Origin of the sequence: Rhodobacter sp. NTK016B, from assembly GCF_017303295.1 — a bacterium.
In the GTDB taxonomy this organism is placed as follows: Bacteria; Pseudomonadota; Alphaproteobacteria; order Rhodobacterales; family Rhodobacteraceae; genus Pararhodobacter.
Map to the genome: position 1 here is coordinate 57025 of NZ_JAFKOK010000003.1, position 112810 is coordinate 169834.

The 112810-nt window shown below is 65.4% G+C and carries 103 protein-coding genes, 3 tRNA genes and 3 pseudogenes (2 of these 109 running past the window's edge); 62 read left to right on the forward strand and 47 right to left on the reverse strand.

The genetic code is table 11. From position 1 onward, the window contains the following. Positions 1 to 123 carry the end of a DUF4389 domain-containing protein gene (locus JI664_RS04650; protein WP_207012564.1) on the forward strand. The gene continues 192 nt to the left of window position 1, outside the view, so only the last 123 of its 315 coding nucleotides appear in the window; its start codon lies beyond the left edge, outside the window; the stop codon is at positions 121 to 123. Between the two features lie 343 nt (positions 124 to 466). Here JI664_RS04650 and ychF read toward each other — a convergent pair whose 3' ends face one another. Next, complete coding sequence (ychF, locus tag JI664_RS04655; RefSeq protein WP_207012565.1) at positions 467 to 1564, reverse strand: redox-regulated ATPase YchF; 1098 nt, start codon at positions 1562 to 1564, stop codon at positions 467 to 469. 74 nt (positions 1565 to 1638) lie between these two features. Then, complete coding sequence (locus tag JI664_RS04660) at positions 1639 to 2049, reverse strand: CopD family protein (protein ID WP_207012566.1); 411 nt, start codon at positions 2047 to 2049, stop codon at positions 1639 to 1641. 113 nt (positions 2050 to 2162) lie between these two features. On the opposite strand from JI664_RS04660, the gene trpA reads away from it, so the two are divergent. The 3 genes from trpA to JI664_RS04675 all read left to right on the forward strand — a co-directional run bounded on the left by trpA (position 2163) and on the right by JI664_RS04675 (position 6952). Further along, positions 2163 to 2954: a tryptophan synthase subunit alpha gene (trpA, locus tag JI664_RS04665; protein ID WP_207012567.1), complete on the forward strand. Its 792-nt coding sequence runs from the start codon at positions 2163 to 2165 to the stop codon at positions 2952 to 2954. A 108-nt stretch (positions 2955 to 3062) separates the two neighbouring features. Further along, positions 3063 to 5126, forward strand: a complete 2064-nt coding sequence (locus JI664_RS04670) for a methyl-accepting chemotaxis protein (RefSeq protein WP_207012568.1) — start codon at positions 3063 to 3065, stop codon at positions 5124 to 5126. Between the two features lie 464 nt (positions 5127 to 5590). Continuing rightward, positions 5591 to 6952 (forward strand): dicarboxylate/amino acid:cation symporter, encoded by a 1362-nt coding sequence (locus JI664_RS04675; protein ID WP_207012569.1) that lies wholly within the window; start codon positions 5591 to 5593, stop codon positions 6950 to 6952. A 39-nt stretch (positions 6953 to 6991) separates the two neighbouring features. Here JI664_RS04675 and JI664_RS04680 read toward each other — a convergent pair whose 3' ends face one another. Beyond that, complete coding sequence (locus JI664_RS04680; RefSeq protein WP_207012570.1) at positions 6992 to 8419, reverse strand: DUF2252 domain-containing protein; 1428 nt, start codon at positions 8417 to 8419, stop codon at positions 6992 to 6994. A gap of 192 nt (positions 8420 to 8611) precedes the next feature. On the opposite strand from JI664_RS04680, the gene JI664_RS04685 reads away from it, so the two are divergent. Beyond that, positions 8612 to 10510: a PhoX family protein gene (locus JI664_RS04685; protein ID WP_207012571.1), complete on the forward strand. Its 1899-nt coding sequence runs from the start codon at positions 8612 to 8614 to the stop codon at positions 10508 to 10510. A 178-nt stretch (positions 10511 to 10688) separates the two neighbouring features. Here the strand turns inward: JI664_RS04685 and argC are convergent, their stop codons facing one another. Further along, positions 10689 to 11606, reverse strand: a complete 918-nt coding sequence (argC, locus tag JI664_RS04690) for an N-acetyl-gamma-glutamyl-phosphate reductase (protein ID WP_207012572.1) — start codon at positions 11604 to 11606, stop codon at positions 10689 to 10691. 150 nt (positions 11607 to 11756) lie between these two features. Here argC and JI664_RS04695 point away from each other — a divergent pair, with 150 nt between their 5' ends. After that, on the forward strand, positions 11757 to 12926 hold the full coding sequence (locus JI664_RS04695) for an alpha-hydroxy acid oxidase (RefSeq protein ID WP_207012573.1): 1170 nt from the start codon (positions 11757 to 11759) through the stop codon (positions 12924 to 12926). Between the two features lie 221 nt (positions 12927 to 13147). Continuing rightward, positions 13148 to 13576 carry an FKBP-type peptidyl-prolyl cis-trans isomerase gene (locus tag JI664_RS04700; RefSeq protein ID WP_207012574.1) on the forward strand — a complete coding sequence of 143 codons (429 nt, stop codon included), beginning with the start codon at positions 13148 to 13150 and terminating at the stop codon, positions 13574 to 13576. Positions 13577 to 13636: 60 nt separating this feature from the next. On the opposite strand, the gene JI664_RS04705 is transcribed toward JI664_RS04700, so the two are convergent. Then, positions 13637 to 14260, reverse strand: coding sequence for a LysE family translocator (locus JI664_RS04705; protein ID WP_207012575.1), 624 nt, complete (start codon positions 14258 to 14260; stop codon positions 13637 to 13639). A gap of 102 nt (positions 14261 to 14362) precedes the next feature. Here JI664_RS04705 and JI664_RS04710 point away from each other — a divergent pair, with 102 nt between their 5' ends. Then, positions 14363 to 14941 (forward strand): thymidine kinase, encoded by a 579-nt coding sequence (locus JI664_RS04710; protein ID WP_207012576.1) that lies wholly within the window; start codon positions 14363 to 14365, stop codon positions 14939 to 14941. 107 nt (positions 14942 to 15048) lie between these two features. Here JI664_RS04710 and purS read toward each other — a convergent pair whose 3' ends face one another. Together purS and purC are read right to left on the reverse strand one after the other, a co-directional pair. Then, positions 15049 to 15288, reverse strand: a complete 240-nt coding sequence (purS, locus tag JI664_RS04715) for a phosphoribosylformylglycinamidine synthase subunit PurS (protein WP_207012577.1) — start codon at positions 15286 to 15288, stop codon at positions 15049 to 15051. A gap of 12 nt (positions 15289 to 15300) precedes the next feature. Continuing rightward, positions 15301 to 16062, reverse strand: a complete 762-nt coding sequence (purC, locus tag JI664_RS04720) for a phosphoribosylaminoimidazolesuccinocarboxamide synthase (protein WP_207012578.1) — start codon at positions 16060 to 16062, stop codon at positions 15301 to 15303. 242 nt (positions 16063 to 16304) lie between these two features. Between purC and JI664_RS04725 the strand changes: the two genes are divergently transcribed. The 4 genes from JI664_RS04725 (at position 16305) to JI664_RS04740 (ending at position 20593) form a co-directional block, all read left to right on the forward strand. Then, on the forward strand, positions 16305 to 16619 hold the full coding sequence (locus JI664_RS04725; RefSeq protein WP_207012579.1) for a DUF1476 domain-containing protein: 315 nt from the start codon (positions 16305 to 16307) through the stop codon (positions 16617 to 16619). A gap of 219 nt (positions 16620 to 16838) precedes the next feature. Next, positions 16839 to 17885 (forward strand): betaine--homocysteine S-methyltransferase, encoded by a 1047-nt coding sequence (gene bmt / locus JI664_RS04730; protein WP_207012580.1) that lies wholly within the window; start codon positions 16839 to 16841, stop codon positions 17883 to 17885. 130 nt (positions 17886 to 18015) lie between these two features. Beyond that, entirely contained in the window at positions 18016 to 19851 is a 1836-nt protein-coding gene (locus tag JI664_RS04735) for a M3 family oligoendopeptidase (RefSeq protein WP_207012581.1), read from the forward strand. A 10-nt stretch (positions 19852 to 19861) separates the two neighbouring features. Further along, complete coding sequence (locus JI664_RS04740; RefSeq protein ID WP_207012582.1) at positions 19862 to 20593, forward strand: sulfotransferase; 732 nt, start codon at positions 19862 to 19864, stop codon at positions 20591 to 20593. Between the two features lie 148 nt (positions 20594 to 20741). Here the strand turns inward: JI664_RS04740 and JI664_RS04745 are convergent, their stop codons facing one another. After that, positions 20742 to 22118, reverse strand: coding sequence for an FAD-binding oxidoreductase (locus JI664_RS04745; protein ID WP_207012583.1), 1377 nt, complete (start codon positions 22116 to 22118; stop codon positions 20742 to 20744). Between the two features lie 134 nt (positions 22119 to 22252). Here JI664_RS04745 and JI664_RS04750 point away from each other — a divergent pair, with 134 nt between their 5' ends. Further along, complete coding sequence (locus JI664_RS04750) at positions 22253 to 23917, forward strand: chloride channel protein (RefSeq protein WP_207012584.1); 1665 nt, start codon at positions 22253 to 22255, stop codon at positions 23915 to 23917. 100 nt (positions 23918 to 24017) lie between these two features. Here JI664_RS04750 and JI664_RS04755 read toward each other — a convergent pair whose 3' ends face one another. The 3 genes from JI664_RS04755 to JI664_RS04765 are packed head-to-tail and all read right to left on the reverse strand — an operon-like array spanning position 24018 to position 26899. Further along, the gene (locus JI664_RS04755) at positions 24018 to 24983 is read right to left on the reverse strand and encodes a site-specific tyrosine recombinase XerD (RefSeq protein ID WP_207012585.1); all 966 of its coding nucleotides are present in this window, start codon (positions 24981 to 24983) and stop codon (positions 24018 to 24020) included. Continuing rightward, a complete protein-coding gene (locus JI664_RS04760) occupies positions 24983 to 26728 on the reverse strand; it encodes a hypothetical protein (protein ID WP_207012586.1) in 1746 nt (581 codons plus the stop codon). The genes JI664_RS04755 and JI664_RS04760 overlap by 1 nt, the downstream gene beginning before the upstream one ends. Before the next feature lie 6 nt (positions 26729 to 26734). Next, on the reverse strand, positions 26735 to 26899 hold the full coding sequence (locus JI664_RS04765) for a hypothetical protein (RefSeq protein ID WP_168192297.1): 165 nt from the start codon (positions 26897 to 26899) through the stop codon (positions 26735 to 26737). Positions 26900 to 27091: 192 nt separating this feature from the next. On the opposite strand from JI664_RS04765, the gene JI664_RS04770 reads away from it, so the two are divergent. The 5 genes from JI664_RS04770 (at position 27092) to preA (ending at position 32211) form a co-directional block, all read left to right on the forward strand. Further along, positions 27092 to 27676, forward strand: coding sequence for a shikimate kinase (locus tag JI664_RS04770; protein WP_286173854.1), 585 nt, complete (start codon positions 27092 to 27094; stop codon positions 27674 to 27676). A 10-nt stretch (positions 27677 to 27686) separates the two neighbouring features. Continuing rightward, a complete protein-coding gene (gene aroB, locus JI664_RS04775) occupies positions 27687 to 28820 on the forward strand; it encodes a 3-dehydroquinate synthase (protein ID WP_207012588.1) in 1134 nt (377 codons plus the stop codon). Positions 28821 to 29077: 257 nt separating this feature from the next. Then, on the forward strand, positions 29078 to 30412 hold the full coding sequence (locus JI664_RS04780) for an NAD(P)-dependent oxidoreductase (RefSeq protein WP_207012589.1): 1335 nt from the start codon (positions 29078 to 29080) through the stop codon (positions 30410 to 30412). Further along, positions 30409 to 30903, forward strand: coding sequence for a GFA family protein (locus JI664_RS04785; RefSeq protein ID WP_207012590.1), 495 nt, complete (start codon positions 30409 to 30411; stop codon positions 30901 to 30903). Before JI664_RS04780 ends, JI664_RS04785 begins: the two co-directional genes overlap by 4 nt. Before the next feature lie 3 nt (positions 30904 to 30906). Next, on the forward strand, positions 30907 to 32211 hold the full coding sequence (gene preA, locus JI664_RS04790; protein WP_207012591.1) for an NAD-dependent dihydropyrimidine dehydrogenase subunit PreA: 1305 nt from the start codon (positions 30907 to 30909) through the stop codon (positions 32209 to 32211). 81 nt (positions 32212 to 32292) lie between these two features. Here preA and JI664_RS04795 read toward each other — a convergent pair whose 3' ends face one another. The 4 genes from JI664_RS04795 to JI664_RS04810 form a co-directional block, all read right to left on the reverse strand. After that, positions 32293 to 32748 (reverse strand): hypothetical protein, encoded by a 456-nt coding sequence (locus tag JI664_RS04795; RefSeq protein ID WP_207012592.1) that lies wholly within the window; start codon positions 32746 to 32748, stop codon positions 32293 to 32295. 486 nt (positions 32749 to 33234) lie between these two features. After that, on the reverse strand, positions 33235 to 33747 hold the full coding sequence (locus JI664_RS04800; RefSeq protein WP_207012593.1) for a hypothetical protein: 513 nt from the start codon (positions 33745 to 33747) through the stop codon (positions 33235 to 33237). A 257-nt stretch (positions 33748 to 34004) separates the two neighbouring features. Then, positions 34005 to 35282: a phosphopyruvate hydratase gene (gene eno / locus JI664_RS04805; protein ID WP_207012594.1), complete on the reverse strand. Its 1278-nt coding sequence runs from the start codon at positions 35280 to 35282 to the stop codon at positions 34005 to 34007. Positions 35283 to 35388: 106 nt separating this feature from the next. After that, positions 35389 to 36312 (reverse strand): DMT family transporter, encoded by a 924-nt coding sequence (locus JI664_RS04810; protein WP_207012595.1) that lies wholly within the window; start codon positions 36310 to 36312, stop codon positions 35389 to 35391. Positions 36313 to 36472: 160 nt separating this feature from the next. Here JI664_RS04810 and JI664_RS04815 point away from each other — a divergent pair, with 160 nt between their 5' ends. Beyond that, positions 36473 to 37357, forward strand: a complete 885-nt coding sequence (locus tag JI664_RS04815) for a DMT family transporter (protein WP_207012596.1) — start codon at positions 36473 to 36475, stop codon at positions 37355 to 37357. 72 nt (positions 37358 to 37429) lie between these two features. Here JI664_RS04815 and JI664_RS04820 read toward each other — a convergent pair whose 3' ends face one another. Further along, complete coding sequence (locus tag JI664_RS04820; protein ID WP_207012597.1) at positions 37430 to 38359, reverse strand: nucleoside hydrolase; 930 nt, start codon at positions 38357 to 38359, stop codon at positions 37430 to 37432. Between the two features lie 171 nt (positions 38360 to 38530). Here JI664_RS04820 and JI664_RS04825 point away from each other — a divergent pair, with 171 nt between their 5' ends. From JI664_RS04825 to JI664_RS04835, 3 genes are all read left to right on the forward strand, one after another. Continuing rightward, entirely contained in the window at positions 38531 to 39061 is a 531-nt protein-coding gene (locus JI664_RS04825) for a flavin reductase family protein (protein WP_286173855.1), read from the forward strand. Positions 39062 to 39160: 99 nt separating this feature from the next. Beyond that, positions 39161 to 40804, forward strand: a complete 1644-nt coding sequence (locus JI664_RS04830; protein ID WP_207012598.1) for a hypothetical protein — start codon at positions 39161 to 39163, stop codon at positions 40802 to 40804. Further along, complete coding sequence (locus JI664_RS04835) at positions 40785 to 41918, forward strand: glycosyltransferase (RefSeq protein ID WP_207012599.1); 1134 nt, start codon at positions 40785 to 40787, stop codon at positions 41916 to 41918. Before JI664_RS04830 ends, JI664_RS04835 begins: the two co-directional genes overlap by 20 nt. A gap of 73 nt (positions 41919 to 41991) precedes the next feature. Here JI664_RS04835 and JI664_RS04840 read toward each other — a convergent pair whose 3' ends face one another. Further along, positions 41992 to 42879: a LysR family transcriptional regulator gene (locus JI664_RS04840; protein ID WP_207012600.1), complete on the reverse strand. Its 888-nt coding sequence runs from the start codon at positions 42877 to 42879 to the stop codon at positions 41992 to 41994. 180 nt (positions 42880 to 43059) lie between these two features. Here JI664_RS04840 and JI664_RS04845 point away from each other — a divergent pair, with 180 nt between their 5' ends. The 7 genes and pseudogenes from JI664_RS04845 to JI664_RS23900 all read left to right on the forward strand — a co-directional run. Next, positions 43060 to 43881: a transporter substrate-binding domain-containing protein gene (locus JI664_RS04845; RefSeq protein WP_207012601.1), complete on the forward strand. Its 822-nt coding sequence runs from the start codon at positions 43060 to 43062 to the stop codon at positions 43879 to 43881. 11 nt (positions 43882 to 43892) lie between these two features. Then, entirely contained in the window at positions 43893 to 44618 is a 726-nt protein-coding gene (locus JI664_RS04850) for an amino acid ABC transporter permease (RefSeq protein WP_207012602.1), read from the forward strand. After that, a complete protein-coding gene (locus tag JI664_RS04855) occupies positions 44615 to 45319 on the forward strand; it encodes an amino acid ABC transporter permease (RefSeq protein ID WP_207012603.1) in 705 nt (234 codons plus the stop codon). The genes JI664_RS04850 and JI664_RS04855 overlap by 4 nt, the downstream gene beginning before the upstream one ends. Continuing rightward, entirely contained in the window at positions 45316 to 46044 is a 729-nt protein-coding gene (locus JI664_RS04860) for an amino acid ABC transporter ATP-binding protein (protein WP_207012604.1), read from the forward strand. Before JI664_RS04855 ends, JI664_RS04860 begins: the two co-directional genes overlap by 4 nt. 11 nt (positions 46045 to 46055) lie before the next feature. Beyond that, positions 46056 to 47486, forward strand: a complete 1431-nt coding sequence (locus JI664_RS04865) for a CoA transferase (RefSeq protein WP_207012605.1) — start codon at positions 46056 to 46058, stop codon at positions 47484 to 47486. After that, positions 47483 to 48673 (forward strand): MalY/PatB family protein, encoded by a 1191-nt coding sequence (locus JI664_RS04870; protein ID WP_207012606.1) that lies wholly within the window; start codon positions 47483 to 47485, stop codon positions 48671 to 48673. The genes JI664_RS04865 and JI664_RS04870 overlap by 4 nt, the downstream gene beginning before the upstream one ends. 378 nt (positions 48674 to 49051) lie before the next feature. Further along, a pseudogene (locus JI664_RS23900) lies at positions 49052 to 49504 on the forward strand (integrase core domain-containing protein); the annotation flags it as partial. Between the two features lie 119 nt (positions 49505 to 49623). Here the strand turns inward: JI664_RS23900 and JI664_RS04885 are convergent. From JI664_RS04885 to JI664_RS24205, 5 genes are all read right to left on the reverse strand, one after another. After that, entirely contained in the window at positions 49624 to 50238 is a 615-nt protein-coding gene (locus JI664_RS04885; RefSeq protein ID WP_207012607.1) for an ABC-type transport auxiliary lipoprotein family protein, read from the reverse strand. A 5-nt stretch (positions 50239 to 50243) separates the two neighbouring features. Further along, a complete protein-coding gene (locus JI664_RS04890) occupies positions 50244 to 51140 on the reverse strand; it encodes an MlaD family protein (RefSeq protein ID WP_207012608.1) in 897 nt (298 codons plus the stop codon). Next, the gene (locus JI664_RS04895; RefSeq protein WP_207012609.1) at positions 51140 to 51916 is read right to left on the reverse strand and encodes an ABC transporter ATP-binding protein; all 777 of its coding nucleotides are present in this window, start codon (positions 51914 to 51916) and stop codon (positions 51140 to 51142) included. Before JI664_RS04895 ends, JI664_RS04890 begins: the two co-directional genes overlap by 1 nt. 2 nt (positions 51917 to 51918) lie before the next feature. Further along, positions 51919 to 52992: an MlaE family ABC transporter permease gene (locus JI664_RS04900; RefSeq protein WP_207012610.1), complete on the reverse strand. Its 1074-nt coding sequence runs from the start codon at positions 52990 to 52992 to the stop codon at positions 51919 to 51921. Positions 52993 to 53530: 538 nt separating this feature from the next. Next, entirely contained in the window at positions 53531 to 53716 is a 186-nt protein-coding gene (locus JI664_RS24205; protein WP_414707718.1) for a LuxR C-terminal-related transcriptional regulator, read from the reverse strand. A 395-nt stretch (positions 53717 to 54111) separates the two neighbouring features. On the opposite strand from JI664_RS24205, the gene JI664_RS04910 reads away from it, so the two are divergent. Both JI664_RS04910 and JI664_RS23910 read left to right on the forward strand, forming a co-directional pair. Continuing rightward, positions 54112 to 54324 (forward strand): hypothetical protein, encoded by a 213-nt coding sequence (locus JI664_RS04910; RefSeq protein WP_207012612.1) that lies wholly within the window; start codon positions 54112 to 54114, stop codon positions 54322 to 54324. Beyond that, entirely contained in the window at positions 54324 to 54518 is a 195-nt protein-coding gene (locus JI664_RS23910; protein WP_286173858.1) for a hypothetical protein, read from the forward strand. Before JI664_RS04910 ends, JI664_RS23910 begins: the two co-directional genes overlap by 1 nt. A gap of 62 nt (positions 54519 to 54580) precedes the next feature. Here JI664_RS23910 and JI664_RS24210 read toward each other — a convergent pair whose 3' ends face one another. Further along, positions 54581 to 54712 carry a hypothetical protein gene (locus JI664_RS24210; protein ID WP_414707721.1) on the reverse strand — a complete coding sequence of 44 codons (132 nt, stop codon included), beginning with the start codon at positions 54710 to 54712 and terminating at the stop codon, positions 54581 to 54583. 18 nt (positions 54713 to 54730) lie between these two features. On the opposite strand from JI664_RS24210, the gene JI664_RS04920 reads away from it, so the two are divergent. Then, positions 54731 to 55072, forward strand: a complete 342-nt coding sequence (locus JI664_RS04920) for a BON domain-containing protein (RefSeq protein WP_349768689.1) — start codon at positions 54731 to 54733, stop codon at positions 55070 to 55072. Between the two features lie 237 nt (positions 55073 to 55309). Beyond that, positions 55310 to 55644: pseudogene (locus tag JI664_RS04925) on the forward strand (VIT1/CCC1 transporter family protein); the annotation flags it as partial. Here JI664_RS04925 and JI664_RS04930 read toward each other — a convergent pair. The 4 genes from JI664_RS04930 to JI664_RS04945 form a co-directional block, all read right to left on the reverse strand. Then, positions 55643 to 63889: a GH36-type glycosyl hydrolase domain-containing protein gene (locus JI664_RS04930; protein WP_349768685.1), complete on the reverse strand. Its 8247-nt coding sequence runs from the start codon at positions 63887 to 63889 to the stop codon at positions 55643 to 55645. The pseudogene JI664_RS04925 and the gene JI664_RS04930 sit on opposite strands and share 2 nt — an antisense overlap. Before the next feature lie 603 nt (positions 63890 to 64492). Continuing rightward, on the reverse strand, positions 64493 to 65002 hold the full coding sequence (locus JI664_RS04935) for a cytochrome b (protein WP_207012615.1): 510 nt from the start codon (positions 65000 to 65002) through the stop codon (positions 64493 to 64495). Positions 65003 to 65341: 339 nt separating this feature from the next. Then, positions 65342 to 65557: a hypothetical protein gene (locus JI664_RS04940; RefSeq protein WP_207012616.1), complete on the reverse strand. Its 216-nt coding sequence runs from the start codon at positions 65555 to 65557 to the stop codon at positions 65342 to 65344. Positions 65558 to 65671: 114 nt separating this feature from the next. After that, entirely contained in the window at positions 65672 to 65872 is a 201-nt protein-coding gene (locus tag JI664_RS04945; RefSeq protein ID WP_207012856.1) for a hypothetical protein, read from the reverse strand. Here JI664_RS04945 and JI664_RS04950 point away from each other — a divergent pair. Then, the gene (locus JI664_RS04950) at positions 65871 to 66125 is read left to right on the forward strand and encodes a hypothetical protein (RefSeq protein ID WP_207012857.1); all 255 of its coding nucleotides are present in this window, start codon (positions 65871 to 65873) and stop codon (positions 66123 to 66125) included. The two genes, JI664_RS04945 and JI664_RS04950, sit on opposite strands and share 2 nt — an antisense overlap. Here the strand turns inward: JI664_RS04950 and JI664_RS04955 are convergent. From JI664_RS04955 to JI664_RS04965, 3 genes and pseudogenes are all read right to left on the reverse strand, one after another. Next, positions 66105 to 66630 (reverse strand): annotated as a pseudogene (locus tag JI664_RS04955) (hypothetical protein); the annotation flags it as partial. The gene JI664_RS04950 and the pseudogene JI664_RS04955 overlap by 21 nt on opposite strands. Positions 66631 to 67018: 388 nt before the next feature. After that, positions 67019 to 67108: transfer RNA gene (locus tag JI664_RS04960), tRNA-Ser, on the reverse strand. 151 nt (positions 67109 to 67259) lie between these two features. Next, complete coding sequence (locus JI664_RS04965) at positions 67260 to 68249, reverse strand: LacI family DNA-binding transcriptional regulator (RefSeq protein WP_207012617.1); 990 nt, start codon at positions 68247 to 68249, stop codon at positions 67260 to 67262. Between the two features lie 126 nt (positions 68250 to 68375). Between JI664_RS04965 and JI664_RS04970 the strand changes: the two genes are divergently transcribed. From JI664_RS04970 to JI664_RS04990, 5 genes are read left to right on the forward strand one after another with little or no spacing between them, the layout of a single operon-like run. Further along, a complete protein-coding gene (locus JI664_RS04970) occupies positions 68376 to 69428 on the forward strand; it encodes a sugar phosphate isomerase/epimerase family protein (RefSeq protein WP_207012618.1) in 1053 nt (350 codons plus the stop codon). Positions 69429 to 69430: 2 nt separating this feature from the next. After that, entirely contained in the window at positions 69431 to 70570 is a 1140-nt protein-coding gene (locus JI664_RS04975; RefSeq protein ID WP_207012619.1) for a Gfo/Idh/MocA family protein, read from the forward strand. Further along, the gene (locus JI664_RS04980; RefSeq protein WP_207012620.1) at positions 70567 to 72132 is read left to right on the forward strand and encodes a sugar ABC transporter ATP-binding protein; all 1566 of its coding nucleotides are present in this window, start codon (positions 70567 to 70569) and stop codon (positions 72130 to 72132) included. The genes JI664_RS04975 and JI664_RS04980 overlap by 4 nt, the downstream gene beginning before the upstream one ends. Next, a complete protein-coding gene (locus tag JI664_RS04985) occupies positions 72129 to 73130 on the forward strand; it encodes an ABC transporter permease (RefSeq protein WP_207012621.1) in 1002 nt (333 codons plus the stop codon). Before JI664_RS04980 ends, JI664_RS04985 begins: the two co-directional genes overlap by 4 nt. A 57-nt stretch (positions 73131 to 73187) precedes the next feature. Continuing rightward, positions 73188 to 74138, forward strand: coding sequence for an ABC transporter substrate-binding protein (locus JI664_RS04990; RefSeq protein WP_207012622.1), 951 nt, complete (start codon positions 73188 to 73190; stop codon positions 74136 to 74138). A 283-nt stretch (positions 74139 to 74421) separates the two neighbouring features. On the opposite strand, the gene JI664_RS04995 is transcribed toward JI664_RS04990, so the two are convergent. Further along, positions 74422 to 74814, reverse strand: a complete 393-nt coding sequence (locus JI664_RS04995; protein ID WP_207012623.1) for a DUF2177 family protein — start codon at positions 74812 to 74814, stop codon at positions 74422 to 74424. A gap of 419 nt (positions 74815 to 75233) precedes the next feature. Between JI664_RS04995 and JI664_RS05000 the strand changes: the two genes are divergently transcribed. Next, positions 75234 to 75884: a GntR family transcriptional regulator gene (locus tag JI664_RS05000; protein WP_207012624.1), complete on the forward strand. Its 651-nt coding sequence runs from the start codon at positions 75234 to 75236 to the stop codon at positions 75882 to 75884. 105 nt (positions 75885 to 75989) lie between these two features. Here JI664_RS05000 and JI664_RS05005 read toward each other — a convergent pair whose 3' ends face one another. Next, on the reverse strand, positions 75990 to 76496 hold the full coding sequence (locus JI664_RS05005; RefSeq protein ID WP_207012625.1) for a MarR family winged helix-turn-helix transcriptional regulator: 507 nt from the start codon (positions 76494 to 76496) through the stop codon (positions 75990 to 75992). A gap of 69 nt (positions 76497 to 76565) precedes the next feature. Continuing rightward, complete coding sequence (locus JI664_RS05010) at positions 76566 to 77291, reverse strand: type 1 glutamine amidotransferase (protein WP_207012626.1); 726 nt, start codon at positions 77289 to 77291, stop codon at positions 76566 to 76568. Between the two features lie 70 nt (positions 77292 to 77361). On the opposite strand from JI664_RS05010, the gene JI664_RS05015 reads away from it, so the two are divergent. Then, positions 77362 to 78618: a cytochrome P450 gene (locus JI664_RS05015; RefSeq protein WP_207012627.1), complete on the forward strand. Its 1257-nt coding sequence runs from the start codon at positions 77362 to 77364 to the stop codon at positions 78616 to 78618. 41 nt (positions 78619 to 78659) lie between these two features. Continuing rightward, positions 78660 to 79952, forward strand: a complete 1293-nt coding sequence (locus JI664_RS05020) for a glutamine synthetase family protein (protein ID WP_207012628.1) — start codon at positions 78660 to 78662, stop codon at positions 79950 to 79952. Positions 79953 to 80128: 176 nt separating this feature from the next. Here the strand turns inward: JI664_RS05020 and JI664_RS05025 are convergent, their stop codons facing one another. The 8 genes from JI664_RS05025 to JI664_RS05060 all read right to left on the reverse strand — a co-directional run bounded on the left by JI664_RS05025 (position 80129) and on the right by JI664_RS05060 (position 93991). Beyond that, entirely contained in the window at positions 80129 to 81757 is a 1629-nt protein-coding gene (locus tag JI664_RS05025) for an alpha-D-glucose phosphate-specific phosphoglucomutase (RefSeq protein ID WP_207012629.1), read from the reverse strand. A 2-nt stretch (positions 81758 to 81759) separates the two neighbouring features. Continuing rightward, positions 81760 to 83595: a 4-alpha-glucanotransferase gene (malQ, locus tag JI664_RS05030; RefSeq protein ID WP_207012630.1), complete on the reverse strand. Its 1836-nt coding sequence runs from the start codon at positions 83593 to 83595 to the stop codon at positions 81760 to 81762. Beyond that, complete coding sequence (glgX, locus tag JI664_RS05035) at positions 83595 to 85673, reverse strand: glycogen debranching protein GlgX (protein WP_207012631.1); 2079 nt, start codon at positions 85671 to 85673, stop codon at positions 83595 to 83597. The genes malQ and glgX overlap by 1 nt, the downstream gene beginning before the upstream one ends. Next, positions 85670 to 87139, reverse strand: coding sequence for a glycogen synthase GlgA (glgA, locus tag JI664_RS05040; RefSeq protein ID WP_207012632.1), 1470 nt, complete (start codon positions 87137 to 87139; stop codon positions 85670 to 85672). Before glgA ends, glgX begins: the two co-directional genes overlap by 4 nt. Continuing rightward, complete coding sequence (gene glgC, locus JI664_RS05045) at positions 87136 to 88401, reverse strand: glucose-1-phosphate adenylyltransferase (RefSeq protein WP_207012633.1); 1266 nt, start codon at positions 88399 to 88401, stop codon at positions 87136 to 87138. Before glgC ends, glgA begins: the two co-directional genes overlap by 4 nt. Further along, positions 88398 to 90587: a 1,4-alpha-glucan branching protein GlgB gene (gene glgB, locus JI664_RS05050; RefSeq protein WP_286173859.1), complete on the reverse strand. Its 2190-nt coding sequence runs from the start codon at positions 90585 to 90587 to the stop codon at positions 88398 to 88400. The genes glgC and glgB overlap by 4 nt, the downstream gene beginning before the upstream one ends. An 89-nt stretch (positions 90588 to 90676) precedes the next feature. Beyond that, the gene (locus tag JI664_RS05055) at positions 90677 to 93052 is read right to left on the reverse strand and encodes a glycogen/starch/alpha-glucan phosphorylase (RefSeq protein ID WP_207012844.1); all 2376 of its coding nucleotides are present in this window, start codon (positions 93050 to 93052) and stop codon (positions 90677 to 90679) included. 279 nt (positions 93053 to 93331) lie between these two features. Then, on the reverse strand, positions 93332 to 93991 hold the full coding sequence (locus tag JI664_RS05060) for an alpha/beta hydrolase (protein WP_109531793.1): 660 nt from the start codon (positions 93989 to 93991) through the stop codon (positions 93332 to 93334). Positions 93992 to 94196: 205 nt separating this feature from the next. Here JI664_RS05060 and JI664_RS05065 point away from each other — a divergent pair, with 205 nt between their 5' ends. The 14 genes from JI664_RS05065 (at position 94197) to JI664_RS05130 (ending at position 103661) form a co-directional block, all read left to right on the forward strand. Then, on the forward strand, positions 94197 to 94661 hold the full coding sequence (locus JI664_RS05065; RefSeq protein WP_207012635.1) for an Rrf2 family transcriptional regulator: 465 nt from the start codon (positions 94197 to 94199) through the stop codon (positions 94659 to 94661). A 5-nt stretch (positions 94662 to 94666) separates the two neighbouring features. Beyond that, the gene (locus JI664_RS05070) at positions 94667 to 95749 is read left to right on the forward strand and encodes a cysteine desulfurase family protein (protein WP_207012636.1); all 1083 of its coding nucleotides are present in this window, start codon (positions 94667 to 94669) and stop codon (positions 95747 to 95749) included. Positions 95750 to 95752: 3 nt separating this feature from the next. Next, entirely contained in the window at positions 95753 to 97279 is a 1527-nt protein-coding gene (sufB, locus tag JI664_RS05075; RefSeq protein WP_207012637.1) for a Fe-S cluster assembly protein SufB, read from the forward strand. Beyond that, positions 97276 to 97437, forward strand: a complete 162-nt coding sequence (locus JI664_RS05080) for a hypothetical protein (RefSeq protein WP_207012638.1) — start codon at positions 97276 to 97278, stop codon at positions 97435 to 97437. Before sufB ends, JI664_RS05080 begins: the two co-directional genes overlap by 4 nt. A 3-nt stretch (positions 97438 to 97440) precedes the next feature. Beyond that, entirely contained in the window at positions 97441 to 97644 is a 204-nt protein-coding gene (locus JI664_RS05085; RefSeq protein ID WP_286173861.1) for a hypothetical protein, read from the forward strand. 1 nt (position 97645) lies between these two features. Then, positions 97646 to 97960, forward strand: a complete 315-nt coding sequence (locus JI664_RS05090; RefSeq protein ID WP_207012639.1) for a heavy metal-binding domain-containing protein — start codon at positions 97646 to 97648, stop codon at positions 97958 to 97960. A 10-nt stretch (positions 97961 to 97970) separates the two neighbouring features. Further along, positions 97971 to 98165 carry a hypothetical protein gene (locus tag JI664_RS05095; protein WP_207012640.1) on the forward strand — a complete coding sequence of 65 codons (195 nt, stop codon included), beginning with the start codon at positions 97971 to 97973 and terminating at the stop codon, positions 98163 to 98165. A 73-nt stretch (positions 98166 to 98238) separates the two neighbouring features. Then, positions 98239 to 99045, forward strand: a complete 807-nt coding sequence (locus JI664_RS05100; protein WP_207012641.1) for an FkbM family methyltransferase — start codon at positions 98239 to 98241, stop codon at positions 99043 to 99045. A gap of 14 nt (positions 99046 to 99059) precedes the next feature. After that, the gene (gene sufC, locus JI664_RS05105) at positions 99060 to 99818 is read left to right on the forward strand and encodes a Fe-S cluster assembly ATPase SufC (protein WP_207012642.1); all 759 of its coding nucleotides are present in this window, start codon (positions 99060 to 99062) and stop codon (positions 99816 to 99818) included. Then, positions 99815 to 101128, forward strand: a complete 1314-nt coding sequence (locus JI664_RS05110) for a SufB/SufD family protein (protein WP_207012643.1) — start codon at positions 99815 to 99817, stop codon at positions 101126 to 101128. Before sufC ends, JI664_RS05110 begins: the two co-directional genes overlap by 4 nt. Before the next feature lie 3 nt (positions 101129 to 101131). Continuing rightward, on the forward strand, positions 101132 to 101647 hold the full coding sequence (locus JI664_RS05115; protein WP_207012644.1) for a YIP1 family protein: 516 nt from the start codon (positions 101132 to 101134) through the stop codon (positions 101645 to 101647). After that, entirely contained in the window at positions 101644 to 102222 is a 579-nt protein-coding gene (locus JI664_RS05120) for a YIP1 family protein (RefSeq protein WP_207012645.1), read from the forward strand. The genes JI664_RS05115 and JI664_RS05120 overlap by 4 nt, the downstream gene beginning before the upstream one ends. Then, a complete protein-coding gene (locus JI664_RS05125; RefSeq protein WP_207012647.1) occupies positions 102215 to 103435 on the forward strand; it encodes a cysteine desulfurase in 1221 nt (406 codons plus the stop codon). Before JI664_RS05120 ends, JI664_RS05125 begins: the two co-directional genes overlap by 8 nt. Positions 103436 to 103584: 149 nt before the next feature. After that, positions 103585 to 103661 (forward strand) — tRNA-Arg (locus JI664_RS05130). Positions 103662 to 103880: 219 nt separating this feature from the next. On the opposite strand, the gene JI664_RS05135 is transcribed toward JI664_RS05130, so the two are convergent. After that, on the reverse strand, positions 103881 to 105155 hold the full coding sequence (locus tag JI664_RS05135) for a histidine kinase dimerization/phospho-acceptor domain-containing protein (protein WP_207012648.1): 1275 nt from the start codon (positions 105153 to 105155) through the stop codon (positions 103881 to 103883). Next, a complete protein-coding gene (locus JI664_RS05140; protein ID WP_207012649.1) occupies positions 105152 to 105805 on the reverse strand; it encodes a response regulator transcription factor in 654 nt (217 codons plus the stop codon). The genes JI664_RS05135 and JI664_RS05140 overlap by 4 nt, the downstream gene beginning before the upstream one ends. Positions 105806 to 105924: 119 nt before the next feature. Here JI664_RS05140 and JI664_RS05145 point away from each other — a divergent pair, with 119 nt between their 5' ends. Beyond that, positions 105925 to 107565, forward strand: coding sequence for a phosphoethanolamine transferase (locus JI664_RS05145; RefSeq protein ID WP_207012651.1), 1641 nt, complete (start codon positions 105925 to 105927; stop codon positions 107563 to 107565). Beyond that, entirely contained in the window at positions 107565 to 107960 is a 396-nt protein-coding gene (locus JI664_RS05150; protein ID WP_207012652.1) for a diacylglycerol kinase, read from the forward strand. The genes JI664_RS05145 and JI664_RS05150 overlap by 1 nt, the downstream gene beginning before the upstream one ends. A 317-nt stretch (positions 107961 to 108277) precedes the next feature. Here the strand turns inward: JI664_RS05150 and JI664_RS05155 are convergent, their stop codons facing one another. Beyond that, entirely contained in the window at positions 108278 to 108877 is a 600-nt protein-coding gene (locus tag JI664_RS05155; protein WP_207012654.1) for a TetR/AcrR family transcriptional regulator, read from the reverse strand. Positions 108878 to 108951: 74 nt separating this feature from the next. Between JI664_RS05155 and JI664_RS05160 the strand changes: the two genes are divergently transcribed. Continuing rightward, positions 108952 to 109782, forward strand: coding sequence for an inositol monophosphatase family protein (locus JI664_RS05160; RefSeq protein WP_207012656.1), 831 nt, complete (start codon positions 108952 to 108954; stop codon positions 109780 to 109782). Then, positions 109775 to 110413 (forward strand): NADPH-dependent F420 reductase, encoded by a 639-nt coding sequence (locus JI664_RS05165; RefSeq protein ID WP_207012657.1) that lies wholly within the window; start codon positions 109775 to 109777, stop codon positions 110411 to 110413. The genes JI664_RS05160 and JI664_RS05165 overlap by 8 nt, the downstream gene beginning before the upstream one ends. 167 nt (positions 110414 to 110580) lie before the next feature. Here JI664_RS05165 and JI664_RS05170 read toward each other — a convergent pair whose 3' ends face one another. Further along, positions 110581 to 111288: a helix-turn-helix transcriptional regulator gene (locus JI664_RS05170; protein WP_207012658.1), complete on the reverse strand. Its 708-nt coding sequence runs from the start codon at positions 111286 to 111288 to the stop codon at positions 110581 to 110583. Positions 111289 to 111369: 81 nt separating this feature from the next. On the opposite strand from JI664_RS05170, the gene JI664_RS05175 reads away from it, so the two are divergent. Together JI664_RS05175 and JI664_RS24215 are read left to right on the forward strand one after the other, a co-directional pair. Beyond that, the gene (locus JI664_RS05175) at positions 111370 to 111774 is read left to right on the forward strand and encodes a VOC family protein (protein ID WP_207012659.1); all 405 of its coding nucleotides are present in this window, start codon (positions 111370 to 111372) and stop codon (positions 111772 to 111774) included. A gap of 224 nt (positions 111775 to 111998) precedes the next feature. After that, the gene (locus tag JI664_RS24215; protein WP_207012660.1) at positions 111999 to 112151 is read left to right on the forward strand and encodes a hypothetical protein; all 153 of its coding nucleotides are present in this window, start codon (positions 111999 to 112001) and stop codon (positions 112149 to 112151) included. Positions 112152 to 112226: 75 nt separating this feature from the next. Here the strand turns inward: JI664_RS24215 and JI664_RS05185 are convergent. Both JI664_RS05185 and recJ read right to left on the reverse strand, forming a co-directional pair. Continuing rightward, a tRNA-Glu gene (locus JI664_RS05185) sits at positions 112227 to 112301 on the reverse strand. A 224-nt stretch (positions 112302 to 112525) separates the two neighbouring features. Continuing rightward, positions 112526 to 112810, reverse strand: partial view of a single-stranded-DNA-specific exonuclease RecJ gene (recJ, locus tag JI664_RS05190; RefSeq protein ID WP_207012661.1) — the 3' end only. 1461 nt of this gene lie beyond the right edge of the window; 285 of the gene's 1746 nt are visible here — the last part of the coding sequence; its start codon lies off the right edge, out of view; the stop codon is at positions 112526 to 112528.

Genomic DNA, 112810 nt, shown 5'->3' on the forward strand with positions numbered 1-112810 from the left:
CGCCCGAATGAGGAGCTCGGCGATTTCGGTTCGATGGTCGGCGCCTGGGTCGCCAAGGCCGCGCGCTACCAATCCGCCGCGAGCGAGCAGAAGCCCTGGCCCTGGACCCCGATGGGGTCGTAAGCGGCGGATAAAGGCGGCCGAAGCGTGCTCCCACCCGCCCACCCCGCGCGCTTCGGCCGCTTCCGCCTTTGCCGGACCCGGCGGGGATGCGTGGCGGGTTGTTTGAGTATTTGTGGCAAAGTGAAACGGCATGGGGACGGCGACGTGCCACCATGCGGCGGCAGGGCGTCAGGCTGGGCCCCCGCCATCTTTGATCCGCAAATATCCCGGGGGTGAGCGCGTCAGCGCGAGGGGGCGAGCAGCCCCCTTTCTGGTGCCGAGCGAAGCGAGGCACCCCGGTCGCGCGAGACCTGCGGGCCGGAGGCCTGCCGGGCAAGGGCGAAACCCCTCACCTGTTCTTCGCTCATGCGTTGAAGAGGAAATGCAGGACGTCGCCGTCCTTGACCTCGTAAGTCTTGCCCTCGACACGGAACTTGCCCGCTTCTTTGGCGCCGGCCTCGCCGTTGCCCGCGACGTAATCGTCGAAGGCAACGGTCTCGGCGCGGATGAAGCCCTTTTCGAAGTCGCCATGGATCACGCCTGCCGCCTGCGGGGCCAGCATGCCCGTGCGGATCGTCCAGGCGCGGGCCTCTTTGGGGCCGACGGTAAAATAGGTCTGCAGGCCCAGAAGCTCGTAGCCCGCGCGGATCAGCCGGTCGAGGCCCGCTTCCTCAAGCCCCATCTCGTCGAGGAACATCTCGGCTTCCTCGCCTTCGAGCTGGCTGATCTCTTCCTCGATCCGGGCCGAGATCACGACCGTGCCCGCGCCTTGACGCGCCGCCATTTCCGCCACGCGGTCGGACTGGCTGTTGCCCTTCGCGGCCGAGGATTCCTCGACATTGCAGACATAGAGCACCGGTTTCGAGGTCAGAAGCTGCAGCATCCGCCAGGCTTTCTGGTCGTCCTCGGACACCTCGACGCTGCGCGCGGGCTTGCCGTCTTCTAGCGCCTTTTGCGCGACGGCAAGCAAGCGGTCCTGTTCGGCGGCTTCCTTGTCGTTGCCCTTCAGCTTGCGCGACAGGTTCGCGCGGCGCCGTTCGATCGATTCGAGATCGGCGAGCATCAGCTCGGTCTCGATCGTCTCGGCATCTGCCACCGGGTCGATGCGGCCTTCGACATGGGTGATGTCGCCATCCTCGAAGCAGCGCAGCACATGGGCGATGGCGTCGCATTCGCGGATATTGGCCAGAAACTGGTTGCCCAGCCCTTCGCCCTTGGAGGCGCCGCGCACCAGCCCCGCGATATCGACGAAGGTCATGCGGGTGGGGATGATCGCCTTCGATCCCGCGATCGCGGCCAGCGTTTCCAGCCGCGCGTCGGGCACCGCCACGTCGCCCACATTGGGTTCGATCGTGCAGAAAGGGAAGTTCGCGGCCTGCGCCGCGGCGGTTTTCGTGAGCGCATTGAACAGGGTCGACTTGCCGACATTCGGCAGACCCACGATGCCCATCTTGAAGCCCATCTGATACCCTCCGGCGCTTGGTTCGCGCCGCTTCTAGGGCCTTGTGCCCAGCACGGCAAGGGTCGGAACGGGTCTCAGAAGGGTTTGACCACCACGACCCACAGGATCGCGATCACGCCCAGCACGCTGACCTCGTTGAAGATGCGCAGGAACAGGTCGCTTTCGCGGAACTCGCCGTGCCGCGCGCGTCCGACCATGACGCCGGTATAGACGTAATGCGCGGCCAGCAACGCCACGAGCGTGATCTTCACATGCGTCCAGGGCGCAAAGCTCCAGACCGACCATGCCAGCCACAACCCGGTGATCGCGGCGATGATCCCGAGGCCCGAGGAAAAGCGATAGAGCCGGTAGGTAAGCTCTCCCAATTGCGTGGCGTCTCCCCCCGCAGCGGCCCGCTTCCAGTAGATCAGCGCGCGCGGCACGGCGAAGATCGAGGTCATCCAGCCCATGACGCAGAGAATATGTATGATCAGGATCCAGTTCATGCGCCCTCAATGCCCGCGCGCGGGGCAGGGCGCAAGGGCTTGGCGCGGCCAAGGCCCTTGATTTCCGGCGCGCGCGCGTGCAAGGCCTGTGGCCGAGATTGACGGGGGCTTCCATGACACGGATCGACGACACTTTCGCCCGCCTGCGCGCCAAGGGGCGCAAGGCCTTCGTGGCCTATATGATGGGCGGCGATCCCGACGAGGCGACCTCGCTCAAGGTGATGCGCGGTCTGCCCGGCGCGGGCGTCGACATCATCGAGCTGGGCCTGCCCTTCACCGACCCCATGGCCGATGGCCCGACGATCCAGCGTGCCGGTCAGCGCGCGCTTGATGGCGGCATGACGACCGACAAGGTGCTGGCCATGGCCCGCGCGTTCAGGGAAACCGACAGCACCACGCCGATCGTGCTGATGGGGTATTACAATCCGATCTATTCGCGCGGCGTCGAGCGTTTCCTGAAAGACGCGACCGAGGCCGGGATCGACGGCCTGATCATCGTCGATCTGCCACCCGAAGAGGATAGCGAGCTGTGCATTCCCGCGCAGAAGGCCGGGCTGAACTTCATCCGCCTCGCCACGCCGACCACCGATGACCATCGCCTGCCCACGGTGCTGCAGAATACTTCGGGCTTCGTCTATTACGTCTCGATCACCGGGATCACCGGCGCGGCGGCGGCCGAAGCGGGCGATGTCGCGCCCGAGGTCACGCGGATCAAGGCGCAGACCGACCTGCCGGTGATCGTGGGTTTCGGCATCAACACGCCAGAGGCCGCGCAATCCATCGCTTCGGTCGCGGATGGCTGCGTCGTGGGCTCTGCCATCGTCAAGCTCATCGGCGAGGGCAAACCCGTGGCCGAGGTGCTGGACTTCGTGGCCGGCCTTGCAGACGGCGCGCACCGGGGCTGAGGCGCCGGAATGCCTGCCCCCCGAGCTCTGACCTCTGGGCCGGGCCACATACATCAATGATTCACGTTTCGCGTGTAGGCAGAGGCTTTCTGTGTGCGGAGCGTTTGCATGACATTGCGAAACCTTGTCTTTCTCCTCGCGGCGATTCCCCTTCTGGCGCTTGTCGCGGTCAGCTCTTTCGTCGGGTTCGAGCGATGGCAGGTTTACCGCGGCGCGCTGGAGACACAGGCAGACGCCGCGGCAAACATCTCGCTGACCGATCTGGTGCACCGCTTGCAGATCGAACGGGGGCAAAGCGCCGGGTTTCTTGCCTCGAACGGGGTTAATTTCGCCGCAGACCTGCCTCAGGCGCGCGCTATCACCGACCGCATGATCGCGCAGGCGGGCGGTGCCATTCCGCCGGAAAGCGCGCAGGCGCTCGACGGGCTTGCCCGGATGCGCGCGCAGATCGACGCACTTGACGCGACCGGGCCGCAATCGGGCCAGTATTACACCGGCGTGATCCGCAGCCTGCTGCACTATCTCGAAGACCAGATGACCGATCAACACGATGCCAGTATCGCAGCCTTGCTCGCGGGCTTCGTGGCGCTTGCCGAAAGCAAGGAAGCTGCCGGGCTGCAGCGCGCGGCGGGGGCGGGTGGTCTGGGCGGCGGAGTGTTCACCCCGGATCTGTATCGGGCCTTCGTCGAACGGGGGGCGGCCGAAGATGTCATGCTGTCGCTCGCCCGCGCCGAGTTAAGCGAATACCTCGCGGTGCCCGACCTGACCGAGGTGCAGGCACAGACCGGCGTGACCGCGATGCGCGCGGCGATCCTTGCCGCAGGGCCGGGCGGGAGTGTTCCGGACCTGACCGCGCCGCAATGGTTCGCCGCCGCCACCGCCTGGATCGACAGCCTGGCCGAGGTCGAAGTCCGGCTCATGGGGGAAATCACCCGCCTTGCCGAGGACCACGCCGCGCAGGCGCTCTCCAGTTTCCTGCTGCATTCGGGGCTGGCCCTGCTGGGTGTGGCGGGTAGTGCGGCAATCGGCATCTATGTAATGCGTCTCTTGCGCCACAATATGGCTGCGATCAGTACCGCGTTGGAAAGGCTCGGCAATCGCGACTACGCCGCGATCAGCCGTCCCGCGAAGCTGACCGCCGAAGTGGGGCATCTGTTCGATGCTGTCGAAACCGCAGGTGACGAACTCAGAGATGCCGATGCGCGGATCGAAGCGGCGGCGGCCTCGGCGCGCTCGCAGGTGACGGACGAACTCGATTCGGCCTTCACCCGGCTGGCCGATGGCGATCTGATGTGCGGGATCGACACCGCTTTCCCGCCGGAATTCGAAAGCCTGCGCCAGCGTTTCAACGACGCGGTCGAGCGGCTGCGTCTGGCGATCAGCGGCGTGTCGGGCGCGGTCGTGGCGTTCCGCGAATCCAGCGGCGAGATGGCGCGTGTGACCGACGACATGTCGCGCCGCACCAGCTCGCAGGCGGCCTCGCTCGAAGAAACCACCGCCGCGCTCTCGCAGCTCTCGGACATGGTGGGTGGCACGGCGAAAGCCTCGAAAGAGGCGGGCGAAGCGGCGGTGGGCCTGCGGTCCAGCGCGATCGAGGGGCGTGGCCGTGTCGACGAGGCGATCGCGGTCATGCACCGGATCGCCAGATCGTCCGAGGAAATGACACGCATGGTCTCGATGATCGACGACATCGCGTTCCAGACCAACTTGTTGGCGCTGAATGCCGGGGTCGAGGCCGCGCGCGCGGGCGAGGCGGGGCGCGGCTTCGCCGTCGTTGCGTCGGAAGTACGCGCGCTTGCGGTGCGTTCGGCCGAAACGACGAACGAAATCCGCAGCCTGATCAAGGGCTCGGTGGACATCGTCCAACAAGGCGTCTCGCTGGTCGAGGTGGCGGCGCAGACCTTCCACAAGATCGGCGAAGGGGTCGAGGGCGCAACCGTTTCAATGGAGAAGATCGCCCATGACACGGTCTCTCAGGCATCGAGCATCGCCGAGATTAACGCGGCCATGCTGTCGCTCGATCAGGTGACGCAGCAGAACGCGGCGATGGTGCAGGACAATTCCGAACTGATCGGCGCGCTTAATGAAAAATCGAACGACATCCGCGATCTCATCGGGGCATTCCGGTTCGGCGAGCCTTCCGGGGGCCAGACTCAAATGCGCGCGGCGTGATGGGACGTTGACTTGTGGGTGGTGACCTGAGTGTTGAGTAGCCGTTCGCTACGTCAGCGCGTGCCAAGGTTTGCCCTAACTCGTAATCACGCAAAGGTAAGTTCCAGAGGGGAGCGGCAAGCCGGATGAAAAGCTGTGACCGAGGTGCGGTGCCGGAGCAGCCCCCGGGGCAACTCCTATGCGCATTACGGGCGGCGCAACGGCCGGGGCCGTTAACTAGGTGCAATCAGGCCGGGTGGCAGAGCCCGGCGCGGGTCCGACGGCCTCGGTGACGATGTCTTCAGGCGCTCGTCACCGGGCCACCCTGCGTATCGCGATCTGCCCGGAAATGCGCATCGCGGTATCTACCGGGCCGGATTGGGATTTTTTTGAGAAACTGGGCGGTGCGGAACGCAACTCTGAGGTCGACTTTTCGGTTGTGTCGGTGACACTGAACCCGACGCACCAACCCAGAGGAGTCCCCGATGAGTGTCAAACCCGCGCGCCCGCGCCTGTCCCTGACCACGCAGGTCCTTGTCTGCATGGGCGCTGGCCTGGTGCTGGGCGTGATCCTGAACCTGCTGCAGATCCCGTTCATCAACACCCATATCATCGGCGGCCTGTTCGGCATGATCGGCCGGATGTTCGTTAACGCGCTGTCGATGCTGGTCGTGCCGCTGGTCTTCTTCTCGCTCATCTGCGGGGTCGCGGGGATCGGCGATATCCGTATTCTCGGGCGTGTCGGCGGCAAGGCCTTTGCTCTGTATCTGCTGACCACGGCCACGGCGATTGCCATCGCCATCCTCATCGCGCTGGCCGTCGGGCCGGGGCAGGGCTTCGTGATGGAGGGCGTCGATACCTCGGGCGTCACCGCGCGCGAAGCGCCATCGGTCTGGGACACGCTGGCCGCCATTGTGCCGCGTAACCCGGTTGCGGCCTTTGCCAGCGGCGAGATGCTGCAGATCATCTTCTACACCATCATCCTAGGCCTCGCTGCGCTGATGCTGGGCGACCGCTCGAAAGGCTTCGTCGAGGTCTGCGAATACATGAACGAGCTGATGATGAAGGTCGTGCAGATCGTCATGGCTTTCGCGCCGATCGGCGTTTTCTGCCTGATTGCCAAGACTTTCACCGAGCAGGGGATCGGCCTGTTCGTGCCGGTTCTGACCTATGTGCTGGTGCTGGTGGGCGCGCTGCTGCTGCACCTGTTCGGCACGCTCATGCTGTTCTTGAAACTGCTTTCGGGCCTCAGCCCGGCGACCTTCCTGAAGAAGATCCGCCCCGCGCAGATCTTTGCGTTCTCGACCGCCTCGTCGAATGCGACGATCCCCGTCACCCTGCGCTGCGTGACCGAGCGGATGGGCGCCAACAACTCGGTGGCGTCATTCACTGTGCCGTTCGGCGCGACGATCAACATGGACGGCACGGCGATCATGCAGGGCGTGGCGACGGTCTTTCTGGCCAATGTCTATGGCATAGATCTGGGTCTGGGCGGTTACCTGACGGTCATTGCCATGGCGGTGCTGGCCTCGATCGGGACCGCGGGCGTGCCGGGCGTGGGGCTTGTGATGCTGACCATGGTGCTGGGGCAGGTGGGTCTGCCCATTGAGGGGATCGCGCTGATCCTCGGCGTCGATCGGCTGATGGACATGATCCGCACGGTGGTCAACATCACCGGCGACGCGGTGGTCACGACCATCGTCGCCAAGTCCGAAGACAAGATCGAGATGCCGGTCTGGAACGACCCCGACGCGGGCATGATCGATGCCGATACGCTTGATATCGACCCCCAGGCCGAGGCGCATCTGGCTGAGGCCGCGCAGGCCCGCACCACGCACCGGCCCTGAGCAAAGGCGCCCGGCCCCCGATGCGGGGCCGGGTCGCCCTTAACGATAGCGCTTTTGCGCCATGTCGAAAGCGCCGCGCTTGAGGTCCTTGCGGTACAGGGCGTGGTCGTGGCGCAGCCTTTCCAGCGCCTCGCCGCCGAAGCTCAGCAGGTCGTCGATGAACAGAGCGAAGGGCTGCATCGCTTCCAGAATGCGCGGCTCGATCCGGTAATCCAGCGCCCCCGCATCGTCCGAGCGCGCATGCGCCTGCGCCAGCGCCACGCCGCAGGCATGGGCGTAATGCCGCCAGCTTTTCTTCGACAGATCGTCGAGATCGATATCGTCGCGAAACGGCGCGCGCTCGCGCGACATGTAGCTCTCGCCGTCGATCTCGACCGCGCCGTAAAACACGTCGCCCTGCGCCAGATGCACCGATTGGCCATGCGCGATCCGGTCGCCCTTGTCGCCAGCATGAAAGTCGTTTTCGGGCACCAGCCCGTCAAGCGCCGAGCGGCGTGCCTGTTTGAATTCGACGATCAGATCGTCGGTCGCATCGGCACTCGGCCCCTCGATCAGGCAGTAATAGCGCGGCAATCCCAGCGAGGCCGTGCCCTGCCCATGGCGCACGCAGACATCCTTGACCCGCAACTCACCCGCCCGCGCGCCGGGCTCGAGGCCGTTCTGACGCGCCACGGTGTTGACGTGGTCCTGAAACTCGTCGCGTCGGCTCGAGATCGGCGTCAGCTCGCCATTGGCACGAAAGCCGCGTCCCTTTTCGTCGAGATAGCGGTCCCAGAGCCAGCTTTCGCGGCTCTTGCGGGCTTTCTTGAACATCCGCCGGATCACCTTGGGTGAATTGTCCGGGCGCATCTGTTCGCTCGCCTTGCGGTCATGGCGGGCATAGACCCGCATCCCGTTGCGATAGCCCGCGACGAAGCGGCGCGCGATCTTCTCGCGCGTCTTGCGGCCATGCCCGCCGATCTCGGCCGAGGCCAGCAGGAACCCGGTCACGCCGCGTTTCAGATCCCATGTGAAGGGCGCATAGAGCACGTCGTCGAAATCGTTGACGCCGAAGATCGGGACGTTGTCGGCATTGGGCATGATGCCGAAATTCAGCGGATGGACGTCGCCCAAGGCCAGCACGGTGGGCATCCGCTCGTCTTCGCCCAGCATGTCGCGGTGAAAGAGCAGCGAGGTGCCGCGAAAGAAGGAATAGGGTGATTCCGACAGCTTCTCGAACTTTTCGCGCGCGCCTTGGGCCTTCTGGTCGATGCGGATCGCATGGTCTTCGAGGATCGTGTCGCGGACATGCTGACGGCGTTCGAACCCGGTCAGGTTGCTGGGCCGCATCACGCAAGGGTAGCGCACGAAATTGCGGGTCAGTTCGCGATAGGCCTCGACCCGGCTTGCGACCCGCTCGACCGGCGCGCCTGTCTTGGCGCGGGACGGTTTCGACGTCTTGCTGCTGGCGGATTTCGGCTCGGCCATGATCGGCTCCTTGCGCTGGGATGTCGGGCTGGAAAGAGGCAACGCGCGCGCGGCGGGCCTGTTCCCCAAGCGGGTATTTTGCGCTGCGGCCGATGTCATCAAACCGTCGCCGAACTGTCGCGCGGCTTTTGCGATCGCCCGCCTATGGTCCGGCCCGAGTAGACGCTCGCAACCATGAACACAGGTAGCCAGATGACCGACCAGACCAAGCTCCCCGCCAAACTCTCGGCCGACGAATGGGACGAGGTGAACTTCCCGCGCCCCGAAGAGAATGATTTCGACCGCGTGGTGGACCGCGCGCTTAACCGCCGTGGCTTCCTGTCGGGCGTGCTGGCCTTCGGTTCGGGCGCTGCGGTGATGGGCACCGGCCTGCTGTCGGCCCGCGCCGCGCTGGCGCAAACCACCTCGCGCTTCCCCTTCACCCCGATCGCCGCGCAGACCGACCACGCCGTCCACGTGCCCCAGGGCTACAAGGTGCAGGTGCTGGCCAGCTGGGGCGACGCGCTGTTCGCCGATGCCGAGGGCTACGACATCGCCGAGGGCGGCCCGGTCGCCAAGTCGGATCGCATCTTCGGAGAGAATACCGACGGCATGGAGACCTTCAGCTATATGGGTCACCAGCTGATCGCGGTGAACCACGAATACACCAACAACGACATCAACCTGCCCGCGTCGCAGGACGGTGTGCCCGCCTCGGCCGATGACGTGCTGAAGCTGCAGAACCTGCAGGGCGTGACGGTGATGGAAGTCGCGCCGGGCATGGGTGGCTGGTCGGTTGTCGTGGACAGCCCGTTCAACCGCCGTATCCACCACAACACGCCGATGCAACTGGTCGGTCCCGCCGCCGGTCACCCGCTGCTGCAGACCGGGGCCGACGCCTCGGGGACGCAGGCGCTGGGCACGCTGAACAATTGCGGCTCGGGCAAGACGCCGTGGGGCACCTATTTGACCTGCGAAGAGAACTTCAACGGCTATTTCGGCGCGACCGGTGAGATGCCGTCGGACGCGGTTGTCGCGGCGGGTTACGAGCGCTACGGCATCGGCGCCGATGGCTGGGGCTACGATTACCACAAGCACGACGCGCGCTTTGACGTTTCGGCCAATCCCAACGAGCCGCATCGTCACGGCTGGGTGGTCGAGATCGATCCGACCGATCCCGAAAGCACCCCGGTCAAGCATACCGGTCTGGGCCGCTTCAAGCACGAGAATGCCGAAGTCACGCTGGCGCGCGACGGGCGTGTCGTGGTCTATATGGGCGACGACGAGCGCGGCGAATTCATGTACAAATTCGTCTCGAACGGCGTCTACACGCCGGGCGGCTCGACCGATGGTCTGCTTGATGACGGCCAGCTCTATGTCGCGAAGTTCAATGACGACATGACCGGCGAGTGGATCGCGCTGACCCCGGAAGCGACCGGCATGTCGGCCGAGGAAATCCTGATCTTCGCGCGCAAGGCCGGTTCGGCGGTGGGCGCGACGACGATGGACCGTCCGGAATGGATCTCGGTCAATCCCTACGCGATCGAGGGCTATTGCTGCCTGACCAACAACACCCGCCGCGGCACCCGCACCAATGCGGGCGGCGACGAGACCCCGGTCGGCGGCCCCAACCCGCGTGAGGCCAACCAATACGGCCAGATCGTGCGCTGGTTCCCCAATGACGACGACCACGCGGCCAGCGGCTTTGCCTGGGATCTCTATGTCATGGCGGGCAACCCCGAGGTCCATTCGGACGCCTATAGCGGTTCGGAAAACGTCACCGCGGGCAACATGTTTAACTCGCCCGACGGGATGGCCTTCGACCAGACCGGCCTCCTGTGGATCCAGACCGACGGCGACGATTCGAACGAAGGCGACTTCGCGGGTCAGGGCAACAACCAGATGCTCGCGGGCGACCCGGTTTCGGGCGAGATCGCGCGCTTCCTGACGGGCCCCAACGGTTCGGAAGTCACCGGCCTGTGCTGGTCGGAAGATCGCCGCACGATGTTCGTGGGCATCCAGCACCCGGGCGGCAGCTGGCCGATGGAAACGGGCCTGCCGCGCTCGTCGCTGATCGCGGTCAGCCGCGATGACGGCGCGATGGTCGGCTGAGACCAAAACCAGGATTGAACAGGCCGGGCATCCCGCAAGGGGTGCCCGGTCATTTGTGGGACGGATGGTGCGTGCAGAGCACGCACCCTACGAGCGTCGCTTAGGGTGTTGACCGGAACGGCAAAGGGCGGCCCGCATCGGGGCCGCCCTTGTCATGACCGGGGACGGGACGGGGAGATTAAAGCCCCGTACCCTCGTCCACGCCCAGCATCAGGTTGAGGTTCTGCACCGCCGCGCCCGAGGCGCCCTTGCCGAGATTGTCGAGCACCGCCACCAGCGTCGCGGCACCGGTCTTGGCATTGCCATGTACCGACAGTTCCAGCCGGTTGGTGCCGTTCAGCCGCTCGGGCCAGACGCGGGGTTCGTGCACCGACGCGTCGACGAGCGCGACGAAGCGTTCGCCCTCGTAAGCCGCGCTCAGCGCGTCCTGCGCCGCCGCGATGCCGCTCTCGCCGAGATTGGGCAGATGGACGGCAACCGCCATGCCCTGCGCGTAGTGGCCGACCGACGGCACGAAAACCGGCGCGGCGGACAGGCCGCCATGCAGCGTCATCTCGGGCAGGTGCTTGTGGCCCTGCGTCACGCCATACAGGAACGAGCCCGACACCTCGCCATTCTCATATTCCGCGATCATCGACTTGCCGCCGCCGGTATAACCCGACACGCCCGACACGGCGGGCGGCGAGGCGGGGTCGATCAGGCCCGCGCCGACCAGCGGGCGGATCAGCGCGATGGCGCAGGTCGACCAGCAACCGGGATTGGAGACCCGCGTCGCCTGCGCGACCTGCTGGCGCTGACCCTCAGCCATTTCGGGGAAGCCGAACACCCAGCCCGCCGCGACCCGATGCGCGGTCGAGGCGTCGATCAGCCGCGTGCCATAGGGCTCGGCCAGCGCCGCCGCTTCGCGCGCGGCGTCGTCGGGCAGGCACAGGATGGCGATATCGGCTTCGGCCAGCGCTTCGCGCCGCGCGGCCTGATCCTTTCGCAACTCGACGGGGACCTGCACGAGGGTGATGTCGTCGCGGTTCTGCAGCCGCTCGCGGATCTGCAGGCCCGTCGTGCCGACCTCGCCATCGATGAAGACCTTATGTGCCATGGGAACCCCCGTTGCGATACGCCTCGTGACCTACGATAAAGCCGGTGAACCCGCAAGCGCGCAGCCCGTCCTGCGTGGCCACCTGTGGCGGTCGTCTTGCACGGGTCCATTGCTGCTGGTAAGAAATTCTGACCAATTCGGGAGGGGCTGATGGCCGTCTACACTACGATCGAGGACATGCACCGCGTCTACAAGCGCCGCGTCCCCAAGATGTTCTACGATTACTGCGAATCCGGAAGCTGGACCGAGCAGACCTTCACCGAGAACAAGACCGATTTCCAGAAGATCCACCTGCGCCAGCGGGTAGCGGTCGATATGTCCAACCGCTCGACCCGGTCCGAGATGATCGGGCAGGACGTCGCGATGCCCGTAGCGCTGGCCCCGGTCGGGCTGACGGGGATGCAGCACGCCGATGGCGAGATCGCGGCGGCGCGCGCGGCGGGCAAGTTCGGCGTGCCCTTCACCCTGTCGACGATGTCGATCTGTTCGATCGAGGACGTGGCCGAACACACCGAAAAGCCCTTCTGGTTCCAGCTCTACGTGATGAAGGACTGGGATTTCGTTGCCCGCATCCTGCAACGCGCCAAGGACGCCAAATGCTCGGCGCTGGTGCTGACGCTGGATCTGCAGCTGATGGGGCAGCGCCACAAGGACATCAAGAACGGCCTGAGCGCCCCGCCCAAGCTGACGCCCGCCGTGATCGCCGATCTGGCGACCAAATGGCGCTGGGGGATGGGGATGCTGGGCACCAAGCGGCGGTTCTTCGGCAATATCGTCGGCCACGCCAAGGGCGTGACCGATGCTGCCGCCCTGGGCGCCTGGACGGCCGAGCAGTTCGATCTGGAACTCGACTGGGCCAAGATCGAGCGTATCCGCGACATGTGGGGCGGCAAGCTGATCCTCAAGGGCATCAACGATCCCGAGGACGCGGTCATGGCCACCAAGATCGGCGCTGACGCGATCACCGTGTCGAACCATGGCGGGCGTCAGCTCGATGGCGCGATGTCGTCGATCCGTATGTTGCCGTCGATCGTCGATGCGGTGCAGGGCGATACCGAGATCCATCTCGACAGCGGCATCCGCACCGGGCAGGACGTGCTCAAGGCGCTCGCTTTGGGCGCTAAGGGCACGATGATCGGCCGGGCCTTCGTCTACGGGCTGGGCGCGGGCGGCGAGGCGGGCGTGTCGAAAGCGCTCGAGATCCTGCATACCGAGCTGGACAAGACCATGGCCCTTTGCGGCGAGCGCGACGTGAAGGCGTTGGGGCGCCACAACCTGATCATGCCGCAGGGGTTCGAGGACCCGACCGTTTCGATCTGAAGGCAGGGAAAGGGGGGCTGTCTGCCCCCCTCTTTGCCTGACGGCAAATTCACCCCCCGAGGATATTTCCGGATCAAAGATGCGCCGATTCCGGGCGGGATCCGGGGCGAAAAGGGGGGTGGGTTTTCCTTTCTGGGCAGGTTTGTTAGGGTTTGGGTTCATCGGAGCCACGCGTATGGACGCCCTCCGCAATCCACTCCTCCCCGAAAACAGGATTTCTCATGACCCAGGCCAAGGCGGGCGACACCGTCCATTTCCACTATACCGGTACTCTTTCCGACGGCACCGTGTTCGACAGTTCCGAAGGGCGCGATCCGCTGTCCTTCACGCTGGGATCGGGCCAGATCATCCCCGGTCTGGACGCTGCGATCGACGGCATGTCGGTGGGTGAGCAGAAGACTGTGACGATCCCCTGCACCGAGGCTTACGGCGAGCATGACGCGCGCGCGCGTCAGGCCGTGCCGCGCGACCAGATCCCCGACACGATCCCGGTCGATCCTGGCACTCAGTTGCAGATGAAATCGCCCGAGGGTCAGGTGATCCCGGTCGTGGTGATCGAAGCCAATGACGAGCACGTCGTGCTCGACGCCAATCACCCGCTGGCTGGCAAGGATCTGACCTTCGCGGTCGAGATCGTCTCGGTCGCGTGAGTCTTCGCTTGAAAACGGGCGCCTGAAGACTGGCGTCTGAAAACGGGCGCCAGAAGCGGCTCAGGCGCGGCGCAGGGTAGCGGTCATCAGGCCCATGCCCACCAGCGCCGCGCCGCCCAGCCGGGTCAGCCCGGCAATGACACGCGGACGCGCCAGTCGCGCGCGCATCTGGCTCGCCGCCAGTGCCCAGGCGAGGGCGTTGAGCCCCGCAAGCGTCACGAAGGTCACGACCAGAAGCGCGAATTGCGGCAGGACGGCGGCCTGTGGATCGGTGAACTGCGGCACGAAAGCAACGAAAAAGGCGATGGATTTCGGGTTCAGCATGGTCACCATCAGCCCGTCGCGGAACACCCGTTTGCCGGGGCGTGCGGGGATAGCGCCGCACGCCTGGAACGCCGCCCCGCCCGAGCGCCAGAGCTGTACGCCCAGATACACCAGATAGATCGCCCCCAGCCCCTTGAGCATGGTGAAGGCCGTGGCCGAGGCCGCGATCAGCGCGCCCAAGCCGGCCAGCGAGGCACTCATCGCCAGCGCGTCGCCCAGCGTGATCCCCGCCACCATCGCCAGCGCGCCGGCGCGGCCTTGCCGCATCGCGTGACCGAGGATCAGGAAATTCGTGGGGCCGGGGATCAGCAGAAGCGCGACCGAAGCGAGCACGAAGGCGAGCCAGAGATGCAGGTCCATGGGGCATTCCTTGCAGTAAGCGTGGGGCCTCAGCAAAGACAGCCGCCGCGCGCGCTGTCCACCCCTTTCAACGGGCGCGGGCGCGGGCTAAAGACCCGGATCATGGCAAAGCTCTATTTCCACTACTCGACGATGAACGCGGGCAAGTCGACGATCCTGTTGCAGGCCGCGCATAATTACCGCGAGCGGGGCATGGAGCCCTATCTCGTCACGGCGCAATTCGACAACCGCGCGGGCGAAGGGCGGATCGGCTCCCGGATCGGCATCGGCGCCGCCTCGGACACCTTCGCCGAGGGCGAGGATCTGCTCGCCAAGATTGCCGCGCGGCTCGAACGCGGCCCCTGCGCCTGTGTCTTCGTCGACGAGGCGCAGTTTCTGTCCGAAGAGCAGGTCTGGCAACTGGCGCGCGCGGTCGACGATCTGCGCGTGCCGGTCATGTGCTACGGTCTGCGGGTGGATTTTCGCGGCAAGCTGTTTCCCGGCTCGGCCGCGCTTCTGGCGCTGGCCGACGAGATGCGCGAGGTGCGAACGATCTGCCATTGCGGCAAGAAGGCGACGATGGTGATCCGGCAAGGGCCTGACGGCAAAGCGCTGCGCGACGGCGCGCAGGTGCAGATCGGCGGGAACGAGACCTATGTCTCGCTCTGCCGCAGACACTGGTGTGAAGCGATGGGCGTCTGAGCCGCGCGCCTCATCATTAATCCGAAAATATCCCGGGGGGTGAGCGCGTCAGCGCGAGGGGGCGAGCAGCCCCCTTTTCCGTCGTCGAGGACGCGCGCGGCGCGCGATCAGTCCAGCGCGATCTCGTAGCGTTCGATCACCGTATTGGCGAGCAGCTTCTCGCACATCGCCTTGACCTCGGCCTCGGCTTTGGCCGGGTCGGTTTCGGTCAGGTCGAGCTCGATCACCTTGCCCTGACGCACCGCCTCGACCCCGTCGAAACCCAAAGCGCCCAGAGCGTGGCGCACGGCCTCGCCCTGCGGGTCCAGAACGCCGGTCTTCAGCATGACATGAACGCGCGCTTTCATCGGTTCGTCCTTTTAGTTCATCAGTTTGGGCTTGGTGATCGGGGTCGCGTTCGAGGGCATCACGCCCAGCCGCCGCGCGACCTCGGTATAGGCTTCTGACAGGTTGCCCAGATCGCGGCGGAACACGTCCTTGTCCAGCTTCTGGCCGGTCTTGGCGTCCCACAGGCGGCAGCTGTCGGGGCTGATTTCGTCGGCCACAACAAGGCGCATGAAATCGCCGTCATAGATGCGGCCGATTTCGATCTTGAAATCCACCAGCTTGATGCCGACGCCCATCATCACGCCCGACAGGAAGTCGTTCACGCGCAGGGCCAGTGCGACGATATCGTCGAGATCCTGATGCGTGGCCCAGCCGAAGGCGAGGACATGCTCTTCGCTCACCATCGGGTCGTGCAAGTCATCGTTCTTGTAGTAGAATTCGACGATCGGGCGGGGCAGGGCGGTACCCTCTTCGATGCCCAGCCGCTTCGAGATCGACCCGGCGGCGACATTGCGCACAACCACTTCCAGCGGGATGATCTCGACCGCGCGGATAAGTTGCTCGCGCATGTTGATGCGCTTGATGAAATGCGTAGGCACGCCGATCTCGTTGAGGCCGGACATGAAATACTCGGACAGCCGGTTGTTCAGGACACCCTTGCCTTCGACCTGGGCGTGCTTTTCGCCATTGCCGGCCGTGGTGTCATCCTTGAAATACTGGACATAGGTTCCGGGTTCGGGGCCTTCATACAGGATCTTGGCCTTGCCCTCGTAAACCTTCGTGCGTCTCGCCATGTCCGGTGATTCCCCGATTGGCCCGCGGCATGGGCCCGGGCGGCTGCAGTCTGGCCCGGCTATACGCCATGCGGTCCCGACCCGCAAGCGGCGCTCCGGACGCGCCCGATGCGTTGGCAACAGGGTCGCGAAGAGGTGCGGCACGGGGATGCAGGGCCGCAAACAAGGCTTGCAGCGCAGGCGCAATCCGCCCATATCAGGAACGGAAACGACCCAACGGCATGCCACGAGAGGCCCGAGACATGACCACTTTCGACGATCGCGAGAATGCATTCGAAGCGAAATACGCCCATGACGCCGAAATGGCCTTCAAAGCGGTGTCGCGCCGCAACAAGGCGCTCGGCCTGTGGGCAGCCGGGCTTCTGGGCAAGGACGGCGATGCCGCCGGCGCCTATGCGATGGAAGTGATCGCCGCCGATTTCGAGGAAGAGGGCGACGAGGACGTCGTGCGCAAGCTCGTCAAGGATCTGGACGGCAAGGCGACCGAGGCCGAGATCCGCGCCAAGATGGCGGCGACCCTGCTCGAGGTCAAAGACAAGATGGTGCGCGAGGGCTGAGACCCGCTCACGGCCCGTTCAAGGCCCGCTCAAAGCCCATCTGCGGCCCGACCTTCGAGGCAGACCATGGTGCGTCCGGGAACAGGATGAGACACGGCAAATTGAGGCCAGTTTCATCATCATCATGAGCGCGCTGCATTTGCCAGAACCGGCCGGATATGCGAAAACCCGGACGCGCCGCGACCTGCGGCGCGTTTTGCATTTCACCCGAGGTTCCTGATGCCCATCACGCCCGATCCCCTGTCCGCTCTTCTGGCCGAACGCGGCGTCTTGCTGGCCGATGGCGCCACGGGGACCAACCTGTTCAACATGGGTCTCAGCTCGGGCGATGCGCCGGAATTCTGGAATATCGACCATCCCGACCGCATCCGGCGGCTCTATGCCTCGGCGGTCGAGGCGGGATCGGACCTGTTTCTGACCAATTCCTTCGGCGGCAATGCCAGCCGTCTGAAACTGCACGCTGCCGAGACCCGCGTGCGCGAGCTCAACCGCATCGCCGCCGAGCTGGGCCGCGAGGTCGCGGACAAGGCGGGCCGTAAGGTTCTGGTCGCGGGCTCGATGGGACCGACGGGCGAGATCATGGCGCCGATGGGCAGCCTGACGCATGAGCTGGCGGTCGAAATGTTCCACGAACAGGCCGAGGGTCTGAAAGAGGGTGGCGCCGACATCCTGTGGGTCGAAACCATCTCGGCGCCCGAGGAATACAAGGCCGCCGCCGAAGCCTGCGGCAAGGCGGGCATGCCCTGGGCCGGGACGATGAGCTTCGACACTGCCGGGCGCACCATGATGGGCGTGACCTCGGCCGATTTCGTCAAGCTGGTGGGCAAGCTGGCCAATCCGCCGGTCGCGTTCGGTGCCAATTGCGGGACCGGGGCCTCGGACTTGTTGCGCACGGTTCTGGGCTTCGTGGCGCAGGGGCCGGAAAAGCCGGTCATCGCCAAGGGCAATGCCGGTATCCCGAAATATGTCGACGGCGAAATCAAGTATGACGGTACGCCCGCGCTGATGGCCGATTACGCCGAGCTTGCGCGCAATGCGGGGGCGTCGATCATCGGCGGCTGCTGCGGCACCATGCCCGAGCACCTGCGCGCGATGCGCGAGGCGCTCGACACCCGGCCGCTGGGCGAGCGCCCGACGCTCGAGCAGATCACCGCCGCGCTCGGCGCGTTCAGTTCGGCGCAGGACGGGACCGAGATCACCGGCTGCGGCGATCCCAGCCACGATCACGGCCCGCGCCGCGAACGCCGCGGCCGTCGCCGCAGCTGATCGGCCCGTGACCTGACAGACCCGACGCCCGGCCCCGTTGGTCGGGCGTTTCGCTTAGGCCCGGGGCCCGCATGCTTGCGCCCATGGCCGTGGCTGACTACATCTTTCGCAGCAAAGCGAAAGGTGCCCCATGTTCCGACTTCCCGCCCTGACCGATCTTCGCCGTTTCGACGCCGACGCTGCGGGCAAGAGCCTTGGAAACCTGCCCGAATGGGACCTGAGCGATCTCTATCCCGCGCCCGATGCGCCGGAAGTCGCGCGCGATCTCGACTGGCTCGACACGGCCTGCGCGGATTTCGCGGCGAAATACGAAGGCAAGCTGGCTACGCTCGACGCCGAAGGGATGCTGCAATGCATCCATGATTACGAGGCGATCGACATCACCGCCGGTCGGCTGATGAGCTATGCGGGCCTGCGCTATTACCAATCCACCACCGACAGCGACCGCGCCAAGTTCATGGCCGATGCGCAGGACCGCGTCACCGTCGCCACCACGCCGCTGGTCTTCTTCACGCTGGAAATGAACCGCATCGCGGATGACCGGATGGAAGCGCTGCTGTCGGGTAATGAGGCGCTCAACCGCTATCGCCCGGTGATCGAACGCATGCGCGCCATGCGCCCGCATCAGCTGTCCGACGAGCTTGAGAAGTTCCTGCACGACCAGTCGACGGTTGGCGCGGCGGCGTGGAACCGGCTCTTCGATGAAACCATGGCAAGCCTGTCCTTCGAGGTCGAGGGCGAAGACGAATCCCTGCCGCTGGAAGCCACGCTCAACCTGCTGACCGATCCCGCGCGCGCCAAGCGCGAAGCGGCGGCGCATGCGCTTGCGGGCGTGTTCGAAAAGAATATCCGCCTGTTTACCCGCGTCCACAACACGCTGGCCAAGGAAAAGGAAATCTCCGACCGCTGGCGCAAGATGCCGACGCCGCAACATGGCCGCCACCTGTCGAACCATGTCGAGCCCGAGGTGGTCGAGGCCCTGCGCGACGCCGTGGTCGCCAATTACCCGCGCCTGTCGCACCGCTATTACGCGCTCAAGGCCAAGTGGCTGGGGCTCGATCATCTCGAAGTCTGGGACCGCAACGCGCCGCTGCCGATCGAGTCGCCGCGCACCATCGGCTGGGATACCGCGCGCTCGATGGTGATGGATGCCTATGCCGATTTCGACCCCCGCATGGCCGAACTGGCCGAGCCCTTTTTCGACAAGGGCTGGATCGATGCAGGCGTGAAGATGGGCAAGGCGCCCGGCGCCTTCGCGCATCCGACCGTCACCACCGTGCACCCCTATGTGATGCTCAACTATCTGGGCAAACCGCGCGACGTGATGACCCTCGCGCATGAACTGGGCCACGGCGTGCACCAGCGCTTGGCCGCCGGGCAGGGCGAGCTTTTGTCGGCCACCCCGCTCACGCTGGCCGAAACCGCCTCGGTCTTCGGCGAGATGCTGACCTTCCAGAAACTGCTCGCCGGCGCCAAGACCAAGGCCGAGCGCAAGACGCTTCTGGCGGGCAAGGTCGAGGACATGATCAACACCGTCGTGCGCCAGATCGCGTTCTACGATTTCGAATGCAAGCTGCACGCGGCGCGGCGCGAGGGAGAGCTGACCTCGGACGATATCAACGCGCTGTGGATGTCGGTGCAGGCCGAAAGCCTCGGGCCGGTCTTCCGCTTTATGGACGGCTACGAGACCTTCTGGTCCTATGTCCCCCATTTCGTCCACTCGCCGTTCTACGTCTATGCCTACGCTTTCGGCGACGGTCTGGTGAACGCGCTCTACGCGGCCTACAAGGACGCGCCCGAGGGCTTCCAGGAGAAGTATTTCGACATGCTCAAGGCGGGCGGCTCGAAGCACCATAAAGAGCTTCTCGCGCGCTTCGGCCTCGACGCCTCGGACCCGGCCTTCTGGAACAAGGGGCTCGACATGATTTCGGGCTTCATCGACGAGTTGGAAGCGATGGAGGAGTGAGGCCCGCGCGATGGACCCCTTCCTCATCATCGGCCAGCCCCGCAGCGGCACGACCTATCTGCAGACGCTCATCAATGCCCATCCCGACGCGCATTGCCGGGGTGAGCTGTTCGATCCCTGGCAGATCGACGACGACGGCGAGAAGACGCAGGGCCTTGACGCGGTGATCGCCCGCGACGCGGACCCGGCGGGCTTTCTCGACGGGCGCCTGCAGGCACCGCGCGGCTTGTGGCGGCGCGGTCCGCGCTGCATCGGCGCCAAGGTGCTGTTCCAGCACCACCCGGCGCTGTTGGCGCGCTACATTCCCGCGCGGCCCGGACTGCGTCTGATCCATGTCCGGCGCGAGAACAAGCTCGCGCAATTCGCCTCGATGCAGCAGGTGGCGAAAACCGGGCAATGGACGGCGGCGGGCGGCGGCGGTGCGGCCCCCCGGATCGAGGCCGCGCCCTTCTGGGCAGCCTCTGAATGCAACCGCATGGAAAATGAGGATTTTCTGCTCGACGCCTGGCTTGCGACTCTGCCCAATCCGGTGCTGCGGGTGACCTATCGCGGCCTCTTTGCTCAGGATTTCGAAGCCCGGCTGCAGAACTTCCTCGGCCTGACGATCGCCGGTCCGCTCACCAGCAGCCTGAAGAAACAGGGCCAGAACACGATCCTCGACCGCTTCGCCAGCCCGGCGCCGATCGAACGCTATTTCCGCGAAACCGGACGGGCCGATTGGCTGGGCCCCGAACTGGCCTGACAACTGGCCTGATCGCCATCTTTGATCCGGAAATATCCCGGGGGGAGCGTAGCGGGGGGCAGCGCCCCCTCCTGCCGCAAGGCAGGCGCGGCGCGAGGGGGCTCGATGCTCCCGACGCGCCGCCCCCTTAAGGCTCCGTTGCCGAGCGTCAGTTTCCGGGCAGCAGCTTGCCCGGGTTCATCAGCCCCTCGGGGTCGATGGCCGCCTTGATCGCGCCCATCACGTCCCAGGCATCGCCATGCTCGGCGCGCATGTATTTCGTCTTGCCCATGCCGATCCCGTGCTCGCCGCTGACCGTGCCACCCAGCCGCAAGGCGCGCTCGGCCATGTTGGCGGCCAGCTTCATCGCGGTGTCCTTCTGGCTCGCATCGCCCAGTTTGGGCAACAGCAGGACGTGGAAATTTCCATCGCCGACATGGCCCACGATCGGTCCCGGAATGCCCGAGGCCTCGATCTCGGCTGCGGTTTCTTCCACCGCCTGCGCCAGTTTCGAGATCGGCACGCAGATATCGGTGGTGATCGGATCGCAGCCGGGATTGGCGCGCATCATCGTCGGATAGGCATTGTGCCGCATCGCCCAGAGCGCGTTGCGCTCTTCGGGCTTCTCGGCCCAGCGGAACCCCTTCGCGCCGAAATCGCCGGCGATGTCTTCGAACCGCTCAAGCTGTTCGGCCACGCCGGCCTCGGTGCCGTGGAATTCCAGCATCAGATGCGGCGCGTCCGGCCAGTCGGTGCCTGCCGCGCGGTTGAAGGATTCTGCCGCCACCGCGTCGACGAATTCGATCCGCGCCATCGGGATACCCGACTGGATGGTGGTGATCACCGCATCCACCGCGCCGTCCATCGTCTCGAAGGCGCAGACCGCCGAGCGCACGGCCTCGGGCTGGCCATGCAGCTTCAGCGTGAGTTCCGTGATCAGTCCCAGCGTGCCTTCCGAGCCCACGAACAGGGCCGTCAGGTCGTAGCCGGTCGAGGATTTCGGCGCCCGTGTGCCGGTGCGGATGATCCGCCCGTCGGGCAGCACCACTTCCAGCCCCAGCACATTGGCCTTCATCGTGCCGTAGCGCACCGCCGTCGTGCCCGAGGCGCGCGTCGAGGCCATCCCCCCGAGCGAGGCATTCGCGCCCGGATCGACGGGGAAGAACAGGCCCGTCGCGCGCAGTTCGGTGTTCAGCTCTTCACGCGTGATGCCGGGCTGGACCGAGACTACCATGTCTTCGGGCGCCACGTCGAGCACCTTGTTCATCCGGCTGAAATCGACCGTGACGCCGCCGCGCGGTGCCAGCGCGTGCCCTTCAAGCGATGTTCCCGCGCCCCAGCCGATCAGCGGCAGACCGGCGGCGCGGCAGATCGTGACGATCTGCGCCACCTCTTCGGTGCTTTCGGGATAGGCGACCGCGTCGGGCGGCATGTCCTGAAAATGTCCCTCGGAACGGCCATGCAGGTCGCGGTCGGATTGCGAGCGGTTCAGCCGCTTGCCCAGAAGATCCGCCAGCGCCTCGAAGGCTGCCTCATGTGTCGACATAACGTCCTCCTCACTTCGCGCGCGACCCTAGCGCGGGGCTCAGGCAGATGCCAGACGCCACGCTGCGCCTCGACACCCCTATGCCCTTGCAAAGCCGGTTGTTCTGCGCTTGCCTGCGCCGTAAGGGAAAGCCCATGTCAAACGACCTATCGCGCCTGAAACTCTTTCGTCTCGCGGGACTTGCATGGCGCAGGCTGCGCCATCACGGCCCGGACGAGGCGCAATTCTGGGTCATCGCGTTTTTCCTTGGCACCGCTGCGGGCGCCGCGGCTTTGCTGTTCCGGCTGGGTGTGGGGCAGCTTGAAAAGCTGCTTTACGACGCCGAAGGCCACGCGGTTCTGGCCCGCGCGGCCGAGATGCCATGGTGGCTGCTGATCGCGATTCCGGCCACGGGCGGGCTGATCGTCGGGCTGATCCTGCACTGGTTCACCCCCGATGGGCGTGTGCGCGCGGTGGCCGATGTGATCGAAGGCTCGGCGCTGGGGCGCGGACGGGTCGAGATGCGCGAAGGGCTGGCCTCGGCGCTGGCATCGATGATCACGCTGGGGTCAGGCGGATCGGCCGGGCGCGAAGGGCCGGTCGTGCACCTTGCGGCGGTGATCTCGACCCGCGTGGCGGACCGGATCCGCGCCAATGGCGTCACCGGGCGCGACCTTTTGGGCTGCGCGGTGGCGGCGGCGGTCTCGGCGTCGTTCAATGCGCCGATTGCCGGGGCGATCTTTGCCATGGAGGTAGTGCTGCGCCACTACGCGCTGCACGCGTTCGCGCCCATCGCCATTGCGTCGATCATGGGCACGCTGGTCAACCGGCTGGCCTTTGGCGACGTGGCCGAATTCACCCTGCCGGTGCGCAACATGGTGGCGTTTTACTGGGAGATCCCGGCTTACCTGATTCTGGGCCTCGTTTGCGGGCTGGTGGCGGTGGCGTTGATGCGGGCGGTGTTCTGGTCCGAGGACGCGGCCAGCGCGCTGCAGGCCCGCACGCATGCGCCGCGCTGGCTCAGACCCGCCGTGGCGGGCGCGATGGTGGGGGCGCTGGCGATCTTCGCGCCGCATGTGATCGGCATCGGCTACGAGGTCACGACGATGGCGCTGACCGGACGCATCGGCCTGACCGAGGCGATCCTGATCGCGCTGGCGAAAACGCTGGCGGTGGCGATCACGCTGGGCGGACGGATGGGCGGCGGCGTATTCTCGCCCGCGCTGGTGGTGGGATCGCTGACCGGGCTCGCTTTCGGGCTGATCGCCACGGGGCTGATCCCGGCCTATTCCGGCAGCGCCACGACCTATGCGCTGGCGGGGATGGGCGCGGTCGCGGCGGCGGTGCTGGGCGCTCCGGTCTCGACCACGCTGATCGTGTTCGAGCTGACCGGCGACTGGCAGACGGCCATCGCGGTGATGGCGGCCGTCTCGACCGCTTCGGCGCTGGCCAGCCGGTTCGTCAAACGCTCGTTCTTCCTGACGCAGCTGGCGCGCCGCGACGTGCGCATCGCGCAGGGACCGCAGGAATATCTGCTGCAACTGGTCTCGGTCAGCACGGCGATGCGCAAACCCGGTGCAGGCGGCGCGCCCGACGAGGCGGCCTTGGCCGCGCTGTTGGAGGAAGGGCGCTCGATCGGCGTCGATTCGCGGTTGAAACCGGCCCTGCGGCTGTTCGAGCGCTCGGGCGCGTCGCATCTGGCAGTGACCCAGCGCAACGCTGAGGGCCGCGTGCAGGTTGTGGGCAGCCTGAGCCATGTCGATGCGCTGAAGGCGTTCAATCAAGCGCTCGCGGCGACGGCGGCGGAAGAGCATTCCTGAGTGCCCTTGCCGGCCGCATGGGGGCCGGGCGTTTCTTGAGTATTTGGAGCAAAGTGAAGGGGCAGGGCGGCGCGCTTGCGCCCGCGCTTGCCCCGGGGGGTCAGTCGCGGGCGAGCGGGTGGTGGTCCATCACCAGCTGGCGCAGGCGTTCGTCGAGCACATGGGTATAGATCTCGGTCGTGCCCAGATCGGCATGGCCCAGAAGCGTCTGGATCACCCGCAGATCGGCGCCGCCCGCGAGCAGATGCGTGGCGAAGGCGTGGCGCAGCACATGCGGGCTGACGCGGGTCGGATCGAGGCCCGCGCGCGCGGCGATCTCCTTGACCAGTGCGTGGAAACGCACGCGGCTCAGGTGCCCCTCGGTCCCGCGCGCGGGAAACAGGAAGCGCGAGGGCGGCGCGCCCTTGGCCTTGGCCGCGTCCTGCGCGGCATCGCGATGGGCGAGCCAGATCGCCACGGCAGTGCGCGCGGGGTCGGACAGCGGCACCAGACGGTCCTTGCCGCCTTTGCCGCGCACCATCAGCATTTCGGGCGCGCCCCTGAGCGCGGCATCGGGCAACGAGACGAGTTCGCTCACCCGCAGGCCGGTTGCATAGAGCAGCTCGAACAGGCAGGCATTGCGCGCGCGGGTCGCGGCGTCGGGGCCGTGATCGCGCGCGGCGTCCAGCAGGCGCGAGACTTCGGCTTCCGACAGCGTGCCCGGCAGGCGCTGGCTGCGGCCCGGCCCGTCGATCTTGAGCACCGGGTTGTCGGGGCGGATCCCTTCGTCATAGGCGAAGCGGAAATATTGCTTGAGCGATGAAAGCCGCCTTGCCCGAGTGGCGCGCGACAGGCCTTCGGTATCGAGCGAAACGAGGTAATCTTCGATCACATCGCGCCCAGCCGTGTCGAGGCTTTCGCCCCGGTCGGCCAGCCAGTCGGCGGCGTGGCTAAGGTCGCGGCCATAAGCCAGAAGCGTGTTGCGCGCGGCGCCGTTCTCGGCGGCGATGGCGTCGAGAAAACCGGAGATCCGGCGCGCGCTGCTTGCAGGCCGGTCGGCCGCGGGCTCTGGTGCAGGGGCAGGCATCAGCCGTTGCGCTCGAGCAGCAAGCTTTCGAGTGCAGTCCGCCGGGCGATGTCTTCGAGCCCCAGCGCACGCAGCGAGGCCAGACCATTGGCCAGCACGCGCGGATCGCCGGGGCCGCCAAGATCGGCGAGGATGCGCAGGATCACCTCGCCCAGCCGCCCCTCGGCCAGCCGGTCGGCCATCTCGTCGGAAACCGGCGGCTCGGGGCCGAAGGCGACCGCCACGGCGCCGGCCAGCTGGCCGGGCATCCGGCCGGCTTCCGCCGGGTCCATGCCACGCGCGATGGCGGCAAGGAAACGCTCTTCGGCCGAGGCGCGCTCGGGGTCGAGACCGAGCGCCACTGTTTCGTAATTCTCCGACAAAAGCCCCGCGCGGAAGGCCACGCGCGCGGCTTGCGGCGTGAGCTCGAGCTGTTGCAGCGGTTGCGAGAACAGCGTGGCCATCGCCACTTCCAGCTCGCCCGCCTGAATGAGCGGCCACGCCGCAAGCAGTGCCTCGGAGGCGGCCGCGCCGTCGCCATCGCGCAAAGCGGCGTCGAGGCGCTGAACCTCGCGCACGCGCTCCCAGATCCCGCCCGAGGCCGCCGCGCTGCGTTCGGTGTAAAGGCCCAGCAACCGGTTCGGAGCCATGGCACCCGCGCGGGTCAGCCGCTCGGCCGCTTCGATCTGCGTGCGCCAGCCCTGCGTGCCGCGCAGGTCCGCATGGGCATAGGCGACCGGCATGCCCAGCGAGGGCTGCGCATCGCCCACCGCTTCGAGCAGCCGCCATGTCAGCGGATCGGGTGTGCCGGGCGGCGGCGGCAGGATCGTGGCAGAGCCGGGCAGCGTAGGGTCGTCGTGCAGGAATTTGTCGAGCAGATCGGCCATGTAAGGCGTGAGCCGCCCCTCGTCCCGGGCGGTTTCGTGCAGCTGCGCCGCGGCGGGCCAGTCGCCCGAACGCGCGAGGCAGAAGATCATCGCCGCGTCATCGCCGACCGGCGGCGGGGCGATGATCGTCTCGCAGACGCGGTCTTCGTCGCCCAGAAGCAGGCCGATATCGAAACGCCGCAGCCGCAGGACGGGCGCATCCGATCCCAGCGGGTCGAGCAAGGCCGCCGCCTGATCGAGCGCGCCGAATTCCACCAGCTTGTCAATGCGCGCGAGCAGGAAGTCGGGCGCGGCGGTATGGGCGGCCTCGGCGCTCAGATCGGCGGGCAGGGCGGCTTCCAGCGTCACCGGCGCGCTGTCCCCGGGGTCCGCGCTGGCGCGCAGGGGCGTGCGGACCGGGTGCTGGACATCGGGCAGCGGGGCCGCGAACTCGGCCAGCAAGAGCCGGTAGGACATGTCGCGCAGGGCGGGCAGCATGTCGGCAGGCAACGCCGCGATCAGTTCGGCCAGCTGCGAGCCGGGGGTGGGGCCCCAGATGGTTTCGGGCAGGCCCACGCGCGCGGCGGGGAACAGGCCGACCGCCTCGGGCCGCAGCGCGTCGAGCGCCCGCACCGAGATTGAGCCTGCGCTGCCGCCCGCCGGCGGGGTTACCGGATAGGCGCCGGGCAGACGGCGCGCATCGTCGCGCAGCCAGTCGATGGCCGAGAGCGGGTTCAGCGGTGCGTTGGCCGCCTGCTGCGGGTTCTGCGGCGGATCCGTTTCCTGGGCCTGAGCCTGCGCCATGGCAGCGGCGTTCAGCGCCATGGCCATCGCCGCAACCCCCAGCATCCGGCGGGGGGCGGGGCGCGTGACTTGGGCCTTCGGGTGGCGCGTGATCATGCCGGGTTAACCCAGTTGCAGATCGACGGGCAGGCTGCGCGGCTCGGGCGTGCGGCCGAGATCGCCGAAATAGGCGAAGGCGACGAAGCCCACGCCGCCCACCAGCACCAGCACCACAATGAGCCGGAACAGGTAGCCAAAGAATCCGGGGCCATCGTTGTATCGGGGCATGGGGCTCGGTCCTCGTCTGACAGGTGCGCGCGTCTTGCGTCGCACGGGATTTTGCGCTGCCGGCTGGATGCCGGTCTTTGCTGTTGCGCCTTACGCGCGATTTATAGCTGGAACTCGGCGTGAGTTCACGCCATTCAGGGCCACATAGCGAAAAATCGCCAGCTTGTGATGTGGAGGACGGCCCGACGGGCCATGGCTATGGAACCGCAGTTGAAGAAAACGGTGGTCATGGTCGGCATGATGGGGGCCGGCAAATCGGCGGTGGGCAAGGAACTGGCTCAGCTGCTGGACGTCCCTTTCGTCGATTCGGATACCGAGATCGAGCGCGCCGCGAATGCCTCGATCGCCGAGATATTCGCGCGCGATGGCGAGCCGTTCTTTCGCGACAAGGAAGCGCAGGTGATCTCGCGGCTTCTGGATGGCACGCCCTGCGTGCTGTCGGTGGGCGGTGGCGCCTTTCTGCGCGCCGAGACCCGCAGGCGCATTTCCGAAGCCGGGGTGTCGGTCTGGCTGAAAGCCGATCTCGACACGCTCTGGCAGCGGGTGCGGCGCAAAGATACCCGTCCGCTTTTGCGCACCCCCAATCCCTACCAGACCCTCGCAGCGCTGATGGCCGACCGCGAGCCCGCCTATGCCGAGGCCGATCTCATCGTCTCGACAGAGGCCGGTTTCGCCATCGAAACCACCGCCGAGAAGGTGATCGAAGCCCTCGCGCGCCGTCCCGACGTGCTGAGTTTCGACGCGCCTCGGGACGACACCCCGCAAGACGAAGAATGAGGCCCGGCCCATGAGCCATGATCCATCCGCCGCCCCCGCTATCGACGATGTCCGCGTCTCGTTGGGCGAGCGGTCCTATACCGTGCGCGTGGGTCAGGGGCTGATCGCCCGCGCAGGGGCCGAGATCGCGCCGCTTCTGCGCCGCAACCGGGTCTGCGTGGTTACCGAGGCCACGGTGGCCGAGCTGCATCTCGACGGGCTGCGCAACGGGCTGGCCGAAGGTGGCGTGGCGATGGAGGCGCTGATCCTTCCCGCCGGCGAGACGACGAAAAGCTGGCGCTATCTCGAACAGGCCGTCGAATGGCTGATCGCGCAGAAGGTCGAGCGCGGCGATGTCGTGGTGGCGCTGGGCGGCGGCGTGATTGGCGATCTGGTGGGCTTTGCCGCCGCCATCCTGCGTCGCGGCGTGCGTTTCGTGCAGATCCCGACCTCGCTTCTGGCGCAGGTCGACAGTTCGGTCGGTGGCAAGACCGGCATCAATTCGCCCCTGGGCAAGAACCTGATCGGCGCGTTCCACCAGCCCTCGCTGGTTCTGGCCGATATAGACGCGCTCGATACCTTGCCGGGGCGCGATTTCCTCGCCGGATACGGCGAGGTGGTGAAATACGGGCTGCTGGGCGATGCCGCGTTTTTCGATTGGCTCGATGCCAATGCGCCCGCCATGGCCGCGGGTGACAAGACACTTCGGCAGGAAGCGGTGCGCCATTCGGTGCGGATGAAGGCCGATATCGTCGAGCGCGACGAGACCGAGCAGGGCGACCGCGCGCTGCTGAATCTTGGCCATACGTTCGGCCACGCGCTGGAAGCGGCGACGGGCTATTCCGAGCGGCTGTTGCACGGCGAAGGGGTGGCGATCGGCTGTCTGCTGGCCTTCGATCTGTCGGCCCGGCTGGGGCTTTGCGCGCAGGAAGCGCCCGAACGGGTCGCCGAGCATCTGGCGCGGATGGGCATGAAGCGCAAGCTGTCGGATATAGACGGCGATCTGCCGGGGCGCGACGGGCTGATCGCGCTGATGGGGCAGGACAAGAAGGTTCAGGACGGCACGCTGCGCTTTATCCTTGCCAGGGCGATCGGCGAGAGCTTCGTCACCGCCGATGTCCCGCGCGAGGCGCTGGCGCGGCTGCTGGACGACGCGCTGGCGTGACAAAACGGATCTGAGGGGCCGGCCCGAGGGCGCGCGGCTGTAGGGTGCGTGGTTTCCACGCACCGCGCCCGGTATCCGGGCGTCGGATTGGTGCGTGCCAAGCACGCACCCTACAGCCGTGCACAAGGATTGGGCATTCAAGGGCCTTCATTCCGGCGGAAAAATTTTACCCGTTGATAAAATTTCGATCCGTGGCAATCTGGGTCCATAAAAAGAACAACACCAGCCAACCCGCCCAGCCAACCCGGAGGTAGCCCGTGACCCATAGCCCTCAGACCGACGGCATCGTCGCCGCGCGTCTGGACGACGCGACGCTTGCCGCGCATTTCGACGATCTGCACCCGATCCTTGACGATCACGAAGCCCGCGTCGCCGCCGACCGCTGTTATTTCTGCCATGATGCGCCCTGCATCACCGCCTGTCCGACCGATATCGACATCCCGCTTTTCATCCGTCAGATTCAGGCCGGGATGCCCGACGCCGCCGCGCGGACGATCTTCGATCAGAACATCCTCGGTTCGATGTGCGCGCGGGTCTGTCCGACCGAGACGCTGTGCGAAGGCGTCTGCGTGCGCAACGAGGCCGAGGGCAACCCGGTCGAGATCGGGCGCCTGCAGCGCTATGCGACCGACGGGCTTCTCGAGGCCAACGAGCATCCCTTCACCCGCGCCGCCCCCAGCGGCAAGCGCGTGGCGGTGATCGGCGCCGGTCCCGCCGGTCTGGCCTGTGCGCACCGGCTCGCCATGCTGGGCCATGACGTGGTGATCCACGAGGCCCGGCCGAAGCCCGGCGGGCTCAACGAATACGGGATCGCCGCCTACAAGGCCGCCAACGGGATTGCGCAGGCCGAGGTCGACTGGCTTTTGCGGATCGGCGGCATCACCATCCAGACCGGCAGCGCGCTGGGACGCGACATCACGCTCGACGGGCTGAAAGCCGAGTATGACGCCGTTTTCCTGGGCATGGGCCTTGCCGGGGTTAACGCCCTGCGGGCCGACGGCGAGGATCTGGAGGGCGTGCGCGACGCCGTCGATTTCATCGCCGAGCTGCGTCAGGCCAAGGACAAATCCGCCCTGCCCATCGGGCGCCATGTCGTGGTGATCGGCGGCGGTATGACGGCGGTTGATGCCGCCGTGCAATCGCGCCTTCTGGGCGCCGAGCATGTCCACATGGTCTATCGCCGCGACCGGGACGCGATGGGCGCTTCGGAATATGAGCTCGACCATGCCGCGACCGAAGGCGTGACGATCCTGACCAACGCGATGCCGCTCAAGATCACCGGCAATGGCAAGGTCGAAGCGGTCGAATTCGCCTATACCAAGGCAGGCCCCAAAGGGCTGGAACAGACCGGCGAGACCTTCACCCTGCAGGCCGATCAGGTCTTCAAGGCCATCGGTCAGACGCTTGAGGGCGCGCCGGACGCGCTTGATATCGACCGCGGCAAGATCGTCATCGACGCCACTGGCCGTACCTCGGTCGCGGGTGTCTGGGCGGGCGGCGATTGCGCACAGGGCGGCGAGGATCTGACCGTCACCGGCGTGGCGCAGGGTCGCGATGCGGCGATGGACATCCACGCGGCATTGTCGGCATGACCGCGGGCGCCTCTGACCGGCCCGTTCCACGGGCGCTGGCCCTGCCTGCCGATGGCGGCTGTCGCTGTGGCGCGCTGCGCTTTCGCGTCACGGAACAGCCGATCGCGAGCGCGGCCTGCCATTGCCGGGGCTGCCAGAAGATGTCGGGCAGCGCCTTTTCCACCACACTGATGGTGCCGGTAACAGGGTTCACGCTGCTGCAGGGCGCGGTGGTGCAGGGCGGCATGAAATCGCCCGATCTCATGCATATCCACTGCGCCGAATGCCTGTCTTGGGTCTTTACCCGCATTCCGGGCATGGAGTTCCTGAACCTGCGTCCGACCATGCTTGACGACCCGTCAGGCTTCGTGCCCCTGATGGAAACCTGCACCTCCGAGAAACTCCCCTGGGCGGAGACCCCCGCCCGGCACAAGTTCGAACACTTCCCGCCGCCCGAGGCCTTCGGGCCGCTGCTGGAAGAATATGCGACGCTGATCGCGTCCGAGGAGTGACAAATGGCTGACCTGACTTCGAATTTCGTCGGTATCAAATCCCCCAACCCGTTCTGGCTGGCTTCGGCCCCGCCTACCGACAAGGAATACAATGTCCGCCGCGCCTTCGAGGCCGGATGGGGCGGTGTCGTGTGGAAAACGCTGGGCGAAGAGGGGCCGCCCGTCGTCAATGTCAACGGACCGCGCTATGGCGCGATCTGGGGCGCGGATCGGCGGCTTCTGGGGCTCAACAATATCGAGCTGATCACCGACCGCCCGCTTGAGGTGAACCTGCGCGAGATGAAGATGGTCAAGCGCGACTATCCCGACCGCGCGCTGATCGCCTCGATCATGGTGCCCTGCGTCGAAGAGGCGTGGAAGGCGATCCTGCCGCTGGTCGAAGAAACCGGCGCCGACGGGATCGAGCTGAATTGCGGCTGCCCGCACGGCATGTCCGAGCGGGGCATGGGCGCGGCTGTCGGCCAGAACCCCGATCTGATCGAGATGATCGCGCGCTGGTGCAAGCAGAACACCCGCATGCCGGTGATCGTGAAGCTCACGCCCAACATCACCGATGTGCGCAAACCTGCTCAGGCGGCCAAGCGCGGTGGGGCGGATGCGGTCTCGCTGATCAACACGATCAACTCGATCACCTCGGTCGATCTGGATGATTTCGCGCCCGAGCCCACGATCGACGGCAAGGGCACGCATGGCGGCTATTGTGGTCCGGCGGTGAAGCCCATTGCGCTGAACATGGTGGCCGAGATCGCGCGCGACCCGGAAACGGCCGACCTGCCCATTTCCGGCATCGGCGGCGTCAATACATGGCGCGATGCGGCCGAGTTCCTGACGCTGGGGGCGGGCAATGTGCAGGTCTGCACGGCTGCGATGACCTATGGTTTCGGCATCATCAAGGAGATGACGGCGGGTCTGTCGCTGTGGATGGACAAGAAGGGCTTCACCTCGGTCGATCAGGTCTCGCGCCGCGCGGTGCCCAATGTCACCGATTGGCAGTATCTGAACCTCAACTACGTCACCAAGGCGGTGATCGATCAGGACAAGTGCATCTCGTGCGGGCGCTGTTATGCGGCGTGCGAGGATACCTCGCATCAGGCGATCCTGATGAAAGAGGGACGGGTCTTCGAGGTCGATGACAGCGAATGCGTGGCCTGCAATCTGTGCGTCAATGTCTGCCCGGTCGACGATTGCATCACCATGAAGCGCGTGGCCCCCGGCGCGGTGGACGAACGCACGGGCAAGACCGTTCCTGCCGAGAAAGGCGACTGGACGGAACACCCCAACAACCCGATGGTCAGCGCCGCCGAATGAGCGCCTGATCTCGCTGACCGAACCCCTCCCCACCGGCGTACCCGTCGTGGTGCGCCGGTTTTTTACGTGCGGGCAAGGGGGTTAGTTGCGAAGATGTCCGGCGCTGGTCAGGGCGCCGTCGGGGTCGAAGCAGACATAGAGTGCGTCTTCGTCAATGCCTATGCCCCTGCAAACCCCCAGCAGCCAGATGTCGCAGCTGCGCATTCGGCCGCCTTCGTTTATCATCGAGTGACCGTTAGGGACGCCCAGCAAGGTCGCGACGCTTTCGCGGTTGAGGTCAGATTGCGACAGGGGGCCGTCGAGCAGGCTCTGCAGCATCGGCCCGCGATGGCATTCCGCCCGCCGCATCGCGCAATCGCCGGGCCCCAGCCCGCTACACCGCCACGCATCGTGCCATGCTTGGGGAGTGAAATCGGCGCCGCGAAGCGGCGTGCCGCGCAGCAGCCAGACGATGGTGACAGCCAGCGCGGTCAGCCCGACAAGGGTCGCGACGCCCAGCCCGATCAGGGCGCGGCGCAGAACGGGGCGTTCCGTCATCGCGGGCTCCGGCAGTTACCGCGCCGGAGCCTAGCGTATCGGGTAAGTCTCGAGAATGGCGGCGTGTCTTGAGGGTGGCTTTGACGCGGTCACGGGATGCAGGTGAGCAGAACGCCGCGACATTTCTGACGGGGCCGGTCACGGATCCGGCAGCCCCGGTTTTCAATGGCGATTGGGATGAAGCCTGAGGCCCGCAGCAAGTTTCGCGGCTCCGTCAAAGCCCTTGCCACCGGCAGGGAGGCGACACATTCAGGCTGCGAGGCTGCGAGGCTGCGAGGCTGCGAGGCTGCGAGGCTGCGAGGCTGCGAGGCTAAGGGCGCTTGCCGCAGGCCAGAGGCGTCGGTTCCAGGGCTCGACTGCCTAAACCTGTCCTCTTCCGAACCCGACGCACGCGTCTCAGCCGCTGCCGACGCCTTGTTTTCCCGAAAGACCGACATTGCCCGTTATGAGCCGAGCCCAACCCCCATGTACCCGCTGTGCGCAGCGTCAGACCTTCTTGTCCAGCGCATGGGGCGGTTCGGGGCCGGTGCCGAGGACGGGCGCGCTGCGCAGGACCTCATCGGGCAGGTCCACCGGCTCGCGCTTCGACGCGGGGCGGTCGTCCGGCGCCTCTCGCGGCGGGTCGGCTTCGTCGCCGCTGCCGGGCGGTTCGTCGTCGGGCACCTCGCGCGCGGTGGGTTCGGGTGGCGCCTCTTTCGCGGCGGGCGGCATTTCAGGCGGGGCGTTCAGGCGAGAGCGAATATCCTGCAACACGTTGATGTCGAAGGCGGGCGGCGGACCGACCGGTCGTTCGACGGGCCGTTCAGGGAGTGTCTGATTGCGCGCGATCTCGGGGCGGTTGACGGCATTGACCGGCTGTGGCGCGCGGGCCGTTACGGTGGCCGTGACCGGCGCGGCATTGGTCGGCGCGTTGCCCGGGGCACTGGGCGGCGGTGAGCCGGCGGTGTCGCGTATTGTGGGCGGCATCGTCGGAGAGATCGGCGAGAGGACGCTTGTCATCGTGAACTCCTCATCAACGGAAAACCGTTATTGTCGTTGCTGTGCCCCGGCTCCGCGATTTATCGAGAGAATGAACCCGCGAAACCGGGCGTGTTGCCACCCAGCTAAGCCGATCTCGCTTAACACTTCCCTAACAGATACAATTTTAATGAAATAAACCCGGCTGCGGGGACGCGCTTGCGCCGCCCATGCCCGGATAAAACGGAAAACGCCGCGCGGGCTTCCCCACGCGGCGCCTTTCAATGCGGAAAAGCCGTTCAGCCCTTCAGGATCGAGCGCCCGGCAAATTCCGCGACGTCGCCCAGCATTTCCTCGATACGGATCAGCTGGTTATACTTGGCCAGCCGGTCCGAGCGCGCCAGCGAGCCGGTCTTGATCTGCCCGCAATTGGTGGCCACGGCCAGATCGGCGATGGTCGAATCCTCGGTCTCGCCCGAGCGGTGCGACATCACGTTGGTGTAGCGCGCGCGATGGGCCATATCGACGGCTTGCAGCGTTTCCGAGAGCGAGCCGATCTGGTTCACCTTGACCAGCATCGAGTTGGCGACGCCGGCCTTGATGCCCTCGGCCAGACGGACGGGGTTGGTCACGAAAAGATCGTCGCCCACCAGCTGAACCTTGTCGCCCAGCTTGTCGGTCAGGATTTTCCAGCCTTCCCAGTCATCTTCGGACATGCCGTCTTCGATCGAGATGATCGGGTATTGCGCGCAGAGCTTCGCCAGATAATCGGCATTCTCTTCCGACGAGAGCGACAGGCCTTCGCCCTTCATCTCGTATTTGCCGTCCTTGAAATACTCGGTCGAGGCGCAGTCGAGCGCGAGGTAGATATCCTCGCCCGGCTTGTAGCCGGCTTTCTCGATGGATTTCAGGATCAGGTCCAGCGCGGCGGTGGTCGAGCTGAGATTCGGCGCAAACCCGCCCTCGTCGCCCAGACCGGTCGACAGGCCGGCGGCGGTCAGTTCTTTCTTCAGCGTGTGGAAGACTTCCGACCCCATGCGCACGGCGTCGCGGATATTGCCCGCGCTGACCGGCATGATCATGAATTCCTGAATGTCGATCGGGTTGTCGGCATGTTCGCCGCCATTGATGATGTTCATCATTGGCACCGGCAGGATCCGGGCCGAGGTGCCGCCGACATAGCGATACAGCGGCTGACCGCAGGCATCGGCGGCTGCCTTGGCCACGGCAAGCGACACGCCGAGGATCGCGTTCGCGCCCAGACGGCCCTTGTTGGCGGTGCCGTCGAGTTCGATCATCGCGCGGTCGATGCCCACCTGATCGGTCGCATCCGCGCCCACCAGCGCTTCGGCCAGCTCGCCGTTGACGGCGGCGACGGCGTGCAGGACGCCCTTGCCCATGTAGCGCGCCTTGTCGCCGTCGCGGCGCTCGACCGCCTCATGCGCGCCCGTCGACGCGCCCGAGGGCACGGCGGCGCGGCCCATCGAGCCGTCTTCCAGGATCACGTCGACCTCGACCGTGGGGTTGCCCCGGCTGTCGAGGATCTCGCGGCCGACAATGTCGAGAATGGTGGTCATGATGCGCCTCATTGGAAATTGGTTGGCGTCTCTATACGGCAGCGCTTGTGGCGATGAAAGGGCGCCCCGATGGCGTTACCGCTGCCGGTAGCGCCCGATCGCCACATCAGGGCAGGGTTGCCGTTTCCGTGGTCGGTACCGGTTTCCGGTTGAGCCGGATTTCTCGCATCAGGGTATAGAGCCCGGCCGCCACGATCACGCCCGAGCCGATCAGCGTCAGCGCATCGGGGCGCTCGCCGAAAACGATCACGCCGATCATCATGGCGAAGACCAGCCGCGCGTAGCGGAAGGGCGTGGTCGATGCGATATCGCCCAGCCGCGTCGACATCACCAGCATGACATAGGCAGCCATGCCGAAGGCCACGGTCAGCGCCATGAGCAGCGCCTGCAGCGCAGTCGGCATGACCAGCGTCTCGCCCCGGATGAACAACAACAGGATGCCGCCCGGCACGACAGCGAAAAAGCCCCAGGCCGACAATTGCATCGAGGTCAGCGACGGATCGACCTTGCGTGTGGCGATGTCGCGGGCGCTGAGGAAGAACACCGCCGCCAGCGGGATCAGCGCGCGCGCATCGAAGCCTTGTGTGCCGGGCCGCAGGATCAGCAGCACGCCCGCGAAACCCACGAGGATCGCGGTCCAGCGCCGCCAGCCTACGGCCTCTTTCAGCACAACCGCCGCGCCCAGCGTCACCGCCAGCGGCATGGCCTGCAGGATCGACGAGACCACGCTCAGCGGCACCAGCGCGACGGCGGTGATCATGCACATGGCCGCGCACATCTCCATCACGTTGCGCACCAGCGCCGCGCCACGGATCGCGCGGGGGTCGAGAAACCGCTCGCCCTTGCGGCGCATGGCGATCCAGAAGGCCAGCGCGCCGCCCAGTCCCAGCGCCAGCCCGACTTCGCCCGGCGGGACACTGGCCGAGAGCGTCTTGATGAACGCGTCCTCGATGGCGAAACCGCCCATCGCGGCCACCATAAGCATCGGTCCCTTGAGGCTGGCATTGCCGCCGGATTGGGGGCTGGACATGGATCTCACTCCTCTTGTCTTGCAGGGATACCCGTGCCAGAGGGGCGCGGAAAGGGCGAAGTTGTCCGACGCGACGTTCAACGCACGCGTGTATCGGATGGGGTTGACCCGGCGTCCTATAGGCTGTTCATTCAACGCCCTTAACTTGTGCAGGATCGCCATGTCACCCGCAGAACGCCGCCCCCTTGATGTCCCGGGTTTCTGGATCATGCTGGGTCTTGCGACCCTGTTCGGCGCCAACAACCTGATGATTAAGGTCGGCAATGACGGCCTTCACCCAGTCTTTTTCGCGGGCCTTCGCTCGATCGTCGCACTGCCGGTGATTGGGGCGTGGATGTGGTGGCGCGGCTATTCGCCCCGCTGGGACCTGTGGCGCGGCGGGCTGATGCTGGGGCTTCTGTTCTCGAGCGAGTTCTTCTTTCTGTTCCTCGCGCTCGACAACACTTCGGTCGTGCGCGCCTCGTCGCTGTTCTACGCGATGCCGATCTGGCTGGCGCTGGCGGCGCATTTCCTGTTCCCCGGCGAAAGGCTGACCTCGAAACGGGCCCTGGGCTTTGCGTTGGGCTTCTCGGGCGTGGTGCTGACCTTTGCGGGGCGCGGCAGCGTGACTGCCGGGGGCAGCTTCTGGGGCGATCTGGCGGCCGTTTTCGGCGGCATGAGCTGGGCGGGGCTGGTGATCGTGTCGCGGCTGAACCCGATCGGGCAGGCGCGGGCCGAGACGCAGATATTCTGGCAAGTGCTGATCTCGGCCATGCTGCTGCCCCTTGCCGCGCCGCTTTTCTCGGACGAGCTGGTGCGCAATTTCACCGGGTTTCAGGCCGGGCTGCTGCTGGTGCAGTCGGTCGGCGTGGTGACGGTGGGTTTCATCACGTGGTTCTGGCTGATCGGGATCTACAAATCCTCGACCGTGGCGAGCTTCAGCTTCCTCACACCGGTTCTCAGCGCGGGGCTGGGCTGGCTGGTGCTGGGCGAAACCGTGGGGCCGGTGACGCCCTTCGCGCTGGCGCTTCTGGTGGGCGGGCTTGTGCTGATCAACCGGCGCTGAGAGGCGGGACATGGGCGCGGCGCCGCAAGGCAAGGCGCCGGCTTCCGCCCCGGTCTTTCGCCCCGGCGCGGATCAGAACCGCGCGATGCGCTCGGTCAGCAGCTTGTAGAACCCGTCCGCATCGCAGGACCCGACGAAATACGCGTTCTTCGCGCGGTCCGTCACGCCCCACCAATCCGCGACCGTCATGCCCAGCGTCAGATCCGAGACGGTCTCGATCTCGACATTGATCTGGCGGCCAGTGAACAGGGTGGGGTCGATCAGATAGGCGATGGTGCAGGGATCGTGCAGCGGCGCACCTTCCGAGCCGTATTTCTCCATGTCGAAGCGTTCGAAGAAATCCGTCCAACTGGCGACGACCTCGCCCACCGGACCCAGCGCGCGCAGCGCCTCGATCCGCGGGCGGGTGGTCAGCACCTTATGCGTCACGTCGAGCGGCATCACCGTCAGCTTGACGCCCGAGCGGAACACGATCTCGGCGGCCTCGGGGTCGACAAAGATGTTGAACTCGGCGGTCGGGGTGATGTTGCCCACCTCGAAATAGGCGCCGCCCATGATGACGATCTCTTCGATCCGGTGGGCGATATCGGGCGCGCAGGTCAGCGCGGTGGCAATGTTGGTCAGCGGTCCGATCGGCACAAGCGTCACGTCGTCCCGCGCGCGGCATTGCTCGATGATGAAATCGACCGCGTGCTGCTCTTGCAGCGGCATCCGGGGCTCGGGAAGCTTGATCCCGTCCAGCCCGGTCTTGCCGTGAACATGCTCGGCGGTCACCAGCTTGCGCTTCAGCGGGGCGTCGCAACCGGCGAAGACCTTGATGTCAGCCCTTCCAGCCAGTTCGCACACGGTGCGTGCGTTCTTCGTCGTCAGCGGCAGCGGGACATTGCCCGCAACGCAGGTGACGCCGAGGACGTCGATATCCTCCGGCGAAGCCAGAGCCAGCAGCAAGGCGACGGCATCGTCCTGACCGGGATCTGTGTCGATGATGATCTTGCGTGGCATTCAGGATCCAATTCTTCACAATCTGCGCATCTTTTGCAGAAGCGACGTCCCTAAGCCATTTGCCCCCTTTCTGTCGAGGGCAGTGGTCGCCGCGCGACGCAAGGTTATTTTGCCCCAAAATGGCCCGGTTTCACTGGCACACCGGGCGTAACACAGGCTAGGAAGACCGTAATGAGTTATGCACGCGCGGAGCGTATGAGCGACCTGACCGAGCCCGAAACCTTTGTCCCCGGCGCGGGGAACGACCGCCAATTCCGCGATGCGCTGGGCGCTTTCGCGACCGGCGTGACGGTGATTACGGCGCAATCGCCGGTCGGGGCTTTGGGCATCACCGCCAACAGTTTCGCCTCGCTCTCGATGGACCCGCCGCTGGTCTTGTGGTCGCCGGGCAAGTTTTCCCGCCGGTTCGACGCCTTCGTCGAGGCCGAGCATTTCGCCATCCATGTCCTTGGCGCCGAGCAATTCGATCTGGGCGCGCATTTCGCGCGTCAGGGCCACGACTTCGACCTGCCGGGCGTATCGCTCAATGCGCAGGGCGTGCCGGTCATGCCGGGATGTCTGGCGGTGTTCGAATGCGCGCGCGAGGCGGTGCATGACGCGGGCGACCACGCCATCGTCATCGGTCGCGTGCTTGCCGCACGCCACCGCAAGGGCGCGCCGCTGGTGTTCCAAGGCGGCAATTACGGCGGCTTTGGCGGCTGATTTTCTTGTATTTCTGTTGTCCGGGGCAGGGGGATTGTTTACCCTTGCGTCAACCCGGCGCAGACCGGGAGTAAGCGAGTTCGGGCAGTGAAAGACAACATGACAGAAGGTGCGTCCTTCGGCGCGGCCCCGTTCGAATCCCATCCGTGGATCGATCAGGGCGACGCGGCGCCGTTCGTGTTCATCGACCAGTCGGCGGGCCGAAGCGGTGCGCAAGCCATCGTGCAGGGGCAGGCCGTGGCGATGGTGGGCCACCGGATGCGCGTGCCGGGCGACGCACGTCCGCGCGGTCTGTGGGGGGCATGGCGCTGGGACGGCGAAACGCTGAACGCCGAGGTCGATGCGCTGGGATATTTCACGCTCTTCGTCTACCAGAAGGGCGACCAGATCGGGGTTTCGCCCTCGATCTTCCAGCTTCTCGCCCATGGCGCCGATGCCGAGCTTGACCCAGTCGCGCTGGCCGTCTTTCACCGCGTGGGCTTCTTCGTTGGCGGCGACACGCCGTTTCGCCATATCCGCGTGATGCAGCCCGCAGGGCGCCTGACATGGCGTGCGGGGCAGGCGCGTTATGAAGGCGGCGAGCCGATTCCCAAAGCGCTGGACATCACCCGCGATCAGGCGGTCGAGGCCTTCATCGAACTGCCCCGCGCCGCGATCCGCCGCTTCGTGCAGGATTGGGACGGCCCCATTGCCCTGCCGCTTTCGGGCGGGCGCGATTCGCGGCATATCCTGTTGGAAATGGCGCATCAGGGACGTCTGCCGGATACCTGCGTGACCTTCCATCATGGCGGCAAGGTGATGAATGCCGAGGTGCAGGCGGCGCGGGCCGTCGCCGCGCAGGTGGGGGTGAAGCACACGATCCTCGGTCATCCGCGCTACCGGATGCGCGACGCGCTGCGCGGGCTCTTGATGACCCAGCTTTGCGCCGACGAGCATGCGCAGATGATGCCGATGCACGACTTCCTGTCGGGCAGCGATTATTGCGCCATCGACGGGATCGGCGGCGACATCCTGACCAATCCCGACGACTGGGCCGCAGGCTTCATGGAGCGCGCGCGCCGAGGCGACTGGGAAGGCATCGCGCGGGGCATGGCGGATGGCCATGGCGGCGTGATCAGCCGTCCGGGGCATAGCGGCGGTGCGGGGGCGGTATTCTCGCCTGCTCTGGAAGAGGCGGCGATCGACCGGATCGCCCGCGCCATCGCAGTCTACAAGGACGCGCCCGACCCGTATCAGTGCTTCTGGTTCTACCACCGCACCCGGCGCGAGATTTCCTTTGTCTCGACCACCGTGATGGGCGGCGCGCCGATGGTCTTCTGCCCGTATCTGGACCCCGATTTCGTCGAACTGGGCCTGTCTTTGCCGTGGGAGGTCACCTGCGATCAGAAGCTGCATGACGACGCGATCTTCCGCGCCTATCCCGAATATGCCGATATTCCCTTCGCCTCGGGCTTTCGCAATCAGCCTTTGCCGCGCCTGCGCGCGCACCGGCTGACCAACGCGCTCGACAGCCTGCGTATTGCCGCGCTGACGGGGCGCGAGGGCGCGATGTCGGGCATGCGCGCGGCGCTGAAAGCCACGCCGCTCAAGCGCGGGCCGTCAGATATCCTGCGCCTGCATGACGACATGGTCCGCGCCATGACCCCGCAAGAGGCGCGGCGACTGATGACCCTCGATCGGCGCCTGCAAGCCGCCGCCCCCAAACGGCAGGAGCTGGTGAGCGATGTCCATCTCGGTGCTTGAAGTCCAGATCAACCGCGTCCGGCTCTATGCCCGCCGCCGCCGCGCCGAAAAAGCCCGGGCGGGCGCGATGGGCAAGCCCTTCGATGCGGGCGCGGGCGAAAAGCTGTTGCTCGTCACCCAGCCCGAGCGGATCCCGCAATCGCAGATCTACCCGTTTCACCACTACGCGGATGACCTGAGCCGTCTCTACGGCGCGCAGGTGCGCGAGGCCGATACATGGGCCGTGCTGCGGGGCGAGGAACCGGCGGCGAAGGGCGCCAGCACCGTGGCGTTCCAGACTCCGTTCGATGTCGCCGATGCGGACCTGCACAAACTGGTCGAGATCCTGCGCGCGCAGAATCCCGGCGCGCGGATCGTCTGTCTGGACTGGTTCGCGCCCACCGATCTGCGCAACGCCGCGCGGATGGATCCGCTGGTCGACCTGTACATCAAGAAACACGTCCTGCGCGACCGCTCGCTTTATGGTCAGCCGACGCGGGGCGACACCAACCTGACCGATTACTACAACCGCCGCTACGGCATCGACGAGCCCGAGCAATGCTTCCCGATCCCGCCGGGCTTCTGGGACAAGCTGGTCCTCGGCCCGTCTTTTGCCACCGCGCCCAATATCCTGCCCGCGCTGATGGGCCGGATGCCCGGGGGGCGCCGTCCCATCGACATGCATGCCCGCTTCGCGGTCGGCGGAACGCCGTGGTACGCAGGGATGCGCGGTGAGGCGGAAGAGGCGCTGAACCGGCTGTCGGACCTCAATATCGTGAAGGGCGAGGGCGTGCCGCTACCGCGCTTCATGGTCGAGATGACCAGCTCGAAGATCGGCTTTTCGCCCTTCGGTTATGGCGAGGTCTGCTGGCGCGATTACGAATCCGTCATGGCGGGCGCACTGCTGCTCAAGCAGGATATGAGCCATATCGAAACCGCGCCCGATATCTTCAAGCCATGGGAGACTTATGTTCCCGTCGCCTGGGATCTGTCCGATTTTGAAGCGGTCACGCGCCGTGTGCTGGAGGATGATGCCTTGCGCGCGCGCATCACGCGGAACGCTTTCGACTTGCTGCATGACTGGCTGCATTCCGACGCCTTCGCCCGCGCCATGGCGCCGCTCTTCGGGCGATGACGGGGCAGGCGCCACGCCTGTCTTCCGGGGTAAGCCGGGTTGTGCCAGGGCAGTCCCGTACGCGCGGCAGGGCCTATTCGCCCATCTTGGCCTCGCGCGCGAAGGCCACGAATTTCCGTGCGAGCCGCGACAGATGCGTCTTGCGGCGGTGCACGACCACGACCTGCCGGTCGAGCGACGGGTTCACCAGAGGCACCATGCGCAACCCGTAGATCGGCAGCATTGGCTGCACATAGCGGGTCATCACCGCGATGCCTTCACCCGCCGCGATCAGCGCCAGCGCGCTGGTGCCATGCGCGACGCGCTGATGGGGCAGGTCCAGCGCGATCCCGGCATCGGCCAGATTGCGGCGTAGCTGATCCTCTCGACCCAGATAGATGATTTCGTGCCCCGCCAACTGGGCCCAGGCGATGCGCGGCAAGCTGGCCAGCGGATGCGTCGGCGCCATGACGACACAAAGCGCCGAACGGAAAAGCGGCACCGCTTCCAGCGTCTCGTCGCTGTCGACATCCAGATAGACGCCCAGATCCGCCTCGCCCGAGCGCACTGTCTCGATCACGTCGTCAATCGCGCTGTCGATCAGTTGCAGCCGCGCCTCGGGCTCGGCAGTGCGAAAGGCCTGCAGCAGGGGCGGCAGGATGGTGCAGGACAAAAACTGCGTCGCGGCAATGCGCAGGGTGGCGGTTTCGACTTCGCGCCGGCGGCGCACGAAGGTATCGGCGCGTTCCAGCTCCAGAAGGATGCGCTGCACATGCGGCAGAAACTCGGCACCGGTATCGGTCAGGCTGAGCGACCGGGTGGTGCGCTCGAAGACGCGGAACCCGATCGAGGCTTCGGTTTCGCGGATCATCGCGCTCAGCGCCGCAGCCGAGACGTTGAGTTGCCGGGCAGCGGCGGCGAAGCTGCCACAATCGCTGATTGTCTGGATCGCCCGTAACTGACGGATCGTGAAGTTCAGCATCACCCATCCCCCGGCGCGGTCAGGCTTATTATCAAGATTTACCTTAACAGTTATCAATCAGAAATTTCTTGTGATTGTCGAGAATTATTTCGATGCTCTGCCTAGTTTTCAGCGGAGGCTGCGCGTCGAGGGACGCTAGGAATTCCTTTCCAATTGCCGCCGCGCCTAGGGAGAGAGACCATGAAAAAGCTGTCCATTCTTCTGGCCGGAACCAGCCTTGCTTTCGGCGTCGGTGCCGCGCAGGCCGACCAGCTCGACGATATCCGCGAGGCCGGGGTTCTGGTTTGCGGCGTGCCGTCGAACTATGTGCCGTTCTCGTATCTCGAAAGCGATAATGACCGCACGCCCGTGGGCTTCGATGTCGATGTCTGCAACGCGATTGCCGAGCATCTTGGTGTCACGCCCGAGCTGCGCTACGTGACCGGCGCCTCGCGTATTCCCGACCTGACCGCAGGCCGGATCGACATCGCCACCGCCGCACTGACGATCACGCCTGAACGGGCGCAGCAGGTCGATTTCTCGATCCCGTATTTCCGCACCGGCGTGCGTGTCTCGGTCCCCAATGACAGCGATATCTCCGAAATGGACCAGCTCAACGGTCACCGCATTGCCGTGCCCGAAAGCGGCATGGCCTCGATGATCGTGGAAGAGCGCTTCCCCGATTCGGCCGCCGTGGGCTTCCCGACGCCGGCCAATACCTTCCTCGCTTTGCAGCGCGGCATGGTGCAGGCAATGGCGGGCGACGAGACCACGCTGCTAGGCCAGATGAGCGGCGCGCCGGGCGAATACCACCTGCTCGACGGTTTCCTGACCGATGACTGGCTGGGCGTCGGTGTGCGCAAGGGCGAAGGCGCACTGCTCGAGGCGGTAAACGAGGCGCTTCTGGGCATGGAGGCCGACGGTTCGGCCGTGGCCAGCTTCAACCGCTTCTTCGGCGCTGACACCCCGATGGGGATGGAGCGCAACTTTACCATCAACACCGACAACATCCCGGCCGAGTAAGGACCGGATCCGTGACCCTGATCGAGTTTCTGAGCGGTCGATATGGCGAGCTGTTGCTCAAGGGATTGATCGTCACCCTGCAACTGAGCGGGGTCACTCTGGCCGCGAGCTTCGTGATCGGCGTCGCGCTGACGCTGATCCGGCTCTCGCCGCTCTGGATCGTCCAGCAGGCCGTGGGCCTGCTGGTCGATGCCATCCGCTCCGTGCCGCTGCTGGTGCATGTGATCTTCTGGTATTTCGGCGCGCCCGAGCTTCTGCCCGACGGGCTGCGGATGTGGCTGTATGCCCGCGACGTGAACTTCATCTGCGCCGCGATCGCGATTTCCATCTATGCGGGGGCCTTCATCTCTGAAGACCTGCGCTCGGGCCTGCGCTCGATCCCGCGCGGCCAAAGCGAGGCGTCGCTGTCGCTGGGTTTCTCGGGCTTCGAGACGTTCCGCTACATCATCCTGCCGCAAGCCTTCCGCATCAGCGTGCCGCCGCTTCTGGGGCAGGCGATGACGCTGACCAAGAATACCTCGATCGCGCTGATGATCGGGGTGCCGGAACTGGTCTATCAGGCGCGGCGCATTCAGGACATCACCTACGAGCCGCTGATGCCCTATGCCTCGGCCACGCTGGTCTATGTGGTGATCTGCGCGATCCTGACGCTGGCCAGCCGCGCCTATAGCCGCACCGCGCTGGCGCACCGGACCGAGCTCGAGCGCACGCCCAACACGCGGGAGCAGAGCGCATGATCGAGATCTTGCAGAATTACTGGCTGCAATTGCTGATCGGCGGCTTTCCCCATACGCCGTTGGGCGGGCTGGCGCTGACGCTGATCCTTGCAGTGAGCGGGCTGGTGCTGGCGATGCCGGTGGGATTGCTGATGGCGGTGCCGCTGCGCAGCCGCTTCCGCCCGGTCAAGGCGCTGGCCGAACTGGTTGTCTTCTACATCCGTTCGGTGCCGCTGCTGTTGCATGTGTTGTGGGTCTATTTCCTGATGCCCGCGATCATCGGCGTGTCCTTTCCGCCGGCGATCACCATGCTGATCACGCTGGTGCTGTTCAACGGCGCCTATATCTCGAAGATCGTCGTGGCCGGGATCGACGCCCTGCCGCGCGGCCAGACCGAGGCGGCCTTGTCGCTGGGCTTTGGCCGGGTGCAGACGATGCGCCACATCGTTCTGCCGCAGGCCTTGCGGAACATGCTGCCCAGCCTCGTCAGCCAGCTTTCGCTGCTGATCAAGGAAACCGCGCTGGGTGCCGCCATCGGCGCGACCGAGGCCATGCAGACCTTCCTCGATCTGGCCGACAATCTTCCCGGACAGGCAATTCAGGTCTACGCGCTGCTGGCGCTCGCCTATTTCGCCCTGTGCTACCCGCTTCTGCTGGTCGGTCGCCGTCTTGAACGGCGCGGCAGCAGGGCGGCGAAAATCGCGACGGAACCCGCCTCATGATCACGATCACCCATCTCGACAAGCATTTCGACCGGCTGCATGTCCTCAAGGACATCTCGCTCACCGTGAAGACCGGCGAGGTGCTGGTGCTTTGCGGCCCGTCCGGGTCGGGCAAGACCACGCTCTTGCGCACCATCAACGGGCTGGAAACCATCGACAGCGGCACAATCACAGTGGATGGCGAGACCGTCGATCCCAAATCCCGCGATATCCGCAGGCAGCGGCAGGGGATCGGCTTCGTGTTTCAGCAATTCAACCTGTTCCCGCATCTGTCGGTGATCGACAACATCACGCTCGCCCCGCGCAAGCTGAAGGGCCTGAGCCGGGACGAGGCCGAGGCCAAGGCGATGCAGCTTCTCGACCGCGTCGGCTTGCGCGACAAGCGCGACGTGCATACCGACACGCTGTCGGGCGGTCAGCAGCAGCGCATCGCCATCGCCCGCGCGCTGGCGATGGAGCCGCCGGTCCTGCTGTTCGACGAACCGACCTCGGCGCTCGATCCTGAAATGGTGGGCGAGGTTCTGTCGGTGATCCGCGAGCTGGCGCAGGACGGCATGACCATGCTGTGCGTCACCCACGAGATGGGCTTTGCCCGCGACGTGGCCAGTCGCATCATCTTCATGGCGGATGGCCGAATCGTCGAAGATACCAACCCCGGCCAGTTCTTTTCGGCCCCCGAAAGTGCGCGGGCACGCGCCTTTTTGCAAGACATCCTCGGACACTGAAAGGCCCTGACATGACCCTGAGTCCCCCCGAACGCGCCGCGCTTGCGGACGTGCTGGACCCGCTTGGCCTGCCGCTGGCCGATCTGCGCACCCGCGCCGCCCATCACGGCGACGAGCCGCCCCTCGATACCGATCTGGCGCTTGGCCTTGCCGCACGTACGGCAGTCTTGGCGCAGGCGGTCGCGGCTGCGGAATTCGGCGCATTGCGCGGCGGCCCCGAACAAAGCGTGAGCCTTGATCGCAACGCCGCGATCTACGCGCTGTGCTGCGGGCTGTTCCAGTCGTGCTATGGGCAAGATATGACCATGGCCTCGGGCGCCGCCGCGCCCTTGAGCGATTTCTATCAGGCCAGGGACGGGCGCTGGTTCCATCCGATGGGCACCTATCCCGGCCTGCGCGACGGCGCGCTGGCGCTGCTCGACTGCGCCAACAACCCGGACGCCATCGCCCGCGCCGTGGCCACCCGTGACGCGCTTGAGTGGGAAGAGGCCTTTGCAGCCGCCAATCTGGCCGGGGCCATGGTACGCAGCCGCGCCGAATGGGAAGCGCATCCGCAGGGCAGGGCGCTGGCCGCCGCCCCGCTGGTCACCGTCGAAAAGATCGCCGACGGCGCACCGCAACCACTGAGCGCTGGCGCGCGCCCGCTTTCGGACCTGCGGGTGCTTGATTTCACCCATGTCATCGCAGGCCCCATCCTGACCCGCACGCTGGCCGAACAGGGCGTCGATTGCCTGCGCATCAGCGCGCCCGCCCATGCCGATCCGCAGGCCTTCCTCTTGGAAACCGGCTGGGGCAAGCGCGCGGCCTATCTCGATTTCCACCGGCAGGGTGATCTGCAACGGATGCGCGATCTGGCGCTGACGGGCGATGTGTTTGTGCAATCGTGGCGACCGGGCGCGATGGCGGAATTCGGCCTTGGCGCCGAAGACCTCGCCGCCGCGCTGCCCGAAGGGCATCCCGGGCTGATCCATGTCAGCGTTGACAGCTGGGGCCGCACCGGCCCCTGGGCCGGGCGCAAGGGGTTCGAGCAACTCGCGCAATCCGTCACCGGCGTGGCGCTTGACGAAGGGCAGGGCGGCAAGCCGCACTATGTGCCGACCGGGCTTCTGGCCGATTACCTCGCCGCTTATCTGGGCGCTGCAGGCACCGTCGCCGCGCTGATCCGCCGTGCCCGCGAAGGCGGCAGCTACCGCGTCCATGTCTCGCTCGCACGCGTGACCATGTGGTCGCAAACTCTCAGTGGCCCCGGCCGTCAGCCCGGCGCACCCTTTCCCACCGAACAGGGCTTGCCGCCGTCGATCGAGCGCGACAGCCCCTTCGGCCTGTTGCGCCACCTCGCGCCCTTCGCGCAATTTTCGGCCACGCCCGGCGACTGGGCGCTGCCGCCCTGTCCGCCCGGACGCCACGATGCGCGCTGGCTCGACCGGAGCGGTCGCGTATGAGCCTTGCGCCGATGGATCTCGACGCGCTGCACCGCAAGCGCAACGCGAAGTGGAGCACCTTCGCCCCCGATGTGCTGGGCATGGGCATCGCCGAGATGGATTATCACCTCGCCCCGCCAATCCGCGCCCGCCTTGCCTCGCTGCTTGAAGATGAGCGCACGGGCTATCCGACGCGCGGCCCGGTGGGCCTGATGGCCGATGTCTCGGGCAGCTTCACGCGCCGCATGGCCCGGCTTTTCGACTGGCAGGCGGACCCGGCGGGCAATGTGGTGTGCGTCGATCTGCTACAGGCGATCTCGGCCTGTCTTGCCGCGTTCAGCGATCCCGGAGACGGCGTGCTGATCCAGACGCCCTGTTACCCGGCCTTTCTGGTCGCGCTCGATCAGGGGCGCCGGGTGCTGCATGATGTGCCGCTCCTGGACACCCCGAGCGGCTTTCGCGCCGATCCGGCGCCTGCGGCCAGCCTTGCCCGCCGCGGGCTCAGCCCTCGGATCATGCTGTTGTGTCAGCCCCATAACCCCACGGGCCGCGTTTTCACCCGCGCCGAACTGGCCCCCTATATCCGGCTGGCCGAGGCCGAGGACATGGTGATCGTCTCGGACGAGATCCACGCCGATCTCGTCTTCGCCCCGGCCCGCCACGCGCCGCTTGCGCAGATGTTCCCCGAAGCGGCCGGGCGCATCGTCACGCTCTATTCCGCCACCAAGAGCTTCAACACCCCCGGTCTGCGCTGCGGCATCATGCATTTCGGCACGCCCGATCTGCTTGAGCGGTTTCGGGCCCGCGTGCCCGAAAGCCTGCTCGGCCTGCCCAGCACCGGCGCGATGGAGGCGACCCTGGCCGCGTGGGAGGAATCCGACGATTGGCTGGCGGCGCTGATGGCCCGGCTCGACGACCAGCGCCATCGCCTGACCGATGTGCTGCGCGATGCCGATCCCCGGCTGCGCTGCGCACTGCCTGAATCGACCTATTTCCTGTGGCTTGACGCGCGCGCGATGGACCTGCCGGGCGGCGCGGCACAGTTCCTGCTCGAGACGGCGCGGATCGGCATGATCGACGGTGCCAGCTTCGGCCCCGGCTGGAACGGCTTCGCCCGCCTCAACTACGCGACCACCCCCGCCCTCGTCGACGCGCTCTGCTCCCGTCTCACGCAGGCGCTGCGGGGGAAGTCCGGAGGCGCGGGGTGAATAGGGGCTGACCATGTGTTGTGCGGTAGGTTCTTAGAGTGCTGGCCCATACGCGTGTCGCATGAGCGATTTCGCATTTTCAGCCGGGATTGATGTTGCCGCCCAGGCAATAAGGCTAGCGTTTGATGTGTTGTTATTCCTGACGTTCACGCCGCCAGAAAAGTCCGCGCCGCGCTGCCAGTTGGCATTAACTGTCGGGACTGTCTCAGAAACGCATGCCTTGGGCTACCGGATGTCGAGGGCCCCTCTCGGGACATTGCTGCGCAACACCCTGCCGGGCAACGGACAAGCCCGAGCGTCAGCGCTTCAGGCGCGACCCGATCGGATTTTTCCACATCGAATGCGCCGTGTCGCGCCATGGGTTCGAGCCCAATGGCGAGCGGCATCCGGTTCACCAACCAGCCAAGGAACCGCAACACCGCCTATTCCCGGCAAATGCGCTTCGACACGATCTGCGAGGGCGAGACCCTGTCCGGCATTGGTCCGAGGACAATGGGCGAGCGGGATCGAGCATCGACTGACCAAGCCAAACCACCCTTGGACCAATGGTCAGGTCGAGCGCATGAACCGGACGATCAAGGACGCGACCGTCAGACGCTTTCCCTGCGACAGTCACGAACAGCTTCGGACGCACCTCGCTGACTTCCTCTTGCGTCGGCGCCGGCAGTCCCCTGGACTGTCGCCTCCTGCCTCCTCACCGACACCTTCGCACGCAGGCTCAAGACCCTCAGCGGTCTCATGCCCTACGAATATATCTGCAAAATCTGGACTTCAAAGCCAGACAGATTCAATGCCGATCCGATCCACCAGATGCCGGGACTGAACACCTAGGTTTGACTCAAACTCGATCTGTCGAGCGCAGTATTCGTCCCATCCTTGCTATCCGGCGCAGCTAAACTTTGACCACACCCGTCGCGGCCCGGGCCTGTGCTTGCGCGCAATACCAGGATCTACGTCGCCTCCCGCACCCAGACCACCGCGTCGCCCAGTACCCTTTGCACGGCGTCGTCGAGACCGGCGACCAGATCAGCCGTGGCGTCGGAGTTTGTCGCAGCCGTGCTCTCGAACCGCCGGGTTCCGGCGATGCCGCGATCGGACTCGCGGATCAGGGTCAGTTGCGCTGAAACATGAACCCGTGCCGAGGCCGACGCCACGCCGTAGAGTTCCGCCTGAAACGAAAGAAACTCGGTCATCAGCGTGAAGTCGGGCATGAGCCCCGCGCCGACCCGGCTGACCAGCCGGAAGCCCCCCTGATCAAGCAGCGCGTTCACCAGAAGCGTCTGCAGCATGGCCGGGGCCGGCTCGGACCAACGGGCACCGGGCAGGTACTCGGCCTGCCGCGGGGACACCTTGATCAGGATGCGGTCGGTTGCAAGTTCGCCGCCCGACGTTGGCAATTCGACAACCAGATGGCCAGTGCCCCCGGTCCGTGACGGCTCGGCTCGCAGCGGCGAAAGCGTGTAGGTGTCGAGCGGTTCGCTTGCCGTCGAGACGACGGACAGCGCGCCGCAACCGGGAAGTCCGGAGACGGCGGCGAGCGACAGGAACCTGCGGCGCGAATGCATTTTCTTCATCTCCTGTATTCGGGTGTTTCGTTCCCCAAGAGGAACCGCCCCGGATCGCTGCCGATCTGACGAGCCAGCGCATCGAATGTCGCAATCAGGCCGCTGGCCTGCTGGATCAGCGCGTCCGCCTGTGTCGAAAGCCTTGGCACGTCGGCCTCGGCCACCCCGCGCACCGCATCCATCGCGCGCGTCGTGCTGTCGACGGCGGACCTGAGACTGAGGATGAGGACAGGAATGTCCTGAGAAAGTAGCCCGTCGGCGGCCCCAAAACTCGTCTCGACCGCTTCCAGCGCAGTGTCGACCCGGGACAGGGTGACCTCGGCGCGGGTCGCAAGCGCGTCGATCCGGTCCGTGGCATCCGCGACGTTGGCGAGGATCCCGGCGACGGCGAGGCTGTTCTCCGCCGAGACAAAACCGCGCACCTCGGCGATGAGGGCCGTCGCCTCTGCCAGCAGGTCGGGACCGGTGACCATCAGATCCTGCACCACCGAGCGTTCCGAACGGATAACCGGAAACTCGGCCGGGGGCACGGCATGCAACGGGTCCGCGTCAACGCTGCCGCCTTCGAGGGCGATGAAGGCCACGCCCGTCACGCCCTGCGACGCGAGCGTGGCGACAGTGTCGGTGCGCACGGGCGTACTGGCGAAGATTTCGATGCGCACCCGCACCAGGGAAGGGTCGAGACTGTCGAGAGCGATCGTCACAACGCTACCGACGTCGACACCGTTGTACCGGACGGCGGCGGTCTGGCTGAGGCCTGCGGCCGTTCCGAGGAGGATCTCGTACTGGTTATAGGTCCGGTCAAGTTGTACCTTGGCCAGCCAGAGGACGAAGCCGAGCATGGCGGCGAGACCCAGGATCGTGAACAGGCCTATCAGCACAAAGCGCGCGCGGGTTTCCATCAGGTTCCCCCCACCGCCGCCGCAAGCGCTGCATGAGCGCGCGGACCGTGGAAATAGGCATGGACCCAGGCATCATCGACGTCGCGCATCTCGGCCATTGTGCCTGTAACCAGCACATGGCGATCGGCCAGCACGGCGATCCGGTTGCAAGTCGCCTGCAGGGTGTCGAGGTCATGCGTCACCAGGAACACCGTGAGGCCCAGTGCGTCACGCAACGAATTCAGTAGGGTATCGAAGGCCGACGCGCTGATCGGATCGAGCCCTGCGGTCGGTTCGTCGAGAAAAAGGATCTCGGGGTCGAGCGACAGCGCGCGCGCCAGCCCCGCGCGCTTGCGCATCCCCCCTGAAAGTGACGCCGGGAACTGATCGCCCGCCGTCGGTGGCAGACCGACCATGGCGATGCGAAGATCTGCGAGCGCCCTTCGGGTGGCGGCGCCGACCGTCAGTCGCTCGCGCATCGGTGCCTCGACATTCTCGCGCACCGTGAGCGCCGAGAACAGCGCGCCGTCCTGAAACATCACTCCGGTGCGTGCGCTGACTGCCGCCCGCTCGGCCGCACTTGCTTCCAGCACATCCGTTCCAAGCATGGTGATCTGGCCAGCGCTGGGTGTCATCAGCCCCACGATGCTGCGCAACAGGACCGATTTGCCGCTCCCGGATGCACCGACAACCCCCAGCACCTCGCCCCGCTGCACGTCAAGCGACAGGTTTTCGTGGACGACGGTCTTGCCGAACCGGTTGGTCAGACCATGGATGGCAATGACAGTTTCGGCCATCGTCAAACGCCCCACACGGCGAAGAATACGGAGAAGAGCGCATCCATCACGATCACCAGAAAGATCGCGATCACGACTGCGCGCGAGGTCCGCATGCCAAGCGATTCCGCGTCGCCCTTGACCTGAAGGCCCTGAAAACAGCCCACCATAGCGATGATCGCAGCAAAGACCGGCGCCTTGGACAGGCCGACCAGCGCCTGCGCCGCGCCGACATCGGCCAGCAACTGTGTGCGGAACTGGCTGGGCGAGATGCCAAGCTGCGTCCAGGACATCAGCCCGCCACCGATCAGCCCGGACAGGTCGGCGACGAAGCCGAGGATGGGCAGCACGATCACCAGCGCCAGCAGGCGCGGCAGCACCAGCAATTCGATCGGGTCGAGGCCAAGCACGCGGATGGCGTCGATCTCTTCGCGCATTTGCATCGAGCCGATGGCGGCGGTAAAGGCCGATGCGGATCGGCCCGCGACGATTATGGCGGTCAAGAGGATGCCAAGCTCGCGAAGGATCGACACGGCGATGAGGTCGACCACGAACACCTCGGCGCCGAACGGTTGCAATTGCGCGGCGCCCTGAAACGCCAGAACGACGCCGATCAGAAAGCCCATCAACGCGACGATTGGCACTGCGCGCAGCCCGACCTCCTGCATGTGATGGACGAGCGCCGTCAGCCGCAGACGCCGGGGGCGCAGAAGGACACCGGCAAGCCGCGCCATGACGAGGCCCACGAAGCCGAGGCTCTGCGCCACTGCAAAGAAAACCGCGCCCACAGCCATGCCGACAACCGCCAGCCCATCGCCCATCCGATGATGCACCCTGCGCGGAGCAACCGTGCGCGGCGGCGGCAAGGCGTCCTGAACGGTCCGCAACAGAAGGCGCTGCGCGTCATTGGCACCGCTGAGCGGCCGCCCCGACGAGGTCAGCAGCCAGGCCCCGGCTGTATCGAGACGGGTGACCGCCGAGAGATCGACCGGTGCATCGGCGCGACCCCGGCCGACAAGGGCTGCGACCGGGCCGAGCGACGCCAGGGTCACAGGGCCCGACAAGGCAAGTGTCACGTCCTCCACCGTCTCAGCCATCGGCACGGAACGCGCCACTGTCGGCGGGACGTCCAAAGCTCGCCATAAGCCTTATGCCGGCTTCCACCAGTGCAGGACTGGCGGCAAGATTGACTAGGGACATGGAACCGTTTCCTCGATATGTGCGCCTTGCCGGCCCGGGATTCCCATGCGCGGCCAGCCTGGCGAATCCGTAGCGTCGATGCCGTGCGGCCCCGTCCGGTACGAAGGTCGGAAGGTCCGGACTGTCACACAACAGCACGATCGACAGCGATCCTGCACTTACCTGGATCAGCCTTTATCTCACCGGATGCCGATGCCTGCGTATCGTGGTCCTGAAGGGTCCGATCGTGCAGCCCGGACAGCCTCGAGCAAATCAATGGGTCCTGACCCTGGCTGTTCGCCCTTCCAAGTGGAGCCAGTGCGTCGTCACTGTTGCTACTGGACTGCTCATCGTCGGAGCGCAGCCGCGATACGCGGTGGTCCGGGTCGCTTCGATCGCGATTGGCGCACCGAGCAGGTTTCGCTTGGCGGGACCGGCTCGGTCCGTGTCCGAAGATCACTTTTGGATTGAGGAACCGGCCCGAAGGCCATTGGCCACCATGTCAAGCCGGACCGATTCCGGGAGAGAATGCGTTGCCGTTCGGCGCATGATCTGCGCGCGGTGATTTTCCGCCGTGCGCTGGCTGATGCCCAGATCACCGGCGATGTTCTTGCTTGGCTGTCCAGCCAGGACCAGATGCATGACCTGTCGCTGCCGCAGCGTCAGGTCAGCGATCAACTGAACGGCCCTGTCATGATGCACGTCGCCGTCGTGTCGGGATACCGCGGCCAGCTGGCAGGCCTGAGAGGCACTGCGGCGGGACGTGCCCTCGGACGGCAATCGTTCAGGCAAACACCCGCGCCGCCGAGCGGAGCGAAGGAATGGAGCGAAGGAATTCGGAAGCTTCGGCAAATTTTCCCGGCGCAGGTAACATGCATCAGTGCGGCAGGGCGTCAATAGCCCAAAAATCAGGGCGAAGCAGGGAGTATCACTGTTTCGAGTGCCTTTACCGAGTACCGGCGGGGCCGCCCGTGAACTACCCCCAAGGTTGCACGGCGTGCCCCGCCTTTTCGGCAAGGCGATCGAGGACAATCCACATGACTCCGACCACGAGCGCGACGCCCAATTCGGCGACGCAGACAGCCGCGGCCCGCCTGGTCACCGTCATGGCCGCCTGGAACAAGGCTCCGGACAGCGCAAAAAAGGCAGCCGCCCTCAAGCACTACGAGGCCGCCGAAACGGCGCACTCTCGCAAGGACGAGGCAAATTGCATCAAGGAATGCAAGGCCGCGGAACAGGCTCTGGTCTGATGGCCAGCTCAACGCTCGCACCCCGCACCGGTCGCCGGGCCGCGCCCCCGGCGACGAACGAGACGCCGAACAAGGGCGCGATGATGGCCCTTGTCTACGGCGACGCAGAAGGAATCTCTCGGGTAGAGAGCCCCAGACCGGTCGTCGAGGCGTCCACCGACGCCATCGTCCGCGTCACCCGCACGACGATCTGAGGCACCGACCTGCACATCCTCAAGGGCGACGTGCCGACCGCTACGCCGGGCCGCATCCTCGGTCATGAAGGTGTCGGCGTCATCGACAGGGTCGGCGCTGCGGGGCGCGCGCCATCGCCGAAGAGATCGACATCCGCCTGCCCTTGGATGCAAAGCGGTCCGACGAGGACATCGCCGATTCCATCCTGTACCATCTGTCCTAGGACGTCTCGATCCCGGCCGACGCGGTGAAGGTCCCGGTCGAAAACGGCTTCGTTACGCAGACAGGCGAGGTTGGCTGGCACTACAAGCGCGATGCGGTGGCGCGCAGCGTCAGGTCGCTGCAGGGCATCACGGGCGTTTCCAACCAGATCAAGATCACCGTCCGGCCCGATACCCTCAAGCTCGACCAGGACATCACCCATGTCCTTCACCACTCTTGGCTGTCGGACGACCACGTCGAGGTCACGGCCGACGGCGGCAAGGTGCATCTGACCGGCAGCGTCGGATCGTGGATGGATCGCAACGTGGCTTCCACAATGGCCTGGTCGGCGCCCGGCACGACATCGGTGTGAACTGAGCGAAGCGTCTCCCGTCGCAGTCCTCGCGACCGGAGGCGTCGACACTATGGCTAACGTCGACGGTCGCCAGTGGGCGCGGGTCGCGACGTCGGCATCGATTGGGAGCGACCGCAAACGGCACCGCGTCCGGTAAAAAGGACAGTCGCCCGCCTGGCTGCCCGCCACTTGCGCGTCCGGACGGTCACGTTCGGGCGCCTTTCCCGAAAGGTCCGAACTTGATTGCGCGCGTCCATGGCCAAACACATGATCCAGCGGACCAGCAGGCTGCGGGCCGCCGTGCTTGGCGCCAAGGACGGTATCGTGTCGACCGCAGCCTGATCATCGGCGTCGCCGCAGCGGGATCCGCGCACTCCGCCGTGCCGATCGCAGGCCTCGCGGGGCTCGTCGCCGGCGCCATGTCGATGGCGGCGGGCGAATACGTCTCGGTCAGTTCGCAGACCGATGTCGAGACCTCTGACCCGGCCCGCGAAGCCGCCGAACTGGCGGCCTCGCCCGAGGCGGAGCTGACCGAGTTGACGGAGATCTATGTCGGACGCGGGCTTGACCGGGAGCTGGCACGGCAGGTCAGAGCAGAGTGATATCGAGCGCTTCTGTCCCTGTCGGCATGAGCATCCGTAGTACCCCATCCTCGATCCGCTGGGGAACGCCGCTCAGCTTCGCCGACCCGATCCCGTGTCCGGTCCGGCCCGGATTGTCGATGGAGATCGCCAGTGTTCCCTCGGCCGTCGCGACCCTCACACTGACCTGCGGCCAGCTCTTCGGGAAACAAGGGTTCAAGACCATCCAAGGCCCTTCGCGGGTCAGGCCCAGAAGGCCCTCGATCCCGGCACGGTACATCCAGCCGGCCGCGCCGGTGTACCACGTCCAGCCGCCGCGGCCTTCGTGCGGACCCGTCGAATAGACATCTGCGGCCACGACGTAGGGCTCGACCTTGTAGCGCGCTGCGCCCTCTGGCGTGGCGGCGTGGTTGATCGGGTTCAGCATCGAGAACAGCGCGCCCGCTGCATCGCCGTCGCCCAGCCGGCACTGGGCAAGGATCGCCCACATCGCGGCGTGGCTGTACTGCCCGCCATTCTCGCGCAGGCCCGGCGGGTAGCCCTTGATGTAGCCGGGCTCCAGCGCCGTGCTGTGGAAGGGCGGCGTGAAGAGCAGCGCAAGGCCGGGGGGGCCGGGGCGCACCAGATGCTCGGTCATGCTGACCATCGCCTGCCGGGCGCGCGCAGGCTCGGCCGCGCCGGAGAGGACGGCCCAGGATTGCGCGATGCTGTCGATCCGGCATTCCTGCGATGCGGCAGAGCCGAGCGGCGTGCCGTCGTCATAGGCGCCGCGCCGGTACCATGCGCCGTCCCAACCCTTGCCTTCGATGGCACTCAGCACCGAGGTGCGGTGCGCGCGCCAGCGCGCTGCGCGGGCCACGTCCCGGGCATCGGCATGGGGGGCCATCAGGTCGATGGTGGCGATCAGCAGCCAGCCGAGCCAGACTGAGGTGCCGTGTCCGCCCTCGCCAACGCGGTTCATCCCGTCGTTCCAGTCGCCGGTGCCGATCAGGGGCATGCCGTCGGCGCCGGTCAGTTCGATGGCAAGGTCGAGGCCGCGAGCGCAATGCTCGAAGAGGCTCGCCGAGACCTCTGACACCGCAGGCTGGAAGAACTCGTCATGCGCCCCGGGCGGCAGCGCCGGGCCGTCGAGGAAGGCGATCTCTTCGTCTAGGATGCCCGCGTCGCCCGAGACGGAGATGTAATGGGCTACGCCATAGCCCATCCAGACCCTGTCGTCAGAGATGCGGGTGCGCACGCCTTGACCCGAATGCGGCAGCCACCAGTGCTGCACGTCGCCTTCGGGGAACTGACGCGCGGCGGCGCGCAGAAGATGCGCGCGCGTCATGTCGGGGCGCAGCGCGGTCAGCGCCATCCCGTCCTGCAACTGGTCGCGAAACCCGTAGGCACCGCTGGCTTGGTAGAAGGCGGCGCGCGCCCAGATGCGGCAGGCGAGCGTCTGATAGAGCAGCCAGCCGTTCAGCAGGATGTCCATGGCGCGGTCGGGCGTGGCCACCTGCACCGCGCCAAGAAGGCCGTGCCAATGCTCGCGCACGGCCCGCAGCGTTTCATCGGGGTCAGTCGCGCGGTGCCGCGCGATCAGCGCGCGCGCCGCCTCTGCCGTGGCGGCCTGCCCCAGCAGCACAACGATGGTGGCAGTCTCGCCCGGTGCCAGTGTCACGCGCCGTTGCAGCGCCGCGCAAGGGTCCAGCGCCGGCCCGGTGCGCCCTGACAGCGGCGCGCCGCCGATCCCCGCCGGGGCGGCCATGCTGCCACCGCGCCCCAGAACCTCGGTCCGGTCGCCCGACACGCTGACGTCGCCCGCGCCGATATCGGCAAAGGCGACGCGGCCCGGAAAGGCGGTGGCGAAGGGGTTGCGCGCGAAGACGGCGCCGGTGTCAGTGTCCCGCGACGTGGTGACATGGGCGGCGGTGGCGCTGCGCGACGCCCCCAGCACCCATTCGGCGTAGGAGGTGACGCAGAGGCGGCGTGGCGTACCCCCGGTGTTGCGCAAGGTCAGGCGGGTGATCTTGACGGAATCGGCCAGGGGCACGAATTGCACCATCCGGGCGTCGATATCCTGCGCCGCGTGCTCGAAGCGCGTGTAGCCGAAGCCGTGGCGGGCAACATAGGTGCCTTTCTCCCGGATCGGCAGTGCGGTCGGCGTCCAGAGTGCGCCGGTGTCCAGATCATGCAGGTATAGCGCTTCCCCCGCCGGATCGCAGACCGGGTCATTCGACCATGGGGTGAGTTGGTTCTCGCGGCTGTTCTCGGCCCAGGCATGGCCGCTGCCCTCGGCCGAGACCTGAAAGCCGAAGCCGGGATTGGCGATGACGTTGATCCACGGCGCGGGCGTGGTGCGGCCGCCCTGCAGGATGGTGACGTATTCGCGCCCCTCGTCGGCAAAACCGCCGGTGCCGTTGAAGAACTCCAGCTCGAAGGTAGGAGCGCCGCTTAGGGGCACGACAACGGAGGGCCGCGTAGCGGGCGTGGCGAGTGTCGGAGTATTCGTCGGTATCGCGTCGAGCTGCTCGCCGATGCCGCCCCGGCTGGCCAGAAGGATCAAGCGCGCGACTGCGACCAGAAGCGCTCGCTGCTCGGGCGTGATCAGATCGACGCGCAGGGTATGGAGGCCCCCTTGGCTCGCACCCTGCCGCAGCGCGCTGCGGGGGCGGGTCTGGGCCGACCGGACGGCGAGATCGATCGCGCCCTGCATGTCCTGAACATAGGACGAGACGCGCTCGTTGAGGATCACCAGATCCACGTCCATCTGCCGCATCCGCAGGTATTCATGCGCGGCCAGCACCTCGTGCAGGGCGGCCACGTCTTCGGTGTCGCTGATGCGGAACAGGATGATCGGCAGGTCGCCCGATATGCCCATCGCCCAGAGCATCGATTGCGCGCCCATGCCGGCGTGGATTTGCGCCGGCGTGGCCCGAAGGCGCGGATCGCCGCGCAGGATCATGCCGCCGAGGCGCTGGAAGTCGACGGCGGCGGACGGGGTTATCGCAAGGTGACGCAATTGCACTTGGCTCTGCGTCCACGACAGCGTCAGCGCGCGCTCGAACGCCGAGGAATCACGGTGCCGGTCCACTTGGTCCAGCAAGGCCTCGGGCGAATCCGCGACGATCGTCCAGAAGGTCACGCGGGCAAGGCCGCCCGCTGGCACGACGACTCGGCGGCGCAGCGCGAAGACCGGGTCGAGGACCGTCCCGGTGGTGCCGGAAAGCGGCGCCCGCGCCATGGCCGCCGAAGCAACGTCGCCCCCCCGGCCGATAAATTTGGCCCTGTCGGTCTCGTACTGGACAGGGGCGCTCTCGGCGCCCTCGACAACGGCGATATGGGCGGCCCAGACCTCGGGGTCGGTCTCGGCGCGGCGGCGGCGGGTGGCGATGATCGCGCCCAGATCCGGATTGTAGTCCGTGACGACGAACATCTTGGAAAACGCCGGATGCGCCAGATCGGCGGCATGCGGCGCCAGCACCAGTTCGGAATAGGACGTCAGGTCGATCTCGCGCGCATGACCGCTCGAATTGGTCAGCGTGACGCGGCGCGCCTCGGCGTCATCCTCGGCCGAGACCACGACCTCGGTGGTCATCGCCAGTTTCCTGTCGCGTTGGTCGAAGGTCGCGACATGATCGCAGAACACAGCGCGATGCTGCTCCGGCCCGGCCCCGGTCGGCTGCAGCGCGCCCGACCACAACGCGCCGGACCTGATGTCGCGCGCGAAGATGAACGAGCCCTGCGTCGCCTGCGACGGATCGGGGCGCCAGCGGGTGATGTCGAGATCGCGCCAGCGGCTGAAGCCTCCGCCCGTGGGCGTGAGCATCACCCCGTAGCGCCCGTTCGACAGCAGGTGTGCCGTGGGCGCGCCCTCCGCAGGCGCATCGAAGCGGCGCATGGCGGGGGCGCCGTCGCCCTCGACCTTGGTCACCGGCACATCCTCGGCCCGCGGCGGTGTGACCGATGCGTCGCGGGGGACGCGTTCTTGCAAGAGCAGCTCGACCGCCCGTATCATCGGCTCTGCGTGAAACCGCGCGCGCAGGCGCCCGTTCTGGAGCGTGTCGGCAATCGCGGTGATGGTCATGCCCTGATGGTGCGCCATGAAGCTTTGCACGACGACATGATCGGCGTTCGCCGGCAGACGCTGCGCGGTGAAATCGACGGCCTCGTAGAAGCCGAAGCGCCCCTCGGCGCCAAGCGCGGCGAGGCGCGCGTAATTCTCCACCGCCGCGCGGGGCGCGACCATCGCCGCAAGGCCGGTGGCATAGGGCGCGATCACCCGGTTCTCGTTCAGGCCCCGCTTCAGACCCAGCCCGGGCACGCCGAAATTGGCGTATTGGTAGGTCATCTCCAGATCGCGGGCGTTGTAGGAGGATTCCGAAGTGCCCCATGGCAGGCCAAGCATGGCGGCGTAGGCCATCTGCCTGTCCACGATCAACCGGCTGGTCTGTTCCAGAACCGAACCGACGGGCGCGCGCATCACCAACGACGGCATGAGATATTCGAACATGCTGCCCGACCAAGAGATCAGGGCAGATCCCGCGCCCACGGGCGTCGCGGCCCGGCCCAGGTGGAACCAGTGCCGCGTGGCCAGGTCGCCCTTGGCAATGGCGAAGAAGCTGGCAAGCCGCGCCTCCGAGGCGAGCAGGTCGTAGCAATTGGCATCTCGGGTGTTGGCCGGGACGGAAAAGCCGATGGAGAGCAACTTTTTCTCGGGGTCGAGCAGGAATGTGAAATCCATCGCCATGGCAAGCTCGCGCGCCATCCGTTCGACCCCGGCAAGGCGCGTATCCGTGGGGCCGGCGCCGTCGGTCACATGGCCCGCGATGCAGTCGCGCGCGGCATTGCACCAGAAGGCGAGGTCGGTTGCGGGTTCTCCCAGGGCCCGAGCCAACTCGGCGACCTCGATCGCCAGCGGCAGCAGAAGCTCGAAGGGCGCCTGCTCCGCGTTGGCGGCCGTCAGACCCTCAAGCGGCACCGTGAGCGCCTCGTCCCCCGGCGTCAGCGCCGCCTGCGCCAGCGTCAGGGCATCGGCAAGCCCGGCGCGCCGGGCTGCCATGGCCAAGGGCGGCCCCCGCCATTCGGCACAGGCCTGCGCGACGGCGATCAGATGGCCGGCCAGATTTCCACTATCGACGGACGAGACATAGGCCGGGTCGAGCACGCGCAGATCCTGCGTGTCGTGCCAGTTATAGAGATGCCCGCGATAGCGTGGCATCCGCTGCAGGGTCCGCAGCGTCTGCTCCAGCCGGGTGACGGCCTCCGATTGGCCGATCCAGCCCATGTCGCGCGCGACGGTGGTCGACAGCAGGTAGAGGCCGATATTCGTCGGCGAGGTCCGGTGAAAGACCCGGGGAGCGGGGATTTCCTGAAAGTTGTCGGGGGGCAGGAAGTTGTCGCCCTCGGTCACGAAGGTCTCGAAATAGCGCCACGTCCGCCGCGCGATCAGGCGCAACGCCTCGGCCTCGGCGCCCGACAGGGCCGCGGAGGCCTTGGCCGCCTGCGGCCTGCTTATGCTCCAGGCCACCGCCGGTGCGGCCAGCCAAAGCAGCGCGAAGGGGGCGATGACAGGCCATGCGGCGGGGTTGAGCGCCATCGCCGCGATACAGACCCCGAGGCCGAGGCCGAGCCCGCCCAGCATCCGCCCGTATTGAGCGGCCGCGCCCGGCGCCCGGCCCGCCCCGGCCGAAGCCGCCGTAACCCACTGCAGCATGTGCCGGTGCGAGACCGTCAGGCGAAAAAGCGTGCGCCCCAGCGCATCCAGCATCTGCCAGGCCGCATCGGCGAGGAACGCGATGTTCAACGCGACCTGCAACAGCGCCCGTCGGCTATCGCCCGCGAGCGCCGCGAAATGACTGCGCGATGTGATCCCGGCACGCCCCGGCAGGACCGCGAAGGGCAGCCCTACAAGGTGCGGCAAAGCCAGCATCGCCAGCACCGCCAGCGTCCAGATCGCCGCCATCGGCAGCGGCAGACACCAGCCTGTCAGCAGCGTCAGAAGGGCGACAGGCGCCACGAGGGCGCGGCGCAGGTTGTCGGCCACCTTCCACCGGCCCAGCGGGGACAGCCCCCTGCCGCGCCGGACCAGCCAGGGCAGAAGCTGCCAGTCGCCCCGCACCCAGCGATGCTGGCGGCGCGAGGCCGTGTCGTAGCGGGCGGGAAACGCATCGACCACGTCGATATCCGATGCAAGGCCGGCGCGGGCAAAGTCGCCCTCGAACAGGTCGTGGCTCAGCATCGCGTTGTCGGGCACGCGACCGTCGAGGCTCGCGGTGAAGGCGTCGACGTCGTAGATGCCCTTGCCAGTGAAAGAACCCTCGCCGAACAGGTCCTGGTAGACGCTGGATTCAGCGCTGGCATAGGGCTCGATCCCGCCGGGGCTGGAAAAGACCCGTTGGAAAAGCGAGCCATCGGTGCCGGTCGGCAGCGACGGGGTGACCTTGGGCTGCACGATACCGTAGCCCGCGACGACGCGGTGCGTCGCGGGGTCGACGATTGCGCGGTTCAGCGGATGGGCCATCTTCCCCACCAGCAGTGCGACGGTATCGCGCAAGAGGCGGGTATCGCCGTCAAGCGTGATGACAAAGCGCACATCGCGGGGCAGACCCTTGTGGGGCAGGAAACTCGTGTCGGTAGCGCCCCGCAGCAAGCGGTTGAGCTCTGTCAGCTTGCCGCGCTTGCGCTCCCATCCCATCCAGACGCCCTCGGAGGCGTTCCAGAGGCGATGCCGGTGAAGGAATACAAACCGGTCGCCCTCAGTCGAGGGATACTGTGCGTTCAGTCGCGCCATCGCCGCCTCGGCCGCCGCGACGAGCGGGGCATCGCTGGGCATGGTCTGGCTGGCCGCATCCGGCCCGTCAGACAGCAGCGCGTAGTGCAGCGCGCCATCGGTGCTGGAGAGGTGATGCACCTCGAGCTGGTCGATCTGTGCCTGAAGGTCGCCGGCATCCTCCAGCAGCACGGGCACCGCGACCAGCGTGCGGAGGCGCGACGGTATCCCGTCCGACAGGTCGAGCCCCGGCAGCAGCTTCGGCCGCACGATCCGCGTCACGCCAAGGTTGACCAGCGCCGTTCCCGCCTCGGAGGCGACGAGGAGACCCGTGATCGCCAGCAGGACGGCCGCCGAGCCACTCGCGCCCGTCGCCCAGAGCGCCAGCGCAAGGACAGCGGCAGACGTCAGCGCAATGGCGGCGGCGTAGCCCGTCAGGCCCAGTCGTCTCGTCGCCCGGCCAAGACGCATTCGTAAGGTAGGCGCGAACCCGATCTGCTGTTCAAGGCCGGCCCGGCCGGGCCCGATCAACCCGAAACCGGGATCGTGGCGCGCGGCTGTCTCGACTGGATCGGCATGCGCCAGCGCCGCGTCGGCCACGGCGGTCTCGCTCAGTTTGGACCCGCGTGCCAGAACCTCGATCTCGGTGCGATAGCTGTTGCGGGTCGCAAAATCCATCGCCGCGAAATCCGAGGCCGCCCGCAGTCGGCGGTCGGTCAGGCTGACCTCCTCGACGAAATCCGGCCAGTCCAGTTCGGACGCCAGCCTCATGCTGGTCACGATGTTGCGCATCGTGACGTTCGACGCGCCCTGCCGCATCTGGGCGATCTGGACCACGGCATCGACCGACGAGCCCTGACGTTGCAAGCGCTCCTTGAGCCACCCGTGCAGCGGTGTCTCGTCGGGATCGAAGCCCCGCAGCCGCTTAACGATCTGCGCAGCCAGGGTCTCGTCCAGCGGAGCCGCATCGAGCGAACGGGTCGAAGCGCGCAGCGTATCCTGCAGCGACCCGGCCGGATCCTTCCGGGCCGCGAGGATCTGATCGACGATCCCATCCGCCATCGCTCGCTGTTCAATGCCGAGAGTGATCTGTTCGGCAAGGCGGCGCATGTTCTCGACCAGAACGATCCGCAAGGTGATCGCCACCGCCCAGAGTTCGCCGATCGAGAGCGGGCTGACCGTCTGGTAGGACGTCACGAACCGCGCAAGGATCGGCCCCGACAGCAAGCTATCAGTATGGGCGACATAGGCCCATGCCAGGCCAAAGACACGCGGGTAACCAGCGAACGGGCCCTCGGCCAACTTGGGTAATTGCCGGTAATAGCCATCGGGCAGATCGGCGTCGATCTGGCGCAATTGCTGTTCGACTAGGTGAAAGTTGTCGAGAAGCCATTCGGCCGCCGGGGTGATCGACCGCCCCGCCCGCAGGGTCTTCGCGCAAAGACGATAGGCGACGAAGAGGTAGCGGGCGTTGTCCGAAACGCGCGCTGTCAGCGGTCGCACGCGCGTCCCAGCGCCGCGTGCGACGGATTGTGCCGCAGCAAGCGATACCGCGTGATGCTCCAGTCTCTCCGCTCCGAACAGCTCGGATCGGATCGGCGCGGTGTCTCGCCAGATCCCGGTCACGGGCGCGCGCCATGTGAGGAACGCATCAAGGCGGGGTAGCTTGCCAGACCCTAGGGCGCGTGCGCTCACGCCGATTTAGAATCGGCGGCAACGGAGTCGTGTTTGACCGCCCTGTCTCGCTGAGGCGGGACAGGCACTGCCGCTAGCCGCTTTGGCTGCTCTGTCTGGTCGTTACAGGCACCCTGCGTAGTCCACCCCGGCCGGACGCGCCGGGTCATGGCGTACCAGTTGTCTTCGATCAGCGTCCACTTCATGGCAATTCCTTTCAGGCAGTCTCGAGAATCCACCGATGTGGACGGCCCCCGGCGCATCGTTCAGCATCATGCAAGGGCGCGATTCCAGAGATACAACCGAATCTAACGGCCCTGGCGCGCAAGCGCGCTATCGCAGATCAGTGCGGGCAGCGGGCCAACTCTTGGCCGCCGGCATCTGGCCGTCGTCACTCCCGGCGCACGCCGGGTATCGCAAGGCGATATCGTGTCAGTCCGGCTTCAACATCCGCATCAAGACATCATCCTTGCGCCAGAACTGATGATACAGGACCGCCACCACATGCAGCGCGATGAGACCGATAAAGACCGGTTTTGCGAACGTATGAATTTCGCCGTATGGGTCGCCCAGATAATAGCCCAGAAGTCCGGTGATCGGGACGACAACCAAAAGGGCATAGAACAGCCAGTGGGACACCCGGCCAAGCGTTTCGAGCGTTTGCCCCGTGGCAGGCGGCGGCGGCGCACCATTCGTAAGGCGCAGGGCGAGGCGGATTGCCACCAGTGCGAGGATCGCAATTCCGAAGTAGTAGTGCGTGGTCGCGAAGGTGGATGTCGACCCCGAGATTGGCTCACCTTCCTCCGCGGCTTCGACGAGCTCGGTCATGCTTTCGCCAATGAAGAGCTGCGCAATGACCAGCGCGGCGATTATCCAGTGCAGGCCGATCTGAGGTAACGAGTACCCCGGAGTGGGCGTTTCACTTCTGGATTCGAAAGTCATGTCGGCTTCCTTTCAGCACGGGGTCAACCCTGTGCGAAGGGGGGCGACGCGGTCCGCGCCGGACCCTCTGGTTTAAGAAATCGCTGGAATCGGCTACCGGCTATTTTTTTTTCGGCAACGAAGAAACCGGGCTTGGAACCGTCGCATGTCGCGTTTCTTCACGAGCTGCGCATTCAGCGGCGGAACGGAGAAACGGTGGCAACTTCGCCCTGACAGGGTCCTTATTCACCCACAATCTCTCGAATGCGACATTCACGTAGGATGAAGCAAATTCCGCTCATTGGAATGCAAGGACCAAGGCCCAAAAGGCTCTACCATTCGGCAACCCACTTCCGGGCATCACGCTTGCACCGTGGCGAGGCCCCCTGCACTGATGCACATCAGTCGTCTTCCAGACAGTCGAAGGGACATCACAATCAAACAGCGTCCGCAAAGCTGAAACACCAAGCTTTTCATCGGATCTGGCCACCCTGTCGGCGCATGCATCGCCGCAAAGGTTCGCGCCTGAGCCAGCGGCTTCATCTCGATCGCGTCAGGGGCGAAGCTCAGCGTCATGGCGGGCAAGATTCCTCGGTCGGGTGGATGCGGTGGCTCCCGGACGCGGATGCCGAGCCGGACTCCACACGGGGTCCAGCGGCTACCAGCGGTGCCCGGTCGGAAGGCCAGCGTTCATTGGTGTTTGCGCGGGGCGCGGGGGGCTCCGGCTTCCGGCTGGCTTAGCAAAAATCCGGCCCTGTCGCTGGCGATGTCCCGCGCTTCGGGCTCATCGCTGAAAACGTCGATCTGCGGTGCGGCATCGTTGAAGTCGCGCCACGGATTGAAATGGACGATGTTTTCCTTTGGATCGTCGGGTGTGGTGTCGTCGCGCATGGCTGGTTCTTGGTCGGGGTCGGATGGGTCGCTGGGCTCGTCGGTCATGCCGCCAGGCTCCAGCACTGCTCGGCTGGGCGCAGAACCGGCATTTGAAGAAGTCGCGGCTGACGGCGAGGCGTGGCAGCAGCTCGCCCATGTCGGTGGCCTGCAGGATCCGCACGGAGCGGTCGGACATGCGCTGCGCGAGGTCGGCATCGAAGGCGACCTGCTCGTGGTGCAGCTCGGCGGTGTCCCGTCGTGCTATGCGTAGAGACGCCCGTTCATGCGCAAGCACACGTTCCTCGCCGGCACGGCAGAGGGCGCGATTGCGCTCGTCCCGGCCTGCCACGTCGAACTTCCTCGCGATGTGCCGCATCTTGTAGGGCTCTTGCGGCGGTGGCTGGTTGGAGAGCGTGGGCGGAGGACCGATCCAGACCTGCGCCGCCTCGCGCATGCCGTCCGCGGGCCGCATGCTTGGCAACCGGCCGAGCCAGCCCGGACGTAGCTCCAGCCACCGTATCGACCAGCGTCATCTGGAAGTTGAACGCGGGCTTGTAATCGGGGATCCAGTCCTCGCCGAGCCCCTTCAGCACCGCGCTGATGTTCTGGTGCTTGAACTCGACGGACCCCTCGGACCGGTCGTTCAGGAGCGGGAGGAGTGCGCGGCGGTGTTCGGCCTTGCTGTAGCGGCGCGCAGAGATGTCGTAGGCCAGCATCTCGAAGTAATCCGCGACGATCAGGTCGTTCTCTTCATCCGTCCAGGGACCGTTCGACATTGCGCCAGGCTATGGGCGCGAAGTCTGTTTGTCATCAGAGACTTCTGGCAGGGTCCTGGCTCGCCTCGGACGCCTCCGTCGGACTTGGGGATCGGCCGCCACGGAGCCGTCCTTCTGGCCGCCCTGCGCCTTCGTGTCGGTCTCCGTCACCGGATGATCTCGCGAACAGGGCGAACCCATGAACGCGGCAACCCATTGGAAATCCGAGGATGTTTCACGCCGTCCCGCCGCCATCGAGGGGCGCTCGAAGAGAGACACGGGCCATTCGGAGACCCATTCTTCGGCAAGCGCCCAGTCTCCGAAGGGCGGATGGCCCTGCCAACGCCCTTTGAAACAAAAAGAAAAAAGGCCTCAATCGGGGCCCCTGGACGGATTCAGTATCTGAATGTGGCGGAGAGACAGGGATTCGAACCCTGGAGACGGTTTCCCGCCTACACACTTTCCAGGCGTGCGCCTTCGACCACTCGGCCACCTCTCCGTTGGCGCAGCAATACCGATGCCGCGCGTGCAAGGCAAGAGGGGGGTGGGGCTTCGATTGCGGGGCGGGGGTGTCGGTTTCGGACGGAGCGTGCAGATCACAGGCCGGAAGATATTGTCCATGCTTATCATGTGTATGGATATAAACGGCCTCAGCGCTGGTACGCGCGGGTCGAGTTGCGGACGACCAGATGGGCGTCGATCAGTTCGCGGCCCGGCGCGAGAGGGCGATTCTCGGTCAACGCGGCGATCAGCCGTTGCGCAGCAAAGCGTCCGAGGCGGACGCGGGGTTGGTGGATCGTCGTCAGCGCCGGAATGTAATGATCGGCGAAATCGACATCGTCGAACCCTACCACGCTGACATCGTCTGGCACCGAAAGGCCCATCCGGTGACACTCGGCGATGAAGCCGAACGCGCATTCGTCCGAGGCCGCAAAGACCGCGCTGGGACGGTCGGGCAGGGCGATCCAGTCGCGCGCCGCCCGCGCGCCCGAGGCCATGGTGAAATCCCCGGCGGCGACCGAGGCATCCAGCCCGCGCGTGGCGCTGCCCGCCAGAAATCCCTCGCGCCGGGTGAGGGCCAGAACGTTGCCCTCGGGTCCGGCGATGTGCAACACCTTGCGATGGCCCAGATCGGCCAGATGATCGACCGCGAGCCGCGCGGCGGCGGCATTGTCGATGGCCAGCCCCGGCAAAGTCGCGCGGGTATTCCATTCGCAAAGTTCGATGACCGGCAGACGCCAGCGCGCCAGGATCTCGGGCGCCAGCGAGCCGTCGAGCAGGATGATCCCGTCCGCGCGCCCGTCATGGCCAAGCGCTTCGATCCGGCCAGCCTCGGCCCGGCTGTCAGACACCTGTACACTGAGACCTGCCGAGCCGGCAACCTCTTGAATCGTTGCAATGATTCTTCCGAAAAACGTGTTCGCCAGATTGGGCGCAAGGACGAGGATCGAGCGCGCCCGCCGCTGTCGCAGATCGCGCGCGGCGGTGTTGACGCGGTAGCCTGTCGCCTCGACCGCGGCCATCACCCTTGCGCGCGTCTCCACCCCAACGACCGCCGGGTTCGACAGCGTGCGGCTGACCGTCGCGGTCGAGACGCCTGCCGCGCGGGCCACGTCGGCGATGCGGATGTTTTTGTTCATGACGCATTGGGGGACGCCAGCGCGCGCGCAAAGTCAAGGCTTGCCATGGAGCATGTCCTGCGATGTAATCGATTACACGACGTCGATTCGCGGCTGGAAGGCCGCCATTTGACGCAGGGAGGATATATGAAGACGATCAAGGGCCCGGCCCTGTTCCTTGCCCAGTTCGCAGGGGACGAGGCGCCGTTCAATTCGTGGGACAGCATCACCCGATGGGCCGCCGATTGCGGCTACAAGGGGGTGCAGGTGCCAAGCTGGGACGCGCGGCTGATCGATCTCGCGACGGCGGCAAGCAGCAAGGATTACTGCGACGAGTTCCTTGGCGTTGCCCGCGCCAATGGCGTTGAGGTGACCGAACTTGCGACCCATCTACAGGGCCAGCTGGTCGCCGTGCATCCTGCCTATGATGCGGGTTTCGACGGCTTCACCGTGCCCGAAATGCGCGGCAACCCGCAGGCGCGTCAGGAATGGGCGGTCGATCAGGTCAAGAAGGCGCTAAGCGCGTCTGTAAACATGGACATCAAAGCCCACGCGACCTTCTCGGGCGCGCTGGCGTGGCCCTATCTCTATCCTTGGCCGCAGCGGGCGCCGGGGCTGGTCGAGACCGCCTTTGACGAGCTTGGCAAGCGCTGGCTGCCGATCCTGAATCACGCCGAGGATTGCGGTGTCGATGTCTGCTACGAGATCCATCCGGGCGAGGATCTGCATGACGGCGTCACCTTCGAGATGTTCCTCGAGCGGGTGAACAACCATGCGCGGGCGAACATGCTGTACGACCCGTCGCATTACGTCCTGCAATGTCTTGATTACCTTGATAATATTGACATCTATGCTGACCGCATCAAGATGTTCCACGTTAAGGATGCCGAGTTCAATCCGACCGGGCGCCAAGGCGTCTATGGGGGCTTTCAGTCCTGGGTTAACCGGGCCGGGCGCTTCCGCTCGCCGGGCGACGGGCAGGTCGATTTCAAGCAGGTCTTCTCGAAACTCACCGCTGCCGGCTTCGATGGCTGGGCCGTGGTCGAATGGGAATGCTGCCTGAAACACCCCGAAGACGGCGCGCGCGAAGGTGCAGCCTTTGTGCGTGATCACATTATCCGCGTGACCGAGAAAGCCTTCGACGATTTCGCCGATGGCGGCGCGGACGACGCGGCCAACCGCCGTATGTTGGGGATCTGAGCATGAAACCGATCAGACTGGGCATGGTCGGCGGCGGGCAGGGCGCCTTTATCGGCGAGGTTCATCGCTTCGCTTCGCGGCTCGACGGGCATTACGATCTGGTGGCGGGGGCCTTGTCCGCGTCACCCGAGAAGGCGAAGGTAAGCGCCGAGGCGCTCAATATCGCACGCGCCTATTCGTCCTACGACGAGATGGCACAGGCCGAGGCCGCGCGCCCCGACGGAATCGAGGCGGTCGCGATCGTCACCCCGAACCACGTGCATGCAGGGCCGGCGATCGCTTTTCTCGATGCCGGTATCCATGTGATCTGTGACAAGCCGCTGACCGCGACGCTGGACGAAGCCAAGGCTCTAGAAGCTGCGGTCGAGCGGTCCAAGGCGTTGTTTTTCCTTACGCATAATTACACGGGCTACCCGATGGTCCGGCAGGCGCGCGAGCTGGTCGAGACCGGTGCGCTGGGCAAGCTGCGGCTGGTTCAGGTGGAATATGTGCAGGACTGGCTGACCGATCCGGTCGAGCGGTCGGGCGATAACAAGCAGGCCGAATGGCGCACCGATCCCGCGCGGTCGGGGGCGGGCGGCTCGGTCGGTGACATTGGTACCCATGCTTACAATCTGGCCGGCTTCGTCTCCGGGCTGAACGTCGAGCGTCTGGCCGCCGATCTCGACGCCTTCGTCGACGGGCGCGCGCTGGATGACAACGCGCATGTTTTGCTGCGCTACGAGGGCGGCGCGAAGGGCATGCTGTGGTGCAGCCAGGTCGCGCCGGGCAATGAGAACGGGCTTAAACTGCGGGTCTTCGGCGACAAGGGCGGTCTCGTCTGGGCGCAGGAAGATCCCAACCGGCTGTGGTTCACGCCGCATGGCGAGGCGACGCGGCTGATCACCCGCCGGGGGGCGGCCGCCAGCGCCGTGGCCGATGCCGTCAGCCGCATTCCCGGTGGCCATCCCGAAGGGTATCTGGAAGGCTTCGCCAATCTCTATACCGGGGCCGCGCTGGGGATTCGCGCGCATCAGGCGGGCGAGCCTTTGCCAGACCTCGCGCAACTCGTACCGGGGATCGAGGCGGGTATGGCGGGGATGCGCTTCGTTGCAGCCTGCGTCGACAGCAGCCGCCGCGATGCTGCCTGGGTGACGCCGTGACGCCGATCCTCGCGCTTGATGACGTCTCGAAACATTTCGGGCCCATCGAGGTTCTGCACGGGCTGTCCTTTGCGCTTTATCCCGGCGAAGTGCACGCGCTGATCGGCGAGAACGGGGCGGGGAAATCCACGACGATGAAGATCCTTGCGGGCTATCAGCCCGCGAGTTCCGGGCGCATCACGCTGGATGGCGCGCCGGTGACCTTCGACACGATGCGCGCCGCCGAAGAGCAGGGCATCGTCATGATTCACCAGGAATTCAACCTGGCCGAGTTGCTGACGGTCGAGCAGAACATGTTCCTTGGGCGTGAGCTGCGGCGCGGCCCGTTCCTGCGCCGGGCCGAGATGCAGCGCCAGACGCGCGCGCAGCTGGCGCGGGTCGAATGCCACGCCGATCCGCGTGCCCTGGTTCGGGAATTATCCAATTCCGACAAGCAGATGCTGGAAATCGCCAAGGCCCTGTCGCGCGATGCGCGGGTGCTGATCATGGACGAGCCGACCGCCGTTCTGACCAATAACGAGACCGAGATCCTGTTCCAGCAGGTGCGGGCTTTGCGCGAACAGGGCACGGCGGTGATGTTCACCTCGCACAAGCTTGACGAGGTCAAGGCGATCGCCGACCGGGTCACCATCATGCGCGACGGCAAGGTCGTGTTCACCGGACCTGCCGAGGGGCTGAGCGAACAGGACATGGCCGAGGCGATGGTCGGGCGTGAATTGTCCGACCTCTATCCCGTCAATCCCGGCACCGTGCCGGGCGAGGTGGTGCTGCGGGTGCAAGAACTCGATGTGCCGGGCCATGCCAGCGATATCGGTTTCGAGCTGCATCGCGGCGAGATCCTCGGCATCGCCGGGCTCGTGGGATCGGGCCGAACCGAGGCGATGGAGGGGCTTTGCGGCCTCAGACCCGCCACCGGCGCTGTCGAGATCGAGGGCGAAAGCGTCACCATCCGCCGCCCCTCGGACGCGCTGGATCGCGGGCTTTGCTATCTGACCGAGGACCGCAAAACGCGCGGCCTGCTGCTGGACAAATCCATGCGCGAGAATGTCACGCTTCAAGCGCTGCCGCGGCGGGCAGGCGTGATGATCGACCGCGCGGGCGAAGAGCGCATTCTTGACGAAGCGATCCGCGATTTCGACATCCGCGGCGCGCGTGGGGTGCGGGTGGGCAACCTGTCGGGCGGCAACCAGCAGAAACTGTTGCTGGCCAAGGTCATGCAATCCGAGCCGCGCATCCTTGTCACCGACGAACCCACGCGCGGCATCGATATCGGCACCAAGCAGCAGATCTATCGCTTCCTGCGCGGGCTGGCCGATCAGGGCACCTCGGTGATCGTGATCTCGTCGGAAATGCAAGAGCTTATCGGCCTTTGCGACCGCGTGCTGGTCATGCGGCTGGGCCGGATCACCGGCCAGCTTGCGGGCCACGACATTACCGAGCGCGGCATCGTCCGGCTGGCGATGGGCATCGCGCAAGACCCCGACCCACAGACCGACAGCAAGGCAGGGCAGGGCGAAGCGACGCCCGCCTCCGACATTCTCGATTCGGATCGACCGACATGACGCAGACCGACACCGCAACCGCAAAGCCAGCGCGCCGCCTGCCGCCGATGACCGTGATCGGCCCGGTCGTGGCGCTGATCGCGCTCATCATCATCGGCGCGATGCTCAACCCCAACTTCCTGGGCTATGCCAACCTGACGAACGTGCTGTCACGCTCGGCCTTCATCGGCATCATCGCTGTTGGCATGACTTTCGTCATCACCGCAGGCGGTCTCGACCTATCGGTGGGCTCGATGGCGGCCTTTATCGCGGGGCTGATGATCCTTGTGATGAATGCGGCGCTGCCGGTGCTGGGCGTGGGCCTGCCGATCATTTTCCTCGGCGTTGCCACGGCGCTGGTCGCCGGGGTGATCGCGGGCCTTATCAACGGCTTGCTCATCACTAAGGTCGGGATCGAGGCCTTTATCGTCACGCTGGGCACAATGGGCATCTATCGCTCGCTGGTGACGTGGATGGCCGATGGCGGCACGCTGTCGCTGGATTTCGGCCTGCGCACCTTCTACCGCCCGGTCTATTACGACGGCATCCTTGGCATTTCCTGGCCGATCATCGTCTTTGCGCTCTGCGTCATCGTGGGCGAGATCTTCCTGTCGCGCGGCGTTTTCGGGCGCCATGTCGCGGCGACCGGCGCCAATGCCGAGGTCGCGCATTATTCCAGCGTCAACACCACGCGCGTGCGGCTGGCCACCTATGTGCTGCTGGGCCTGCTCGTTGGCGTGGCGACCATCATGTATGTGCCGCGGCTCGGCTCAGCCTCGCAAACCACGGGTATTCTGTGGGAGCTCGAGGCGATCGCCGCCGTCATCATCGGCGGCACCTATCTGAAGGGTGGTTTCGGACGCGTCTGGGGCACGGTGATCGGCGTGCTGATCCTGAGTCTGATCGAGAACATCCTCAATCTCACCGACTATGTATCGCCCTATCTCAACGGCGCGGTCCAAGGCGTGATGATCATTCTCGCTGTGATCCTGCAGCGCGGAGCGAAGACCGGCAAATAGGCCACAAAGGCCGCTGCCGGAAGACTATCCATCGGTCAAACAGGGAGGAGAACCGACATGACCCGCCATTTCCCCAAAGCCGCCCTCGCGGTCAGCTTTCTGGCGCTTGCCGCACCCGCGGTTGCGCAGGACACGACCGTGATCGGCGTGTCCATTCCCGCCGCCACCCATGGCTGGGCGGGGGGCATGAACTATCACGCCCAGGCCACCGTCGACCGGCTTGAAGAGGTCTATCCGCAGCTCGATTTCGTGCTGTCGACGGCGTCGAACGCGGCCGAACAGGTCAACGATATCGAGGACATGATGGCCACCCGCGACATCGCCGCGCTGGTCGTTCTGCCCTTCGAATCCGAGCCCCTGACGGGCCCGGTTCAGGCGCTTTCCGAAAGCGGCATCTGGATCACCGTGGTCGATCGCGGCCTCTCGGTCGAGGGGATCGAGGATCTTTACGTTGCCGGCGACAATCCGGGTTTCGGCCGTGTCGCGGGTGAGTTCTTCACCGGCGCCATGCCCGATGGCGGCCAGATCGTCGTTCTGCGCGGTATTCCGACGACCATCGACAACGAGCGTCTTGCGGGCTTCGAAGAAGCCATCGAAGGTTCGGGCATCGAGATCCTTGCCGCCGAGCACGGCAACTGGAACCGCGACGACAGCTTTACCGTGATGCAGGACTTCCTGTCGCGTTATCCTGAAATCGACGCGGTCTGGGCCTCGGACGATGACATGGCGATCGGTGCCATGGCCGCGATCGACGCAGCCGGTCGCGACGACATCCAGTTCGTTCTGGGTGGCGCGGGCATGAAAGAGATGATCCAGCGCACGATGGAAGGCGACGAGATGGTTCCCGCCAACGTCACCTATCCGCCCGCGATGATCGCCACCGCCATCGAGATGACCGCCGTCGGCGTCACCTCGAACGCGCCGGTTTCGGGCACCTTCACCATCGGTTCGGTCCTGATCACGCCCGAAAATGCCGAGCAATACTACTATCCCGACAGCCCGTTCTGATCCTCCCGGACAAAACGCCGTCGGTATGGTCGGGCCCTTCGGGGCCCGGCCTTTTCATGTCGCGCCCGGCACCTGCGGATCTGGCGCCGGGCGCGGAGGCTTGCGCGCGCTTCCGTGTATCGTGCCCGCTGGGGCTGAACATCCGGTAAACGGCGATGACGGTGACGAACAGATCCGAGGTGCGAAGCTGATCGAAGGGCATCGCGCTACCAAACCAGACCGCTTCCCTTCGCTGGATACGTGCCGACACAATGGCCGGCGCGTCGCGCCCAAAGGCGCCCGGTCACGCCTGAAAGCGCAGCGCGATCATGACCCCGGCCCAGGCAGAGAACCCGGTCAGGGCGGTGCCCCACAGCGTATCGGTCGCCACCATCGCCCAAGACCAGTCTTTCATCACCGCCATAGAGGTGAATTCGTACGTCCCGTAAGCCATGGCCCCGACCAGCGCTCCATACATCAGCGCGCGCATCGGCTCCCCATCGCGCAAGGCAGGCAGCGAAACCAGCACGACCAACCCGGCAACATAGGCGAGGTAGAACACCCCTGCCGCGCCCAGCATCGGCGAGTCGCGCATCGCGTCGCCCAGATGGCGCACGAAAAGCGGCTTCATCACAAGGCTCAGCATCACCGCGTCGAGCGCAAGGAAGATGAAAGCGGTGGCAATATAGAGGATCATGGCGGTCTCCGGTTTGCAATGCCACCCAGATAGCGCGACATGGTCATCCGGACAGGGCAGGCGGCCACGCGACTGTAGGCCCCTATTCATGGAACTCGGAACATGCGGGCGAAAATTCTGTCTCGCCTTCCTCTATCGTTTTGGTTCTGTGCTCCTCGTTGTTGAACGGCTCTTTCCGGAACACCGGGTAGTCCCGAACATCCCTCGCCCGGACCCTTTGTGCCGAGGTTCGAAGCCCTGACACATGCAACGTCGCGTTCGAACCATCCCTTACCGCATAGGTCTTAACGCAGGGCTAAGACGATCCTGCGCACGGGTTCATGGGTTGTGTGATCTCTAAGTGTATCTCTGCACAGGAACCGCTTGTACGAATAGCGCCACCTTGTGTATACATAAAGCAGGCTGTGACGGAGGGATCCTTGGCCAATCAGACCGAAACCATCCTCACCTCGCTGCACGACTGGATCGACGCTGGTCGGCTCAACCCCGGTGACGAGATCGACGAAGCCTCGCTCGTTCAGCATTTCGGCGTCTCGCGCACCCCTGTGCGTGAAGCCTTGATGCAGATCGAGGCGACCGGGCTGGTCAAGCGGCTGCCGCGCAAGGGGGCGGTCGTGTTCAAGCCGACGCTTGAAGAGTTCTTTGCGATTCTCGAAATTCACGCCCAGCTCGAAGGGCAGGCGGCCGGGCTGGCGGCGCGGCGCATTTCGGCCAATGGACGCGCGGCCTTGCAGGCGGTGACCGAGGCCTGTGACGAACATGCGGCTCGGCTTGGCGGGGCCGAGCCCGACGCCTATTATCAATTGAACCTGCGCTTTCATGCAACGGTGGGCGAGGCGGCGAGCAACCCGTTCCTGCTGGACCTGATCAAGACCAATGCGCGCAAGCTCATGGCCTATTACAGGGCGCGCTACCGCTATGCCGGCGTCATCGCCGAATCCGCGCGCGATCACCGGGTGATCGCCGATCTTATCCTGAACGGCGATGCCGATGCGGCCGAGCTGGCGATGCGCCGGCATGTGCAGCTCGATCAGCTTACGGCGATGGACCTGTTGGCCGCGCTGGCGTGAAAGCGGCGTTTTGTTGCCGGCGTTGTTTCAAGCTCGATAGCCTCCCGGGCCGGGGGGCTGTTTTCTATGGGGCGGACGGGGGTGCTGTCCTGTTTCAACGTCGCGTTACCCCCGCGCCCCTGCTTCATGCGCGATGAGCGAGCGCAGCAGGATCCGCATCGCCTGACCGGCCTGAGTTTCACCATTGCCGAGCGGCTCGACCAGCCGGGTTTCGAGCGTTCTGACACGGGCGCGGGCCTGCGTCAGAACGCGTTCACCCTGCGCCGTCAGGGAAAGGCTGCGCGCGCGGGCATCGCCCGAGACCGCGCCACGGGCGATCAGCCCGTCGCGTTCCAGCGCCCGTGCGAGTTTCGAGGCGAAGATCGGCGTGACCGCCAGAGCGGCGGCCAGATCGCTCTGCAGCAGCGGACGATCAACAGGAGAGCGCAGGTCTGTTTGGTCCGCCATGTCCATTCGCTCGGGCAGAAGGTCGCGCCGCGACTGGCCCACCACGTCGAGTGCCGCGAATTGCGCATGGGTCAGGCCGAGATCGGCCAGCGCCCGGTCGGTCATCCGCCGCCAGCGGGTGGAGAGGGTCCAGACGAGAGCGCCTAAAGTGGGTCGGTGACGCATGAGATGTCCATGGTTACGATCAACATGGACATCAAAGACGGCAAGAGTTTACGAAATCCCTAAGACCCGTCAGACCGAATGCGCTTGCGTGAAGAAATCGGCGATCCAGCGGGCCATCCGGGCATTGTCGACCTCTTTTGACATCGCGCTACGCGCATTCCCGATCACCTCGGACGGGACGTCGGCAGGGTCGTGGCTGCCCAGTTCTTCGATCAGTCCTGCCATGAAATCGGGCGTGATTTCCGGGTGGTACTGGGTGGTGAAGACGGTGCTGCCGATCGCCAGATGACCGTAGGGCGTCGCATCGGTCCCGCCCAGCACGCGCGCACCCGGCGGCGGGGTGAGAACCTGCTCGTTATGCGCGGCGTTGAGCGTGACGCTACAGGCTTCGCTCCACGGAGCCGGGTGGCGTAGCTGGCTTTCGACAGGGCCGAGAACCCAGCCGCGCGGATTGCGTCCCACGCGTCCGCCCAGAGCGCGCGCCACCGCCTGATGGCCGAAACAGGCACCGAAGACCGGCAGGCCCGCCGCAACCGCGTCGCGGAGCATCGCCAGCAACCCGGCCACCCAGGGCGCGTCGTCATGCACCGAGGCCGGGCTGCCCGAAACGATGACGCCGTCGAACGCGTCGGGGGTCAGCGTCTCAGGCGCCTCGCCATCGGGCAACTTGAACGCGGTATAGCGCCAGTCCCGGGTCACCGGCGCCAGCAAGGCCTGAAATTTCGCCACTTCGCTGGAATGACGGGCCGCGAAGGCCGAGCGGTCGGTATTAGCGTCGAGAAAGGCGATATGCATGAACATTCCATTTGCATACTAATAGATGTCATGAATATACATAAAGGGGTAGGCAATCAAGGAGTGTCGCATGACCATCTGGACGCCCAGCGATGACGGCCAGGCCGATCTGACCTCGCACGATACATTCGTGAGCGGCCCGCCGCATAACACCTTTGCCCGGATGCGTGCCGAGGATCCGATGGCCTGGACCGAATGGGACGCGGGCGAGGGGTTCTGGTCGGTCACCCGCCATGCCGATATCCTGACCCTGAACCGGCAGACCGACCTGCTGTCCTCGGCGCGCGGTATCCGGATGGAGGACCAGACCTACGAGGAATACCTCGCCCGGCGGACCTTTCAGGAGACCGACCCGCCCGAGCATACCCGCACCCGCATGAAGGTGATGAAAGCCTTCTCGCCCCGCGTCGTCGGCGCGTTCGAAGAACAGATCCGCGATCTGTGCGACACGATCCTCGATCAGGCCCTGCAGCACGACACGTTCGACGCGACCAAGCTGATCGCGCGCCAATTGCCGATGCTGATGCTGGGCCGGATCATCGGCACCCCGGACGAGGATCTGCCGTGGCTGGTGGAAAAGGGCGACGCGCTGATCGCCAATACCGATCCCGATTTCACCGAGCATGTGCTCGACCGCATGACCACCGATGAATACCGGCTCATGCCCTTCAACTCGCCGGCGGGGGCCGAGCTTTACAATTACGCCAAGGATCTGATGGCTTCGAAAGCCGCGCGCGGCGATACCGAGGGCGTGCTGCACCTAATCTTGCAGCCTGACGAGAACGGCGAGACGATCAGCGAGACGGAATTCCGTAACTTCTTCTGCCTTCTGGTCGCGGCAGGCAACGACACCACGCGGTACTCTATCGCCGCCGGCATTCAGGCCATGGCGCATCAGCCCGAATTGCTGGCGCAGATCCAGTCGGGCGCGGTCGATGACACGATGGCCGATGAGATCATCCGCTGGGCCACGCCCGCTTTGTACTTCCGTCGCACCGCCACGCGCGATTTCGACATGCATGGCAAGACTGTGAAAGCGGGCGACAAGGTGCTCTACTGGTTTGCCAGCGGCAACCGCGACGACGCGGCCTTCGACGATCCGTTCCGCGTGGATCTTGCGCGCAAGCCCAACAAGCATCTCAGCTTCGGGCAGGGCGGGCCGCATCTGTGTCTGGGCATGCATCTGGCCCGGCTGGAAGTGCGGGTGCTGTTTCAGGAACTCGCGAAACGGATCTCGGGCATCGAACCGGCCGGAGAGCACAAATTCCTCCGCTCGAACTTCGTCGGCGGTATCAAAGAACTTCCGGTGCGCGTCACGCGCGCCTGACAAAACCAAGAAAAGAACAGACCAACATCAGGGAGACACCCATGCGAGACCGCCTCAGACCCGTCTGGTGCGACCATCTGTCCATCCTGCGCGGGAAATACCTGCCGCAGGAAAAGATCGGCACCGGCTCGACCCGCTTCGCCCAACCTTGCCTTGCGGTCCATTACGACAAGGACCTGATCGTCGATGCGCCGGGTACGAACTGCCTCGACGGGCTGCCCGACATGACGCTGAGTTGGGAGGCGCAGGATATCCGCCCGGGCTGGGAGCCGGGCGTGCATATGGTCACGGGCGATCTGACCGACCGCGACGGCGCTCCGATCGAAGCCGCCGGGCGCACCGCGCTGAAGCGTGCCATTGCCGACTGGCAGAAACACGGCCTGACCCCGAAAGTGGGGATCGAGCTGGAAGCTTATGCCTTTACCCGCGCCGAGGATGGCAGCCTGCAGCCCTATGACACGCCGGGCGCGCATGTCTATGGCGGCGGCCCGTTCAACGACCCGCTGGGCTTTTCAGATGCGATCTGGGAAGCGGCCGAGGCGGCGGGCTTCAAGCTCGACCTCGTCACCACCGAATACGACGCGCCGCAATTCGAGTTCACGCTGGCCTTCGACGAGGCGCTGGCGGCCATGGACGATCTGGTGATGTTCCGCCAGCTTGCCCGCGAAGTGGCGTTCCGCAAGGGCGTGATCCTGACCTTCCTGCCCAAGCCGCTGTTCGACAAGGGCGGCAACGGCATGCATATCAATCTCAGCTTCGCGGATGCTGCGGGCGAGAACGCGCTGGGGCAGGGCGAGGAGGGCGGCATCGCCGGGATGACCGACCTTGCGCGTGGCTGCATCGCCGGCTGGATGGCGCATCACAAGGGGCTGTCGGCACTGGTCGCGCCCTCGGTCAATTCCTATGCGCGGCTGCAACCGGCCTCGATGGCGGGCTACTGGGCCAATTGGGGCGTCGATCATCGTGGCGTCACCGCCCGCGTGTCGGGCGAGGGCGGCAAGAAAGCGCGGCTGGAACACCGGATGGCCGATGCCTCGGCCAATCCCTATGCCGCTGTCGCGGCCGTCCTGCAGGCGGCCCGGTTGGGTGTCGAGGGACAGAAGGCCCTGCAACCGGCCGAGACGCAGGATTGCTTCATGGGGCAGGATACCGAGCTGGGGGTGGCGGAGTCGCTGGCCGCAGCGCTGGACGATCTGGAAGCGGACACCGCGCTGGTGGCGGCGATGGGCGCGGATTATTGCGCCCACCATGTCCATATGAAGCGCGTCGAGGTCGACAAGACCAAGGACATGACGGCAGAGCAGGCGCGCGACTTCGCGATCTGGTTCGTCTGACTTGCACGGGCGTTTGGGGCAGGGCGGCTTGCTCGGGCCCCCGCAAGGGGGGCCGCTCGCCGCGCCGGCGGGACTTGCGCCCCGCGCGCCCGGCCCAAACAGTACGGCATAAGCACAAGGCCGGGTGAATGCACCCGGCCTTGTCTTAGCGTGTTCAGAACTAGCCGAGGGGCGTCTCAGGTGATGACATCCGGCCCCGTGCGCCCCGTCCGCTTCGAGATCCCCGCCAGCACATCCGCCGCCGCGATCACCGGCGCCAGAGCGGCCTGCGGGTCCTGACCGAAATCCTGCGGGTCGAAGCGTTCCAGATAGACCCGCAGCGTCGCGCCCTCGGTCCCGGTGCCCGAAAGCCGCATCACCACGCGCGCGCCGCCCTCGAACCGGATCTGCAGTCCCTGTTTCGCCGCGACCGAGCCGTCAACCGGATCGGTATAGCTGAAATCCTCGGCGCTCTCGATGATCAGCCCTTCATGGGTCCAGCCTGGCAGGCCGCCCATCTCGGCGCGCAGATCGTCCACCAGCCGGTTGGCGATGTCGCTGTCGATCGCCTCGTAATCGTGGCGCGAATAATAGGTGCGCCCGAACTCGGCCCAGTGATCGGCCATCACCTCGGCCACCGATTGCTTCTTCACGGCAAGGATGTTGAGCCACAAGAGCACGGCCCAGAGCCCGTCTTTCTCGCGCACATGGTCCGAGCCGGTGCCTGCCGATTCCTCGCCACACAGCGTGGCCATTCCGGCATCGAGCAGGTTGCCGAAGAACTTCCAGCCGGTGGGCGTGGCATAGCAATCCATGCCGCGGGCCTCGGCCACCCGGTCGACCGCGCAGGAGGTCGGCATCGAGCGCGCGACGCCCTTCAGCCCGCCCGCATAGCCCGGCGCCAGAGAGGCATTCGCGGCCAGCACCGCAAGGCTGTCGGAGGGCGTAACATAGGCATTGCGCCCGACGATCATGTTGCGATCCCCGTCACCGTCCGACGCTGCGCCGAAATCAGGCGCGTCAGGGCCATACATCGCGTCCATCAGGTCCTTGGCCCAGACCGGGTTCGGGTCGGGATGGCCGCCGCCGAAATCCGGGGACGGCACGGCATTGACGACCGAGCCCTTGGGGGCGCCCAGGCGGTTTTCCAGGATTTCGGTCGCGTAGGGGCCGGTGATTGCGTGCATCGCATCGAAGCGGAGGCGGAACCCGCCCGCAAGCAGCGCGCGGATCGCGTCGAAATCGAACAGCGTCTCCATCAGCGCGGCATAGGCGTCGACCGGATCGACGATTTCCAGCGTCATGTCGCCAAAGGCGCGTTCGCCCAGCGCCGACAGGTCGGCATCGGGGCCTTCCCAGATGTCGTAGCTGTCGATCGTCTCGGTCGCCTCATAGATCGCCTGCGTGATCCCTTCGGGCGCGGGGCCGCCATTGGCGATGTTGTACTTGATGCCGAAATCCTCGTCCGGGCCGCCGGGATTGTGGCTGGCCGACAGGATCACCCCGCCATCGGCCTTGCGGGCGCGGATCAGGTTCGACGCGGCAGGGGTCGACAGAAACCCGTTCTGTCCCACGATTACCTTGGCGGCGCCCGAGGCGGCGGCCATTTTCAGGATCGTCTGGATCGCGCGGTCGTTGAAGAACCGCCCGTCGCCGCCGACGACCAGCGTGCGCCCCCTGATCCCGCCGATACCGTTCCAGATCGACTGAACGAAATTCTCGAGATAGCCGGGCTGCATGAAGACGCGGGTCTTCTTGCGCAGGCCCGAGGTGCCGGGCTTCTGGCCGGCGATGGGTTGCGTGGCGATGCGGGTGTGTTCGGTCATTCTCAGGGTATCCTTCCAGCCTCGGCCATGATGGCGCTGGTGTGCTCAAGCGATGGGGCGGAAATGAGGCCCGACAGCGGCAGCGGAAGCCTTCGGCACCAGTTGGGATGCTCGAAAACCGTGCCGGGCAGGTTGGCCTGCTCGACGGCGCCAGCCAGATCCTCGCCCTGAATGGCGACGAGGGCGCTGGCGCTCTGTGCGAGATGGCGGTGAAGGGCGGCCATGTCCGAGCCGCCGGTGAGGGCGTCGAAGGCCGCGACATCCTCGGCCCGCGCCTGACGCGCGGCGGCCTCGTCGGGGACTTCGCCCAGTTGGGCGCGCCAGTCGATGTCACGCCCCTTGCGCCAGCCTTCCCATGTGGGCAGGTCATGCGTGCCCCAGCTGGCCAGCGCGGTGGGTGTATAGACCTCGGGCGGCAGGAAGGCGCGTGTGCCGTTCCAGTCGCGTTCAAACATTGCGACCCGGCAGCCCATCACCCCGGCCGCATCGAGCGCGGCGCGCAGCCCGTCGGGGATGGTGCCCAGATCCTCACCGATGACCGGCGCATCCGCGCGCTGGGCTTCGATCCTGAGCACCGCGAGCAATTCGTCGCGGGGCATGGTGACATAGAGGCCGGGCAGGCCGTTGGGCAGCCAGAAACTGCGCTCAAGGCCCAGAATATGGTCGATGCGCAAGAGCCCGCAATATTTGAGCTGCGCGCGCAGGGTCTGGGCGAAAGCCGCGTAGCCCGTGGCGCGCAACACGTCGGGACGCAGCGGGGCAAGGCCCCAGCGCTGGCCGGACGGCCCCAGCAGATCGGGCGGCGCGCCAAGGCTCACGCCCTGTGCGAACGAGCCGCGCTCGGCCCATGTCTCGGCCCCGTGGGGATGGGTGCCGACGGCGATGTCCAGATACAGCCCAAAGGGCATCCCCGCCATTTTCGCGCGGTGCTGGCTGTCCGAAAGCTGGGTTTCGGCCATCCACTGCGCCCAGGCGTGGAAGCGCAGACGCTGTTCATTCTCGCGGGCGAAGGCGCGGACCGCAGGGTTCGCGGGATCCTGCAGCGCGTCGGGCCAGTCGTGCCAATAGGCGCCGTGGACTTCGCTCAGCGCCTGATGGATCGTGAATTCCTCGAGCGCGGCGCCGCCTGCCGTGCACCATGCGTCAAAAGCCTCGCTGCCCTCGAACGCGGCGAAGGCGGCTTCGAGCGCGGCGCGCTGGGCGGGGATGGTACGCGCGTAATCGATCAGTGCGCCGGTTTCGGGCAGGGGGCGTCCGGTGTCGATATGCTGCACATTCAGCCGCCGCCGATGCGAGGGCGCGTAGGGCGAGAAATTCGTCGCATCCTCGGGGAAGCCCGCATGGATCGGGTTGATGCCCAGAAAGGCCGCGCCCTTGCTTGCCAGCCCCTCGGCCAGAAGGCCGAGTTGCGGATAGGTCCCCATGCCCGATTGCGACTCTTCCCAGCAGGCGAAAAGCGGCAGGGTCGCGCCCCAGCGTCGGGGCGGCAGGGGCAGGCGGGGCGGGGCGGCCAGCAGGTGAACCAGCCAGCCATTGTGTTCCAGCCGGTGATAGCCCAGCGGCAATGGCGGCAGTGGGCCTTCGCCGTCGATGATCTTGCCGTCTTCGGTCTGAAGCCGCCACGGGCCGGGCCCCCAATCGACCGAAATCCCTGCCGGGATCGCGCGTGAGGTTGCGTGTTGCAAAGGCCCGGGCAGGGCGGCGTCGGCATTACCATGGCCAAGTGCCGCCAGCACCGCCTCGCGGCTGGCCTCGGGCGCTTCCTGCATCCGGCCCGCGCCGTCGCGATAGACCCAGACCAGACCGGCCTCGTGGCAGAGATCGTCAAGCGCCGACATTACGTGTCTTCCAGAACCAGTGCCGAAACCGAATGCGCCGGCACCACAAGCTTGCCGAACGCGATGCGCTCGGGCGGGGCGTCGGGGGCCATGGTGTTGATGCGGCGCGACCAGACCTTGCCATCGGGGGCGGGGGTCAGCGTGACCTCGATTTCCTCACCGGCATTGAAGGCCAGAAACAACGCGTCTTCCAGATCGGAATAGGCGGGCGTGCCCGAGGCCGTGCGCAGCTCGACGCAGACATAGCCGAGCGCGGGATCTTCCCAATCCTCGGGCGTCATCCGCCTGCCTTCGGGGTGCCACCACAGCACATCTGCCTTGCCGTCCGAACTGCGCGCCTTGGAATGCAGAAACAGCCGTTGGCGCAGGATCGGGTGATTCTTGCGGAACGCGATCAGGCGCTTGGTAAAGGCCAGCATGTCGGCATCGACATCGTCCCAGTCGAGCCACGAGATATCGCTGTCCTGACAATAGGCGTTGTTGTTGCCTTGCTGACTATGGCCGATCTCGTCGCCCGCAAGGATCATCGGCGTGCCCTGACTGAGCAGCAGCGTCGCCATCAGGTTGCGCCGCCTGAGCGCGCGGGCCTCGACGATGGCCGGATCGTCGGACGGTCCCTCGACGCCCATATTGTCCGAGAAATTCTCGGAATGGCCGTCGCGGTTATCCTCGCCGTTGGCGGTGTTGTCCTTGTGGTTGTAGCTGACAAGATCCAGCAGGTTGAACCCGTCATGCGCGGTCAGAAAGTTGATCGAACTGGTCGCGCCGCGCCCCGAATGGTCGAACTGGATGGCCGAGCCGGTGATCCGCGCCGCAAGCTCGGGCGCGGGCCGCTCGTCACGGCGCCAGAAGCGGCGCACGCCGTCGCGGAACTTGTCGTTCCATTCGTGGAACGGATGCGGAAAGGCGCCCAGCTGATAACCGCCCGGCCCGATATCCCAAGGCTCGGCGATCAGCTTCACGCGGTTCAGGACCGGGTCCTGCCGGATCGCGGCGAAGAAGGCGGAGTTGGGCTGGAACCCCGCATCGTCGCGCGCCAGCGTCGAGGCAAGGTCGAAGCGGAAGCCGTCGACATGCATAACCTCGACCCAGTAGCGCAGGCTGTCCATCACCATCCTCAGCACCATCGGATGGTCCATGTTGACCGTGTTGCCGCAGCCTGTGTCGTTGATGTAGTGGCGCGGATCGGGGGCGAGGCGGTAGTAGCTCTTGTTGTCGATCCCCCGGAACGACAGCGTCGGGCCCAGTTCGGACCCTTCGCAGGTATGGTTGTAGACCACGTCCAAGATCACCTCGATCCCCGCCGCGTGCAGCCGGGCGACCATGTGCTGGAACTCGTTGATCTGCCCATGCGCCAGATAGCGCGGATCGGGGGCGAAGAAGCCGAGCGTCTGGTAGCCCCAATAATTGGTGAGCTTCTTCTCGATCAGCCAGCGGTCGTTGAGAAAGGCCTGCACCGGCAGCAATTCGATCGCGGTGACGCCCAGATCGACCAGATGGTCGACCACCCGGTCCGAGGCCACGCCCAGAAACGTGCCGGGGCTGTTGCAGCCGATGCGCTGGGTCAGGCCCTTCACATGCGCTTCGTAGATCACGCTTTCGCTTGACGGGGTCACGGGCGGGCGGTCGTTGCCCCAGAAAAAGCTGGGATCCTCGACCACGCATTTGGGCATGAAGCGTGCCGAGTCGCGGGTGGAAAAGGTCAGATCCAGCGTCTTCGACCCGGTATTGTAGCCAAACAGCGCATCCGACCAACGGACATGGCCCGTCAGGCGCTTGGCGTAGGGGTCGAGCAGCAGCTTGTTGGCGTTGAAGCGGTGGCCTTCCTCGGGCTTGTAGGGGCCATGCACGCGGTAGCCGTATTGCTGGCCCGGAAACAGGCCCGGGACACGGCCATGCCAGACATAACCCGTGCGCTCGGGCAGGCGCAGGCGGTGCGTTTCACGCTGACCGTCGGGGGCGAAGAGACACAGATCGACGGCGGTCGCATGTTCGGAGAACAGCGCGAAATTCACGCCGTCGCCGTCGAAGGTCGCGCCGATACGGTCGTGGCGACCGCGTTCGATAGTCAGGGTCATACCTGCGGGGTCCTTTGATCGGCGAGGCGGGCATAGAGCGCGGCGTAGAGCGGCGCGCTGGCTTCCCACCCGACCGGGTGCTTCATGGCATTGCGCTGGATTTTGCGGAACGTCTCGGGCTGGGCATGCAGCGCGCACAGATGCCTCAGCGCATGGGCCAGAGCCTGTATCGAGCCGGGCGCGTGCAGAATGCCGGTGGCGCAGCCCGCAGCCAGCGCAGCGGCGTTGGCGTCGATCACCGTATCGGCCAGCCCGCCGGTGCGCGCGACGACCGGCACGGCGCCATAGCGCAGCCCGTACATCTGCGTCAGCCCGCAGGGCTCAAACCGCGACGGCACCAGCACCGCATCGGCCCCCGCATACATCCGGTGCGACAGCGATTCATCGTAGCCGATCCGCACCGCCACCTTGCCCGGATGGCGGGCGGCGGTTTCGAGCCAGTCATGCTCCATCCGCCGGTCGCCCGAGCCCAGAAGCGCCAGTTGACCGCCCGCGGCCAGATAGTCGGGCAGCGCGCCCAGCAGCAGGTCGAGGCCCTTCTGGTCCGACAGCCGCGAGACCACGACCGACAACGGGCCGGTCGCGTCGTCCAGCCCGAATTCGGCCCTGAGCGCGCTGGTATTGGCGCTCTTGGTGGCCGGCGTCTTGAAGGGGGCGATCATCGGATCGCTTGCAGGATCCCATGTGTCGGTATCGATGCCGTTCAGGATGCCGCTCAGATCCGCCGCCCGTTTGCGGATGACGCCTTCCAGCCCCATGCCGAACGCCTCGGTCGTCAGTTCCAGCGCGTAGCTGGGGCTGACGGTGTTGATCGCGCTGGCGCCGGTCAGCCCGGCTTTCAGCGCCGAGACATGGCCGTAATATTCGAACCCGTCGACGGTGAAACGTGTGGTCGACAGATCGAGCGCAGCCATTCGTTCTGGGCCGGTCAGGCCGTGAAAGGCGATATTGTGAATGGTCAGCACGCTGGGCTGCGCGGCGTCCATCTGCGCCATGTAGACGGGCGTGAGCCCCGATTGCCAGTCATGCAGGTGGATCACCTCGGGGCACCAGCCGGCAAGACCGTCGCGGGCGATCAGCGCGCCCGCCTTCGACAAGGCGGCAAAGCGCAGGTCGTTGTCGCGCCAGTCATTGCCATCGGCATCGAGATAGGGCGAGCCGTCGCGGTCGAACAGAGCGGGTATGTCGAGGACCAGCAGATCGAGCCCGGCCACCTGCGCCGCGAGGATCCGCGCGGGATGGCCCAGCAGGTCAGGGATCTTCAGCGCGACTTTCGGCCGGTCGAGCGCGGTAATCACCTTGCGGTAGCCCGGCACCAGCGTGCGGATCGCCCATCCCTGCGGCGCCATGACATGGGGCAGGGCGCCGACCACATCGGCCAGCCCGCCCGTCTTAACCAGCGGCGCGCATTCCGAGGCGACGGCGAGAACCGGGCGCGCGCCCTCGCGACGGGCGGATTGCGTCATTGCTGCCCCGCGCGTTGGTCGAGCATGGTCTGTGTGATCAGCGTCACGCCACCGGGGCTGACGCGAAACCACTTGGCGTCTTCCTCGGGGTTTTCGCCCACGACCAGCCCTTCGGGGATGGTGACGCCCCGGTCGATCACCACTTTGCTCAGCCGGGCGTGGCGCCCGATATTCACATAGGGCAGCACGACCGCTTCGGTGAGCGTGCTCCATGAATTGGAATGCACGCCCGTGAACAGCAGCGAATTGCGTACCTCGGTCCCTGAGATGATGCAGCCGCCCGAGACCAGCGACGACAGCGCAAGGCCGCGACGATGTTCCTCGTTATGGATGAACTTGGCGGGCGGCACGTTCTCGGAATAGGTCCAGATCGGCCAGTCGCGGTTCCAAAGGTCCAGCTCGGGGTCGAAATCCGTCAGGTCGATATTGGCCTTCCAGAAGGCGTCGATCGTGCCCACGTCGCGCCAATAGGACGGGGCCTCGGGGCTGTGGCGCACGCAGCTGTCTTCGAAGCGATGGGCGACCGCCTTGCCGTTGCGCACCACGTTGGGGATGATGTTGCCGCCGAAATCGTGCTGCGAGCTTTCATCCGCCGCGTCGTCCATCAGCAACTGGCGCAGGAATTTCCAGCGAAAGACATAGATCCCCATCGACACCAGCGCCCGCTCTGGATCGCCGGGCAGCGCGGGCGGATCCTTGGGCTTTTCCACGAAATCGGTGATCCGCCCGGACGCATCAATGGCCATCACGCCAAAGGCCGAGGCTTCGGGCCGCGAGACCGTCAGGCAGCCTACGGTCACGTCGGCGCCGGTCTCGACGTGTTCGCGGATCATCACCTCGTAATCCATCTTGTAGATATGGTCGCCCGCAAGGATCACGACGTAATCGATGTCGTAGCTGTCGACGATGTCGATATTCTGGAAAACGGCGTCGGCGGTGCCCTCATACCAGTGGTTTTCGTCGACCCGCTGCGAGGCGGGCAGGATGTCGAGATATTCGTTGCGCTCGGCGCGGAAGAAGTTCCAGCCGCGCTGGCAATGGCGGATCAGCGAATGCGCCTTGTATTGCGTGGCGATGGCCATCTTGCGAATGCCGGAATTCAGCGCGTTGGACAGCGCGAAATCGATGATCCGCGTCTTGCCGCCGAAATAGACGGCGGGCTTGGCGCGGTTGTCGGTCAGCTCATGAAGTCTCGATCCGCGTCCCCCGGCCAGGATGAAGGCCATCGAGCGCGCGGACAGGCGTTGCGTCGCCGGTGTCATGGATTCTCCTCCGGTATCAGATACAGCACCGACAGGGGCGGCAGCACCAGTGTCACGCTGTAAGGTTGGCCGCTTCGGGGCGGACCATCGGCGGTCACGCGTCCCATATTGCCATGGTTTCCTCCTCCATAGCGGGCGGCATCGGTATTCAGCGCCTCGCGCCACGGGCCTGCTTTGGGCAGGCCCAGCGACCAGTTGCGCTCGACGGGAGTGAAGTTGCACACGACCACCACCGGCGGCGTGCCTTCATGGCCCATGCGCAGCCATGAAAACACCGATTCCGCCGCCGCGTCGCGGTCGATCCACTGGAACGCCTCAGCCTCGGCATCGCGCTGATAGAGCGCGGGCGTGCCCCGGTAGAGCGTGTTGAGATCGCGCACCAAGGTCTGCAGCCCGGCATGGCCCGGTACATTCAGCACACCCCAATCCAGCGCGTGGTCATGGTTCCATTCATGCCCCTGCGCGAATTCGCAGCCCATGAACAACAGCTTCTTGCCCGGATGGCCCCACATGAAGCCATAATAAGCGCGCAGATTGGCCAGCTTGGTGTCGTGGTCGCCCGGCATCTTCTGCAGCATCGAGCCCTTGCCATGCACGACCTCGTCATGGCTGATCGGCAGCACGTAATTCTCGCTGAACGCGTAGACGAGACCGAAGGTCATCAGCTCGTGATGGTGGCGGCGGTGGATAGGGTCTTTTTCGATGTAGCGCAGGGTGTCGTTCATCCACCCCATGTTCCACTTGAAGCCGAAACCCAGCCCGCCGTGATGCACGGGCACCGTCACGCCGGGCCAGGCGGTGCTTTCCTCGGCCACGGTCATCGCGCCCGCCGGGCCTTCGCCATAGGCCAGCGTGTTCATCTCGCGCAGGAAGTCGATCGCTTCGTAATTCTCGCGCCCGCCATCCTTGTTGGGGACCCATGCGTCATGGGCCCGGGAATAATCGCGGTAGAGCATAGAGGCCACGGCATCGACCCTGAGCCCGTCGAGATGGAACTCGCGCAGCCAGTAGACGGCGTTGGCGGACAGGAAATTGCGTACCTCGGTGCGACCGTAATTGTAGATATGGGTGTTCCAGTCGGGGTGGAACCCTTCGCGCGGATCGGCATGTTCATAAAGCGCCGAGCCGTCGAAATAGGCCAGCCCATGCGCATCGTTGGGGAAATGCGCGGGCACCCAGTCCATCAGCACGCCCAGACCCTTGTTATGCGCGGCCTCGATCAGTGCGCGGAAATCGTCGGCGCTGCCAAAGCGGCTGGTCGCGGCATAAAGGCCGGTGGGCTGATAGCCCCACGACCCGCCAAACGGGTATTCGGCCAGCGGCATGAATTCGAGATGGGTGAAGCCCATGTCATGGGCGTAATCGACCAACTCCTCAGCCGCCTCGCGGTAGCTCAGCGCGCGTCCGTCGCGGTGGCGCCACGAGGCAAGATTGACCTCGTAGATCGAAATCGGCGCTTCGCGGCTATTGGCCTGCGCGCGCGTCTCCATCCAGCTCTCGTCGCCCCAACTGCGCGTCCGGGCCGAGGGGATGCGCGAGGCGGTGGCGGGCGGGCATTCGGTCGCGCGGGCGAGGGGGTCGGCCTTGAGGAAAGGCGCGCCTTCCTGCGGGCGGATCTGGTATTTATACGCCTCGCCGGGTTGCAGGCCGGGCAGGAAGATTTCGTAGATGCCATTGCCCCGGTGGCGCATCGGCGCGCGCCGACCGTCCCAGCCGTTGAACGCACCGACCACGGAAACCCCGCGCGCGGCGGGGGCCCAGACGGCGAAATGCACGCCCTCGACGCCCTCATGCGTGATCGGATGCGCGCCAAGCGCCTCCCACAACCGCCGATGGGTGCCTTCGCCGATCAGATGCAGGTCCAGATCGCCCAGAACCGGGCCGAAGCGATAGGGGTCTTCGTAATCCCAGACATGGCGGCCATCCGAGGCGCGCAGATGGTATTTGCGCCGCCGTCCCAGATCGCCGCAAAACACGCCGTTGCCCTTGGGGGTAAGTGTGATCACGCCATTGGGCGTGACCGCTTCCATGCTTTGCGCATACGAGTCGAACGCCACCAGAACGCCCGCCATACCGCGATGGCGGGGGCCGAAAACGTCGAAGGGAGTATCGACAACACCTTCCGAAATCGCGGAAATATCCGCGTCTGAGATGTCTCGCGATGTATTGGATGTCGCCCGGACCATGCGGAATTTGTCGCGCAGGTCCGGGCGAAAGGCAATGGATTTATTGGCTTTTGCGGAACGATCCGTCTCTCGATTGAAAACGAGGCAGATCAGATCATCGGCGCCACATTCCAGATATCGGCCATGTAACCCTTGATCGTCCGGTCTGAGCTGAACCACCCGCTGCGGGCCGCGTTGAGGGCCGCCATGCGGGTCCAGTCGTCGCGCTGGAACCACGCGTGATCGACCCGGCGCTGGGCGTCCCAGTAGCTGTCGAAATCGGCACAGACGGTGAAGTAATCATGTGTCCGCAGGTTCTGCGTCACGCCCCGATACGTCGCCTTGTCCCCGTGCGAGAACGCCCCGCTTTCGATCAGCTCGATGGCGCCTTTCAGCCTTGCGCTGGCGGTGATGGCGCGGGCGGCATGGTCGGGGGTCTTGCGACACTCGACCACCTCGTCCGCGGTCATGCCGAACAGGAAGAAATTCTCGGCCCCCACCAATTCGCGGATTTCCACGTTGGCGCCGTCCAGCGTGCCGATGGTCAGCGCGCCGTTCAGGCTGAATTTCATGTTGCCGGTGCCCGAGGCTTCCTTGCCCGCCGTCGAGATCTGTTCCGACAGGTCCGAGGCCGGGATCAGCCGCTCGGCCATCGTGACGTTGTAGTTCGGCGGATAGACCACGGTCAGCAGGTCGCGCGTCGTCTTGTCGGCATTGATGACGCGGGCGACATTGTTGATAAGGTGGATGATCTCCTTGGCCATCACATAGCCCGGCGCGGCCTTGCCGCCGAAGATCTTCACCCGCGGCGCCCATCCGGCATCGGGATTGGCGCGGATTTCCTGCCACAAAGCGATGGTTTCAAGGATGTTCAGATGCTGGCGCTTGTATTCGTGGAAGCGCTTGATCTGCACGTCGAACATCGCGTCGGGATTGACGGCAATCCCCATCTCCTTGCGAATCCAGTTCGACAGCGCGACCTTGTTCTCGTTCTTGATCGCGGCGAAACCGTCGCGGAAGACCTGATCGGCAATCGCGGGTTCCAGCTCGGTCAGCCGTTCGAGATGATCTTCCCAGCCCTCGCCGATGGTATCGGTGATGAGGTTCGCCAGCCCCGGATTGGCGCCTTTCAGCCAGCGGCGGGGCGTCACGCCGTTCGTTTCGTTGACGATCCGGTCGGGATGCAGGGCGTGCAGGTCCGCAAAGACGGTGTCCTTGACCAGCTCGGTATGCAGGGCCGAGACGCCGTTCACCTTGTTGGCCATGATGAAGGACAGCTCGCCCATCTTCACTTCGCCATTCTCGACGATCGACACGGTGCGCGACGGGTATTGCTTGGCATGGCCCGCATCGATGCGCTCGATGATCTGCATGTGGCGCGGCAGAACCTGCGCCATCAGGGTCTCGGGCCAGCGCTCGAGCGCTTCGGGCATCAGCGTGTGGTTGGTATAGCCAAGGCAGGCGCGGGCGGTTTCAACGGCGGTGTCGAACGCCATGCCGCGCTCGTCATGCAGCAGGCGAACCAGCTCGGGGCCGGCGATGGCCGGATGGGTATCGTTCATCTGGATCGCCACGCGAGAGGACAGTGCCGAGAGGTCGCTGTGCTCGGACGCGAAGCGGCGCAGGATGTCCCGCAGCGACGCGGCGGTGAAGAAGAATTCCTGTTTCAGCCGCAGTTCCTTGCCCTGCGCGGTGGTGTCGTCGGGATAGAGCACGCGGCTGATCGTGCGTGCCAGCGCTTCGGGCGCGGCGGCGCCGGTGAAATCGCCCCGGTTAAAGGCGTTGAGGTCGAAGGCGCGCAGCGGCTCGGCCCCCCACAGGCGCAGCGTGTTGGCCCATTTGCCCTGCCAGCCGACGATCGGCGTGTCATAGGCTTTCGCCATCACGGCGGATTCGGGCGTCCAGACGGCCGAGCGGCCGCTTTCGGCAACGGTGCCGCCAAAGCCGATGCGGAACGAGGCTTCGGGGCGCTCGAATTCCCAGCCATGCGACTGGCGCAGCCAATCCTCGGCGGTTTCGATCTGACGGCCATCGGGGCCGAAGCTCTGGCGGAACAGACCGTGCTCGTAACGGATGCCGTAGCCATAGGCCGGGCAGCCCAGCGTCGACATGGAATCAAGGAAACAGGCGGCAAGACGCCCCAGCCCGCCATTGCCAAGCGCGGCGTCGGGTTCGTCGTTCAGCACCGCCTCGAAATCGAAGCCCAGGCCCAGAACAGCCTCGCGCGCCGAGTCGGTCAGGCCGACATTCATGATCGCGTCTTCCAGCAGACGGCCGATCAGGAATTCCATCGACAGGTAATAGACGCGTTTGGATTGCGCGGCATAGGTGGCGCGGGTCGCGCGGAACCAAGGCTCGATCACCTTGTCGCGGATGGCCAGCGTCAGCGCCATGCGCATGTCGTACAGGCTGGCATGCGCCAGGTCCTTGCCTTGCGAGTATTCGAGGTGCTTGAGGATCGCTTCGCGCAGTTCTGTGGCACTCATCGGCAACGTGTCCTTGCTGATCTTGGTGGGATTCCAGCCACTCAGGCCACTGGTTCCCTTGTCGAAGGTCATGGATCGGTTCGTACGCATTCCCTGCTCCTGTTCGGCACATCGTTACAATGGCCCCGGCACGGATGGGGCCTTGAAATCCGATATTTCCGCCGGAACAGGGCCAAAAGCGGGCAGGTCTGCAGTCGTTTGGCGACAAAAGAAGGGTTTTTTGCAGCGGCAGCATCGCGGGCGCGTTTCAGGGCGCCGCGCGATGCTGCGGGTGCAATGTCAGCGCGTGACCTCGGAGAGGCGGCGAGTGACGTAGGTTTTCACGGTGTCGAGCATCGGGTTCATGTGCTGCTCTTCGTCGCGGAAGAAGTGATCCGCGCCTTCGATCTGCTCATGCGTGATGGTGATGCCCTTCTGCTCGTGCAGCTTGTTGACCAGCGTGGTCACATCTTTGGGCGGCGCGATCCGGTCGGCGGTGCCGTTGATGATGAGCCCCGAGGCAGGGCAGGGCGCAAGGAAGCTGAAATCGTACAGATTCGCGGGCGGTGCGACCGACACGAAGCCGGTGATGTCAGGCCGGCGCATTAGCAATTGCATGCCGATCCACGCACCGAAGCTGAAGCCGCAGACCCAGCAATGGCGCGAGTTCTGGTTTTGCGATTGGAGATAGTCGAGCGCTGCCGCCGCATCCGAAAGCTCACCCACGCCCTGATCGTATTCACCCTGACTGCGGCCGACGCCCCGGAAGTTGAAGCGCAGCACCGAGAAGCCCATCGAATGAAAGGCATAATGCAGGTTGTAGACGACCTTGTTGTTCATCGTGCCGCCGAACTGCGGATGCGGATGCAGCACGATGGCAACGGGGGCGTCGCGGTTGGGTTGCGGGTGGTAGCGTCCTTCGAGACGGCCATCAGGACCGGCAAAAATCACTTCGGGCATAAAGGACCTTCTGCTGCCTTGGGTGTTCTGGGCGGCGCGGGCTTTGTTGACAAAAGCGCTCGGCCATTCTAGAACGTTTCTAACTTCAGCCCAAGCGCGGGCGAAGCCGGTTCAGGCGGGATAGCAGTTAAGCAAGGCCACGTCATCCGTCAATTACTTTGCGTCCGCTGCGTCACCCGTGGCGGCACAATAGAGGGTTCGTGCCATGAAGCTTTCCACCAAAGGGCGTTACGCGACGGTTGCCATGGTCGATCTGGCCATTTTGCAGCGTCGCTCGGATGCGCGCCATGTCTCGCTGGCCGAGATCGCGCGCCGTCAGGACGTGAGCCAGGCTTATCTCGAGCAGCTTTTCGTCAAGCTGCGCCGCGCGGGGCTGGTCGAATCGGTGCGCGGGCCGGGTGGCGGCTATCGTCTGGCGCTGGCGCCTGCGGATATCCGCGTGGCTGACATCCTTGAAGCGGTCGAGGAATCGGTTTCCGCCCTGCAATCAGGGGCCGGGGCCTCGGGCGGGGTGTCGGGCAGTCAGGCGCAGTCGATGACCAATCGGCTGTGGGAGGGGCTGTCGGCCCATGTCTACGTCTTCCTTCACCAGACCACGCTGGCCGATGTCGCGGGCAACGGGCTGCGGCCCTGTCCGGCGGTGCCCAGCCTTTTCCAGGTCACGGCCTGAAGCCGATGCGGGAGCGTCTTTATCTCGACTGGAACGCCAGCGCGCCGCTGAGGTCCGAGGCGCGTGACGCGATGATCGCGGCGATGGATGTGGTGGGCAATGCCAGCTCGATCCATGCCGAAGGGCGCGCCGTGCGCGGTCTGATCGAGCGCGCGCGCGCGCAAGTGTCGCGGGCCCTCGGCGCCGAGGGGGCGGATATCGTCTTCACCTCGGGCGCGACCGAGGCCGCGGCTTTGGCCCATGGCGGGCGCGGTCTGCACTGCGCGGGGATCGAGCATGACGCCATCGCCGCATGGTGCACGCCCGATCTGCCGGTGGACCGCGACGGAGTGGTGACCCTGACCGATCCGGCGCATTCGAGCCTGCAACTGGCCAATTCCGAAACCGGCATCGTGCAGGATCTGCCCGAAGGGCTGGCCGTCAGCGATCTGACGCAGGCCTTCGGCAAGCTGCCTTTCGCCTTCAACTGGCTGGGCTGCGACATGGGTCTGGTGTCGGCGCACAAGCTGGGTGGCCCCAAGGGCATCGGCGCGCTGGCGCTGCGTCAGGGGCTGGATGTCACCGCAACGATCCGGGGCGGCGGGCAGGAAATGGGCCGCCGCGCGGGCACCGAGAATGTCATCGGGATCGCCGGTTTCGGCGCCGCTGCCGAGGCCGCCGCGCGCGATCTCGAACGCGGTGTCTGGGACGAGGTGGCCGAAACCAGAAATCTTCTCGAACAGGCTCTGGAAGCGGAATGTTCAGGGATTATCTTGGTGTCAAACGGCAAGCCCCGGCTGCCCAACACCCTGAGCCTGATCGCGCCGGGGTGGAAGGGTGAAACCCAGGTGATGGCCATGGATCTTCAGGGTTTCGCGGTTTCGGCCGGCTCTGCCTGTTCTTCGGGCAAGGTCACGGCCAGCCGCGTCCTGACGGCGATGGGCTATTCCGAGGCCGAGGCAGGATCGGCGCTGCGGCTGTCGATCGGGCCCGGCATCGCCAAAGAAGACGCGCTGCGGTTCGCCGCGGCCTACGGCAAAGCCTGGAAGCGGGCGGGCCAACGCATGAAACAGGCGGGCGCAGACCTGCCGCGACAAACGGGAAACTGACTTATGGCGGCTTTGGACAATTCCACAGAGGTCCGCGACGGCGTGGACCGCGAGACGGTCGAAACCGTCCAGTCGATGGCTGGCAAGTACAAGCACGGCTGGGAAACCGATATCGAGATGGACTTCGCCCCGAAGGGGCTGAACGAAGACATCGTGCGTCTGATCTCGGAAAAGAACGACGAGCCGGAATGGATGCTGGAATGGCGTCTGGGCGCGTTCCGTCGCTGGCTGCAGATGGAATCCCCCGACTGGGCGATGCTCGACATTCCGATGATCGACTACCAAGAGCAGTATTACTACGCCAAACCCAAGAGCATGGCGGAAAAGCCCAAATCGCTCGACGAGGTCGATCCCAAGCTTCTGGCCACCTATGAAAAGCTGGGCATCCCGTTGAAGGAACAGATGGTTCTGGCCGGGATCGAGGATCCGGACGGCGAGATCGCGCCCGATCGCAAGGTCGCCGTGGACGCGGTGTTCGATTCCGTGAGCGTGGGCACCACCTTCAAGGAAGAGCTGCGCAAGGCGGGCGTGATCTTCTGCTCGATCTCGGAGGCGATCCGCGAGCATCCCGAACTGGTGAAGAAATATATCGGTTCGGTCGTGCCGGTCACCGACAATTACTTTGCCACGCTCAACAGCGCGGTCTTCTCGGATGGCTCGTTCGTCTATGTCCCGCCGGGCGTGAAATGCCCGATGGAACTGTCGACCTATTTCCGCATCAATGCCGAGAATACGGGTCAGTTCGAACGCACGCTCATTATTGCCGATAAAGGTGCATATGTAAGTTACCTTGAAGGCTGTACCGCGCCCCAGCGCGATACTGCGCAGCTGCACGCGGCGGTGGTCGAGATCGTCGTTCTGGAAGATGCCGAGGTGAAATACTCGACCGTTCAGAACTGGTATCCGGGCGACGAGAACGGCAAGGGCGGGATCTACAACTTCGTCACCAAGCGCGCCGATTGCCGCGAGGACCGCGCCAAGGTGATGTGGACTCAGGTCGAGACCGGCTCGGCGATCACGTGGAAATATCCGTCCTGCGTGCTGCGCGGCGACGACACGTCGGGCGAGTTCTATTCGATCGCGATCACCAACAATTACCAGCAGGCCGATACCGGCACGAAGATGGTCCATCTGGGCAAGAATTCGCGCTCGCGTATCGTGTCCAAGGGGATTTCGGCGGGCCACGCGCAGAACACCTACCGGGGCCTTGTGTCGATGCATCCCCGCGCCACCGACAGCCGCAACTACACCCAGTGCGACAGCTTGCTGATCGGCGATCAATGCGGCGCGCATACGGTGCCCTATATCGAGGTCAAGAACGCTTCGAGCCGCGTCGAGCACGAGGCGACCACGTCGAAAGTCGATGACGATCAGCTCTTCTATTGCCGCCAGCGCGGCATGGACGAAGAGGAAGCGGTCGCGCTGGTGGTCAACGGCTTCTGCCGCGAAGTGCTGCAGGCCCTGCCGATGGAATTCGCGATGGAAGCGCAAGCGCTCGTCGCGATCTCGCTGGAAGGGTCGGTCGGGTGAGCTTTGACCGGGTCGAACAGACGGGTATCGAACAGACGGGTAGCCGGGCCGCGGCGCAGGCCCGGCGCGATGCCGGGCGGCAGTTGGTGGTGTCTTTCGCCATGCTGATGGGCGTGACAATCGGCACCGCGCTGCTCTTCGCCTCCGTCGGGGGCTGAGCCATGGCGCTGCTGCAATACCTGTTCCTGAAATCCGCGGGCGTTGGTGTCGGCGTGTTCCTTGGCACGATGATCGGCCTTGGCCTGCGCCGCTCGAAGGGCAAGACCGAGGGGCTGGTGCGCGGCTCGGTCGCGTTGACCGCGCTGGTCGCCGGGTTGTTGGGTCTTGTCGTGATGATGTTCATAACCTGGATGGGGATGCGCTGATATGATCGTGACCACCACACCCAATGTCGAAGGCCACCCGATCCGGACCTATCACGGCATCGTCGTGGGCGAGGCCATCGTCGGCGCCAATGTCGTGCGGGATTTCTTCGCGCGGGTCACCGATGTGATCGGCGGGCGTTCGGGCGCTTACGAATCCAAGCTGCAGGATGCGCGCGAGATCGCGCTTCAGGAAATGCAGGATCGCGCCGCAAGGCTGGGCGGCAACGCGGTGGTCGGCGTCGATCTCGATTACGAAGTGGTGGGCGATTCAATGCTGATGGTCTCGGCCTCGGGCACCGCTGTCACTCTGGGGTGAGGGAAACGCGATGAACCTCAAATGGTGGCTTTCGACGGCCGAACCGCGCTCGCGCTATGTGCTGCTGGTGGCAATCGGCGTGGTGCTGATGATGACGCTGACCTATTCGATCTGGTATCCGGGCGGGCGCGGCATGGCGGCCTTTGCCGCGATCTGCGCGGTGATCCTGTCGCATGTCTCGGCCAAGCTGGTGATGCGGAGCTGATCGCCATGGCCTTCTCGTCACCTCTCGTTGTCCGCAGGTCGGCCCGCTTCGCGCGGGCCGGAGGGCTGCGCGCATGACGACGTGGTTCGAAGGGCCCATGGTGCGCCAGCCGGCGGTTCCGATGACCGACCGTCTGGCCGCGTGGCGGGCAGGCGCGCCGCTGCCTCTGCCGGCGATGGAGCTGGTTCATGCGACCGTGCGCGGGCGGCCCGTGGTTTTCTGCCTGACGATGGAAGACGACCCGATCCAGCGCGCGCATCGCAAGGGCCGGTTCTATGAGGGCGCCGATCTGAACGCGGTGATCGGCCATGTCGCGCCGGGCGGCACGGTGCTGGATATCGGCGCGAATGTGGGCAATCACACGCTCTATTTCGCCATGTTCACCGGCGCCGCCCGCGTGATCCCGGTCGAGCCGAACCCGCTGGCGCTGGAGCCGCTCGTTGGCAATGTGCTGGCCAACCGGCTGCAGGGGCTGGTCGATCTGTCGTATCTGGGCTTCGGTCTGGGGGCTGCGGATAGCGATGGCTGGGGAATGAAGGCCCATGACCGCAATCTTGGCGCCACGAAGATGTTCGCGGGGCAGGGCGATCTGATCGTCCGTCAGGGCGATGCGGTCTTTGCCGATCTGAGGCCCGATCTGGTCAAGATCGATGTCGAGGGGATGGAAATGGAGGTTCTGGCCGGGCTCGATGCGCTGATCGCGCGGGCCCGTCCGGTCATGATGATCGAGGTCCGCGAGGATCGCGACGACGACTTCAGGGTCTGGGCGTCGGCGCGGGATTACCGTGTCGATGTGCTCAGTGCCGAGACGAAACACACCAATTATCTGCTGCTGCCAGGCGTCGCGACATCGCGGCCGGACCCTGCGGGCGGCGTTTGAGAAAAGAGGATACGATGCTGGAAATCAACAACCTGCACGTCAAGCTGGAAAACGAAGACAAGCAGATCCTGAAGGGTCTGAGCCTGACGGTCGAGCCCGGCTCGGTTCACGCGATCATGGGGCCGAACGGCTCGGGCAAGTCGACGCTCAGCTACGTTCTGTCGGGCCGCGACGGCTATGAAGTGACCGAGGGCACCGCCACGCTCGACGGCGAGGACCTGCTCGATGCCGAGCCCGAAGATCGCGCCGCGCGCGGCCTGTTTCTGGCGTTCCAGTATCCGGTCGAGATCCCGGGCGTGGGCAACATGACCTTCCTGCGCACCGCGCTCAACGCGCAGCGCAAGGCGCGCGGCGAGGCCGAGATCAGCTCGGGCGATTTCCTCAAGCTGGTGCGTGCCAAGGCCAAGGATCTGAAGATCGACGCCGAGATGCTGAAGCGTCCGGTCAATGTGGGCTTCTCGGGCGGTGAGAAGAAGCGCAACGAGATCCTGCAGATGGCGATGCTGGAACCCAAGATGTGCATTCTGGACGAAACGGATTCGGGTCTCGACGTGGACGCGATGAAGCTGGTCTCGGACGGCGTGAACGCGCTGCGTGCGCCGGACCGTGCCTTCCTGGTCATCACCCACTATCAGCGCCTGTTGGACCACATCAAACCGGACGTGGTGCACATCATGGCGGCGGGTCGGATCATCAAGTCGGGCGGTCCCGAACTGGCGCTTGAGGTCGAGAAGAACGGCTATGCCGACATCCTCGCCGAGGTGGAAGCATGAACACCGCCGCTGCCAAATCCCCCCGCGCGGCCCGGCGAGAGGCGCGACAAGCCTCGACCGCGGCCTTTCTGGAGACGCTGACGCTGCCCGACGGCCCGGCATGGCTGACCGGCCTGCGCAAAGAGGCGCTGGCGCGCGTGGCCGATCTGACGCTGCCCGACCGGCGTGACGAATACTGGAGCTACACCAATCCCGACCGGCTGATCGCCCATGACATCCGCCCGGCCGAGGTGTTCAAGATCACTGACGAGCCGCCGATGTATCAGGGCATCGACCGGCTGAAGCTGGTGTTCGTGGACGGCGTGTTCGATGCCGATGCCTCGGACCCGCTGGACGGTGAGGGGGTCGAGATTTCCCACCTGTCTGAGGCGGGTGACATCCATTGGGCCAAGGACCTTTACGGTTCGCTGGAAGCCGCCGGGCAAAAGCCGGTGGCGCGCCCGCTGGCCGCGCTGAACACGGCGCTGGCGAAGGATGGCGTGCTGATCCGCGTGACCGGCAAGGTCTCGCGTCCGGTGTCGCTGATCTATTACCGCGAGGCCGAGGACGCCGAAGCGGTGTTGCACAACGTCGTCAAGCTGGAACCGGGCGCTGAACTGACGCTGCTGGAAAACGGTCCCGTCGCGGCGCGGTCGTCGATATGTCTGGAAGCCGAGATCGGCGAAGACGCGGTGCTGCACCATGTCCGCACCATGGGCCGCGACCACGAGCGCAAGGGTATCACCAATCTCTTCGCGCGCGTGGGCAAGGGGGGGCTGTTCAAGTCCTTCTCGCTGTCGATGAATGGCAGGCTGATGCGCAACGAAGCGATGGTCTGGCTGACGGGCGAGGGCGGCTCGGCCCATCTGGCGGGCGCGGCGATGGGGGACGGCACGTTCCACCATGACGACACCGTCTTCATCGCGCATGAAGCGCCGGGCTGCGAAAGCCGTCAGGTCTATAAAAAGGTGCTGCGCGACGGCGCGGTCGGCGTGTTCCAGGGCAAGATCCTGGTCGAACAGGCGGCGCAGCTTACCGATGGCTATCAGCTGAGCCAGTCTCTGCTGATGGACGAGAATTGTCAGTTCCTCGCCAAGCCGGAACTCGAGATCTACGCCGATAACGTGAAATGCTCGCACGGCTCGACCTCGGGCGAGATCAGCCCGGACCACATGTTCTACCTGCGCTCGCGCGGGGTGTCTGAGGAAGAGGCAAAGCTTCTTCTTGTGCTGGCTTTCCTCGCCGAAACGCTCGACGAGATTTCGAACGAGCATATCGCCGAGGATATGCGCCTGCGTCTGCGCCGCTGGCTCGAAAAGCACACGCACTGAGCCATGGCGCTGACAACCGACATCCTCGCCAGCTACCGCCGCCCGCGCCATGTGCTGCGGCGGCAGCTGGGGCATCCGGGCGAGCCACGCCGCGAGGCGCGCATTCTCGTCTATCTGATCCTTGGCTGCGCTCTTATCTTCGTTGCGCAATGGCCCCGGCTGGCGCGTGAAGCGCATCTCGACGAGACTATTCCGCTTGAAGCGCTGATGGCGGGCGCGCTGTTCGCCTGGGTCTTCGTGGCGCCCCTGGTTTTCTATGCGCTGGCGGGATTGCTGGCGCTGATGCTGCGGCTGACCGGCCCGCTCGACGCGTTCGCCGTGCGGCTGGCGGTGTTCTGGGCTGTGCTGGTGGCAAGCCCGCTGATGCTGCTTCAGGGTCTTGCCGCAGGGATGATCGGTCCCGGTCCGCAAGCAGCGCTGGCCTTCGTGCCCGCGGCGCTGGCCTTCGTTGTCAATCTCATCGCCGGGCTGCGCGTTTCGCTTGAAGGCCGCGCCCCCGCACCCTACGAGGGGTCATGACCGCACCCGCCTCTTATCCCGCGATGTTGATCCTGTCGCTGACCGATCCCGTCGAGGGCGGCCGGCAATTGCTGACACGCGGCCCGCAAATGGCCATCCGCTGGATGCTTCTGGGCGCCGCAGTGCTGGTCTCGGTTGTGATGCTCTACGCGCTGCCGGTTCTGACCGGCGAGAGCGATCTGATGCCGTCTCCCTTTACCTTCGCGCTGACGCAGGGGGTGATGAACGTCGTCGTCATCGCCGCGATCACGCTGGTGGGGCAGGGCTTCGGCGGCAAGGGACGCTTTGGCGATGTGCTCTGGCTGGTCGGCTGGCTGCAGATCCTGACTGCCGGGTTGCTTCTGGTGCAGATCGTTACACTGCTGTTCCTGCCGATTCTCAATATCCCCGTCGGCGTGGCGTCGGTCGCGGTGACGATCTGGATCCTCGTCGGCTATATCTGCGCCGTGCATGGCTTTGCCTCGCGGATCGCGGTGCTGATGGGGGGCATGATGACCTTCGTCATCCTCAGCTTCGTCCTGTCGATGATCCTGCTGCTGTTCGGGTTCGCACCCCCGGAGGTGAACAATGTTTGACGTCGACGCGGTGCGGCAGGATTTTCCGATCCTGTCACGCAAGGTAAACGGCAGGCCGCTGGTCTATCTCGACAGCGGCGCCTCGGCGCAGAAGCCGCAGGTGGTGATTGACGCGATCACGCAGGCCTATTCGCAGGAATACGCCAATGTCCATCGCGGCCTGCATTTCCTGTCCAACCTTGCCACCGACAAGTATGAGGCCGTGCGCGGGCTGGTTCAGCGCTTCCTCAACGCCGCGCATGAGGATGAGATCCTCTATACTTCGGGCACGACCGAGGGGATTAACCTCGTCTCCTACGGCTGGGCCGCGCCGCGCCTGCAGCCGGGCGACGAGATCGTGCTCTCGGTGATGGAACACCACGCCAATATCGTGCCGTGGCATTTCCTGCGCGAGCGGCAGGGCGTCAACCTCGTCTGGGTCGAGCCCGAGGCCGATGGCTCGCTCGACCCCGAGCGCGTGCTTGCCGCGATCACCCCGCGCACCCGGCTGGTTGCCGTGACGCATATGTCGAACGTGCTGGGCAGTGTCGTCGATATCAAGACCATCGCCGCCGGATGCCGCGAACGGGGCGTGCCAGTTCTGGCCGATGGCAGTCAAGCCGCCGTGCATATGCCGGTCGATGTGCAGGATCTGGGCGTCGATTTCTACCCGATCACCGGCCACAAGCTGTATGGCCCGTCCGGCTCGGGCGCGATCTATATCCGTCGCGAGCGTCAGGCCGAGATGCGTCCGTTCATCGGCGGCGGCGACATGATCCGCGAAGTGACGCGGGATGCGGTCCTCTACAACGACCCGCCGCACAAGTTCGAAGCCGGCACCCCCGGTATCGTCCAGCAGATCGGCATGGGCGTGGCGATCGAGTACGTCATGGGGCTGGGGATGGAGGCGATCGCCGCGCATGAGCGCGATCTCTGCGCCTATGCGCATGAACGGCTGTCGGGGCTGAACTGGCTCAACATTCAGGGCAATGCGCCGGGCAAGGGCGGCATTTTCAGCTTCACCATGAATAACGGCGCCCATGCGCACGATATCTCGACCGTGCTCGACAAGAAGGGCATCGCCGTGCGGGCTGGGCAGCACTGCACCGGCCCGCTGATGGAGCATCTGGGAATCAACGCCTCGTGCCGGGCATCCTTTGCGCTCTACAACACCCGCGCCGAGGTCGACGCGCTGGTGGAGGGGCTTGAATTCTGTCAGGAACTCTTCGCCTGACCCTGACGACGCGCTGTGCGCTGGGTGATCCGCCCGGCGCACAGCGCCGGGCTTCGGGGCAGGGCATCGCCGCCCCGCATCAAACCCTGCCGCCCGCGAAAATCACCGATTGCAGCCCTCAGACCTTTCGCCTATACGAAGGCTGCGCTGCACCCATAGCTCAGCTGGATAGAGCGCTGCCCTCCGAAGGCAGAGGTCTGAGGTTCGAATCCTCATGGGTGCGCCATTCCCCGGAAATTTCCAAATAGATCACTGACATTTTGTTCAGTTTCCATTTCGTGGGGTTCTGTTTCCTGTCTTCCGCTTTCGTTCCACCCCGCGATTGCCCCCGTGATCCGCCAAACGGGTGCTGGGCGCTATCTCGGGCGGACGTGCGGGGCCTTGGGCTTTGTTCTTCGCCATAGCACGCTCAGGCATCGTCAATTCTTGCCGCTGAGGGTTGAGCTTAGACTGACGAAGGCGGCGGCCCCGAGCGATCCACCAGAGCGGCGAAATTCAGAGTGACGGTGACGACGCCGTCCGCGATCTGATGGTCCAGACCGATGCCCATCGCGCGCGAGAGCGCCTGCACGATAGACAGGCCCAGTCCTTGCCCGGTCGACTCCGCCCCTGCCGAGAAGCGCGAGAAGGCGAGGGGAGGCGTGCCTGCGACCGGGTTGGCGATGCTCAGTGTTCCTTGCGGCGTCAGGCGCAGTCTCATCGTGCCGTCACCGTGTTCCTGAGCGTTCTCCATCAGGTTGCGCAACAGGATCGCCAAGGCGTCAGGGTCGACGGCGACCGCGCAGGTTTCGAGATCCCCGTCATCGAAGAAAATCGCTGCGGGGTCATACGGGCTGATCTCTTTGCGTAGCAGATGGACAAGACGCACGAGGTCGGTGGGCCCCTTGCCGATACCCACGCCCGCCTCCAGCCGAGAGAGCTGCAAAAGGCGCTCGACCCGACGGGTGAGCGCGTCGATCCCCGTGATCGCCGCCTGTGCGTCAGGATCGGCGGACAGGTCCAGCCGCGCACGGATCGCGGCCAGCGGGGTGCGCAATTCATGCGCCGCATTGGCGATGAAGTCGCGCTCGGACTGGCGCAGAGCGGCGATGCGGGCCAGATAGGCCGAAACGGAGACCGCCAGCGGCCGGAGTTCGTCGGGCAGGCCATCGGGGTCCACGGGGGAGAGGTCGTCGGGCGTCCGTGCCGCGACCGAATGGGCGAGGCGCGACACCGGTGCGGTGGCCTGCGCGGTCAGGCGACGCAATCCCCAGAGCAGGAGCAAGCCCAGCGGAACGATCAGCAACAAAAGCGCCGAGGCCGCTTCGATCGTCTCTTCGCGACGCCAGGCCTTGCTATGCGCGATCTCGATGACCGCGCCATCGGCTTCGCGGCGCAAAATGCGCCATCCCTGGCTTTCAAAGAAGCCATTGCCATCGAGCGCCGGCCAAGGTGCGACCGGCGCGGGCACATCCATGGGAAAGACCCGCAGCAGCCTTTCGCCATCCGCCGTCGTAACCCCCCAGCTTCGCGGGATCGGCGTTTCGCTGGTGGCGTCGAGCGACAGGATCGTGGTTTCGACCAGCGCTTGCAGTTCTTCGTCGAACATCTCGTCGAATTCGTGGTTCAGCGCGACAAGTGACAGGGCGACCGTTGCCAGCCAACCCATCGCCACCAGAGCCAAGGCACGCCGCGTGAGGCGCCGTCCGAGCGACCAGCGGCGGGCAGAGCGGGGCTTCATAGCAGAACGTATCCCAAACCGCGCCGCGTTTCGATCACGCCTGCGCCAAGCTTGTTGCGCAAGCGCGAGACATAGACCTCGACCGCGTTTCCTTCGATGCTGGCATCGAAAGCATAGAGGGCGTCTTCGAGCGCCGGTTTCCCCAGCACACGGCCGCGCGCCCCGAGAAGGGCGTCGAACAGGGCCCATTCGCGAGCGGTAAGGCGGATTTCCTCGCCGTTCCGCCAGACCTTGGCGGCGCCGCGATCGACATCGAGCTCTCCCAGATGAAGGCGGGTCGCGGGGGCGTTCTGCCCGCGCCGGGCTTGCGCGCGCACACGGGCGAGCAACTCGCGCAGGTCGAAGGGTTTCACGACGTAATCGTCCGCGCCGGCATCGAGACCAGCGATGCGGTCGGTGATCTGGTCGCGCGCCGTGGCGATGATCACCGGGGTGCGGTCTCCGGCCTGACGCCGCGCTTTCAGCACCTCCAGCCCCGACCGATCGGGCAAGCCCAGATCCAGAACGACGCAGGCGTAGTCCGCAACCGCCATCGCCGCTTCGGCCGTGGCAGCGTCGGGAGCGTGATCGACGGCATGTCCGTCCGCCCGCAGCGCGCGCAGCACGCTGTCGGCGAGATCGGCGGTATCTTCCACAAGCAGAAGGCGCATGAGCGGTCTCTACTGCCAAGCCGTCGGACGTGCGAGAAAAATTTGTGTCCCGGTGATGTTCGTAAGTCTGGCGCAAGGTTGGTCGCCGATAACCCGGGCGATTCACCGGAGCAGAGCCCATGACAGAGACCCCCGAACCCAAACGCTATTTCCCGCGCCCGCGGATTGGCCATCTTACCCTCAATCTGTTGGTGACAGTCTATGTCATGGGCGTGCTCAATGTCGGGGTCTGGAGCCGGTTGCTGGACCTGTTCCCCGACCGCCCCTGGAACGTTGCCTTGTTCCTCGTGGCATTCTCGGGCCTGACCTTTCTGACGCTGGAGCTTCTGGGCCCTTGGCGGCTGCAGAAGCCGGTGGCGGCGGTACTGATCCTGCTGGCGGCCTCGGCGGCCTATTTCGAGCGCACCTACGGTGTTCTCGTCGACCGTGAGCTGGTCAGAAGCGTGTTCGAGACCACGCCGACCGAAGCGCAGCACCTGATCACGCCCGCGGCTGTGGGCTGGATCTGCCTCACCGGCATTCTACCCGCGGCGCTGGTTTTCTGGCCCCGCGTCACGCGCGTGGGGATCTGGCATCAGCTCTGGCGTTGGCCGCTTGCGGTTGCGCTGTCGGTGGTCGTGGTGCTGAGCGCGCTCTTTGTCGATTACGCGGCAGCCTCGTCGACCCTGCGCGCGCATAGAGACATCGCCGGGGCATATCAGCCGGGCGCGACGCTTGCGGCTTTGGTGCGTTTCGGCAAAGAGCAATTCACCAGCGGCGAACGCATCGTCTTGCCAGTGGGTACGGATGCCGTACCCGGCCCGCATCTGGAAGAGACGTCCGCGCCGGTATTGCTGGTTTTCTTCGTCGGAGAGACGCTGCGCGCCCAGAATTTCGGGATCGACGGCTATGACCGCGATACCACACCCGGCCTGCGCGACCGTGAGGTTATCAATCTTCCGGATGTGCAGTCCTGTGGCACGGCGACGGCGGTGTCACTGCCCTGCATGTTCTCGCCCCTGACGCAGGCCGAGTACAGCCGTGACGGCTTCCTCGGGCGTGAGAACCTTCTGGATGTGGTGGCGCGCGCCGGTTTCGATGTGCGCTGGAGCGACAACAACACCGGCGATCAGCACGTCGCCGCGCGCTTCGGCTGGGCGCGGGTCGATGAAACGCTCGATTCCGCTGCCTGCGAGACCGAATGCACCGATGAAGTCTTCCTGCCGTTGATCGAGCAGACCGCCGCGACGATCACCCGGAATACCGTTCTCGTCCTGCATATGATCGGCAACCACGGCCCGGCCTATTCGCTGCGCTACCCCCGCGAGCGGGCTCAGTTCACGCCCGATTGCCAGACCTCGCAATTCGCCGATTGCAGCCGCGAGGAAATCGTCAACGCCTATGACAACGCGGTGCTGGAAACCGATTACGTCCTGTCGCAGGCCATCGATATCCTGCAGGCGTCGGACCGCGTCACGCCGGCGCTGTTCTTCGTGTCCGACCACGGCGAGTCGCTGGGAGAAGGCGGGCTGTACCTTCACGCGGCCCCGATGTTCATGGCCCCCGAAGAACAGACTCACGTGCCGATGCTGATGTGGCTGGACGCACGGTTCAGCGCCGCCATGAATCTCGACGACGCCTGCTTGCGCGACGTGGCGCAAGAGCCCGCGAGCCATGACATGGTGTTTTCCAGCATTCTGGGCCTCCTCGACATCCAGACCGAGGCCCGCGATCCCCATTTCGACCTCGCCGCGACCTGTCGTCCGGAGGAGCATGCGTGATGTCTCATGCCGAAGAGACCCGAGATCCGACGATTGTCGCACCGCGCGGCGGGGTGCTGCACGTGCTCGACGCCGCGCGGTATTCGGCCGCCGGCTCTCGCCGCCTGATGAAGGAAACCGCAGCGCGGCTCGAACTATCGGCCGGTATTGGTATCGCGCTGGCCTATCTGCTGACCGGCGCCGCGCTCTGGCACTGGTTGGCCACGGGATTTCTGCTGGCGCTGGTTCTCGCGGTCGAGGCGCTGAACACGGCGATCGAGGTCCTTTGCGATCGCGTTTCGCCGGAATGGTCGCAAGCGGCGAAGGATGCAAAGGATCTCGGATCGCTGGCAGTGGCGCTGCTTCTGCTGGTCGCCGGCGGCTTCGTGGCCTCTGGGTTGATCGGCCTGATCTGATTTCGCGATGAACTCACCGCAGATTGAAACGCTGCGGATCGGCGGATGAGCGGTGTCTCCGGAGACGATGACTCCGGCGACACCGGTTGCTGCAATGGCGCGCCAGTCTTGCAGTGCGGCTGCAGCGCTTCCACTGACAGGACATCCGCCGTCTGGCGCGAAGCAATCACTGCATTCCTAATCGAATGGTCGTACTTTGTGGCGGAAGGAACGTGAGGGACATTATGAGCGTCCCGCGTGAGCGCGGTCGTTCCGGACACCAGTCTCGCTCCACGTCTCGACCAATGCCTAAAAGGCGGCGCCGCGACTTTCGGTGGTCACGCGCCTTGCTCAAGATAGCCGAACACCGCACGCCGAACACGCGATGACAAGCCGATAGGATCGACCTCTCCTCGCGCGTTTGCTGCATCAACCATTCCGCGAATGATGGCCATGATGTCCAGCGACGCTTCCATTGTGTTTCCCTCATACCCGTTCGCATCAAGACCGCGTTGAAGATGCGCCAACACTCTCGCGGCTAGTTCCCTCAACGCGGGATCGGGCGGAAGCCGGCTTTCTTCGGCGTCCAGTATCCGCGACAGTCTCGGGCGGTGTTGTTGGTGCCGGACGGCGATTTCGATGACTTGCGACAGCGCACAGGCTTTCGACGCACCAGAGAACGCCTCGTCAATATCGGCGACCAGCTCGGCAATCCGTCGAAAGGTCAGTTCCCGGGTGATCGCGTCCTTGTTCGGAAAGTACTGATAAAGCGATCCAACGCTGACCCCGGCCCGCCGAGCGACGGCGTTGGTCGAGTATTCGGCCAGACCGCCAGCCTCCAGAATGCGAGCAGCGGCCTCCAGGATGGCGTCAACCGTGGCCGCGGATCGGGTTTGACGCGGTGTTTTGCGCACTGTCAGGGCATCGGTTTTGGCCATCGTCAATGCGAGTTTCCAATGTGAGCGATAGCTCGTAAATATTGTGAAACCCGAAAAACCGCAAGAAGGCGCAGATGCAAAAGCCTGACATCCCCTCAGAGTTATCAAAAGGCGCCGAAGCCGCAGTGCGCGAGGCGGGCGCGGCAATTCTGGCGCGCTTTTCACCGGATTCACGCCCCAAGGACCGGCAAGACATCGGCGCGTTGATCGCAGCCAATGACGCCATATCGATGGCGATACTGGTCCCTCGTCTTGAGGCGCTCGTTCCTGGCTCCAAGGTGATCGAAGACGAACTCGCGACGGGCGGGTTTGGGACTGGTGACTTCTGGGTGGTCGACCCGGTCGAAGGCGCGATAAACCAGATCCACGGATTGCCGGATTGGTGCATCACCGCAACCCTCATCCGCGATGATGCTATCACCCTGACGGCGGTCTTTTTGCCGCTTCAGAATGACCTCTACACCGCGATTGCAGGCGGAGGTGCATGGTTGAACGGGCACCCGATAAGAGTCTCGAACAAGCCGGACCTGAACGGTGCCATGATGGGAACCGGACAGGCGGCGCCCGGCGAAAGCGCAGACATCCATGCCCGGATCGGCGCCTCGGTGACAGCGATGCTGGGGAATGTCCTGACTGTGCGCGTTTCGGTCCCGGCGACGCTGCAATTGGTTCAGGTCGCAGCCGGGCGTATGGACGGATTCTGGCAGTTCAGCGGCGTGCTTTCCGGGCTGGTGTCGGGTGCTTTGCTGGTGTCCGAGGCGGGCGGGCGGGTGACGGATTGCGCAGGCGGGGACTGGACCCTTCACGCTCGGGACTTCGTCGCCACGCCGCCCCAATTCACAAACGGCGTTTGCGCTGCTCTCTCAGAAATATCAAACTCTTACGAAGGTGGCTTGGATGACTGAGATAGCAATTCTGGGCTCGGGCCGGGTGGCGTCCGTTCTGACCAAAGGTCTGCTTGACGCAGGTCACAGCGTCACTCTGGGGCGCCGCGATCCGGAAAGCCCCCGCCCGGAATGGGCCACGCAAAGCCTTGCAATTGAAACCACGGCGGTCGCGATAAGCCGCGCCGAGATTGTCATTAACGCAACGCCGGGAGAGACCTCGATCGCGTATCTTGCGCCGCATGCAGACGGGTTGAGGGGCAAGGTCTTGTTGGATGTGTCCAACGCGTTGAAGCGGGATGACGCTGGCCACCCCGCCGGGCTGCTCTACCCCAACGGCAGTGTTGCGTCGGCGTTGCAAGACACTCTCCCTGATGTACGTGTGGTCAAAGCCCTGAACACGATGTTGTTCATCGTCATGGCCAATCCGGGCCTGCTGTCGCGCCCCCCGAGTGTTTTTCTGTCAGGCAATGACCCGGATGCGAAAATGCAGGTCCGAAGTCTTTTGACGAATCTCGGCTGGGCAGAAGACATGATCGAGGATCTAGGCGGGATCGCGACCGCCAGCGGACCCGAGAGCTTCATGCTTTTCGTACCGCCTTTGATGGCACGCGATGGCATGATCCCCTTCGCGCTCTCGATCGCGCGTTGAGCACGAAATAGGGATGCGCGCGGCTAACCGCGGGGGGTTATTGGCAGGGCCGTTTGTCGCGCCCTGCCCATACCCGTCATTTGCGCGAGCCTCAGCAGAGGACGGGTGTTCAGCCCAAAACTGCCCCTCGATCAAGAAGGTGGTTTTGCCGATGCTGCCCCAAGACGCTACACGTTGCGGTCCCCAGCCCCCATTGCCCGTCCTTGCTGGGCGCGCCACTGCCGCATCATATCCATCCTCCGTTTGGACGGCCGTCGTTCGAGAACCTCGATATGGGACATGCGCTCAAGCCGGAAATGGCGCAGGGCATCCCGTTCCTCGCACCAGGCTATCAACAGGCAGCGGGTATCCTCGTAGCCGAGCAGGATAGGCCAGACGTGGCGCAGGCTGATCGTCCCGTCGAGCGCCCGATAGCTGAATGTCACCACGCGCCATCGACGTATGGCCTCCCTTAGGCAAGTGGTATTCAGCGTCGCCCCGGGGGCGGTCGCAATCGGCTTCACACCCAATGCGGGCTGCTCCAGCACCGTGCGGCTGGACTCGGGCAGGGACAGCCGGATCTTTGACAAGGCGTCCAGCGCAAGGCGGGCCAGCGCCTGATCCGGATGGCGGCGTACCCATTGCGCGCCGAGGGCAAGCGCTTCGGCTTCGTCGGGGGTGAGGGCCAGGGGACGCATTTCGTAGTCATCGTCCAGCGTGTAGCCGAAACCGGCGGTGCCTTGGATCGGGACCCGGCGACCGATGAGGTCGGTGATATCCCGGTAGACGGTTCGGCGCGACACTTCGAGCTCTTCCGCAATGGCGGCGGCCGTCACGGGGCGCGGCGTGCGACGCAGGATCTGGATGATCTGAAAAAGACGGTCCGAGCTGCGCATCCGGTTTCCTGTTGCCACAATGCTGTCAGCAGGACCTCTCTAGAAGCGCTGTCGACCGGTCAAGGGCCGGCAGAAAAGGAAATGACGATGATACTTGCTTCTGTCCGCCTGATCGCGCGGGATGTCCGAGGTCTTGTGGCCTTCTACGAAACCGTCATGGGTGCGAAAGCTGACTGGCTGGCCCCCGTCTTCGCAGAGATCGTGACGCAGGGCGCATCGCTGGCCATCGGTTCGGAAGAGACCGTGGCACTCTTTCAGGAAGGCAGTGCCGAGGCTGCGGCGAACCGCACGTCCATCATCGAGCTTCAGGTTGAGGACATCGACGCAGAATTCGCGCGTCTGAAGACGCTGAACGTCGTCCATGCGCCGAAGCTACTGCCTTGGGGAAACCGGACGTTTCAACTCCGTGACCCGGAGGGAAATCTCGTCAGCCTCTACATGCCGGAGACCGAGCTGGCAAAGGCGCGATTTGGCTCAAGGTCCTAGGGCCCCGGCAACCACCTCCGGGCGGGACTGAGAGGTGGCTCCGCCACATCCGCTGTCGGCTTCAAGGCAATTGTGACGATCAGCCATTGTCGATCATGAGCCGCTCATGTCTTCGGGTTGGCTGCGGGCCCTCCCCAAAAGCCGGGAGGGGCCAGTTTTTCTGCTCATAGCGGCCACAGGTGTAGACCGTAGCGCACGGCCGCGCCTCGCCCAGCGTGCTCTGGATGACCTGTCCTGCCGTGATTGCCGTCGTGTCGCTCGAAGCACGTGGCTCGATCAAAACCATTGAACAACGTTTCGCGAAGACATCGAACAGCGTGCGTTCCAGCCGAGCGCCTTCGACGTTTGAAGGATCAGCTTTCAAGGAAAATGCATGAAACACATTACAGGGCGCAATTCTATCAAAGCGCGCGGCAGTATAAAGCAATCATTTCAAAGATTTGCTAGAAAAGTGGCAGCCCGTAGGGGAGTCGAACCCCTCTTTCCAGGTTGAAAACCTGGCGTCCTAACCGATAGACGAACGGGCCACTTTTGCGCTTTCTGCGATGCTTGTCAGCGTTTCGCTTCCGGCGTGAGGCGGTGTTTAGGCTAGCGTCCGGGCGGGCGCAAGGGGAATTTTTCGCCTTCGTGACAACTTTTTTCGTCGCGCGCGACAGACCTTTTCGGGGCCCTTTGTTTGGCGCTTGTGACATGGAAGTCAGCAGCTTGCAGGGCGCTGAGCCGGTGGTTTCAGGACGGTCTTCAGCGATGTTCAGGCGGGGGCAGCGTCGTCGAGGCGAAGCTGGACGCGGTTGCGCCCGCCCCAGGAATTGATCTCGACCTTGCCCGCTAGGTGCCACAGGCCCGGGGCGCGGCGGGCGAGTGCGGTTCCCAGCGGCCCGTCGAAAGCGCCAAAGGCGATAGCTTCCAGCGAGGCCCCGGCCGGGTCGCCGAATCGCAGCTTCAGATGGCCGGTGCCGATCTGACGCGCATCGAGAATCGACACCGACGGAAAGGCGAAACGCGGGGCAGGGGCGCCCTGTCCGAAGGGGCCGGC

Excerpts from the sequence above, each read along its gene's own strand:
- ychF (WP_207012565.1), bottom strand. The coding sequence starts at position 1,564 with ATGGGCTTCAAGATGGGCATCGTGGGTCTGCCGAATGTCGGCAAGTCG.
- JI664_RS04660 (WP_207012566.1), bottom strand. The coding sequence starts at position 2,049 with ATGAACTGGATCCTGATCATACATATTCTCTGCGTCATGGGCTGGATG.
- trpA (WP_207012567.1), top strand. The coding sequence starts at position 2,163 with ATGACACGGATCGACGACACTTTCGCCCGCCTGCGCGCCAAGGGGCGC.
- JI664_RS04670 (WP_207012568.1), top strand. The coding sequence starts at position 3,063 with ATGACATTGCGAAACCTTGTCTTTCTCCTCGCGGCGATTCCCCTTCTG.
- JI664_RS04675 (WP_207012569.1), top strand. The coding sequence starts at position 5,591 with ATGAGTGTCAAACCCGCGCGCCCGCGCCTGTCCCTGACCACGCAGGTC.
- JI664_RS04680 (WP_207012570.1), bottom strand. The coding sequence starts at position 8,419 with ATGGCCGAGCCGAAATCCGCCAGCAGCAAGACGTCGAAACCGTCCCGC.
- JI664_RS04685 (WP_207012571.1), top strand. The coding sequence starts at position 8,612 with ATGACCGACCAGACCAAGCTCCCCGCCAAACTCTCGGCCGACGAATGG.
- argC (WP_207012572.1), bottom strand. The coding sequence starts at position 11,606 with ATGGCACATAAGGTCTTCATCGATGGCGAGGTCGGCACGACGGGCCTG.
- JI664_RS04695 (WP_207012573.1), top strand. The coding sequence starts at position 11,757 with ATGGCCGTCTACACTACGATCGAGGACATGCACCGCGTCTACAAGCGC.
- JI664_RS04700 (WP_207012574.1), top strand. The coding sequence starts at position 13,148 with ATGACCCAGGCCAAGGCGGGCGACACCGTCCATTTCCACTATACCGGT.
- JI664_RS04705 (WP_207012575.1), bottom strand. The coding sequence starts at position 14,260 with ATGGACCTGCATCTCTGGCTCGCCTTCGTGCTCGCTTCGGTCGCGCTT.
- JI664_RS04710 (WP_207012576.1), top strand. The coding sequence starts at position 14,363 with ATGGCAAAGCTCTATTTCCACTACTCGACGATGAACGCGGGCAAGTCG.
- purS (WP_207012577.1), bottom strand. The coding sequence starts at position 15,288 with ATGAAAGCGCGCGTTCATGTCATGCTGAAGACCGGCGTTCTGGACCCG.
- purC (WP_207012578.1), bottom strand. The coding sequence starts at position 16,062 with ATGGCGAGACGCACGAAGGTTTACGAGGGCAAGGCCAAGATCCTGTAT.
- JI664_RS04725 (WP_207012579.1), top strand. The coding sequence starts at position 16,305 with ATGACCACTTTCGACGATCGCGAGAATGCATTCGAAGCGAAATACGCC.
- bmt (WP_207012580.1), top strand. The coding sequence starts at position 16,839 with ATGCCCATCACGCCCGATCCCCTGTCCGCTCTTCTGGCCGAACGCGGC.
- JI664_RS04735 (WP_207012581.1), top strand. The coding sequence starts at position 18,016 with ATGTTCCGACTTCCCGCCCTGACCGATCTTCGCCGTTTCGACGCCGAC.
- JI664_RS04740 (WP_207012582.1), top strand. The coding sequence starts at position 19,862 with ATGGACCCCTTCCTCATCATCGGCCAGCCCCGCAGCGGCACGACCTAT.
- JI664_RS04745 (WP_207012583.1), bottom strand. The coding sequence starts at position 22,118 with ATGTCGACACATGAGGCAGCCTTCGAGGCGCTGGCGGATCTTCTGGGC.
- JI664_RS04750 (WP_207012584.1), top strand. The coding sequence starts at position 22,253 with ATGTCAAACGACCTATCGCGCCTGAAACTCTTTCGTCTCGCGGGACTT.
- JI664_RS04755 (WP_207012585.1), bottom strand. The coding sequence starts at position 24,983 with ATGCCTGCCCCTGCACCAGAGCCCGCGGCCGACCGGCCTGCAAGCAGC.
- JI664_RS04760 (WP_207012586.1), bottom strand. The coding sequence starts at position 26,728 with ATGATCACGCGCCACCCGAAGGCCCAAGTCACGCGCCCCGCCCCCCGC.
- JI664_RS04765 (WP_168192297.1), bottom strand. The coding sequence starts at position 26,899 with ATGCCCCGATACAACGATGGCCCCGGATTCTTTGGCTACCTGTTCCGG.
- JI664_RS04770 (WP_286173854.1), top strand. The coding sequence starts at position 27,092 with ATGGCTATGGAACCGCAGTTGAAGAAAACGGTGGTCATGGTCGGCATG.
- aroB (WP_207012588.1), top strand. The coding sequence starts at position 27,687 with ATGAGCCATGATCCATCCGCCGCCCCCGCTATCGACGATGTCCGCGTC.
- JI664_RS04785 (WP_207012590.1), top strand. The coding sequence starts at position 30,409 with ATGACCGCGGGCGCCTCTGACCGGCCCGTTCCACGGGCGCTGGCCCTG.
- preA (WP_207012591.1), top strand. The coding sequence starts at position 30,907 with ATGGCTGACCTGACTTCGAATTTCGTCGGTATCAAATCCCCCAACCCG.
- JI664_RS04795 (WP_207012592.1), bottom strand. The coding sequence starts at position 32,748 with ATGACGGAACGCCCCGTTCTGCGCCGCGCCCTGATCGGGCTGGGCGTC.
- JI664_RS04800 (WP_207012593.1), bottom strand. The coding sequence starts at position 33,747 with ATGACAAGCGTCCTCTCGCCGATCTCTCCGACGATGCCGCCCACAATA.
- eno (WP_207012594.1), bottom strand. The coding sequence starts at position 35,282 with ATGACCACCATTCTCGACATTGTCGGCCGCGAGATCCTCGACAGCCGG.
- JI664_RS04810 (WP_207012595.1), bottom strand. The coding sequence starts at position 36,312 with ATGTCCAGCCCCCAATCCGGCGGCAATGCCAGCCTCAAGGGACCGATG.
- JI664_RS04815 (WP_207012596.1), top strand. The coding sequence starts at position 36,473 with ATGTCACCCGCAGAACGCCGCCCCCTTGATGTCCCGGGTTTCTGGATC.
- JI664_RS04820 (WP_207012597.1), bottom strand. The coding sequence starts at position 38,359 with ATGCCACGCAAGATCATCATCGACACAGATCCCGGTCAGGACGATGCC.
- JI664_RS04825 (WP_286173855.1), top strand. The coding sequence starts at position 38,531 with ATGAGTTATGCACGCGCGGAGCGTATGAGCGACCTGACCGAGCCCGAA.
- JI664_RS04830 (WP_207012598.1), top strand. The coding sequence starts at position 39,161 with ATGACAGAAGGTGCGTCCTTCGGCGCGGCCCCGTTCGAATCCCATCCG.
- JI664_RS04835 (WP_207012599.1), top strand. The coding sequence starts at position 40,785 with ATGTCCATCTCGGTGCTTGAAGTCCAGATCAACCGCGTCCGGCTCTAT.
- JI664_RS04840 (WP_207012600.1), bottom strand. The coding sequence starts at position 42,879 with ATGCTGAACTTCACGATCCGTCAGTTACGGGCGATCCAGACAATCAGC.
- JI664_RS04845 (WP_207012601.1), top strand. The coding sequence starts at position 43,060 with ATGAAAAAGCTGTCCATTCTTCTGGCCGGAACCAGCCTTGCTTTCGGC.
- JI664_RS04855 (WP_207012603.1), top strand. The coding sequence starts at position 44,615 with ATGATCGAGATCTTGCAGAATTACTGGCTGCAATTGCTGATCGGCGGC.
- JI664_RS04860 (WP_207012604.1), top strand. The coding sequence starts at position 45,316 with ATGATCACGATCACCCATCTCGACAAGCATTTCGACCGGCTGCATGTC.
- JI664_RS04865 (WP_207012605.1), top strand. The coding sequence starts at position 46,056 with ATGACCCTGAGTCCCCCCGAACGCGCCGCGCTTGCGGACGTGCTGGAC.
- JI664_RS04870 (WP_207012606.1), top strand. The coding sequence starts at position 47,483 with ATGAGCCTTGCGCCGATGGATCTCGACGCGCTGCACCGCAAGCGCAAC.
- JI664_RS04885 (WP_207012607.1), bottom strand. The coding sequence starts at position 50,238 with ATGCATTCGCGCCGCAGGTTCCTGTCGCTCGCCGCCGTCTCCGGACTT.
- JI664_RS04890 (WP_207012608.1), bottom strand. The coding sequence starts at position 51,140 with ATGGAAACCCGCGCGCGCTTTGTGCTGATAGGCCTGTTCACGATCCTG.
- JI664_RS04895 (WP_207012609.1), bottom strand. The coding sequence starts at position 51,916 with ATGGCCGAAACTGTCATTGCCATCCATGGTCTGACCAACCGGTTCGGC.
- JI664_RS04900 (WP_207012610.1), bottom strand. The coding sequence starts at position 52,992 with ATGGCTGAGACGGTGGAGGACGTGACACTTGCCTTGTCGGGCCCTGTG.
- JI664_RS24205 (WP_414707718.1), bottom strand. The coding sequence starts at position 53,716 with ATGCATCTGGTCCTGGCTGGACAGCCAAGCAAGAACATCGCCGGTGAT.
- JI664_RS04910 (WP_207012612.1), top strand. The coding sequence starts at position 54,112 with ATGACTCCGACCACGAGCGCGACGCCCAATTCGGCGACGCAGACAGCC.
- JI664_RS23910 (WP_286173858.1), top strand. The coding sequence starts at position 54,324 with ATGGCCAGCTCAACGCTCGCACCCCGCACCGGTCGCCGGGCCGCGCCC.
- JI664_RS24210 (WP_414707721.1), bottom strand. The coding sequence starts at position 54,712 with ATGGTACAGGATGGAATCGGCGATGTCCTCGTCGGACCGCTTTGCATC.
- JI664_RS04935 (WP_207012615.1), bottom strand. The coding sequence starts at position 65,002 with ATGACTTTCGAATCCAGAAGTGAAACGCCCACTCCGGGGTACTCGTTA.
- JI664_RS04940 (WP_207012616.1), bottom strand. The coding sequence starts at position 65,557 with ATGACGCTGAGCTTCGCCCCTGACGCGATCGAGATGAAGCCGCTGGCT.
- JI664_RS04950 (WP_207012857.1), top strand. The coding sequence starts at position 65,871 with ATGGCTGGTTCTTGGTCGGGGTCGGATGGGTCGCTGGGCTCGTCGGTC.
- JI664_RS04945 (WP_207012856.1), bottom strand. The coding sequence starts at position 65,872 with ATGCGCGACGACACCACACCCGACGATCCAAAGGAAAACATCGTCCAT.
- JI664_RS04965 (WP_207012617.1), bottom strand. The coding sequence starts at position 68,249 with ATGAACAAAAACATCCGCATCGCCGACGTGGCCCGCGCGGCAGGCGTC.
- JI664_RS04970 (WP_207012618.1), top strand. The coding sequence starts at position 68,376 with ATGAAGACGATCAAGGGCCCGGCCCTGTTCCTTGCCCAGTTCGCAGGG.
- JI664_RS04975 (WP_207012619.1), top strand. The coding sequence starts at position 69,431 with ATGAAACCGATCAGACTGGGCATGGTCGGCGGCGGGCAGGGCGCCTTT.
- JI664_RS04985 (WP_207012621.1), top strand. The coding sequence starts at position 72,129 with ATGACGCAGACCGACACCGCAACCGCAAAGCCAGCGCGCCGCCTGCCG.
- JI664_RS04990 (WP_207012622.1), top strand. The coding sequence starts at position 73,188 with ATGACCCGCCATTTCCCCAAAGCCGCCCTCGCGGTCAGCTTTCTGGCG.
- JI664_RS04995 (WP_207012623.1), bottom strand. The coding sequence starts at position 74,814 with ATGATCCTCTATATTGCCACCGCTTTCATCTTCCTTGCGCTCGACGCG.
- JI664_RS05005 (WP_207012625.1), bottom strand. The coding sequence starts at position 76,496 with ATGCGTCACCGACCCACTTTAGGCGCTCTCGTCTGGACCCTCTCCACC.
- JI664_RS05010 (WP_207012626.1), bottom strand. The coding sequence starts at position 77,291 with ATGCATATCGCCTTTCTCGACGCTAATACCGACCGCTCGGCCTTCGCG.
- JI664_RS05015 (WP_207012627.1), top strand. The coding sequence starts at position 77,362 with ATGACCATCTGGACGCCCAGCGATGACGGCCAGGCCGATCTGACCTCG.
- JI664_RS05020 (WP_207012628.1), top strand. The coding sequence starts at position 78,660 with ATGCGAGACCGCCTCAGACCCGTCTGGTGCGACCATCTGTCCATCCTG.
- JI664_RS05025 (WP_207012629.1), bottom strand. The coding sequence starts at position 81,757 with ATGACCGAACACACCCGCATCGCCACGCAACCCATCGCCGGCCAGAAG.
- malQ (WP_207012630.1), bottom strand. The coding sequence starts at position 83,595 with ATGTCGGCGCTTGACGATCTCTGCCACGAGGCCGGTCTGGTCTGGGTC.
- glgX (WP_207012631.1), bottom strand. The coding sequence starts at position 85,673 with ATGACCCTGACTATCGAACGCGGTCGCCACGACCGTATCGGCGCGACC.
- glgA (WP_207012632.1), bottom strand. The coding sequence starts at position 87,139 with ATGACGCAATCCGCCCGTCGCGAGGGCGCGCGCCCGGTTCTCGCCGTC.
- glgC (WP_207012633.1), bottom strand. The coding sequence starts at position 88,401 with ATGACACCGGCGACGCAACGCCTGTCCGCGCGCTCGATGGCCTTCATC.
- glgB (WP_286173859.1), bottom strand. The coding sequence starts at position 90,587 with ATGGTCCGGGCGACATCCAATACATCGCGAGACATCTCAGACGCGGAT.
- JI664_RS05055 (WP_207012844.1), bottom strand. The coding sequence starts at position 93,052 with ATGAGTGCCACAGAACTGCGCGAAGCGATCCTCAAGCACCTCGAATAC.
- JI664_RS05060 (WP_109531793.1), bottom strand. The coding sequence starts at position 93,991 with ATGCCCGAAGTGATTTTTGCCGGTCCTGATGGCCGTCTCGAAGGACGC.
- JI664_RS05065 (WP_207012635.1), top strand. The coding sequence starts at position 94,197 with ATGAAGCTTTCCACCAAAGGGCGTTACGCGACGGTTGCCATGGTCGAT.
- JI664_RS05070 (WP_207012636.1), top strand. The coding sequence starts at position 94,667 with ATGCGGGAGCGTCTTTATCTCGACTGGAACGCCAGCGCGCCGCTGAGG.
- sufB (WP_207012637.1), top strand. The coding sequence starts at position 95,753 with ATGGCGGCTTTGGACAATTCCACAGAGGTCCGCGACGGCGTGGACCGC.
- JI664_RS05085 (WP_286173861.1), top strand. The coding sequence starts at position 97,441 with ATGGCGCTGCTGCAATACCTGTTCCTGAAATCCGCGGGCGTTGGTGTC.
- JI664_RS05090 (WP_207012639.1), top strand. The coding sequence starts at position 97,646 with ATGATCGTGACCACCACACCCAATGTCGAAGGCCACCCGATCCGGACC.
- JI664_RS05095 (WP_207012640.1), top strand. The coding sequence starts at position 97,971 with ATGAACCTCAAATGGTGGCTTTCGACGGCCGAACCGCGCTCGCGCTAT.
- JI664_RS05100 (WP_207012641.1), top strand. The coding sequence starts at position 98,239 with ATGACGACGTGGTTCGAAGGGCCCATGGTGCGCCAGCCGGCGGTTCCG.
- sufC (WP_207012642.1), top strand. The coding sequence starts at position 99,060 with ATGCTGGAAATCAACAACCTGCACGTCAAGCTGGAAAACGAAGACAAG.
- JI664_RS05110 (WP_207012643.1), top strand. The coding sequence starts at position 99,815 with ATGAACACCGCCGCTGCCAAATCCCCCCGCGCGGCCCGGCGAGAGGCG.
- JI664_RS05115 (WP_207012644.1), top strand. The coding sequence starts at position 101,132 with ATGGCGCTGACAACCGACATCCTCGCCAGCTACCGCCGCCCGCGCCAT.
- JI664_RS05120 (WP_207012645.1), top strand. The coding sequence starts at position 101,644 with ATGACCGCACCCGCCTCTTATCCCGCGATGTTGATCCTGTCGCTGACC.
- JI664_RS05125 (WP_207012647.1), top strand. The coding sequence starts at position 102,215 with ATGTTTGACGTCGACGCGGTGCGGCAGGATTTTCCGATCCTGTCACGC.
- JI664_RS05135 (WP_207012648.1), bottom strand. The coding sequence starts at position 105,155 with ATGAAGCCCCGCTCTGCCCGCCGCTGGTCGCTCGGACGGCGCCTCACG.
- JI664_RS05140 (WP_207012649.1), bottom strand. The coding sequence starts at position 105,805 with ATGCGCCTTCTGCTTGTGGAAGATACCGCCGATCTCGCCGACAGCGTG.
- JI664_RS05145 (WP_207012651.1), top strand. The coding sequence starts at position 105,925 with ATGACAGAGACCCCCGAACCCAAACGCTATTTCCCGCGCCCGCGGATT.
- JI664_RS05150 (WP_207012652.1), top strand. The coding sequence starts at position 107,565 with ATGTCTCATGCCGAAGAGACCCGAGATCCGACGATTGTCGCACCGCGC.
- JI664_RS05155 (WP_207012654.1), bottom strand. The coding sequence starts at position 108,877 with ATGGCCAAAACCGATGCCCTGACAGTGCGCAAAACACCGCGTCAAACC.
- JI664_RS05160 (WP_207012656.1), top strand. The coding sequence starts at position 108,952 with ATGCAAAAGCCTGACATCCCCTCAGAGTTATCAAAAGGCGCCGAAGCC.
- JI664_RS05165 (WP_207012657.1), top strand. The coding sequence starts at position 109,775 with ATGACTGAGATAGCAATTCTGGGCTCGGGCCGGGTGGCGTCCGTTCTG.
- JI664_RS05170 (WP_207012658.1), bottom strand. The coding sequence starts at position 111,288 with ATGCGCAGCTCGGACCGTCTTTTTCAGATCATCCAGATCCTGCGTCGC.
- JI664_RS05175 (WP_207012659.1), top strand. The coding sequence starts at position 111,370 with ATGACGATGATACTTGCTTCTGTCCGCCTGATCGCGCGGGATGTCCGA.
- JI664_RS24215 (WP_207012660.1), top strand. The coding sequence starts at position 111,999 with ATGACCTGTCCTGCCGTGATTGCCGTCGTGTCGCTCGAAGCACGTGGC.